This is a genomic window from Streptomyces sp. NPDC012466 (assembly GCF_042955215.1).
Taxonomy (GTDB): domain Bacteria; phylum Actinomycetota; class Actinomycetes; order Streptomycetales; family Streptomycetaceae; genus Streptomyces.
The window spans coordinates 55436-170778 of the sequence record NZ_JBIBEQ010000005.1; the positions used below are offsets into that span (position 1 = coordinate 55436).

At 71.6% G+C, this 115343-nt stretch carries 92 protein-coding genes and 3 pseudogenes (2 of these 95 running past the window's edge); 35 read left to right on the forward strand and 60 right to left on the reverse strand.

The window, feature by feature from the left end; genetic code table 11:
* Positions 1-485, forward strand: a pseudogene (locus ACFY9E_RS19365) (D-alanyl-D-alanine carboxypeptidase family protein); its annotated part reaches 280 nt to the left of the window's first position; the annotation flags it as partial.
* A gap of 59 nt (positions 486-544) precedes the next feature.
* On the opposite strand, the gene ACFY9E_RS19370 reads toward ACFY9E_RS19365, so the two are convergent.
* On the reverse strand, positions 545-1930 hold the full coding sequence (locus ACFY9E_RS19370; protein WP_390985297.1) for a glycosyltransferase 87 family protein: 1386 nt from the start codon (positions 1928-1930) through the stop codon (positions 545-547).
* A complete protein-coding gene (mptB, locus tag ACFY9E_RS19375) occupies positions 1927-3330 on the reverse strand; it encodes a polyprenol phosphomannose-dependent alpha 1,6 mannosyltransferase MptB (protein WP_390985299.1) in 1404 nt (467 codons plus the stop codon). The genes ACFY9E_RS19370 and mptB overlap by 4 nt, the downstream gene beginning before the upstream one ends.
* Before the next feature lie 153 nt (positions 3331-3483).
* Here mptB and ACFY9E_RS19380 point away from each other — a divergent pair, with 153 nt between their 5' ends.
* Positions 3484-4245 (forward strand): alpha/beta fold hydrolase, encoded by a 762-nt coding sequence (locus ACFY9E_RS19380; protein WP_390985302.1) that lies wholly within the window; start codon positions 3484-3486, stop codon positions 4243-4245.
* 29 nt (positions 4246-4274) lie between these two features.
* Here ACFY9E_RS19380 and ACFY9E_RS19385 read toward each other — a convergent pair whose 3' ends face one another.
* The 13 genes from ACFY9E_RS19385 to ACFY9E_RS19445 all read right to left on the reverse strand — a co-directional run bounded on the left by ACFY9E_RS19385 (position 4275) and on the right by ACFY9E_RS19445 (position 17560).
* On the reverse strand, positions 4275-5207 hold the full coding sequence (locus ACFY9E_RS19385; protein ID WP_390985304.1) for a glutaminase: 933 nt from the start codon (positions 5205-5207) through the stop codon (positions 4275-4277).
* Between the two features lie 34 nt (positions 5208-5241).
* Complete coding sequence (aspA, locus tag ACFY9E_RS19390; protein WP_390985307.1) at positions 5242-6651, reverse strand: aspartate ammonia-lyase; 1410 nt, start codon at positions 6649-6651, stop codon at positions 5242-5244.
* 123 nt (positions 6652-6774) lie between these two features.
* Positions 6775-7791: an asparaginase gene (locus ACFY9E_RS19395; protein ID WP_390985309.1), complete on the reverse strand. Its 1017-nt coding sequence runs from the start codon at positions 7789-7791 to the stop codon at positions 6775-6777.
* 32 nt (positions 7792-7823) lie between these two features.
* The gene (locus ACFY9E_RS19400; RefSeq protein WP_390985312.1) at positions 7824-9266 is read right to left on the reverse strand and encodes an amino acid permease; all 1443 of its coding nucleotides are present in this window, start codon (positions 9264-9266) and stop codon (positions 7824-7826) included.
* Positions 9263-9940, reverse strand: a complete 678-nt coding sequence (locus ACFY9E_RS19405) for an FCD domain-containing protein (protein ID WP_390986579.1) — start codon at positions 9938-9940, stop codon at positions 9263-9265. Before ACFY9E_RS19405 ends, ACFY9E_RS19400 begins: the two co-directional genes overlap by 4 nt.
* A 163-nt stretch (positions 9941-10103) precedes the next feature.
* Positions 10104-10940, reverse strand: coding sequence for an undecaprenyl-diphosphate phosphatase (locus ACFY9E_RS19410; RefSeq protein ID WP_390985314.1), 837 nt, complete (start codon positions 10938-10940; stop codon positions 10104-10106).
* Positions 10941-11052: 112 nt separating this feature from the next.
* Positions 11053-11400 (reverse strand): CrcB family protein, encoded by a 348-nt coding sequence (locus tag ACFY9E_RS19415; protein ID WP_390985316.1) that lies wholly within the window; start codon positions 11398-11400, stop codon positions 11053-11055.
* The gene (locus ACFY9E_RS19420; protein WP_390985319.1) at positions 11397-11777 is read right to left on the reverse strand and encodes a DUF190 domain-containing protein; all 381 of its coding nucleotides are present in this window, start codon (positions 11775-11777) and stop codon (positions 11397-11399) included. Before ACFY9E_RS19420 ends, ACFY9E_RS19415 begins: the two co-directional genes overlap by 4 nt.
* A complete protein-coding gene (gene crcB / locus ACFY9E_RS19425; protein ID WP_390985322.1) occupies positions 11774-12229 on the reverse strand; it encodes a fluoride efflux transporter CrcB in 456 nt (151 codons plus the stop codon). The genes ACFY9E_RS19420 and crcB overlap by 4 nt, the downstream gene beginning before the upstream one ends.
* A 192-nt stretch (positions 12230-12421) precedes the next feature.
* Complete coding sequence (locus ACFY9E_RS19430; protein ID WP_390985325.1) at positions 12422-13381, reverse strand: SMP-30/gluconolactonase/LRE family protein; 960 nt, start codon at positions 13379-13381, stop codon at positions 12422-12424.
* 48 nt (positions 13382-13429) lie between these two features.
* Positions 13430-13687 (reverse strand): helix-turn-helix domain-containing protein, encoded by a 258-nt coding sequence (locus ACFY9E_RS19435; protein ID WP_390985328.1) that lies wholly within the window; start codon positions 13685-13687, stop codon positions 13430-13432.
* Between the two features lie 183 nt (positions 13688-13870).
* The gene (locus tag ACFY9E_RS19440; protein ID WP_390985331.1) at positions 13871-15430 is read right to left on the reverse strand and encodes a glycosyl hydrolase 53 family protein; all 1560 of its coding nucleotides are present in this window, start codon (positions 15428-15430) and stop codon (positions 13871-13873) included.
* Positions 15431-15538: 108 nt separating this feature from the next.
* A complete protein-coding gene (locus tag ACFY9E_RS19445) occupies positions 15539-17560 on the reverse strand; it encodes a beta-galactosidase (RefSeq protein WP_390985334.1) in 2022 nt (673 codons plus the stop codon).
* Between the two features lie 185 nt (positions 17561-17745).
* On the opposite strand from ACFY9E_RS19445, the gene ACFY9E_RS19450 reads away from it, so the two are divergent.
* The 5 genes from ACFY9E_RS19450 to ACFY9E_RS19470 all read left to right on the forward strand — a co-directional run bounded on the left by ACFY9E_RS19450 (position 17746) and on the right by ACFY9E_RS19470 (position 22433).
* Positions 17746-19065, forward strand: a complete 1320-nt coding sequence (locus ACFY9E_RS19450; RefSeq protein ID WP_390985336.1) for an extracellular solute-binding protein — start codon at positions 17746-17748, stop codon at positions 19063-19065.
* Positions 19062-20036 carry an ABC transporter permease subunit gene (locus tag ACFY9E_RS19455; protein WP_390985339.1) on the forward strand — a complete coding sequence of 325 codons (975 nt, stop codon included), beginning with the start codon at positions 19062-19064 and terminating at the stop codon, positions 20034-20036. Before ACFY9E_RS19450 ends, ACFY9E_RS19455 begins: the two co-directional genes overlap by 4 nt.
* Entirely contained in the window at positions 20033-20941 is a 909-nt protein-coding gene (locus tag ACFY9E_RS19460; protein WP_390985342.1) for an ABC transporter permease subunit, read from the forward strand. Before ACFY9E_RS19455 ends, ACFY9E_RS19460 begins: the two co-directional genes overlap by 4 nt.
* Positions 20938-21969 (forward strand): substrate-binding domain-containing protein, encoded by a 1032-nt coding sequence (locus tag ACFY9E_RS19465; protein ID WP_390985344.1) that lies wholly within the window; start codon positions 20938-20940, stop codon positions 21967-21969. The genes ACFY9E_RS19460 and ACFY9E_RS19465 overlap by 4 nt, the downstream gene beginning before the upstream one ends.
* A gap of 74 nt (positions 21970-22043) precedes the next feature.
* Positions 22044-22433, forward strand: a complete 390-nt coding sequence (locus tag ACFY9E_RS19470; protein WP_390985347.1) for a MarR family transcriptional regulator — start codon at positions 22044-22046, stop codon at positions 22431-22433.
* A 27-nt stretch (positions 22434-22460) separates the two neighbouring features.
* Here ACFY9E_RS19470 and ACFY9E_RS19475 read toward each other — a convergent pair whose 3' ends face one another.
* Positions 22461-22856, reverse strand: coding sequence for an SseB family protein (locus tag ACFY9E_RS19475; protein WP_390985349.1), 396 nt, complete (start codon positions 22854-22856; stop codon positions 22461-22463).
* A gap of 325 nt (positions 22857-23181) precedes the next feature.
* Here ACFY9E_RS19475 and ACFY9E_RS19480 point away from each other — a divergent pair, with 325 nt between their 5' ends.
* The 4 genes from ACFY9E_RS19480 to ACFY9E_RS19495 all read left to right on the forward strand — a co-directional run bounded on the left by ACFY9E_RS19480 (position 23182) and on the right by ACFY9E_RS19495 (position 29655).
* Positions 23182-24315 carry an MFS transporter gene (locus ACFY9E_RS19480; protein WP_390986581.1) on the forward strand — a complete coding sequence of 378 codons (1134 nt, stop codon included), beginning with the start codon at positions 23182-23184 and terminating at the stop codon, positions 24313-24315.
* A gap of 38 nt (positions 24316-24353) precedes the next feature.
* Positions 24354-26120: a beta-galactosidase gene (locus ACFY9E_RS19485; protein WP_390985351.1), complete on the forward strand. Its 1767-nt coding sequence runs from the start codon at positions 24354-24356 to the stop codon at positions 26118-26120.
* The gene (locus ACFY9E_RS19490; protein WP_390986584.1) at positions 26114-28501 is read left to right on the forward strand and encodes a beta-galactosidase; all 2388 of its coding nucleotides are present in this window, start codon (positions 26114-26116) and stop codon (positions 28499-28501) included. The genes ACFY9E_RS19485 and ACFY9E_RS19490 overlap by 7 nt, the downstream gene beginning before the upstream one ends.
* Before the next feature lie 86 nt (positions 28502-28587).
* Positions 28588-29655 carry a substrate-binding domain-containing protein gene (locus tag ACFY9E_RS19495; protein WP_390985354.1) on the forward strand — a complete coding sequence of 356 codons (1068 nt, stop codon included), beginning with the start codon at positions 28588-28590 and terminating at the stop codon, positions 29653-29655.
* A gap of 10 nt (positions 29656-29665) precedes the next feature.
* Here the strand turns inward: ACFY9E_RS19495 and ACFY9E_RS19500 are convergent, their stop codons facing one another.
* The 4 genes from ACFY9E_RS19500 to ACFY9E_RS19515 form a co-directional block, all read right to left on the reverse strand.
* The gene (locus ACFY9E_RS19500) at positions 29666-31633 is read right to left on the reverse strand and encodes a heavy metal translocating P-type ATPase (protein ID WP_390985357.1); all 1968 of its coding nucleotides are present in this window, start codon (positions 31631-31633) and stop codon (positions 29666-29668) included.
* A gap of 105 nt (positions 31634-31738) precedes the next feature.
* Entirely contained in the window at positions 31739-33178 is a 1440-nt protein-coding gene (locus tag ACFY9E_RS19505) for an aldehyde dehydrogenase family protein (protein ID WP_390985360.1), read from the reverse strand.
* Complete coding sequence (locus ACFY9E_RS19510; protein ID WP_390985363.1) at positions 33175-36042, reverse strand: FAD-linked oxidase C-terminal domain-containing protein; 2868 nt, start codon at positions 36040-36042, stop codon at positions 33175-33177. Before ACFY9E_RS19510 ends, ACFY9E_RS19505 begins: the two co-directional genes overlap by 4 nt.
* Positions 36039-37307 carry an aminotransferase class III-fold pyridoxal phosphate-dependent enzyme gene (locus ACFY9E_RS19515; RefSeq protein WP_390985366.1) on the reverse strand — a complete coding sequence of 423 codons (1269 nt, stop codon included), beginning with the start codon at positions 37305-37307 and terminating at the stop codon, positions 36039-36041. Before ACFY9E_RS19515 ends, ACFY9E_RS19510 begins: the two co-directional genes overlap by 4 nt.
* Before the next feature lie 226 nt (positions 37308-37533).
* On the opposite strand from ACFY9E_RS19515, the gene ACFY9E_RS19520 reads away from it, so the two are divergent.
* Together ACFY9E_RS19520 and ACFY9E_RS19525 are read left to right on the forward strand one after the other, a co-directional pair.
* Positions 37534-39174 carry a PucR family transcriptional regulator ligand-binding domain-containing protein gene (locus ACFY9E_RS19520; protein WP_390985368.1) on the forward strand — a complete coding sequence of 547 codons (1641 nt, stop codon included), beginning with the start codon at positions 37534-37536 and terminating at the stop codon, positions 39172-39174.
* Between the two features lie 58 nt (positions 39175-39232).
* Positions 39233-39751, forward strand: a complete 519-nt coding sequence (locus ACFY9E_RS19525; protein WP_390986586.1) for an acyltransferase family protein — start codon at positions 39233-39235, stop codon at positions 39749-39751.
* Here ACFY9E_RS19525 and paaE read toward each other — a convergent pair.
* The 5 genes from paaE to paaA are packed head-to-tail and all read right to left on the reverse strand — an operon-like array spanning position 39688 to position 43426.
* A complete protein-coding gene (gene paaE / locus ACFY9E_RS19530; RefSeq protein WP_390985371.1) occupies positions 39688-40803 on the reverse strand; it encodes a 1,2-phenylacetyl-CoA epoxidase subunit PaaE in 1116 nt (371 codons plus the stop codon). The genes ACFY9E_RS19525 and paaE overlap by 64 nt on opposite strands.
* Positions 40803-41318: a 1,2-phenylacetyl-CoA epoxidase subunit PaaD gene (paaD, locus tag ACFY9E_RS19535; RefSeq protein WP_390985374.1), complete on the reverse strand. Its 516-nt coding sequence runs from the start codon at positions 41316-41318 to the stop codon at positions 40803-40805. Before paaD ends, paaE begins: the two co-directional genes overlap by 1 nt.
* Complete coding sequence (paaC, locus tag ACFY9E_RS19540) at positions 41312-42139, reverse strand: 1,2-phenylacetyl-CoA epoxidase subunit PaaC (RefSeq protein WP_390985376.1); 828 nt, start codon at positions 42137-42139, stop codon at positions 41312-41314. Before paaC ends, paaD begins: the two co-directional genes overlap by 7 nt.
* A 10-nt stretch (positions 42140-42149) precedes the next feature.
* A complete protein-coding gene (paaB, locus tag ACFY9E_RS19545) occupies positions 42150-42443 on the reverse strand; it encodes a 1,2-phenylacetyl-CoA epoxidase subunit PaaB (RefSeq protein ID WP_030844556.1) in 294 nt (97 codons plus the stop codon).
* Positions 42440-43426: a 1,2-phenylacetyl-CoA epoxidase subunit PaaA gene (paaA, locus tag ACFY9E_RS19550; protein WP_390985379.1), complete on the reverse strand. Its 987-nt coding sequence runs from the start codon at positions 43424-43426 to the stop codon at positions 42440-42442. The genes paaB and paaA overlap by 4 nt, the downstream gene beginning before the upstream one ends.
* A 212-nt stretch (positions 43427-43638) precedes the next feature.
* Between paaA and paaI the strand changes: the two genes are divergently transcribed.
* Positions 43639-44025 (forward strand): hydroxyphenylacetyl-CoA thioesterase PaaI, encoded by a 387-nt coding sequence (gene paaI / locus ACFY9E_RS19555; RefSeq protein WP_390986589.1) that lies wholly within the window; start codon positions 43639-43641, stop codon positions 44023-44025.
* A complete protein-coding gene (gene paaK / locus ACFY9E_RS19560) occupies positions 44026-45381 on the forward strand; it encodes a phenylacetate--CoA ligase PaaK (RefSeq protein WP_390985381.1) in 1356 nt (451 codons plus the stop codon). It abuts the gene before it with no gap.
* A gap of 22 nt (positions 45382-45403) precedes the next feature.
* Here the strand turns inward: paaK and ACFY9E_RS19565 are convergent, their stop codons facing one another.
* A complete protein-coding gene (locus tag ACFY9E_RS19565) occupies positions 45404-46636 on the reverse strand; it encodes a SpoIIE family protein phosphatase (RefSeq protein ID WP_390985383.1) in 1233 nt (410 codons plus the stop codon).
* A 101-nt stretch (positions 46637-46737) separates the two neighbouring features.
* Positions 46738-47496, reverse strand: a complete 759-nt coding sequence (locus tag ACFY9E_RS19570; RefSeq protein WP_390985386.1) for an IclR family transcriptional regulator C-terminal domain-containing protein — start codon at positions 47494-47496, stop codon at positions 46738-46740.
* 402 nt (positions 47497-47898) lie between these two features.
* On the opposite strand from ACFY9E_RS19570, the gene ACFY9E_RS19575 reads away from it, so the two are divergent.
* From ACFY9E_RS19575 to hypE, 7 genes are read left to right on the forward strand one after another with little or no spacing between them, the layout of a single operon-like run.
* Positions 47899-49641 (forward strand): enoyl-CoA hydratase-related protein, encoded by a 1743-nt coding sequence (locus ACFY9E_RS19575; RefSeq protein WP_390985388.1) that lies wholly within the window; start codon positions 47899-47901, stop codon positions 49639-49641.
* A complete protein-coding gene (locus ACFY9E_RS19580; RefSeq protein WP_390985390.1) occupies positions 49638-50225 on the forward strand; it encodes a hydrogenase maturation protease in 588 nt (195 codons plus the stop codon). The genes ACFY9E_RS19575 and ACFY9E_RS19580 overlap by 4 nt, the downstream gene beginning before the upstream one ends.
* 41 nt (positions 50226-50266) lie before the next feature.
* Positions 50267-51004, forward strand: a complete 738-nt coding sequence (hypB, locus tag ACFY9E_RS19585) for a hydrogenase nickel incorporation protein HypB (RefSeq protein ID WP_390985391.1) — start codon at positions 50267-50269, stop codon at positions 51002-51004.
* Positions 51001-53313: a carbamoyltransferase HypF gene (gene hypF, locus ACFY9E_RS19590; RefSeq protein ID WP_390985393.1), complete on the forward strand. Its 2313-nt coding sequence runs from the start codon at positions 51001-51003 to the stop codon at positions 53311-53313. The genes hypB and hypF overlap by 4 nt, the downstream gene beginning before the upstream one ends.
* Positions 53314-53316: 3 nt before the next feature.
* Positions 53317-53637 carry a HypC/HybG/HupF family hydrogenase formation chaperone gene (locus ACFY9E_RS19595; RefSeq protein WP_390985395.1) on the forward strand — a complete coding sequence of 107 codons (321 nt, stop codon included), beginning with the start codon at positions 53317-53319 and terminating at the stop codon, positions 53635-53637.
* Positions 53634-54776, forward strand: a complete 1143-nt coding sequence (gene hypD / locus ACFY9E_RS19600; protein ID WP_390985398.1) for a hydrogenase formation protein HypD — start codon at positions 53634-53636, stop codon at positions 54774-54776. The genes ACFY9E_RS19595 and hypD overlap by 4 nt, the downstream gene beginning before the upstream one ends.
* A complete protein-coding gene (gene hypE / locus ACFY9E_RS19605; RefSeq protein WP_390985401.1) occupies positions 54769-55839 on the forward strand; it encodes a hydrogenase expression/formation protein HypE in 1071 nt (356 codons plus the stop codon). Before hypD ends, hypE begins: the two co-directional genes overlap by 8 nt.
* A gap of 68 nt (positions 55840-55907) precedes the next feature.
* Here the strand turns inward: hypE and hypA are convergent, their stop codons facing one another.
* The 9 genes from hypA to ACFY9E_RS19650 all read right to left on the reverse strand — a co-directional run bounded on the left by hypA (position 55908) and on the right by ACFY9E_RS19650 (position 63067).
* Complete coding sequence (gene hypA / locus ACFY9E_RS19610; protein WP_390985403.1) at positions 55908-56258, reverse strand: hydrogenase maturation nickel metallochaperone HypA; 351 nt, start codon at positions 56256-56258, stop codon at positions 55908-55910.
* A gap of 7 nt (positions 56259-56265) precedes the next feature.
* Positions 56266-56457, reverse strand: a complete 192-nt coding sequence (locus ACFY9E_RS19615; RefSeq protein ID WP_390985405.1) for a hypothetical protein — start codon at positions 56455-56457, stop codon at positions 56266-56268.
* 35 nt (positions 56458-56492) lie between these two features.
* The gene (locus tag ACFY9E_RS19620) at positions 56493-56699 is read right to left on the reverse strand and encodes a hypothetical protein (RefSeq protein ID WP_390985407.1); all 207 of its coding nucleotides are present in this window, start codon (positions 56697-56699) and stop codon (positions 56493-56495) included.
* Between the two features lie 43 nt (positions 56700-56742).
* On the reverse strand, positions 56743-57339 hold the full coding sequence (locus ACFY9E_RS19625; RefSeq protein ID WP_390985410.1) for a DUF5947 family protein: 597 nt from the start codon (positions 57337-57339) through the stop codon (positions 56743-56745).
* Positions 57336-57884, reverse strand: coding sequence for a NifU family protein (locus ACFY9E_RS19630; protein WP_390985412.1), 549 nt, complete (start codon positions 57882-57884; stop codon positions 57336-57338). The genes ACFY9E_RS19625 and ACFY9E_RS19630 overlap by 4 nt, the downstream gene beginning before the upstream one ends.
* Positions 57877-59670 carry a nickel-dependent hydrogenase large subunit gene (locus ACFY9E_RS19635; protein ID WP_390985415.1) on the reverse strand — a complete coding sequence of 598 codons (1794 nt, stop codon included), beginning with the start codon at positions 59668-59670 and terminating at the stop codon, positions 57877-57879. The genes ACFY9E_RS19630 and ACFY9E_RS19635 overlap by 8 nt, the downstream gene beginning before the upstream one ends.
* A gap of 64 nt (positions 59671-59734) precedes the next feature.
* Entirely contained in the window at positions 59735-60823 is a 1089-nt protein-coding gene (locus tag ACFY9E_RS19640) for a hydrogenase expression protein HypE (RefSeq protein ID WP_390985417.1), read from the reverse strand.
* A gap of 1 nt (position 60824) precedes the next feature.
* Entirely contained in the window at positions 60825-62396 is a 1572-nt protein-coding gene (locus ACFY9E_RS19645) for a hypothetical protein (protein WP_390985420.1), read from the reverse strand.
* Between the two features lie 200 nt (positions 62397-62596).
* Positions 62597-63067, reverse strand: a complete 471-nt coding sequence (locus ACFY9E_RS19650) for a DUF6069 family protein (RefSeq protein WP_390985423.1) — start codon at positions 63065-63067, stop codon at positions 62597-62599.
* A gap of 170 nt (positions 63068-63237) precedes the next feature.
* Here ACFY9E_RS19650 and ACFY9E_RS19655 point away from each other — a divergent pair, with 170 nt between their 5' ends.
* Entirely contained in the window at positions 63238-64914 is a 1677-nt protein-coding gene (locus ACFY9E_RS19655) for an oxaloacetate-decarboxylating malate dehydrogenase (protein WP_390985425.1), read from the forward strand.
* A 207-nt stretch (positions 64915-65121) separates the two neighbouring features.
* On the opposite strand, the gene ACFY9E_RS19660 is transcribed toward ACFY9E_RS19655, so the two are convergent.
* The 3 genes from ACFY9E_RS19660 to ACFY9E_RS19670 form a co-directional block, all read right to left on the reverse strand.
* A complete protein-coding gene (locus ACFY9E_RS19660; RefSeq protein ID WP_390986592.1) occupies positions 65122-67683 on the reverse strand; it encodes a SpoIIE family protein phosphatase in 2562 nt (853 codons plus the stop codon).
* Between the two features lie 103 nt (positions 67684-67786).
* Complete coding sequence (locus ACFY9E_RS19665) at positions 67787-72058, reverse strand: HAMP domain-containing protein (RefSeq protein WP_390985428.1); 4272 nt, start codon at positions 72056-72058, stop codon at positions 67787-67789.
* Positions 72059-72357: 299 nt separating this feature from the next.
* On the reverse strand, positions 72358-72762 hold the full coding sequence (locus ACFY9E_RS19670) for an STAS domain-containing protein (RefSeq protein WP_390985430.1): 405 nt from the start codon (positions 72760-72762) through the stop codon (positions 72358-72360).
* A 107-nt stretch (positions 72763-72869) separates the two neighbouring features.
* Here ACFY9E_RS19670 and ACFY9E_RS19675 point away from each other — a divergent pair, with 107 nt between their 5' ends.
* Positions 72870-73199 (forward strand): MarR family transcriptional regulator, encoded by a 330-nt coding sequence (locus ACFY9E_RS19675; RefSeq protein WP_390985433.1) that lies wholly within the window; start codon positions 72870-72872, stop codon positions 73197-73199.
* A gap of 16 nt (positions 73200-73215) precedes the next feature.
* Here the strand turns inward: ACFY9E_RS19675 and ACFY9E_RS19680 are convergent, their stop codons facing one another.
* The gene (locus tag ACFY9E_RS19680; protein ID WP_390985435.1) at positions 73216-73830 is read right to left on the reverse strand and encodes a TetR/AcrR family transcriptional regulator; all 615 of its coding nucleotides are present in this window, start codon (positions 73828-73830) and stop codon (positions 73216-73218) included.
* 127 nt (positions 73831-73957) lie between these two features.
* Here ACFY9E_RS19680 and ACFY9E_RS19685 point away from each other — a divergent pair, with 127 nt between their 5' ends.
* From ACFY9E_RS19685 to ACFY9E_RS19705, 5 genes and pseudogenes are all read left to right on the forward strand, one after another.
* A complete protein-coding gene (locus ACFY9E_RS19685) occupies positions 73958-74800 on the forward strand; it encodes a methyltransferase domain-containing protein (RefSeq protein WP_390985438.1) in 843 nt (280 codons plus the stop codon).
* Positions 74801-74935: 135 nt separating this feature from the next.
* Positions 74936-76045 carry an ABC transporter substrate-binding protein gene (locus ACFY9E_RS19690; protein ID WP_390986594.1) on the forward strand — a complete coding sequence of 370 codons (1110 nt, stop codon included), beginning with the start codon at positions 74936-74938 and terminating at the stop codon, positions 76043-76045.
* Between the two features lie 625 nt (positions 76046-76670).
* Positions 76671-78053, forward strand: a complete 1383-nt coding sequence (locus tag ACFY9E_RS19695; RefSeq protein ID WP_390985441.1) for an L-serine ammonia-lyase — start codon at positions 76671-76673, stop codon at positions 78051-78053.
* Positions 78054-78088: 35 nt separating this feature from the next.
* Positions 78089-78480, forward strand: a pseudogene (locus tag ACFY9E_RS19700) (formate dehydrogenase accessory sulfurtransferase FdhD); the annotation flags it as partial.
* A gap of 14 nt (positions 78481-78494) precedes the next feature.
* Positions 78495-78960: pseudogene (locus tag ACFY9E_RS19705) on the forward strand (glycosyltransferase); the annotation flags it as partial.
* Positions 78961-79039: 79 nt separating this feature from the next.
* Here ACFY9E_RS19705 and ACFY9E_RS19710 read toward each other — a convergent pair.
* Both ACFY9E_RS19710 and ACFY9E_RS19715 read right to left on the reverse strand, forming a co-directional pair.
* A complete protein-coding gene (locus ACFY9E_RS19710; RefSeq protein ID WP_390985443.1) occupies positions 79040-81334 on the reverse strand; it encodes an FdhF/YdeP family oxidoreductase in 2295 nt (764 codons plus the stop codon).
* 3 nt (positions 81335-81337) lie between these two features.
* The gene (locus ACFY9E_RS19715) at positions 81338-82480 is read right to left on the reverse strand and encodes an SRPBCC family protein (RefSeq protein ID WP_390985446.1); all 1143 of its coding nucleotides are present in this window, start codon (positions 82478-82480) and stop codon (positions 81338-81340) included.
* A gap of 191 nt (positions 82481-82671) precedes the next feature.
* Here ACFY9E_RS19715 and purU point away from each other — a divergent pair, with 191 nt between their 5' ends.
* A complete protein-coding gene (gene purU, locus ACFY9E_RS19720) occupies positions 82672-83544 on the forward strand; it encodes a formyltetrahydrofolate deformylase (protein WP_390985449.1) in 873 nt (290 codons plus the stop codon).
* 55 nt (positions 83545-83599) lie between these two features.
* On the forward strand, positions 83600-84391 hold the full coding sequence (locus ACFY9E_RS19725; RefSeq protein WP_390985452.1) for an IclR family transcriptional regulator C-terminal domain-containing protein: 792 nt from the start codon (positions 83600-83602) through the stop codon (positions 84389-84391).
* A gap of 115 nt (positions 84392-84506) precedes the next feature.
* Here ACFY9E_RS19725 and ACFY9E_RS19730 read toward each other — a convergent pair whose 3' ends face one another.
* The 11 genes from ACFY9E_RS19730 to betA form a co-directional block, all read right to left on the reverse strand.
* The gene (locus ACFY9E_RS19730; protein WP_390985454.1) at positions 84507-85112 is read right to left on the reverse strand and encodes a sarcosine oxidase subunit gamma family protein; all 606 of its coding nucleotides are present in this window, start codon (positions 85110-85112) and stop codon (positions 84507-84509) included.
* A complete protein-coding gene (locus ACFY9E_RS19735) occupies positions 85105-88365 on the reverse strand; it encodes a sarcosine oxidase subunit alpha family protein (protein ID WP_390985457.1) in 3261 nt (1086 codons plus the stop codon). Before ACFY9E_RS19735 ends, ACFY9E_RS19730 begins: the two co-directional genes overlap by 8 nt.
* 20 nt (positions 88366-88385) lie before the next feature.
* Complete coding sequence (locus ACFY9E_RS19740; protein WP_193478683.1) at positions 88386-89618, reverse strand: sarcosine oxidase subunit beta family protein; 1233 nt, start codon at positions 89616-89618, stop codon at positions 88386-88388.
* Positions 89615-90898 carry a serine hydroxymethyltransferase gene (gene glyA, locus ACFY9E_RS19745; RefSeq protein WP_390985461.1) on the reverse strand — a complete coding sequence of 428 codons (1284 nt, stop codon included), beginning with the start codon at positions 90896-90898 and terminating at the stop codon, positions 89615-89617. The genes ACFY9E_RS19740 and glyA overlap by 4 nt, the downstream gene beginning before the upstream one ends.
* Positions 90895-91755 (reverse strand): bifunctional methylenetetrahydrofolate dehydrogenase/methenyltetrahydrofolate cyclohydrolase, encoded by an 861-nt coding sequence (locus tag ACFY9E_RS19750; RefSeq protein ID WP_390985464.1) that lies wholly within the window; start codon positions 91753-91755, stop codon positions 90895-90897. Before ACFY9E_RS19750 ends, glyA begins: the two co-directional genes overlap by 4 nt.
* 114 nt (positions 91756-91869) lie before the next feature.
* Positions 91870-94308 carry an FAD-dependent oxidoreductase gene (locus ACFY9E_RS19755; RefSeq protein ID WP_390985466.1) on the reverse strand — a complete coding sequence of 813 codons (2439 nt, stop codon included), beginning with the start codon at positions 94306-94308 and terminating at the stop codon, positions 91870-91872.
* A gap of 227 nt (positions 94309-94535) precedes the next feature.
* A complete protein-coding gene (locus ACFY9E_RS19760; RefSeq protein ID WP_390985469.1) occupies positions 94536-95498 on the reverse strand; it encodes a glycine betaine ABC transporter substrate-binding protein in 963 nt (320 codons plus the stop codon).
* Between the two features lie 13 nt (positions 95499-95511).
* The gene (locus ACFY9E_RS19765; RefSeq protein WP_390985471.1) at positions 95512-97512 is read right to left on the reverse strand and encodes an ABC transporter permease subunit; all 2001 of its coding nucleotides are present in this window, start codon (positions 97510-97512) and stop codon (positions 95512-95514) included.
* A complete protein-coding gene (locus ACFY9E_RS19770) occupies positions 97512-98600 on the reverse strand; it encodes a betaine/proline/choline family ABC transporter ATP-binding protein (RefSeq protein ID WP_390985474.1) in 1089 nt (362 codons plus the stop codon). Before ACFY9E_RS19770 ends, ACFY9E_RS19765 begins: the two co-directional genes overlap by 1 nt.
* 20 nt (positions 98601-98620) lie before the next feature.
* On the reverse strand, positions 98621-100090 hold the full coding sequence (locus ACFY9E_RS19775; RefSeq protein WP_390985477.1) for an aldehyde dehydrogenase family protein: 1470 nt from the start codon (positions 100088-100090) through the stop codon (positions 98621-98623).
* Positions 100091-100287: 197 nt separating this feature from the next.
* A complete protein-coding gene (betA, locus tag ACFY9E_RS19780) occupies positions 100288-101946 on the reverse strand; it encodes a choline dehydrogenase (RefSeq protein WP_390985480.1) in 1659 nt (552 codons plus the stop codon).
* A 209-nt stretch (positions 101947-102155) separates the two neighbouring features.
* Between betA and ACFY9E_RS19785 the strand changes: the two genes are divergently transcribed.
* Complete coding sequence (locus ACFY9E_RS19785; protein ID WP_390986597.1) at positions 102156-102902, forward strand: IclR family transcriptional regulator C-terminal domain-containing protein; 747 nt, start codon at positions 102156-102158, stop codon at positions 102900-102902.
* Positions 102903-102965: 63 nt separating this feature from the next.
* Here the strand turns inward: ACFY9E_RS19785 and ACFY9E_RS19790 are convergent, their stop codons facing one another.
* The 7 genes from ACFY9E_RS19790 to ACFY9E_RS19820 all read right to left on the reverse strand — a co-directional run bounded on the left by ACFY9E_RS19790 (position 102966) and on the right by ACFY9E_RS19820 (position 110080).
* Positions 102966-104096 (reverse strand): SRPBCC family protein, encoded by a 1131-nt coding sequence (locus tag ACFY9E_RS19790; protein WP_390985483.1) that lies wholly within the window; start codon positions 104094-104096, stop codon positions 102966-102968.
* A 132-nt stretch (positions 104097-104228) separates the two neighbouring features.
* Positions 104229-105392, reverse strand: coding sequence for an FAD-dependent oxidoreductase (locus tag ACFY9E_RS19795; protein WP_390985486.1), 1164 nt, complete (start codon positions 105390-105392; stop codon positions 104229-104231).
* Positions 105389-105751 carry a bifunctional 3-phenylpropionate/cinnamic acid dioxygenase ferredoxin subunit gene (locus tag ACFY9E_RS19800; RefSeq protein ID WP_390985489.1) on the reverse strand — a complete coding sequence of 121 codons (363 nt, stop codon included), beginning with the start codon at positions 105749-105751 and terminating at the stop codon, positions 105389-105391. Before ACFY9E_RS19800 ends, ACFY9E_RS19795 begins: the two co-directional genes overlap by 4 nt.
* A gap of 169 nt (positions 105752-105920) precedes the next feature.
* Positions 105921-106751 carry a dihydropteroate synthase gene (gene folP, locus ACFY9E_RS19805; RefSeq protein WP_390986599.1) on the reverse strand — a complete coding sequence of 277 codons (831 nt, stop codon included), beginning with the start codon at positions 106749-106751 and terminating at the stop codon, positions 105921-105923.
* A 201-nt stretch (positions 106752-106952) separates the two neighbouring features.
* Complete coding sequence (locus ACFY9E_RS19810) at positions 106953-108014, reverse strand: chorismate-binding protein (RefSeq protein WP_390985491.1); 1062 nt, start codon at positions 108012-108014, stop codon at positions 106953-106955.
* Positions 108015-108359: 345 nt separating this feature from the next.
* Positions 108360-108995, reverse strand: a complete 636-nt coding sequence (locus ACFY9E_RS19815; protein ID WP_390985494.1) for an MBL fold metallo-hydrolase — start codon at positions 108993-108995, stop codon at positions 108360-108362.
* Positions 108995-110080 (reverse strand): S-(hydroxymethyl)mycothiol dehydrogenase, encoded by a 1086-nt coding sequence (locus tag ACFY9E_RS19820; protein ID WP_390985497.1) that lies wholly within the window; start codon positions 110078-110080, stop codon positions 108995-108997. Before ACFY9E_RS19820 ends, ACFY9E_RS19815 begins: the two co-directional genes overlap by 1 nt.
* A gap of 280 nt (positions 110081-110360) precedes the next feature.
* On the opposite strand from ACFY9E_RS19820, the gene ACFY9E_RS19825 reads away from it, so the two are divergent.
* The 3 genes from ACFY9E_RS19825 to ACFY9E_RS19835 form a co-directional block, all read left to right on the forward strand.
* The gene (locus ACFY9E_RS19825) at positions 110361-111971 is read left to right on the forward strand and encodes a protein kinase (protein WP_390986602.1); all 1611 of its coding nucleotides are present in this window, start codon (positions 110361-110363) and stop codon (positions 111969-111971) included.
* Positions 111972-112750: 779 nt separating this feature from the next.
* A complete protein-coding gene (locus tag ACFY9E_RS19830; protein ID WP_390985500.1) occupies positions 112751-113743 on the forward strand; it encodes a PaaX family transcriptional regulator C-terminal domain-containing protein in 993 nt (330 codons plus the stop codon).
* A gap of 1274 nt (positions 113744-115017) precedes the next feature.
* Positions 115018-115343: the 5' end (the start) of a cellulase family glycosylhydrolase gene (locus ACFY9E_RS19835; protein WP_390985502.1), read on the forward strand. The gene runs 913 nt beyond the window's last position; 326 of the gene's 1239 nt are visible here — the first part of the coding sequence; the start codon lies at positions 115018-115020; its stop codon lies off the right edge, out of view.

Sequence of the window (115343 nt, forward strand, 5' to 3'; positions counted from 1 at the left end):
GCATCCGGCACACGGTCCGCGAGCGGGAGCTGCGGGGCATCGGTGCCGGCAGCAGCCTGGTCGGTGTCGCCGAGGGCCGTACGTACCGGATCGGCGACCTGTGGCGCGGCGTCTTCCTCAACTCGGGCAACGACGCCGTGCACGTCCTGGCCGAGCTCAACGGCGGCTGGCGGCTCACCGCCGAGCGGATGCAGGCCAAGGCACGGTCCCTCGGCGCCCTCGACACCCACGTGGTGTCACCCGACGGCTACGACGCACCGGGCCAGGTGTCGTCGGCGTACGACCTGGCGGTCTTCGGCCGGGTGGGACTGCGCAACCCCGACTTCGCCCGGTACTGCGCCACGGTCGAGGCCAGGTTCCCCGGCGGCGGCGACTGGTCGTACCCGATCCGCAACACCAACCGGCTGCTGAGCGGCGCCCGGGGCGTGAAGCCGTACCGCGGGCTGATCGGCATCAAGAACGGATACACCAGCAAGGCCGGCAGCACGCTCGTGGCCGCGGCGCGGCGGGACGGGCGCACCCTGGTCGTGACGGTGATGAACCCTCAGGAGGGCGGCGGGTCCGCCGTGTACGAGGAGGCGCGCTCGCTGCTCGACTGGGGCTTCACGTCGTCCGGGAAGGTCCGGGCGGTGGGCTCGCTCGGCGCGCCGCCCAGCCCGGCCAGGCCGGCGACGACGCCGCCCGCCGTCGCCGCGGCGGCCGTCCCGGAGGAACACGGTTCCGCCTGGACGGAGGCGGGGCTGATCGCGGGTGCCGCCGGTACGGGCGCGGCCGTCGTGGTCCTGGTGCTGCGGCTTCCGGTCCGCAGACCCGGGCGGGACTGACCCACCGGCAGCCACAGCAGCAGTCCCAGGGTGATCCAGGCATAGGCGTTGCCGCCCAGGAACCCGTCGACGCCGGACGCGTCGTCGAACCACAGCCACACCACGCTGGTGCACAGCACCGCGTACAGGGCGCCCGCGACCCGGAGACGCCCCGCGCGGATCAGCACGGCGAAGGACGGCAGCAGCCACACGAGATGGTGCACCCAGGTGACCGGGCTGACGAGACAGGCGGCGAGGCCGGTCAGGGCGAACGCCGCCGTCCAGTCCGCCGCGGCGACCGCCCGGCGCGTCCGCAGCGCCCACACCCCCAGGACCAGCAGGACCGCGACCGCCCACACCGCGCGGTCCGGTTCGCCGAGCCGGGCCAGGATGCCCTGCACCGACTGGTTCGAGACGTAGCCGAGACGTCCGACGCGGTCGGTGTCCCACAGTGCCTCGGTCCAGTAGAAGCGCGAGGCGTCCGGGTCCACCCCCACCGCGAGGGCCGTCGCCGCGAGGGCGACGGCGGTGGCGACAGCGGCCTCGCGCCACCGTCGGGCCACCAGCAGCATGCCGATGAACAGGGCGGGCGTGAGCTTGATCGCGGCCGCGAGCCCGATGCCGGCACCCGCCAGGCGTCCGCGTCCGGTGGCGAGCAGCGTCGCGTCGACGAGGACGAGGGCCAGGAGCAGAAGGTTGACCTGGCCGAAGCTGAGGGTGTCGCGAAGCGGTTCGAAGAGGGCGAGCAGACAGATGATCAGGGCCCAGCCGAACCAGCCGGGGCGCCGCCGGTCCGCTCCGGCGAGCAGGCACAGGATCACGGCCAGAGCGGCCAGGTTGAGCAGCAGGGCGGCGGCGATCGCGGTGTGCGGGCCCAGCAGGGCCATCGGCAGCATGGCGACCGCGGCGAACGGCGGGTAGGTGAAGCCGTACGTCGTCCCGGGCACCCGGTAGTCGTAGAGGCGGCCGCCGTGGTGGACCCAGGTGTCGATGCTGCCGTAGTAGACGCGCAGGTCGAACCAGTCGCGCAGCAGCGGCACGGTCGCGGTGAAGACGGTCACCAGCGTGGCGAGGGCGAGCACCAGCAGCAGCCGGCCCCGGTCGGTGCGCGGCAGGGCCGGGGTCATGCCGCGCGTCCCGGAACCGGGGCGAGCTCGGCCTGGTGGGCCTGCCACAGCACGACGACCGCGAGTGCGCCGCCGCAGACGGCGAGCACGAGCTGCCCCGTGTCCGCCGGGCCTCCGCTGGGCAGGACGCACAGGGCGAGCACGCCGGTCACCGCCGCCATGCGGTGGCGTACGGACGTACTGGGCGTGGCGGCGGCGATGAGGAACACGCCCCACAGCGCGTACCAGGGGCGGATCGCCGGGCCGAGGGCGGCCAGCGCCGCCAGGGACAGGCCGAGCGCGTACACCGGCCGGGGGCGCAGTCGCAGCCAGATCAGCACGATCGCGACCACGGCGGCCACGATGCCCAGCGCGTGCCAGGCGGGGATGGCCAGGGGTGCGAGATCGCTGCCGAGGTGCTCCAGCAGGGCCCGGGTGGCGCGGCCGAGGAGCGTGGTCAGGGCCCAGTTCCGGGGTGAGACGGGGGTGGTGAGGGCGCCGACCCAGCCGTATCCGGTGCCGGCCGCGGCGGTCGCGGCGACGGTGGTCGCCGCTGCCGCGGCCGTGGTGGTCACGAGGGCCTTGGCCGGGCTGCGGCCCGCGCGGACCTGGAGGACGACGACGGCGGCGAGTCCGAGCACGGCGGGCGCCTTGACCAGGGCGGCGAGGGTGACGAGGACGGCTCCGAGGACCGGCCACCGGCCGAGCGCCGCCACCAGGCCGACGCCGAGCAGGCCGAGCATGACGGCGTCGTTGTGGGCGCCCGCGACCAGGTGCAGCAGGACGAGCGGGTTGAGGGCGCCGAGCCACAGCGCGGCGGACGGGTCGGCACCGCTGTGCCGCGCGAGGCGGGGCAGCGCGGCCGCCATCAGGGCCACGCCGGCGAGGGCGACGAGCCGCATGCCGAACAGCCCGGCGGGCAGTTCGCCGCGGGTCAGGCCCGACAGCGCCGCCGCGACGGCGAGGAACACGGGGCCGTACGGGGCGCCCGTGTGCCGCCACAGCGGGGCGACCTCGTCGGCGAGCGGACCGCCGAGCCGGGACGGCCCGTGCGCGTACACGTCCATGTGCGCCTCGACCATCGCGCCCTGCGCGAGGTAGCTGTAGACGTCCCGGCTGAACAGCGGCGGGGCGAGCAGCAGCGGGGCCGCCCAGGTGGCGAGGACGAGCAGCAGGGCGCGGGGAGCGGGTGGTCCGGGCCCGCGGACCAGCCCGCCCAGCAGCGCCCAGGCCGCGATCAGCAGGACGACGCCGAAGTACACCCCGACCAGTCCGAGGGCGGCGTGAACGGAGGCCGGGCGGAGGAGGTCCGCCACGGGCAGGGCACCGGCCGTCTCACCGCCCAGGGCGAGGCAGGCGGTACCGGCCAGACCGAGTATCTGGCAGCGACGGAGATCGACGGGGAAAGCCGTGGCCAACACTCGGGCAGCGTGTCAGCGGCGGATGGCCGGAAGAGGGCGCTCCTGTCTCCGCCGGGCGGCCTGCTTGTGACCGGCCGGTGATCGCCGGCGATGAGTTTCCGCCGCGGCGAGAGTCCTACCGGCGTCGGTGCACCTAGAAACGGACGTGATCCCATGACCAGTGAGTCGGCATACGCGAAGGTCGACGGCCTGGAGATGTACTACGAGCTGCACGGCGCCGACAGCGGGCGGCGGCCTCTGGTGCTGTTGCACGGCGGGGTCCTCACGATCGGCCTCTCCTTCGGGGCCGTGCTCCCGGTGCTCTCGGCCACGCGCCGTGTCGTGGCTCCCGAGTTGCAGGGGCACGGGCACACCGCCGACATCGCGCGGGAGATGAGCGTGCCGGACCTCGCCTCGGACGTGGTCGCCCTGCTGGACGAGCTGGGCATCGAGAAGGCGGACGTCCTCGGTTTCAGCCTCGGCGGCCTGACCGCCCTGGAGACGGCGGTGCGCCACCCCGAGCGCGTGGGGCGGCTGGTCCTCGCCTCCACCCATTACCGGCAGGACGGCTACTACGAGGAGGTCCGGGACCCGGAGTACGCCTCGCCGCGGCTGCCGAGCGCGGCGGACTTCCGGGAGATGGCCGACGCCTACGCGGCCGCCGCGCCGGATCCGGGGCACTTCGAGGCCTTCATGGCCAAGTGCGGGGCCGCCGCGCACGCGCCGCTGCCGTGGACCGCGGACGACCTGCGCGGCCTCGTGGCACCCACGCTCCTGGTGCTCGGCGACACGGACTTCCTGCGCGTCGAGCACGCCGCCGAGATGCGGGACCTGATCCCCGACGCCCGGCTGGCGGTCCTCCCGGACACCACCCACATGACCCTCATGCGGCGCACGGACCTGCTGCTGCCCGTGCTGGAGGAGTTCCTCGGCTGAGCGAGCCCCGGGCGGGGTGGTACCGGCGGTCAGAAGACCGACAGCCCGGTCAGGGTCGTGAAGCGGTCGAGCGCCGCCACGCCCGCCACCGAGTTGCCCCGCTCGTCCAGGCCCGGGCTCCACACGCACAGGGTGCAGCGGCCCGGGACGACCGCGATGATGCCGCCTCCCACGCCGCTCTTGCCGGGCAGGCCCACACGGTAGGCGAAGTCGCCCGCCGCGTCGTACGTGCCGCAGGTCAGCATGATCGCGTTGATCTGCTTGGCCTGGCTGCGCGAGAGCAGGCGGGTGCCGTCGGCGCGGATACCGTGCCGGGCGAGGAAGCTCGTGGCGAGGGCGAGGTCGGCGCAGGAGGCGGCGATGGAGCACTGGCGGAAGTACTGCTCCAGGAGCGTGGGCACGGGGTTGTCGATGTTGCCGTACGACGCCATGAAGTGGCCGAGCGCGGCGTTGCGGTCGCCGTGGGCGGACTCGGAGGCGGCGACCTCCTTGTCGAAGGTCAGGTCCGGATTGCCGCTCTCCGCCCGCAGGAACGCCAGCAGTTCGCCCGAGGCGTCACCGGTCCGGGTGTGCAGCCGGTCGGTGACGACGAGGGCGCCGGCGTTGATGAACGGGTTGCGCGGGATGCCGTTCTCGTACTCCAGCTGCACCAGGGAGTTGAAGGGGTTGCCGGAGGGCTCGCGTCCCACGTGCTCCCACAGGGCGTCGCCCTCGCGGGCCAGGTCGAGGGCGAGGGTGAAGACCTTGGTGAGGGACTGCGCGGAGAAGGGCTGTCGCCAGTCCCCCACCCCGTACACGGTGCCGTCGAGGTCGGCGACGGCCATGCCGAAGCGCCGCGGGTCGCAGGCGGCGAGTGCCGGGATGTAGTCGGCGGGCCGGCCGCGGCCGGGGGTCCGCTCGATCTCCTCGGCGATGCGCTCCAGGACCGGCTGGAAGGTCGTCGACGACGTCATGATCACCATTGTCCCTCCGCCGGTCCCGGTGCGCTCCGGCAGGTCAGGCCGGGGTCCGGCCGCTGCCTGCCAGGACCTCGGGGCGCAGCAGGGCGGCGAGTGTCTCGGCGGGCAGCAGGCCCTTCTCCAGGACGAGTTCGGCCACGCCCCGGCCGGTGGCCAGGGCCTCCTTGGCGATGTCGGTGGCGGCCGTGTAGCCGATGTGCGGGTTGAGGGCGGTCACCAGGCCGATGGAGTTCTCGACACTGGTGCGCAGCGCCTCGGTGTTGGCGGTGATGCCGGACACGCAGCGCTCGGCCAGGGTCACGCACGCGTTGCGCAAGTGCGTGATGGACTCCGACAGGGAGTGCAGAATGATCGGCTCGAAGGCGTTGAGCTGGAGCTGTCCGGCCTCGGCGGCCATGGTGATGGTGACGTCGTTGCCGATCACCTCGAAGGCGACCTGGTTGACGACCTCGGGTATCACCGGGTTGACCTTGCCGGGCATGATGGACGAACCGGCCTGCACGGGCGGCAGGTTGATCTCGCCCAGGCCGGCACGCGGGCCGGAGGACAGCAGCCGCAGGTCGTTGCAGCTCTTGGAGAGCTTCACCGCGATGCGCTTGAGCACGCCGGACATCTGCACGAAGGCGCCGCAGTCCTGGGTCGCCTCGACCAGGTTGGCCGCCGTGACCAGGGGCAGTCCGGTGATGGCCGCGAGGTGGCGGCGAGCGGCCTCGGCGTATCCGGCGGGGGCGTTGAGGCCGGTGCCGATCGCGGTCGCGCCCAGGTTGATCTCGTGGATCAGCTGGACGGCCTCGGCGAGGCGGGACCGGTCCTCGTCCAGCATGACGGCATAGGCCGAGAACTCCTGCCCCAGCGTCATGGGCACGGCGTCCTGCAACTGGGTACGGCCCATCTTGAGCACGTCGTGGAACTCGACGGCCTTGTGCGCGAACGTGTCCTGGAGGAGGGACATCGCGTCGAGCAGCCCGCGCACCGCGAACACCGTCGCGATCTTGACGGCGGTCGGGTAGACGTCGTTGGTGGACTGGCCGAGGTTGACGTCCTCGTTCGGGTGCAGGAACCCGTACTCGCCCTTGGCGTGGCCCAGCAGTTCCAGCGCCCGGTTCGCCACGACCTCGTTGGCGTTCATGTTGGTGGAGGTGCCGGCGCCGCCCTGGACGACGTCCACGACGAACTGGTCGTGCAGTCCGCCGTCGCGGATCTCTCGGCAGGCCTCGACGATGGCGGCGGCCTTCTTCGGGTCCAGCAGGCCGAGTTCCTCGTTGGCGAGGGCGGCGGCCTCCTTGACGGCGGCGAGGGCGTCGATCAGGTGCGGGTAGGCGGAGATGGGCATGCCCGTGATCGGGAAGTTCTCCGTGGCCCGCAGGGTGTGCACACCCCAGTACGCCTCGGCGGGAACGTCACGGTCGCCGAGCAGGTCGTGCTCGGAGCGGGTGGCGGCGGTCATGGCGGTGAGGGTCCTCTTTCCGAGGTGAGTGAGGGTGGGTGTGCGCCCCTTCAGGGGCGCGGGGAACTGCGCGGTCAGCCACGGGGGATCCGCAGCCGCCGGACGGGAGAACCCGGCACGTCGTCAGGCGCGGGCGGCACCGGCAAGCGGCTCCAGCGAACGAACGGGCCGCACCCGCCCGACCTCCCGGCCACCGCCCAGCAGCGGCTCGCCCTGGAACTCGGTGAGCAGCCCCGGGTCGACCCCGGCCCGGGCCAACGCGGCGGCGGCCACCGGGACCCGTGCCCGATTGGCACCGTCGGCGATCTTCACGGCGACGGCCCGTCCGTCGGGCAGGGCGGCGACCTGGACGCCCTCGAAGCCGTCCTTGGTGAGCAGCCCTGGCACGGCCCGCATCAGCGCGGCGACGTCCCGGCCGGAGCCGGACGCCATCTCGGCGTGCTCACGCATCGCGTCGGCGACCCGGGCCTCGGGTGTGCCCGGCGCGGCGGTGGTGATCCGGGCGGTGGCCCGGGCGAGGCCGTGCAGGGAGAGGGAGAACAGGGGCGCCCCGCAGCCGTCGACGGTGACCCGGGCGATGCGCTGCCCGGTGAGGTCCTCGACGATCTCGGCGATGGCCTGCTGGAGCGGGTGACCGGGGTCGAGGTAGTTCTCCAGGGGCCAGCCGTTGAGGGTGCAGGTGTAGAGCATGGCGGCGTGCTTGCCGGAGCAGTTCTGGGCCAGCCGTGAGGGCAGCCGGCCCTCGCGCACCCAGGCGTCCCGTACGACCGGGTCGAACGGCAGGTCGGGGACGTTGCGCAGGTGGTCCTCGGTGAGTCCGGCGAGTTCGAGGATGCGCCGGGTGCCGGCGAGGTGGCGTTCCTCGCCGGAGTGGCTGGCGGCCGTCAGCGACAGCAGCTCGCCGTCGAGCGGCAGTCCCGCGCGGACCATGGCCACGGCCTGGACGGGCTTGATCGCGGAACGGGGGTAGAAGGCGGCCTCGATGTCTCCGATCTGGAGCGAGACCTCCCCGTCAGCGCCGAGGACGACGACGGAGCCGTAGTGGATGCCTTCGACGATCCCGCCGCGGATGAGGTGGGCGACGGGGGTGTGGACGGGTTCACGGACAAGGGGTGCGTCCGCGAGAGAACTGCTGAACATCACTGCCTGCTTCTCGTGGAGCGGCGCGTTCCTCACGCGCCGGCTCCGGTGGTGGACTTGCGCGCGATACGGCCGCGGATGGCGAACCATCCGGCGACCAGGGCTCCGACGATCAGCGGCAGGCACAGCACGGTGGTGCGGCCCGCGCCGCCGTCGGCGTACATGAGGACCAGGACGGAGGCGAGGAACGCCAGCGTCACGATCTCGGTCCAGGGGGAGCCCGGGAGCCGGTAGCCCGGGCGGGTCAGCTCGCCCCTCTGGGTCTTCTGCCAGAAGAGGAGGTGACAGATCATGATCATGCCCCAGGTGGCGAGGATGCCGATGGCGGCGAAGTTCAGCACGATCTCGAACGCCTCGGCGGGCACGACGAAGTTGAGGCCGACGCCCAGGACGCAGATGCCGCTGGTGAGCAGGATGCCGCCGTAGGGGACCTGGCTGCGGCTCATCACGGAGGTGAACCTGGGCGCGGATCCGGCCATGGCCATGGAGCGCAGGATGCGGCCGGTGGAGTACAGGCCGGAGTTGAGGGAGGACATCGCGGCGGTGAGGACGACCAGGTTCATCACGCCGCCGGCCGCCGGGACGCCGATGTTGGACAGCACCGTCACGAAGGGGCTCTCGCCGGCGGTGTACTTGTTCCAGGGCAGCAGCATCGACAGCAGCACGACCGAGCCGACGTAGAACACGGCGACGCGCCACATGATCGAGTTGATCGCCTTCGGCATGATCTTCTCGGGGTTCTCGGTCTCGCCGGCCGCGACGCCGACCAGCTCGACGGAGGCGTAGGCGAAGACGACGCCCTGGATGATCAGCAGCATGGGCAGCAGGCCGTGCGGGAAGACGCCGCCGCTGTCGCCGATCAGGGACGGGCCCGGGGTGTGGCCGTCGACGGGGTGCTGGGTGACCAGCAGGAAGATGCCGATGCACATGAAGACGACGAGTGCGCCGACCTTGACGATCGCGAACCAGAACTCCAGCTCGCCGAAGATCTTCACCGAGATCAGGTTCACGGTGAGCACCACGGCGAGGGCGATCAGCGCGATGACCCACTGGGGTATGTCGGAGAACATGCCCCAGTAGTGGGTGTAGGTGGCGACGGCGGTGATGTCGGCGATGCCGGTGGTCGCCCAGTTGAGGAAGTACATCCAGCCCGCGGTGTAGGCGCCCTTCTCCCCCATGAACTCGCGGGCGTAGGAGACGAAGGCGCCGGAGGAGGGCCGGTACAGCACGAGTTCGCCGAGGGCGCGCACGACGAGGAAGGCGAAGAGGCCGCAGACCGCGTAGGCGATGAAGAGGGAGGGGCCGGCTTCGGCGAGGCGGCCCCCCGCGCCGAGGAAGAGGCCGGTGCCGATGGCTCCGCCGATGGCGATCATGTTGACGTGCCGGGACTTCAGGGACTTGCTGTAGCCCGCGTCTCCGGCATCGACATGGGTGGAACGTTTCTGCACATCGTCGTGCAGGGACTGCTCGCTCACGCCTCGGTTCCGCCTTCCGTGGGGGTTTCCGTGTGCGACGAACGCACGATGTCGGTGAGGGTCGTCTCGACGCGGTCGAGGTGGTGGGCCATGGCCTCCACCGCGTCGTTCTCGGAACCGTCGACCAGGGCCTCGACGATCGCCCGGTGCTCGCGGTTGGACTGCTCGCGACGGCCGCCCAGCTCGTTGAGGAAGGCGGACTGGCGGGCCAGCGCGTCCCGGATCTCCTCGATGACCCGGCGGAAGACCGGGTTCTGGGCGGCCTCGGCGACGGCGAGGTGGAACAGGGTGTCCATGGCGACCCACGCCGTGGTGTCCGTCTCCCGCTCCATCCGGTCCAGCAGGTGGGCGAGATGGTCGAGGTTCTCCGGGGTGCGGCGCCGGGCCGCGTACCCGGCGACCGGGATCTCGACGTGGCGGCGCACCTCCAGCAGGTCGCTGGCCGCGTAGTCACCGAAGGTGGGGTCCTCGACGGTGCTGGCCACCACGAAGGTGCCCTTGCCGGTGCGGGACACGGTCAGACCCATGGTCTGCAGCGCCCGCAGCGCCTCCCGCAGGACGGGCCGGGAGACCTCCAGGGTCCGGCACAGCTCCGCTTCGGAGGGGAGCTTGTCACCGATGGCGTACTCGCCGCTCTCGATGGCGCCGCGCAGATGCGCCAGCACCGCTTCCATGGCGCTGATGCGCCGCACGGGCTGTCCGGCTGTCCGGCTGTCTGACAGGTTCACGGGAGTGATCCTGGGGGCACGGAAGGCCCCTGTCAAGGGGTCCGCACGGAACGCTCAGAGGGCTGGAAGTCCGCGTCCGCACGGAACGCCCCCTGGGCTGCAAAGACGGTCAGCTGTGGAGCACACCCGCTCCGAGCAGGCCGAACAGGAGCACTCCCACGACGATCCGGTAGATCACGAAGGCGTTGAAGGAGTGCTTGGCGACGAACTTCAGCAGCCAGGCGATGGAGGCGTAGGCCACGACGAACGACACGGCCGTGCCGACGGCGAGCGGGGCCGCGCCCACCCCGGTGCCCAGGGCGTCCTTCAGCTCGTAGAGGCCGGCGCCGGTCAGAGCGGGGATGCCCAGGAAGAAGGAGAGCCGGGTGGCGGCGACACGGTCCAGGTCGAGGATGAGCGCGGTGGACATGGTGGCGCCGGAGCGGGAGAAGCCGGGGAAGAGCAGGGCGAGGATCTGGGAGCTGCCGACCAGCATCGCGTCCTTGAACGAGGTGTCGTCCTCGCCGCGCTTGTGCCGGCCCATCTGGTCCGCCGCCCACATCACCCCGCTGCCGGCGATCAGCGAACCGGCCACCACCCACAGCGAGGCGAGCGGCCCCTCGATGAGCGGCTTGGCGGCGAGTCCGACGGCGACGATCGGGATGGTCGCGTAGATGACCCACCAGGCGAACTTGTAGTCGTGGTGGTACCGCTCCTCGCGGTCGCGCAGTCCCCTCCCCCACGCGGAGACGATCCGCACGATGTCCTTGAAGAAGTACACGAGCACCGCGGCGATCGCGCCGACCTGGATGACGGCCGAGAACCCGACCACGGCGTCGTCGTCGACGGGGATGCCCATCAGCCCCTCGACGATCTTCAGATGGCCGGTGGAGGAGACGGGCAGGAACTCGGTCACCCCCTCGACGGCTCCGAGGACGACGGCCTGACCGACGCTGATGACGCTCATGGGATCCAGTTCTGCTCGAGGGAGGCGGGGAGCGGAGGGGACAGTCTTACTACACGCGGGCGAGGACGACTCTCACGTACACGCCCCCACCCGCACCCCTCGCGGGCCCCTCTCACATGCGCACGAGCGCCGCCCCCGCGAACGCCGCCCCGAGGCCGGCCACCACACTCGCGGCCACGTTGACGGCGGCCTGGCGGTGGGCACCGGTCTCAGCCAGCCGCAGCGTCTCGTAGGAGAACGTCGAATAGGTCGTCAGGGCCCCGCACAGACCGGTGCCGAGCAGCAGTTGCAGGTGGGTGGCGGCACCGGTGAGCAGGCCGAGGATCAGCGAGCCGGTGACGTTCACCGTGAAGGTGCCCCAGGGGAAGACCGAGTCGTGCCGCGCCTGGACCGCCCGGTCGGTGAGGTAGCGCAGCGGGGCGCCGACCAGTGCGCCGCCGACGACCAGCAGCCAGTTCACAACGACTTCTTACCCTTCTTGTCCGTGGTGCCGGGCGTGTCGTCCCGGCCGGAGTACCGGATGACCTCGCAGTCCTCGAGTGTCACCAGTCCCTCGCTGACCAGTTCGTCGAGCTGCGGCAGGAAGGCCCGGACGCGTGGCTCGGTGTCGACGATCACCACGGCGATCGGCAGGTCCTCACTCAGGGACAGCAACCGCGAGGTGTGGATCAGGGAGGACGCGCCGAAGCCCTCGATGCCGCGGAAGACGCTGGCACCCGCGAGGCCCGCCGTGTGGGCCCGGTGGACGATCTCCGAGTAGAGGGGCTTGTGGTGCCAGGTGTCGTTCTCGCCGATGAAGACGGTCAGGCGCAGGGCCCTGCCGGTCGGCCTGGTCATCGTTGCCTCCCTTTCAGGACGCGGCGGGTCGTTCCGGCCGCGAGCCACACCGCTGTGAGCGCCGCGAGGGGGGTCGCGACGAGGTAGGCCAGGCCGGTGCCGACACGGCCGCCGTCGATGAGTTTCTGGATGTCGACGGCGTACGTCGAGAAGGTCGTGAAGCCGCCGAGGACGCCGGTGCCGAAGAAGGGGCGGACGAGAGGGTGGGCGGTCCGGATCTCGGTGATGACCACCATGAACACGCCGATCACGGCGCAGCCGGCGATGTTGACGCAGAGCGTCCACCAGGGGAAGCCGTCCGGGGGCGTGGGCCAGAGCAGGGAGGCGCCGTACCGGGCGGCCGCACCCAGTCCCCCGCCGAGCGACACGACCGCGACGACGGGCGTCTGGGCGCGCCAGAAAGGCTGCCGCCGGGTGGATGCCTGCACACGGAGGCTCTCGGGGGATGTCATGGGGTTGTGTCTCCTACTCGCCGGGAGCCCGGGTCGTACGGGCGCGTGCCGTCGCAAGTAGGGACCGTTGGCGGCGTCGCTGCCGCGGTTCGGGTACGGCGGGCCCCACCGCCGCGCCGCGCGGGGTCGCGGCCGGAGTTCAGGTTAACCCCGGACGCGGGGCGGGGTCACTCCGAGGCGGGCGGTTGGAGGTCACTTCGGGGCAGGCGCTTCGCAGACCGCCACACCCCGTTCCCAGATGCTGCCCAGGATCAGGTGCCCGCCCGCTTCGCAGACGCTGGTGGGCATGCGGTAGCCGGAGCGGCGGCGGGTGAGGTGGTGGACGACGCTGCCCTGGTCGTCGAAGGCCTGGACGGCGATGGTGCCGGTGGGACGGAACGGGGCGCGCACGGCCACGCGGGCGGCGGCGGCGCGGACGCCGGGCGCGCCGCGGTGCAGCAGGTCGAGGGCAGGGACGCGGGGTCCGGCGAGCGCGACCCAGATCGGTCCGCCGGGCGTGCCGCGCCAGAGGTTGTCGGGCATGCCCGGGAGGTTCTCGGCGAACGGCTCGCTCCGCCCGGCCTCCGGCCCGGTGAGCCAGTGGCGCAGGAGCCGGCGGGCGCCGGTCTCGGCGACGACGAGGAAGGACTCGTCCGCGCCGACGGCGATGCCGTTGGCGAACTGGAGGCCGTCCAGCACCACTTCGGGGGTGTCACCACCGGGGGCGAGCCGCAGCAGCCGGCCCGTTCCGGTGTGTTCGACGATGTCGCCGATCCAGTGCTCCAGGGGGTACCGGCGGCTGGAGACCGTGAAGTAGACGCTGCCGTCGGAGAGGGCCACGGAGTTGCTGCAGAAGCGCAGCGGCTCCCCCGCCACCGAGTCGGCGAGGATCCGGACCGTGCCGTCACCGGTGTCGACGCGCAGCAGGCCGCGTTCCGCGTCGCACACCAGCAGGTCGCCGTCCGGGAGGAGTTCGAGGCCGAGCGGCCTGCCGCCGGTTTCGGCGATCACCTCGACGCGGGCCGCGACCGGGTCGGCGAGGGCGTCGAGTCGCAGGATGCGGCCGTCCGCGACGCCGGTGAGGACGCGGCCGCGCGGGTCGGCCACCACGTCCTCGGGGCCGTGGCCCACCGCGACGTAGTGGCGGGGAACGAGTGCCGTGGGACGGTCCATCGCGCGCGTGTCCTTCGCCTTGGGAGGGATACCGCCGTACCGGGTCGCCTACCAGCCCTTTTCAAACATCCGGGCCACCTCGGCGATGCGCATGTCGTCGCGGTGGTAGCGCACACGGCCCGCCGACCTGCTGGTGCGCAGCATGCCGGTGGCCTCCAGCAGACGAAGATGGGTGACGGCGACGGGGCGCGGTATCGAGAACCGCTCGGCGACGGCGTCCGCGGTGACACCGTCGGCCGCGCGGCCGGGTTCCTTCAGCCAGGCCAGGATGCGGAGCCGCGTCTCGTCCGTGGGAGTCCTCAGCATGTCGTGCCCCTGCCTCGCGGCTTCGTCCTCTCACCTCGTCTTCCCACTCTCTCGCAGCCGAAGCGGTCGCGTCCGGCACTCGGCATGGTTGACCGATACCGAACTGCCGTGGCGCAGAGCGGAGTTCGAACGCGGATGCGACCCGAGGGGAGGGGCCCGGAGAGCGGGATCCTCCCCGTGCGGTCAGCGGTGGCGGAACCAGGACATCGAGGAGAGCGCCCGGTCGTCGTAGCCGAACAGCGCCTGGTTCTCCCAGGCGTTGCCGGAGGCCGCGTCGGTCGGGTCCCAGCCGTTGCCGGCCACCGCGGTCCAGGTCGCCTCCCAGTAGAAGATGCCGAGGCCCCGGCCGTTCGGGACGGCTTCCACGATGCTCGCCATGTCGTTCATCCACCGGGTCTGGCCGGCCACGGTCGCCGGGTAGCCGGGGACCAGTTCGTCGCCGGTGTTGATGATGTTCTCGTGCGCGTCCTCGCTGTCGAGGCGGAACGGGTAGGCGGTCTCGGCGACGAAGACCGGCTTGCCGTAGCGGGTGGCCGCGTCGTCGAGGGTCGTCTGGAAGTCGGCCAGGGTGCCGTGCCAGTAGCCGTAGAACGACAGGCCGATGGCGTCGAACTTCACCCCGGCTGAGCGTGCGCTGTCGAACCACCAGCGGGTGCCCTCCAGATCGCCGCCCTCGGCGAGGTGCAGGGCCACGGTGGTGGCGGAGTCGACCGCCTTGACCGCGTCGTAGCCGGAGTTGAGCAGACCGGCCAGCTGCGTCCAGTGGGAGGTGGATCCCTCGTTCCAGAGCATGCCGCCGTTGATCTCGTTGCCGACCTGGACCATGTCGGCGGTGGTGCCCTGCGCCTTCAGGGCGTTCAGCACGTCGTACGTGTGGTGGTACACGTCCGTCTTCAGTTGACCGTAGGAGTGTCCGGCCCAGGCGGCGGGCTTGTCCTGGCGTCCCGGGTCGGCCCAGAAGTCCGAGTAGTGGAAGTCGACCAGCAGCTTCATGCCCTGGGCCTTGACCCGCTTGGCCGTGGCCAGGACGCGGGCCTTGTTGTTGTAGCCGTCGGCCGGGTTCACCCAGACCTTGAGGCGCGCGTAGTTCATGCCGTTCGACCTGAGGACGGCCAGGGGATCGCCGGCGGTGCCCGAGCTGTCGCGGTAGACGCCGCCCTTGGCCTCGCTCTTGGCCAGGGACGAGATGTCGGCACCCTTGATCGACGTACCGGACGTGCCGGACGTGAAGGTCAGGTCGTCGACATTGATCCAGTTGCCCGCGTTCGCGTCACTGCTGATGCTGATCGTGCACTGGTTGCCGGTCACACGGACCGGCACGACGATCCGGATCCACCCACTGGCCGAGACCGGCAGGTCGGTGCGCTGCTCGGCGCCGCCGCAGTTCTTCAGCGCCATGTAGGCGGACTTCTGCCCGCCGCCGGAGCGCACCCAGGCGGTGAGCTTGTAGTTCCCGTCGGTGAGTCCGGACAGGTACTGGTACGTCTCCACCTTGTAGGCCGACGAGGCCCAGTGGCTGAGGCGGTGGCTGCCGCCGTGGCCGCCGGACTCGGTGAACGAGGCGCCGGTGTCGCCGTACTCGGACCAGCCGCTCGGGGTCGCGGCGCCCGCGCCGCCGGCTTCGAAACCGCCGTTGGTCAGCGTGCTCGCGGCGTGTGCCGAGGTGGCGGGCAGGGCGGTGAGGGCGAGGCCCGCGGCGAGCGGGATCAGCAGGGCCCTGAGGGTGCGTCTGGGATGGAACATCGTCGTCCGTCGTCCCTTCGACGTGGGGTTGGGGAGTGCCTCTCACCCGGGGGCAGGTGAGGGCCCTCCGCCCGCGGCTCGTGGCTCGCGCGGGCGGAGGGAGTCGGTTCAGCCGTCGAGCCGGACGACCCGGACGGCTCCGGCCGGGACCGCCAGGCGGCCGGCGGCGCGTTCACCGGTCAGCAGCTCGGTGCCCGGGGTCTCCAGGGGCACCTTGGCGTCCGAGCCGGTGTGGTTGACGGCGAACAGGTAGGTGCCCGACTCGCCGGTGCGGCGGACCACTTCGACGTCACGGGGCAGTTCGGCGCGCGGACCGAGCCGCGCGTCCTCGCTCGCCCGGCCGAGCAGTGTGTCGAGGCCGTCGGCACCCAGCCGGGTGGAGACGTACCAGGCGGTGCCCTCGCCGAGGCGGTGCCGGGTCACCGCCGGCCGGCCGGCGGTGAGGCCGTCGGCGTAGGTAAGGACGGTCTCGGCACCGCGCGGCACCACGAACTCCGTCCACACGTCGGCGGACAGCTCGGTTCCGTCGGGGCCGGTGACGCGCACCCGTTCGCCGGGCAGCAGCGGCGAGAACTCCTCGACGGTGAGGCCGAGGACGTCCCGTAGCGGGCCCGGGTAGGCGCCCTCGTGGACGGCGTCGTGCTCGTCGACGATGCCGGAGAAGCAGGAGACGACCAGCGTGCCGCCGTTCTCGACGTACGAGGTCAGGTTGCGTCCGGCCGTCTCCGTCATCAGGTACAGGGCCGGTACGACGACAAGGGGGTACGTCGACAGGTCGGCTTCGGGGTGGGCGAAGTCGACGGTGAGGTGGCGGTCGTACAGGGCCTCGTAGAAGGAGTCGGCGCGCTCGCGGGCGTCGTGGTCGACGCTGGGGCGCCAGTCGAGGGTCTGCGCCCACCAGGAGTGCCAGTCCCACAGCACGGCCACGTCGGCCTGCGTGCGGGTGCCGCGGATCTCGCCCAACGCCTCGAGGGACGCGCCGAGTTCGACGACCTCGCGCCACACCCGGGTGTCGGTGCCGCCGTGCGGGACCATCGCCGAGTGGAACTTCTCGGCGCCGCTCCGGGACTGGCGCCACTGGAAGAACAGGGCGCCCTCGGAGCCGCGGGCCACGTGCGCGAGGGAGTTGCGGGCCATCTGGCCGGGGGCCTTGGCGGGGTTGCGCGGTTGCCAGTTGACGCCCGAGGTGGAGTGCTCCAGCAGCAGCCAGGGCGCGCCGCCCGCGACGGAACGGGTGAGGTCCGCGGCCATGGCCAGGTTGACGTGGGTGCGGCGGCCGTCGGTGATCAGGTAGTGGTCGTTGGTGACGAGGTCGACCTCGCGGCCCCAGGCCCAGTAGTCGACCGAGTCGCACTGGCTCAGCGCCGTCATGAAGTTGGTGGTGACCGGGACGCCCGGCGAGAGGCGGTGCAGGATGTCCCGCTCGCTGACGAAGTTCTCGCGCATGGTGGCGTCGGCGAACCGCTTGTAGTCCAGCGCCTGGCCCGGGTTGACGGCTGCCGGAGTGAGCCGGGGCGGGTTGATGTCCTCGAAGTCACCGTAGCGCTGGCCCCAGAAGGCGGTGCCCCAGGCCTCGTTGACCGCGTCGACCGTGCCGTACGTGGTCGCGAGCCAGCGGCGGAAGTGGGCGGCGCAGGAGTCGCAGTAGCAGGCCGATACGGGAACGCCGTACTCGTTGTGCACGTGCCACATCGCGAGGGCCGGGTGGTCGCCGTAACGCTCGGCGAGCTTCCGCGTGATGGAGGCCGCGGCCGCGCGGTAGTCGGCGTTGCTGTGGCAGATGGCCGCGCGGGAACCGAACGCGTAGCGCACGCCCTCGGCGGTCACGGGCAGTGCTTCGGGGTGGGCCCGGTAGAACCAGACGGGCGGCACGACGGTGGGGGTGCCGAGGTCGACGCGGATGCCGTGCTCGTGCAGCAGGTCCAGGAGCCGGTCCATCCAGCCGAAGTCGTACCTGCCCGGTGAGGGCTCCAGCAGCGCCCAGGAGAAGATCCCGACGCTCACCAGGGTGACGCCGGCCTCCCGCATCAGCCGGACGTCCTCCTGCCAGACGCTTTCCGGCCACTGCTCGGGGTTGTAGTCCCCACCGAAGGCGAGCCTGGTGAGGCCCCTGGGGGTGGTCTCCGGCATGGATGGTCTCCCGGTCGATCGATCAAATGGGAACGTGCACACACGTCGAGGCGGTGCGGAGCCCAACATAACCGCACAGCAACAACCATTGACAAGTGTCCTGGATGTTTCTCTACTGTGAACGCTCACAGAAGCATGGCAGGGTCCCCGCAGCAGGCGAGGACCCCAGGTCAGGGGAGAGATCCATGCCGTACACGAAGCGCCGCCGCCTCGTGACAACCGCCGTCGTCGTCGCGCTCGGCGCCACCAGCCTCGCCGCCTGCGGCTCCGAGAACGGGGACAGCGAGACCGAGTCGGGACCGGTCTCGCTGACCTACTGGACCTGGACGCCCGGCATGGACAAGGTCGTGGACCTGTGGAACAAGGGGCCGGGCAAGAAGGACCGGATCACCGTCACGGTGAAGAAGCAGGCGTCCGGCGACACGCTCATCACCAAGATCCTCACCGCGCACAAGGCGGGCAAGGCGCCCGACCTGGTGCAGGCCGAGTACCAGGCACTGCCCACCCTGGTCAGCAACGACGCGCTCGCGGACATCTCCGGGGAGGTGGGTGACGCGAAGGGCAGCTTCGCCGACGGTGTCTGGCAGCAGACGACGCTGGGCACGGACGCGGTCTACGCGGTCCCGCAGGACATCGGGCCGATGATGTTCTACTACCGCGCGGACCTGTTCAAGAAGTACGGCCTCTCCGTGCCTGCGACCTGGGACGAGTTCGCGCAGACGGCCCGCGAGCTGAAGAAGGCGGCTCCGCAGAAGGACCTGACGACCTTCTCCGCGAACGACTCCGGTCTCTTCGCCGGCCTCGCCCAGCAGGCGGGCGCGAAGTGGTGGACGACCTCCGGCGACCGGTGGAAGGTCTCCATCAACGACGCGGCGACGCAGAAGGTCGCGAAGTTCTGGGGCGGCCTGGTGAAGGAGGGCGCCATCGACAACCAGCCGATGTACACCCCGGCCTGGAACAAGGCGCTCAACACCGGCAAGCAGATCGCCTGGGTCAGCGCCGTGTGGGCACCGGGCACGCTCACCACCGCCGCGCCCGACACCAAGGGCAAGTGGGCCATGGCCCCGCTCCCCCAGTGGTCCGCGAGCGAGAACCGCACCGGCAGCTGGGGCGGCTCCTCCACCGGCGTCACCACCGACTCCGAGCACCGGGAGGCCGCCGCCGAGTTCGCCGCCTGGCTCAACACCGACGGCGAGGCCCTGAACGCGCTGGCCAAGGAGAGCGGCATCTACCCGGCCGCCACCAACGCCCAGACCAGCGGCGCCTTCCTCGAGCCGCCGGCCTACTTCTCGCACCAGGCCGATTTCTACACCAAGGCCGCCGGCATCGCGAAGACCACCGCGCCCTCCGCCTGGGGCCCGAACGTCAACGTCGCCTACACGGCCTTCAAGGACGCCTTCGGCGCCGCCGCGAAGAACAAGTCCGACTTCGTCTCCGCTCTGAACACGATGCAGGACGCCACCGTCGCCGACATGAAGAAGCAGGGCTTCGGGGTCGCTCGGTGAAAGGCACGGCACGCCGGCGGTCGTACGGGGTCGAGGGGGCCCCGTACGCCCACCCGTCTCCCACCACCCTCAAACGAGCGCGAAGCGCCCCCTATTTCTTCCTCCTCCCCGCGACGATCTTGTTCGCCCTGTTCTTCGCCCTCCCCATCGGCTACGCGCTGTGGCTCAGCTTCCGCAAGGTGAAGGTCTCCGGCCTGGGCCTCGGCTCCGGCGCCCGCAAGGAGGTCTGGGCCGGTCTGGAGAACTACACCGACGCCCTCTCCGACAGCGAACTGCTGCACGGCGCCCTGCGGGTGCTCGGCTACGGGTGCGTCGTCGTGCCCGTCATGCTCGGCCTGGCCCTGCTGTTCGCGCTGATGCTCGACTCGGAGAAGGTGCGGCTCGCACCCGTCACGCGGCTCGCGATCTTCCTGCCGTACGCCATCCCCGGTGTGGTGGCGGCGCTGCTGTGGGGCTTTCTCTACCTGCCGGACGTCAGCCCCTTCTACTTCGTCCTCGACAAGCTCGGGATGCCGCAGCCGGACCTGCTGGACGGCGGGCCGCTGTACCTGGCCCTGTCCAACATCGCGGTCTGGGGCGGCACCGGCTTCAACATGATCGTCATCTACACCTCGCTGCGGGCGATCCCGGCGGAGGTGTACGAGGCGGCGAAGCTGGACGGCGCCACCCCACGCCAGATCGCGCTGCGGATCAAGATCCCGATGGTGGCGCCCTCACTGGTGCTGACCTTCTTCTTCTCGATCATCGCGACGCTCCAGGTGTTCAACGAGCCGACCACCCTCAAGCCGCTCACCAACTCCGTGTCCACCACGTGGAGTCCGCTGATGAAGGTGTACCGGGACGCCTTCGGCGAAGGTGACATCCACGGAGCCGCGGCGCAGGCCGTGATCATCGCCTTCGCCACACTCCTCCTCTCCTTCGGCTTCCTGCGGGCCGCGAACCGTCGTCAGAAGCAGGAGGCCGCCCGATGAGCTCCCTCGCCGTCCCCCAGGCCGAGCCGGTGGCGGGCAGCACGCCCGGCACCACCCAGGACCGCCCGCCGCTGCGCCGAAGGATCGCCCTGATCCCGACGATCACGCTGCTGCTCGGCGCGCTCTACTGTCTGCTGCCGGTCGCCTGGGTGGTCATCGCCGCCACCAAGTCCGGGCGCGAGCTGTTCTCCACCTTCACGTTCCTGCCGGGCACGGGCTTCGCCGGCAACCTCCGGGACCTCAACGCCTACCGCGACGGCGTCTACTGGCAGTGGATGGGCAACTCCGCGCTGTACGCCGGTCTCGGGGCCCTGCTGTCGACGTGTGTGTCGGCGGTGAGCGGCTACGCGCTCGCGATCTACCGCTTCCGGGGCCGCGAGACGCTCTTCAACGTGCTGCTCGCGGGGGTGCTGATGCCGCCGGTGATCCTCGCCGTCCCGCAGTACCTGCTGCTGGCGAAGGCCGACCTCACCGACTCCTACCTGTCCGTCCTGCTGCCGCAGATCCTCTCCCCCTACGGCGTCTACCTCGCGCGGATCTACGCCGCCGCCGCGGTGCCCTCGGACGTGGTCGAGGCGGGACGCATGGACGGGGCGGGCGAGGGGCGGATCTTCACACGCATCGCGCTGCCGATGATGATCCCCGGGATGGTGACGGTGTTCCTGTTCCAGTTCGTGGCGATCTGGAACAACTTCCTGCTCCCGTACATCATGCTCAGCGACGACGAGAAGTTCCCGATCACGCTCGGCCTGTTCACCTTGCTGGAGCAGGGCGCCAACACCCCGGCCCTGTACACCCTGGTGATCACGGGCGCGCTCCTCGCGGTGCTCCCGCTGGTCGCCCTCTTCCTGGTCATCCAGCGGTTCTGGAGTCTGGATCTGCTCTCGGGAGCCGTAAAGTCGTGACCATGAACGCTGCGGGAGGCAGGCGCAGGCCGCCCACGATCCATGATGTGGCGCGCGAGGCGGGAGTATCGCGCGGCACCGTCTCGCGCGTGCTCAACGGCGGCCACTACGTCAGTCCGGCCGCCCAGGAGGCGGTCAACGCGGCCATCCGCAGAACGGGTTACGTGGTCAACCGGCACGCCCGCTCCCTGATCACCGGACGCTCCGACTCGGTCGGTTTCCTGCTCACGGAGCCGCAGGAGCGGTTCTTCGAGGACCCCAACTTCAATGTGCTGCTGCGCGGGTGCACCCAGGCGCTCGCCGCCCACGACATTCCGCTGCTGATGATGCTGGCGGGCACCGAGGACGAACGGCGGCGGATCACGCGCTACATCACCGCCGGACATGTCGACGGGGTGCTGCTGGTCTCCAGCCACTCCGGTGATCCGGTCGCCGAGCGGTTGCGCGAGGCGGGGGTGCCGCTGGTCGCGTGCGGGAAGCCGATCGGGCTGGCGTCCAAGGTGAGTTACGTGGCCGCCGACGACCGTGACGGGGCACGCGACATGGTGCGCCACCTTCTGTCGCTCGGACGGCGGCGGGTGGGCACGGTGACCGGCCCGCTGGACACTCCCGGTGGTGTCGAGCGGCTCGCCGGCTACAAGGAGGTGCTCGCGGAGGCGGGCCTGGAGTTCGACGAGCGGCTGGTCGTCTCCGGCGACTACAGCCGGGCGAGCGGCGAGGCGGGCGCCGAGCGGCTGCTGGCGCAGGCCCCGGACATCGACGCCGTGTTCGTGGCGTCCGACCTCATGGCGCAGGGCGTGCTCGCGGTCCTGCAGCGGGCCGGGCGGCGGGTGCCGCAGGACGTGGCGGTCGGCGGCTTCGACGACTCTCCGGCCGCCGTGGCCACCAGCCCCGAGCTGACGACCATCCGGCAGCCCTGGGACCGCATCAGCGCCGAGATGGTGCGGGTGCTGCTCGCGCAGATCGGGGGCGAGGACCCGGCGGCGGTGATCCTGCCGACGGAACTGGTGACGCGGGAGTCGACCTAGAAGTGCGAAGGCCCGCCCGGGCCCCGTACTGCATGCACGGTCATTGAACCGGGCACCGGTGTTACCGTTCCCGTATGGCGTCGAAACCGGCTGGTGGGCAGCTCGAGGAGCGGTGGCGCGACATTCTGTCGGCGCATGCGCGCACGATGTGCGAGATCGACCGCGCGCTGCATCCGCACGGTCTCGGCGCGTCCGATTTCGAGGTCCTGGACATGCTCGCGACCTCGGCGCCCGAGGAGGGCGAGCAGTGCCGGGTGCAGAACCTCGTGGGGCGGGTCCACCTCAGCCAGAGCGCGCTGTCGCGGCTTATCGCCCGGCTGGAGAAGGACGGGCTGGTGACACGGTCGGTGTGCGCGGAGGACCGGCGGGGCGTGTGGGTCTCCCTGACGTCCAAGGGCCGTGACCTGCACGCCGAGGTGCTGCCCCTGCAACGGGCGGCACTGGCCCGGACGCTGGGCGGCTGAGCCGCCCGGCCCGGGCCGGTCGCCTCGCTAACGTGCCAGCAGGGTGCGCACTCCCTCCGAGGTGAGGGTCAGGCGGTGCTCCGAGCTGCCGTCGATGGTGAGCGACAGGTCGTCGGCCGGCCACTGCGCGGCGAGGGCGCCGAGCGGCACCAGGCGGTAGCGGGAGACGAACGGCAGCAGCCCGGCCATCTCCATCTCGGAGGTGAACACGGGCACCACCGGTTCGCCGCCCGGCTGCTCCAGCACCGGCAGTGCCACTGCCGTGGGATGGGCGTCGGCGTCGCCCGCGTCGTCGGGCACGGGGATGAGCACGTCGCTGTTGGCGAGCGCGTCCAGAGCCGCCGCGTCCTCGGTGTTCTCGGCGAGGACGTCCAGAGCCCGCTGGGCGGGCGTGGGCGTGGGGTCGTTTGCAGGTGTCTCCATGGCAGATTCCCTGGTAGCGGCGGTCGTGCGGCCAACCCGGGGGCAAGATCCGCCCCGGGTGCGGTCCTGCTCGCGTACCCGAACGGGCACGGGGCAACCCTGGTGGGCCTCCGGGTTTCGTGGGGGCGCGGGGGAGATCTCATGAGGGCCGGGGGCACGGGGGCCGGCGAAGGATGTTGACGCGTCTGATGTTACCGGTAACATCACTCATCTGATCGTGACATACGCGCCCCAGCCCTCCGCCCGCCCACAGGGTGGCCCGTCCTCCGGAGTCCGCGTGATCGAAGAGCGCGTCGCCCGTCCCTCCCCCGCACCGCCCGGCCCCGTGTTCAGCAGGGCCGCCGTGGTCGCCTCCTGCGTGGGCTTCGTGCTCATCGGGGCGTTGCAGGCCCTGTACGGGCCGGCGATCCCGGCGTTCCGTGCGGAGTTCGGTCTGTCGCCCTCCGCCGCGGGGCTGGGGCTGAGCGCGCACTTCGTCGGTGGTGTGGCCGGCGTGCTGCTGTTCGACCGGCTCTACCTGCGGGTCGGCAACCGGCGGATCCTCGGCAGTTCGTATCTGCTGATGGCCGTCGGCGCGGCCGGTTTCGCGCTGGCCCCCGACTGGCCCACCGCCCTGGTCGCGGCCCTGCTCGCCGGGTTCGGCTTCGGCGGCATCGACTACGGCCTCAACCAGCTGTTCGCCGTGGGCTTCGGCCACCGTTCGACCGCGATGCTGAACATCCTCAACGCGCACTTCGGGATCGGCGCCATCCTCGGCCCCGCCGTGATCGGCGCGGTCGGCTCCGAGCACTATCCGGCCGTCTTCCTCGTCTTCGCCCTCGCCAACCTGCCGTTGCTGCTGTGCCTGCGAGGCGTACGGAACCAGGTTCCCGACCCGGCGGGGGAACGGGCCGGCGGCGGCCCCGTCCTCGGGCGCAGCCTCGGTTCCGTGCTCGCCGTGTTCGTCGTCCTCTACGTGCTGCACGTCGGGATCGAGGCCGGTGTCGGCGGCTGGGAGCCCACGCACCTGGAGACCGTCGGCTACGGCGCGGGTGTCGCCGCCACCGCCACCTCCGTGTACTGGCTGATGATGACGGTCGGCCGCTTCCTGGTCGCCCCGCTCGCCCTGCGGTTCTCCGCCCAGGCCATCATCACCGTCTCCTGCGCGGGCATGACGGTGTGTCTGCTGGCCGCGACCGTCCCGGCCCTCGCGCCCTACGCGTACGCCGGTGTCGGTCTGTTCATCGCGCCGATCTTCCCCACCGGGCTGCCCTGGCTGAACCGGGCCGCCCCGCAGGCACGGCGGGCCGGTGCTCTGGTCATCGCGGCCTCCATGGTCGGCGGTGTGGCCGCGGGACCGGCGCTGGGCAAGGCCATCGAGTGGTCCGGGGTCCGTGCCGTGCCGCTCCTGCTGTGCGGCCTCTCGGCGCTCTGCCTGGCCGCCACGCTCTGGCTGATCCGCGGCACCCGCTCCCGCTGATTCCACTCCCCCTCCCCCTCCAGAAGGGAAGCTCCCGCATGCCCGCTCTGACGACGACGTCCGACGGATTCCTGCTGCACGGCGAGCCGTTCAGGATCATCTCCGGCGCGCTCCACTACTTCCGCGTGCACCCCGGGCTGTGGTCCGACAGGCTGCGCAAGGCCCGGCTGATGGGCCTCAACACGGTGGAGACGTACATCCCCTGGAACCACCACCAGCCCGACCCCGAGGGTCCCCTCGTCCTGGACGGCTTCCACGACCTGCCGCGGTTCCTCCGGCTCGCCCGGGAGGAGGGGCTTCGGGTGCTGCTGCGGCCCGGGCCGTTCATCTGCGCCGAGTGGGACGGCGGCGGCCTGCCCGACTGGCTGGCCTCCGACCCGGACATCCGGCTGCGCACCAGTGACCCCCGCTTCACCGGGGCCGTCGACCGCTACCTCGACCTGCTGCTGCCCGCCCTCCGGCCGCACATGGCGGCGGCGGGCGGTCCCGTCATCGCCGTACAGGTGGAGAACGAGTACGGGGCCTACGGCGACGACAGCGCCTATCTGAAGCACCTCGCCGACGCCTTCCGCTCCCGCGGCGTCGAAGAACTGCTGTTCACCTGCGACCAGGCCGACCCCGAGCACCTGGCGACCGGAAGCCTGCCCGGCGTCCTGACCACCGGCACCTTCGGCAGCCGCGTCGAGCAGTCCCTGGCACGACTGCGCGAGCACCGGCCCGAAGGTCCGCTGTTCTGCGCCGAGTTCTGGATCGGCTGGTTCGACCACTGGGGTGGTCCGCACCATGTGCGGGACGCGGCCGACGCCGCCGCCGACCTGGACCGGCTGCTGTCCGCCGGGGCGTCCGTCAACCTCTACATGTTCCACGGCGGGACCAACTTCGGCTTCACCAACGGCGCCAACCACAAACACACCTACACGCCCACCGTCACGTCCTACGACTACGACGCCGCGCTCACCGAGTGCGGCGACCCCGGGCCGAAGTACCACGCCTTCCGCGAGGTCATCGCCCGCCATGCCACCGTTCCCGACGAGCCCGTCCCCGCACCGGCTCCCAAACTCGCGCCCACCTCCGTCGAGTTGGGCAGCGGGGCGCCTCTGCTGCCGCTGGCCTGCTCACTCGCCGCCCCCGTGCGCACCGACGTGCCCGTCACCATGGACGAGCTCGGGCAGCGCACCGGTTACGCGCTGTACCGCACCACCCTCCCGGCCGGCGGCGACGGCCTGCTGCACTTCGCCCGCGGAGTCGGCGACCGCGCCCAGGTCTTCGTCGACGGCGCGCCCGTCGGCGTGCTGGAGAGCGAACGCCACGACGAGTCGCTGCCCGTGCGGGTGCCGCGGCCCGGTGCGACGCTGGAGGTCCTCGTCGAGAACATGGGCGGCGTCAACTACGGCCCCCGCATCGGCGCGCCCAAGGGCCTGCTCGGACCCGTCTCCTTCAACGGCACGGACCTGACCGGCTGGGACTGCCACCCGCTGCCGCTGGACGACCTGGAGGCGGTACCGTTCGCCCCGGCCTGCGAGGCACCGGTCACCGGGCCGGCCTTCTACCACGGCGCCTTCGACGTCGGCACCCCCGCCGACGCCTTCCTCTCCCTGCCCGGCTGGTCGAAGGGCCAGGCCTGGGTCAACGGCTTCCACCTGGGCCGCTACTGGAACCGCGGCCCGCAGCGCACGCTGTACGTTCCCGCGCCGGTGCTGCGCCCGGGCACCAACGACCTCGTCCTGCTGGAGTTGCACGGCACGACCGCCACCCGCGCCCTGCTCACCGACACCCCCGACCTCGGCCCGGAGAACACCTGGTGACGCACCTCCTGCGCGTTCCCCCGCCCGCCCCTCCGCCGCTGACCGGCCATATTCCCTTCACGGACGCGCCCGGCGTGCCCGACCCGATCGAGGTCACGGGCGGCTGGCTCACCCGGGGCGGCCGCCCCTGGTTCCCGGTCTCCGGCGAGTTCCACTACTCCCGCTACCCGAACGGGCAGTGGGAGGAGGAACTGCTGAAGATGAAGGCGGGCGGAGTGACCGCCGTCGCCTCCTACGTCATCTGGATCCACCACGAGGAGGCCGAGGACCGGGTCCGCTTCGACGGCGACCGCGACCTCAGGCGCTTCGCCGGACTGTGCGCGCGCCACGGCCTGGACTTCGTCCCCCGCATCGGCCCCTGGTCCCACGCGGAGGTACGCAACGGCGGCCTGCCCGACTGGCTCCTGGACCGGACCCGCGCCCCGCGCACCGACGACCCGGCCTATCTGGCGCCCGTACGCACCTGGTTCACGGAGATCGCGCGGCAACTGAGGGGCCTGGAGCGGGCGAGCGGCGGCCCGATCGTCGCGATCCAGATCGAGAACGAGCTCCACGACCGGCCCGGCCATCTGCGCACGCTGAAGCGCCTGGCCCAGGAGGCCGGGCTGAGCGCGCCGCTGTGGACGTCGACCGCCTGGGGCGGGGTCCGGCTCCCGGGCGAGGATCTCCTTCCGCTGTACGGCGGCTATCCGGAGGCGTTCTGGACGGAGGCGGACGGCGGCTGGCCCGACACCTGCCGCAAGCACTTCTTCTTCACCCACGAGCGCGACGACGAGGCCATCGGTCCGGACCTGCGGCCCGCGCGGCGGCCCGGCACCACCGGTGCGGTGGATCGAGTCCCCTGGATCACCTGCGAGTTGGGCGGTGGCATGGCCGTGGCCTACCACCGGCGGCCCCGGGTGGAGGCCGCCGACGTCGGTGCCCTCGGGCTCACCAAGATCGGGTGCGGTTCGGTATGGCAGGGCTACTACATGTTCCACGGCGGCACGAACCCGGCCGGGGAGCTGACCTCCCTGCAGGAGTCGCACGCCACCGGCTACCCCAATGACCTGCCCGTCCTGACCTACGACTTCCAGGCACCGCTCGGCGAGTACGGCCAACTGCGGCCCTCGTACCACGAACTGCGCCTCCAGCATCTGCTGCTGGACGGCTTCGGGCACCGGATCGCGCCCATGCGGTCCGTGCTGCCCGAGCGGACGCCGACCGGACAGCACGACCGGGACACCCTGCGCTGGGCCGTGCGGACCGACGGCACGTCGGGCCTGCTGTTCGTGACCAACCACCAGCCGCACGAGCCGCTGCCCGACCATCCGGACACGGCCTTCACGGTCGACTTCCCGAACGCCTCCCCGCTGACCCTGCCGAGCACTCCCGTCACGGTTCCCTCCGGCGCCTTCTTCTGCTGGCCGCTCCGGCTGGACGTGGCCGGGCTGCGGCTGGAATGGGCGACGGCGCAGCCCGTGTGCACCGTGGAGGCTGACGGCCGTACGGTCCTGGTGCTGGCCGCGACCGACGGCATCGCGCCCGAACTCGCCCTGGACGCCGACACGGTGACGTCCGTCGCCGCTCCGTCCGGGGATATCACGCCGATCGCCGGCCGTGTCCTGGTCAGCGGGGTGCGGCCGGGCACCGACGCCCTGATCGAGGTGGACGCGGCCGAGGGCACGCCCGTCGGCCTGCTGGTCCTGGACGCGGCCACCGCCCGTACCGTCTACCGGGGCCGGGCGTGGGGGGCCGAGCGGCTGGTGCTGTGCGAGGACGGCGTGGTCTTCGACGCGTTCCGTGGCGACGAGGTGCGGGTGCACAGCACGGCGGCCGAGCCGTCGTTCGCGGTGCTGCCCGCGCCGGATGCCGCCCTGGTGGCGGCGGGTGCCCGGGTTCGGCAGGCGGCGGACGGCGTGTTCACGCGCTGCACGATCGAGGCCGGTCCTCTCCCGGACACCACCGCGACCGTCACGTCCGTCAGGCCCGGCGGTCCGGCTCCCGCACCGGTGACCGGCGTGCAGGGCCGGGCGAGCGTGCCGGCCGGGAAGGACGTGGACGCGGCGGCCGCCGAGTACCGGGTCGACGTACCGGAGGACCTGCTGCGGGACCCCTCGGGTGTGCTGCTGCGGCTGCGCTGGACGGGGGACCTGGCACGGGCTTACGCGGGAGACGCTCTGGTCGCCGACCAGTTCTACTCCGGGCGGGTCTGGGACATCGGGCTGGACCGGCTTCCGGTCCAGGCACTGCTCGCGAGGGGCCTGCGGCTGAAGGTGCTGCCGCTGGCCCCGGACGCGGCCGTGCACGTGCCGGGGCAGCCGGGTGACGTGTGGCGGGAGGCCCGGGTGCTGGAGGCCGAGTGGGTGGTCACGCGCCGCTGGACGGTCCGGACCGGCTGACGACCCGGCGGGCGCCACCCCGCCTATGCTGTGCTCCTGCCGGGCGGGTTCAGGACCGCCGGACCGACACCGAGGAATCACCCGCCATGACACCGAGCGCCACCGACGGCCCTGTGCCCAAGGGCCGCAGCAGGCGCAACTTCGCGGGGGCGCGGCCGGTGATGGCCGACGTGGCCCGGATGGCCGGTGTCTCCAAGCAGACCGTCTCGCGGGTGCTCAACGACCATCCGGCCGTACGTCCCGAGACGCGCGAGGCGGTCCTGGAGGCCATGCGCACGCTCGGTTACCGGCCCAGCCGCAGCGCGCGGTCCCTGGCCAGTGGCAGGACCCGGATGCTCGGGGTCATCTCCTTCGACGCCGCCCGGTACGGGCCCGCCTCGATCCTGACCGCGATCAACACGGCGGCCCAGGAGGCCGGTTACCTCGTCAGCTCCATCGCCCTGGACACGGCCGACCGCGACACCGTCGTCGAGGCCGTCAACCGGCTGTCGGCCGAGGGCGCGGACGGCGTGATCGCGATCGCGCCGCAGCTGTGGGTGGGCCGGGCGCTGGCGGAGACGACCGACCTCGGCACTCCCCTGGTGGTGCTGGAGAACGCGCTCGACTCCGGCACTGCCCTGGTCACCGGCGATTCCCGCACCGGCGCCCGCAAAGCGACCGAGCACCTCCTCGGCCTCGGGCACACCACCGTCCGGCACATCGCGGGCCCGACCGGCTGGACCTCCGCCGACCTGCGGCTGGCCGCCTGGCAGGCCACCCTCCGGGCCGCCGGTGCCGCCGTTCCGGCCCCCCTCGTCGGGGACTGGAGCGCCGACTCCGGTTACGACCTGGGCCGTCGGCTGGCCCGCAGCCGGGAGGTGACGGCGGTGTTCGTCTCCAACGACCAGATGGCGCTCGGAGTGCTGCACGCCCTGCACGAGTGCGGGCGGTCCGTGCCCGGGGACGTCAGCGTCGTCGGCTACGACGACATCCCGGAGGCCGCGCATTTCCTGCCGCCGCTGACCACCGTCCGCACCGACTTCGCGGAGATCGGCACCCGTTCGCTGCGGCTCCTCCTGGACCGGATCGACGGCCCTGCCGGGTCACGCGTCGACACCCTCGTGCCCGTGGACCTGGTGGTGCGGGCCAGCAGCGGCCCACCGCCGGTGCGCTGACGGGCGCCGGTCAGCCGTTTCCCCGGGCGGCGGCCCGCTGCCAGGCGCTCTCCCGCAGCAGCCGCAGCCCGTTCAGGCCGACCAGGACCGTGGAGCCCTCGTGGCCCGCGACGCCCAGCGGCAGCGGCAGGTCACCGGCCAGGTCCCAGACGACGAGACCGGCGATGAACACCCCGGCGATCACCAGGTTCTGCACGACCAGTGTGCGGGCCCGGCGGGACAGGGCGACGGTGGCCGGGACCGCGGCGAGTTCGTCGCGCACGATGACGGCGTCCGCGGTCTCCAGGGCCAGGTCGGAGCCGGCCCGGCCCATGGCGATCCCGGTGTGCGCGGCGGCGAGGGCGGGCGCGTCGTTGACGCCGTCCCCGACGACCAGCACCTTGCGGCCCGCGCTCTCCATCTCCTGGACGGCGGCCAGCTTGTCCTGCGGCAGCAGCCCGGCGCGCACGTCGTCGATACCGGCCTCGGAGGCGAGGTGTGCGGCGGCCCGGGGGTTGTCGCCCGTGAGGAGCACCGGGGCGGTGCCGGTGAGCCGGGCGAGGGAGGCGACCGTGGCGGCGGCGTCCGGGCGCAGCCGGTCGGCGATGCCGAGCAGCCCGGCGGGGTTGCCGTCCACGAGGACCAGGACGGCGGTACGGCCTGACTCCTCCAGTTCCGCGGCCGTGCCGACGGCGTCGTCCACCAGCCGGGCCGGGGCGCCCACCGCGACCGTACGGCCACCGACGACGGCGGTGACGCCCACGCCGGGCGCGGAGGTGAAGTCCTCCGCGTCGGGCAGGTCGAGGCCGCGCTCTCGGGCCGCGTCGACGACCGCACGGGCCAGCGGATGCTCGCTGGGCCGCTCGGCGGCCGCCGCCAGCGTCAGCAGCTCCGCCTCGTCCAGGCCGCTGCCGGGCAGCGGCCGGACGTCGGTGACACGGGGGCTGCCCTCGGTGAGGGTGCCGGTCTTGTCCAGCGCGACCGCGTCCACCTGGCCGAGCCGCTCCATCACCACGGCCGACTTCACGAGAACGCCGTGCCGCCCGGCGTTGGCGATGGCCGACAGCAGAGGCGGCATGGTGGCCAGCACCACGGCGCACGGAGAGGCCACGATCATGAACGTCATGGCGCGCAGCAGCGCGTCGGTGAGCTGAGCGCCGAACGCGAGCGGCACCAGGAAGACGGCCAGGGTCGCGACCACCATGCCCAGCGAATAGCGCTGTTCGACCTTCTCGATGAACAACTGCGTGGGCGCCTTGGTCTCGGACGCCTCCTGCACCATGCGGACGATCCGGGCGATCACCGAGTCGGACGCGTCGCGCTCGACCCGGATCCGCAGCGCGCCGGTGCCGTTGAGGGTGCCCGCGAAGACCTCGTCCCCCCGCTCCTTCGCCACGGGCAGCGGCTCTCCGGTGATGGTCGCCTGATCCACCTCGCTCGCCCCGTCCAGCACCCGGCCGTCGGCGCCGACTCGTTCCCCTGGACGTACGAGGACGGTGTCGCCGACCTCCAGCTCCTCGACGGGGACGGTCTGTTCGCCGCCGTCGGGGCCGAGGCGGGTGGCTGTCGCGGGGGCCAGGTCGAGCAGGCCGCGGACCGAGTCGGCGGTGCGGGCCGTGGCCAGGGCCTCCAGCGCGCCGGAGGTGGCGAAGATGACGATGAGCAGGGCGCCGTCCATGACCTGCCCGATCGCGGCCGCGCCCAGGGCGGCGACGACCATCAGCAGGTCGACGTCGAGGGTGCGCTCCTTGAGCGCCTTGAGCCCTTCCCAGCCGGGCTCCCATCCGCCCGTGACGTACGACAGCGCGTACAGCGGTCCCCATGTCCAGGCCGGGGCGCCGGTCAACTGCAGGGGCAGCGCGAGCAGGAAGAAGACGGTGGCCGCGGCGGCCCAGCGTGCCTCGGGGAGCGCGAGGACTCGGGTACGCCGCCTGGGCGCGGTCCCGGGGCGCTCGGGCGTCGCCCGTTCGGCCTGCTGCGGCGTGAGGGTGGAGGTCATCAGGGGTCCTTCTGGCGGGGGCGCGTCGGCGCCCCTCACCTTACAGGAACACATGAAGACTCATTCATACCTTCATATGGAGGTCCCTGCCGCGCGGGTCCCCCGTCACCTCACGGGCACGGCCACGTACTGGTGTTCCAGGAACTCGTCGATCCCCACCCGACCGCCCTCACGCCCGAGGCCGGACTGCTTGACCCCGCCGAACGGAGCCGCCGGGTTGGAGACGAGGCCGGTGTTCAGGCCCACCATGCCCACCTCCAGGCCCTCGCTGACACGCAGCCCGCGGTCCAGCCCCTGGGTGAAGACGTAACCGACCAGACCCCAGGGCGTGTCGTTGGCGCGGCGCAGTACCTCGTCCTCGTCGTCGAAGGTGAGGATCGCCGCGACCGGGCCGAAGATCTCCGTGTCCATCAGACGGCTGCCGGGGTCCACGCCGGCGAGCACGGTCGGCGGGTAGAAGTTGCCGGGGCCTTCGGGCCTGCGTCCCCCGACGAGCACCTGGGCGCCGCGCTCCACCGCGTCGGCGACCAGCTCCTCGACCTTGGCCCGTCCTGCCGCGTCGATCAGCGGGCCCACATCGACACCGGCCCGCGTGCCGGGACCCACCACGAGGGCGCCCATCCGCTCGGCGAGCCGCCGCCCGAACTCCGCGGCCACCGACCGGTGGACGAAGAAGCGGTTGGCGGCCGTGCAGGCCTCGCCCATGTTGCGCATCTTGGCGACCATCGCCCCGTCCACCGCCACGTCCAGGTCGGCGTCGTCGAAGACGATGAAGGGCGCGTTGCCGCCCAGTTCCATCGAGGTGCGGACGACGGTGTCGGCGCACTGGGCGAGCAGGAGCCGGCCGACGGCGGTGGAGCCGGTGAAGGACAGCTTGCGGATGCGGCCGCCGCGCAGCAGCGGCTCGCACACCTCGCCCGCGCGGGACGTGGTGACGACGTTCAGCACCCCGTCGGGCAGGCCGGCCTCTTTGAGGATCCCGGCCAGCGCGAGGCTGGCCAGGGGGGTCTGCGGGGCGGGCTTGAGGATCATGGTGCAGCCCGCCGCGATCGCCGGGCCGATCTTGCGGGTGCCCATGGCCAGCGGGAAGTTCCACGGGGTGATCAGCAGACAGGGGCCGACCGGGCGGCGGGAGAGCAGCATGCGGTTGCGGCCGTCGGGCAGCAGTCCGTGACCCCCGTCGATCCGGACGGCCTCCTCGGAGAACCAGCGGAAGAACTCCGCGGCGTAGGCCACCTCGCCCCTGGCCTCGGCGAGCGGTTTGCCCATCTCGGACGTCATCAGGTGGGCGAGCTCGTCGGTGCGCTCCAGGATGAGCTCGTAGGCGCGGCGCAGGATCTCGCTGCGTGCCCGGGGTGCGGTGCGGGCCCAGTCGGGCTGGGCCCGGACGGCCGCCTCTTCGGCGAGCCGGGCGTCCTTGGGGCCGGCGTCGGCGACGTGGCAGAGGATCTCACCGGTGGCGGGGTCGTCGACCGCCAGGGTGGCACCGTCCGCGGCGTCCACCCAGGCACCGCCGATGAACAACTGAGTCAGTACCTCGGTCATGTCGTCTCTCCTGGTCGATCGGCGGCGGGGTCGAGGAGTTCGGCGAGGTGCAGGGCGCGGATGTCCTGGTCGCCGGCGAGGTGGTCGATCTGGGTGGCGCAGCTGAAGCCGTCGGCGACGACGGGCCGTCCGCAGAGGTTGTCGAGTCGGGGTGTGAGGGCTTGGCCGGCGACGGCGATGGAGGTGTCGTAGTGCTGGGCCTCGAAGCCGAAGTTGCCGGCGAGTCCGCAGCAGCCCTCGGCCTCGTCGACTCCGCGCACGCCCAGTCGGCGCAGCAGGTCGGCGGGGTGGCGGCCTTTGAAGGTGGCGTATTCGTGGCAGTGGGTCTGCAGGACGACGTTCTCGGGCAGGGGTGGCGGCCTCCAGCCGGGGTCGGCGAGGTCGGTGAGCGCGCCGGTGAAGGTGTGGACGCGGTCGGCGACGCGGCGGGCCGCGCGCGTGCCGAGGAGTTCGGGGACGTCGCGTTTGAGGGCGGCGGCGCAGCTGGGTTCGGCCACGATGATGGGCCGGGTGTCGCCGTTGTCGAGGGCGGCGACGGTGCGGGCCATGATGTGGCGGGCGACGGTGAGCTGGCCGGTGCTGACCCAGGTCAGTCCGCAGCACAGATCGTCCTGGGGGGTGCAGGGGATACCGGCGTCGGCCAGGACGCGACTGGTGGCTCCGGCGATCTGGGGGCGAAAAGCGCGGGTGAAGCTGTCGACGAAGAGGATCGCCTTGGCCGGCCCCGAGGGTTTCGCCGCGCGCAGGGTCCTGCGCAGGGCGCGGCGGGAGGCGAACGCGGGGATCTTTCGCTTGGTCGTCACCCCGCCCAGGCGGGCCAGGAGCTTGCCGAGCGGTCCGCGCAGCAGCAGGTTGACGGGGCGGGCGGCGAATCCGGCCAGGGCCGAGGTCAGGGGGAGCCAGCCCAGCGAGTAGTGGCTACGGGGGCGCAGGCGGCCTTTGTAGTGCTGGTGGAGGAACTCGGCCTTGTAGGTGGCCATGTCGACACCGACGGGGCAGTCGCTGGAGCAGGCCTTGCACGACAGGCACAAGTCGAGGGCGTCCTTGACCTCGCTGGAGCGCCAGCCGTCCGTGACGATCTCGCCGCGCACCATTTCCTGGAGCATGCGGGCCCGGCCACGGGTGGAGTCGTTCTCCTCGCCCGTGGCCCGGTAGCTGGGGCACATCACCCCGCCCGCATCCGAGCGGCACCGGCCGACCCCGACACACCGGCGTACCGCACCGGCGAAACCGTCTCCGTCGTGCGGAAAGCCGAACGTCGTGTCGATCAGGGGCAGTTCACGCAGTGCGAGGTCGGCGTCCAGCGGGGCCGGGTCGACGATGACGCCGGGGTTGAGCAGCCCGTCGGGGTCGAAGACCTGCTTGAACGCGGCGAACGCGGCGATCATGCGGTGGCTGTACATCACCTCCAGCAGCTCACTGCGGGCGCGCCCGTCACCGTGCTCACCCGACAGCGTGCCGCCGTGCTCCACGACCAGGGCGGCGGCCTCGGTCAGGAAACGGCGCATCACCGCCCGGCCGGTGTCGCTGGCCATGTCGAAGTCGATGCGCACGTGCACGCAGCCGGCGCCGAAGTGCCCGTAGAGCACACCGGTCAGCTCGTGCGAGGCCAGCAGCTTACGGAAACCTCGCAGATAGGCGGCCAGGTCCTCCGGGGCGACGGCCGCGTCCTCCCAGCCCGGCCAGGATTCCCCGCCGTCGACCAGCCGGGCGGCGAGCCCGGCACCGTCCTCACGCACCCGCCACAACGACCGCCGCTCCGCCGGGCTGTCGACCACCCGGCCACCGGTCAGCCGCCCCTGCGCCCTGAGCACCTCCAGGAGCTCGGCGGCACGGGCGTTCACGACGGCCTGGTCATCGCCTTCCAGCTCGACATACAGCCACGCCCGGCCCTCCGGCAGGCCGGTCACCGATGCGGCCCCGCGGCGGGCGCGCATGGTCGCCACGATCGCCTCGTCCATGCCCTCCACCGCACTCGGCCCGAAGCGCAGGATCTCCGGCACGTCCTCGGCCGCCTCGACCACATCGTCGTAGCCCAGGGTCAGCAGGGTGGAGGCCTGTGCGGTCGCCACCAGGCGGACCGTCGCAGCAGTCACGACCGCACAGGAGCCTTCGGTGCCCACCAGAGCACGGGCCAGATCGAACCCGTTCTCCGGCAGCAGATGCTGGAGCTGATAGCCCGAGACCTGACGCGGAATACGCCCCAGCTCGGTCCGGATCAACGCCAGATTCTCCTGCACCAGCCGCTTGAGATCGGCCTCCAACCGGGCGACGAGAGAGCCATCGGCCGGGTCGAGCGGATGCAGCCCGGATCGGTCGGCGACGGCCCGCACGCCGTCAGCCGTCACGATCTCCAGCGCCACGACATGGCCGCTGGTGCGCCCGTCGCGCACCGACCGGTTCCCGCACGCGTCGTTGCCGATCATCCCGCCCAGCGTGCACCGGCTGTGCGAGGAAGGATCCGGACCGAAATCCAGCCCGTGCAACGCCGTCGCGCTGCGCAGCGCGTCCAGGACCACACCCGCCTCGACCCGCGCGGTACGCGCCTCGACGTCGATGTCCAGGATCCGGTTCATGTACCGGGAGAAGTCCAGGACCACGCCGGGGCCGACGGCGTTGCCGGCCATGCTCGTGCCACCGCCCCGGGCCGTGACCGGCACACCCGCCTCACGGCAGGCACGCAGCACCGCCACCACATCCTCGGCAGTGCGGGGGAAAGCCACCGCCTGCGGCGGGACACGGTAGTTGGATGCGTCGTAGGCATACGGGCCGGTGGCCCCCGGGCCGGTCTCCACCCGCAGACCGGGCGCCAGCTCGGCGAGACGGGCCGTGAAACCCTCCGGGTCGCGGGTGGCGGTGGTCATCGCTCCGACGCTCCCGACGTACCGGCTTCGACGGCGTTCGCCCAGGCCTGGAGGCCCTCGTCCACGCCCGTCTCGTCGATCACGAGCGCCGGGATCATCCGGACGACCTGGTTCGAGGCGCCGCACAGCAGCAGGAGCAGGCCCTCGTCGATCGCGGCGCGCTGGACGCGGGCGGCGGTCTCCGGGTCGGGGCTGCCGTCCTCGGTGACGAACTCGGTGGCGAGCATGAGGCCGAGGCCGCGGACATCACCGATGCCCGGGGTCCGGTCGGCCACCGCCTCCAGGCCCTGGCGGAGCCGCTTGCCCATCGCCTCGGCGTTCTCGACGAGCCTCTCGTCGCGCACGACGTCCAAGGTCGCGCAGGCGGCGGCGCAGGCGACGGCGTTGGCGCCGTACGTGCCGCCCTGCGAGCCCGGCCAGGCCTTCGCCATCAGTTCCTCGGAGGCGGCGATGCCGGAGATCGGGAAGCCGCTGGCCAGGCCCTTGGCGGTGACGAGGATGTCGGGCGTGACGCCGAAGTGGTCATGGCCCCAGAAGCGGCCGGTACGGCCGACGCCGGTCTGCACCTCGTCGAAGATCAGCAGGAAGCCGTGCCGGTCCGCCCGCTCCCGCAGGCCTTCGAGGAAGGCGCGGTTCGCGGGGACGTAGCCGCCCTCGCCGAGGACCGGCTCGACGATGATCGCGGCCGTGTCGGCGGGCGACGAGATCGTCTGGAGGGTGTAGTCGAGCTCCCTCAGGGCGAAGCGGGTGGCGGTCTCCTCGTCCCAGCCGTACCGGAAGGCCGTCGGGAACGGGGTGACGACCACGCCGCTCATCAGCGGCGAGAACCCGGACCGGAAGCGGATGCCGGAGGTGGTCATGGAGGCGGCGGCGACCGTACGGCCGTGGAATCCGCCGTGACAGACCAGCACGTTGGGGCGGCCGGTGGCCTGGCGGGCCAGCCGCAGCGCCGCCTCGACGGCCTCACTGCCGGAGTTGGTGAAGAACAGGCTGTCCAGCCCGGCCGGCAGCACCTCGCCCAGCTTGTCGACGAGGCGGCGCAGCGGCTGGTGCATGACGGTCGTGTACTGGCCGTGGATCAGCGTGCCGACCTGCTCCTGCGCCGCCGCCACGACCTTGGGGTGGCAGTGCCCGGTGCTGGTGACGCCGATACCGGCGGTGAAGTCGAGGTAGCGGCGGCCGTCCTCACCGTAGAGGTGGACGCCCTCGCCCCTGGCCGCCACGACGGGCGTGGCCTGGCGAAGGTGCGGCGACAGTGCGGTCATGGTGTCTCCCGGCCGTAGGACGAGGTCTGGTTGCTTGGCTCAGCTCCGGTACCCGAGCATCCAAGCCGCCGTGGAACACGACAACGCGTGATCTGTCCATCCGGAACCCGTTGTTCGGACGTTGTGTCAACCGCGAAATCCCCCGGGCCCCGCCCGCCCCTCCGGTGCCAGCTCTTGCGCAGGTCAGCCCCGCTTGTCAGAGTGACCGGGCACGCAGGGAGGCACCGTGGACGAGCACCCCCCGACGGCCGGTCGCGCCCCGACCCTCGCCGACGTTCTCGCCCTGCCCGTCCTGGCCGCCGGACAGCCCCAGGTCGTCACGGGGCTGGCCCAGCTGGACCGGCCGGTGCGCTGGGTGCACATCACCGAGCTGACGGACCCGGCCTCCTTCCTCAAGGGCGGCGAGCTGGTGCTGACCACGGGCATGCCCCTGCCCGACGACGCCGCGGGGGTCCGCCGGTACGTGGACGAACTCACCGAGGTGGGGGCGGCCGCCCTGGTCATCGAGCTCGTACGGCGCTATCACCGGCCGCCCGACGTCCTCGTGCAGGCCTGCCGGGCGCGGGGTCTCCCGCTGGTCACGCTCGCCCGGGACGTCAACTTCCTGGAGGTCACCCAGGTCGTGCACGCGCTCATCCTCGGCAGCCAGGCCGACGCGATGCGGCGGACCCAGCGGATCCACGAGGCGTTCACGGCCCTCACCCTGCGCGGGGCGGGGGCGGAGGACGTGGTGCGCGCGGCGGCGGAGATGTGCGGCCGGACGGTCGTGCTGGAGAACCTGGTGCACCAGGCGCTGATCTGCGAGCCCTCCGGGAGCACGGTGGAGGAGGCGCTCGGGGACTGGGAGCGGCGCTCCCGGGCGACGGAGGCCGGCGGCCACACGGAGGTGGGCGGCCCGGAGGGCTGGCTCACGGCACCCGTCGCCTACCAGGGCGAACGGTGGGGACGCCTGGCCATGCTGCCCGCCGACGGGCCGGCCTTCGGGCCCGAGCACGTCACCGTCCTGGAGCGGACGGCGATGGCCCTGACCGTGGCCCGGCTCATCCACACCACGCCCTGGGAGCACACGGCCCACCGCAACGCCCTGCGGGAACTGGCGGAGCAGCGCCACCACTCCCCCGAGGACATCCGCGCCCGCTGCGCCGCGCTGGGCCTGCCCACGGAGGCCGGTGTCTTCCTGGCGATCCTCGTGGACCTGGGCCCCGGCGGGGAGGGCGCCGACCCGGAGACCCGGCTGCACCGGGAGCTGAGGTCGGCCGGCGTCCCGGCCCTGGCCGGAGAGCTCTCCCCCGGCCGCTTCGGCGTGCTGCTGGCCCTGCGCCCCGCCCAGCCCTGGCGGCCCGTGGCCGAACGACTGAGCCGTACCGCGCTGACGCTGACCCCGCGGGCGATCGTCGGCGTCGGCTCGGAAGTGGCGGATCTCGCCGACACCGCCCGTTCGTTCCGGGAGGCGGCCCGCGTCATAGAGGCCACTCCACCCGGCCAGCCGCTCCCCCCGGACCGTTCCTTCCACGAGCTGCCGGACATCGACCTGCGCCGGCTGCTGTACGCGCTGCGCGAGGACACCCGGATCCAGGACTACACGGAACGCCGGCTGGGCCGGCTCATCGACCACGACACCCGGCACGGCACCGACCTGCTGACGACCCTGGGCCACTACCTCGACGCCGCCGGCAACAAGACCACGGCGGCCCGTCGCGGCGGCCTGTCCAGGGAGACCATGTACCAGCGCCTGCGCACCATCGAACGCCTCCTCGACACCGACCTCGAATCCGGCGACCACCGCACCGAACTGCACGTCGCCCTCACGGCGTTGCGGGTCCTGCGCGCCGGCCGCGGAGAGGCGAAGGGCCCGCACGTCCTGTAACGCTTCACGCGTCCCGTTCCAACAACAAGTGACAGGCACCTGTCGATGAGGAGGGGACATTCATGGACGATGCCGTGCTGTCCTCGGGAGCGCCGTCCACCGTGCCGAGCAGGGGCAGAGCACCTGGCACCGCGTGGCGGGCACCGGCGTCCTGGTGGTCGCCTGTGCCGTGGGAAGCGCCTACCGCTACGGCGACGGTCACCACTTCACACGGCGCGGCTGGATCGTGGCGTTCCTGCTGGCCGTCGTCACCTTCGCCGCCGGACTGGCGTTCCGTCGCCGGTCCGTCCCGCGGCTGCTGACCGGCCTGGGAGCGATCAGCTACTCGGTCTATCTGGTGCATCCGGTACTGCTGGCGGTGATCGACGGCACCGTAGGACGCCGGCGCGACGACGACGTCGTGCTGGAAGTGGGCTTCGTCGCGTTCCTGTTGCCCTTGTGCGCACTGACCTGTCGCCGGGTGGAAGCGCCGGCCCGGGCCTGGGGCCGCAGGCTGGCGCACCGCCCGGGCGATCAGGTGTCGAAGTCCACCGTCAGCGTCTCGGACACCGGGAACGACTGGCAGGTGAGGACGTAGCCCGCGTCGACCTCGGACGGTTCGAGGGCGAAGTTGCGGCGCATGTCGGCCTTGCCGTCGGTGACCAGGGCGCGGCAGGTGCCGCAGACTCCGCCCTTGCAGGCGAACGGCAGATCGGGGCGGGTCTGCTGGGCGCCTTCCAGGATGGACCGCTCGCGGGGCAGGGCGGAGGTGGTGGAGCGTCCGTCGAGGGTGACGGTGACCTGGCTGACCGGGCCGGAGGGGCCGGTCTCGGCGTGGTGGACCTCGCGGACGGGCTCGTCGTCGGCGTAGAACAGCTCCTGGTGGACGCGGTCGGCGGGCACGCCGAGGCCGGTCAGGACCTGCTGGGCGGCGCGGACCATGCCGTGCGGGCCGCACAGCCACCAGTGGTCGGCGGACTCGACGTCGACCAGCGCCTCGACGAGGGTGGAGAGCCGTTCGGCGTCGAGGCGGCCGGAGAGCACCTCGGCCTCGCGGGGCTCGCGGGAGAGGACGTGGGCGAGCTGGAACCGCGCCGGGTAGAGGTCCTTCAGGTCGGCGAGCTCGTCGGCGAACATCACGGTGCCGGTGCGACGGTTGCCGTAGAGGAGGGTGACGCGCGAGCGGGGGTCGGCGGCCAGGACGGACTCAGCGATGGAGACCATGGGCGTGATGCCGGAGCCGGCGGCGATGAGGACGTGGTGGCCGTGGGTGGTGAGGTCGGGGGTGAAGGCGCCGGTGGGTGCCATCACCTCGACGGTGTCGCCGGGACGTACGTCGTGCACCAGCCAGGAGGAGAACAGGCCGCCCGGCACCACCCGGACGCCGATGCGCGGTGCCGTGCCGGCGGGCGCGCAGATCGAGTAGGAGCGGCGCTCGTCCCGGCCGTCGATGTCGCGCCGCAGGGTGAGCGACTGGCCGGGCGCGAAGGTGAATTCCTCGGCCAGTTCGGCCGGGATGTCGAAGCTGACGGCTGCGGCGTCCTCGCACAGGGGCTGCACGGCGGCGACCCGCAGGGGGTGGAAGACCGGGCGTCGGCGGGCACGCGGACGTGCCGCCGGGGCGGGGGCCGACTCCATCAGGTCCTCCATCAGATCTCCTTGACGTACTCGAACGGCTCGCGGCAGGCGAGGCAGCGCCACAGGGCCTTGCAGGACGTGGCGCCGAAACGGGAGGTCTCCTCGGTGTCGGGGTGACCGCACCGGGGGCAGGGCACCGAGCGGCGGGTCGGCGACAGCACGAGGGGGACGGGTCCCGAGGCGGGTGAGGGCGCCGCCCCGGGCGGGGCGATGCCGTGCTCGGCGAGCTTGCGACGGCCGGCCGGCGTGATCCAGTCGCTGCTCCAGGGCGGGTCGAGGACGGTGCGGATCTCCACGCGGGCGTAGCCGGCGTCCCGCAGCCGGGCGGCCACGCCCGCGCGCATCTCGGCCATCGCCGGGCAGCCCGAGTAGGTCGGGGTCAGGCTCGCGACGACCGTGCCGTCCGGGGTCAAGGTCACCTCGCGCAGGACTCCGAGGTCGGCCAGGGTGAGCATGGGCAGTTCGGGGTCGGGCACCTGCTCGGCGATGTGCCGGGCCCTTCGGGCGTCCAGGAGTGCGGTCACCATGTCGCCTCCGGGTGGGCGCGGGCCACACCCTGCAACTCGGCCAGCAGCGGGGCGAGATGCTCGGTGTGCTCCCCGGTGCGGCCCGCGCCGGGGAGCGGCCGGTAGACGGGCATGGGCAGCCCGGCCGCCTCGGTGACCTGGCGCAGCACCGCGACGACCTCGTCCCGGACGTCGTACGCCGTGAACAGTTCGCCGAGGTAGGGCGCCACCTGCTCCTGCGCCTTGCGCATCCGGCGGTGCGACTCCTCGGTGCCGTCGCCGAGGCGCACGGCCCACTCGGCCGCGTACTGGCGGTGGTAGGCCAGTTCCTTCACGCCCTTGGCGGCGATCGCCGCGAGCACCGGGTCGCGGTGGGCGGTGAGCCGCTCGAAGTGGGCGAGGCGCCAGCTGGCGAGCACCAGCAGCCGCACGATCGAGAACGCGAAGTCGCCGCCCGGGAGTTCGGCCAGGCGTACGTTGCGGAAGTCGCCGGCGTCGCGGAAGTAGGCGTAGGCGTCCTCGCCGCGGCCGGTGCCGTCGACCTGGCCCGCGCGGGAGTAGAGCAGGCGGGCCTGGCCGAGCAGGTCGAGCCCGATGTTGGCCAGCGCCACCTCCTCCTCCAGCTCGGGGGCGCGGGTGGTCCACTCGGCGAGCCGCTGGGCCGAGATCAGGGCGTCGTCGGCCAGGCTGACGCAGAGGCCGGCCAGTTCACCGGCGTCCACGTCGTCGGGCACGGCGGTGTCGACGCCGTGCAGGGGGTCCTCGAAGCCGGTGCCGTAGGCCCAGCGGGTGTCGTCCTCGTGTCCCTCGGCGAGGGTCATGTAGACGTGGTCGTCGCTCATGCCCTCTCCTTCAGATGTGCGGGACGTCTTCGGGGATGTCGTAGAACGTCGGGTGCCGGTAGACCTTGTCGGCGCTGGGCTCGAAGAAGGGGTCCTTCTCGTCGCGGGTGGAGGCGGCGATGTGCTCCGAGCGCACGACCCAGATGCTCACGCCCTCGTTGCGGCGGGTGTACAGGTCGCGGGCGTGCGTGAGCGCCATGCGGTCGTCGGCGGCGTGCAGTGAGCCCACGTGGACGTGGTTCAGCCCGCGCTTGCCGCGTACGAACACCTCGTACAGCGGCCAGTCCTGCTTGTCGGCGGTCATGCCACCGCTCCCTTCCGCTCGCGGGCGGCCTGTTTGGCGGCGTGGGCGGTGGCCGCCTCGCGCACCCAGGCGCCCTCCTCGTGGGCCGTGCGGCGCCGTTGGATCCGCTGGTCGTTGCACGGGCCGTCGCCCTTGATGACCCGCATCAGCTCGTCCCAGTCGGGCGTGCCGAAGTCGTGGTGGCCCCGCTCCTCGTTCCAGCGCAGCTCCGGGTCCGGGAGCGTCACGCCGAGCTTCTCGGCCTGGGGGACGGTCATGTCGACGAACCGCTGGCGCAGTTCGTCGTTGCTGTGCCGCTTGATCTTCCAGGCCATGGACTGCGCGGAGTTGGGCGAGGCGTCGTCGGGCGGGCCGAACATCATCAGCGACGGCCACCACCAGCGGTCGACCGCGTCCTGCACCATCTCGCGCTGCGCCGCGGTGCCGCGCATCATCGTCATCAGCAGTTCGTAGCCCTGCCGCTGGTGGAACGATTCCTCCTTACAGATCCGCACCATGGCGCGCGCGTACGGCCCGTAGGAGGAGCGGCACAGCGGCACCTGGTTGCAGATCGCGGCGCCGTCCACGAACCAGCCGATCACTCCGACGTCGGCGAAGCTCAGCGTCGGGTAGTTGAAGATCGACGAGTACTTCTGACGGCCCTCGATCAGCCGCCCGGTCAGATCCGCGCGGTCGGCACCCAGCGTCTCCGCCGCCGAGTACAGGTACAGCCCGTGCCCGGCCTCGTCCTGGACCTTGGCGAACAGAATGGCCTTGCGGCGCAGCGACGGGGCGCGGGTGATCCACTCGCCCTCCGGCTGCATGCCGATGATCTCCGAGTGCGCGTGCTGCGCGATCTGCCGGATCAGTGTCCTGCGGTAGCCCTCCGGCATCCAGTCGCGCGGCTCGATCCGCTGGTCCCGCGCGATCGTCGCGTCGAAGTGCTGCTGGAGAACCGGCTCGGCGCCGTCCGTCCCCGCGGGGCTGGAGCGTGTCGTTTCCATCCGTCCCACTTCCCAACCGACCATTCGTTCGGTCCATGGTAGGACAAGCCGGTGCGCCTTGGTAAGACCCCTCGGGGAAGTCCCGGACCCTTGACAGGCGCCGAGCGGGCTGGATTACATGGCGACGCGGGAGCTAACCGAATGTTCGGTCGGGCTATGAGGTGGTGCGAGAAGTGACCCATACCGCAGACGCGACACCGCCCGCCGAGGCGATGTTCGCCCGGGACAGGGCCTCCCGGGGACTCGGGATCGAGCTGCTGGAGCAGGGCGAGGGGGCCGCCGCGCTCCGGATGACCGTGACCCCGGCGATGGTGAACGGGCACGGGATCGCCCACGGCGGCTACGTCTTCCTGCTCGCCGACAGCGCCTTCGCCTGCGCCTGCAACAGCCACGGCCCGGTGACCGTCGCGGCCGGCGCGGACATCACCTTCGTGTCCCCGGCGTACGAGGGCGACGAACTCGTGGCGCGGGCCGAGGAGCGCACCCGGTACGGGCGCAGTGGACTGTACGACGTGAGTGTCCGGCGCGGCGACGAGGTGATCGCGGAGTTCCGGGGCCGCAGCCGCACCATCAGGAACACGAGGCCGGAGGAGTCCTAGATGACCAGCGAGACGACGGCCTCCCGGGCCGCGGCGGCGAGCGGACGGCGGCGCGGCGAGCCCCTCCCCCACGACCTGCTCGACGACGGTGAGCGCCTGACACGCGAGCAGCTGCGGGAACTCCAGCTCGACCGCCTGCGCCGCAGCCTGCGGCACGCCTACGAGAACGTGGAGGCGTACCGGAAGAAGTTCGACGCGGCCGGGGTCACCCCCGACGACTGCCGTTCACTGGAGGACCTGTCCCGCTTCCCCTTCACCACCAAGGCGGACCTCAGGGACACCTACCCGTTCGGCATGTTCGCCGTCCCCATGGACCGGGTGCGGCGCGTGCACGCCTCCAGCGGCACCACCGGCCGCCCCACGGTGGTGGGCTACACGGAGAACGACCTGGCGATGTGGGCGGACCTCGTCGCCCGCTCGATCCGCGCCGCCGGCGGCCGCCCGGGCCACAAGGTGCACATCTCCTACGGGTACGGACTGTTCACCGGCGGCCTCGGCGCGCACTACGGCGCGGAGCGCGCCGGCTGTCTGGTGATCCCCGCCTCCGGGGGCATGACCGCGCGCCAGGTGCAGATCATCCAGGACTTCCGGCCCGAGATCATCATGGTCACCCCGTCCTACATGCTCACCCTGCTCGACGAGTTCGAGCGCCAGGGCCTCGACCCGCGCGACAGCGGTCTGCGGGTGGGCATCTTCGGGGCCGAGCCGTGGACGGAGGAGATGCGCCGCGAGATCGAGGAGCGGACGGGCATCCACGCCGTCGACATATACGGCCTGTCCGAGGTGATCGGTCCGGGTGTCGCCCAGGAGTGTGTGGAGACCAAGGACGGCCTGCACGTGTGGGAGGACCACTTCTACCCCGAGGTCGTCGACCCGATCACGGGTGAGGTGCTGCCCGAGGGCGAGGAGGGCGAACTGGTCTTCACCTCCCTGACCAAGGAGGCACTCCCGGTCGTCCGCTACCGCACCCGCGATCTGACCCGGCTGCTGCCCGGCACGGCCCGGCCCGCGTTCCGCCGCATCCAGAAGATCACCGGCCGCTGCGACGACATGATCATCCTGCGCGGGGTGAACGTCTTCCCCAGCCAGATCGAGGAGATCGTGCTGCGCACGCCCGGCGTCGCCCCGCACTTCCAGATCGAGCTGACCCGGCACGGCCGCCTGGACCACATGACCGTCCGCGTCGAGACCCGCCCCGGCACCGGTCCCGAACAGCGCGAGGCCGCGGCCGGGACGATCGCGAAGGCGGTCAAGGACGGCATCGGCATCACCGCCGACGTGACGATCGTCGAACCGGAGACCCTGGAGCGCTCCCTCGGCAAACTCCGCCGGGTCAAGGATCTGCGCGAGCCCTGACCCCGTGCGGCCGGCGCAGCCCTCATGAGCAGCACCTCGCCTCGCGCACCGGGGCGGGGTCGGCCGGGCCGGGTTCGCCCGCCCCGGGATCCTCCGCTTCCGCGGGGCGTACGGCCGGCTTGCGGATGAGGAGCAGGGCCGCGTCGTCGTGCAGCCGGCCGCCCACGTGGGCCAGCAGTTCGTCGTGGAGCGCGCCGACCGTGTGGGCCGGCTCGTGCGAGACGTGGCGCCTGAGGCCTTCGGCGAGGGGGTAGAAGGCGCGGCCGCCGTCACGGGCTTCGGTCACCCCGTCCGTGTAGAGCAGCAGTTGGTCGCCGTCGTCGAAGGGGAGCGTCTGGAGCCCCGGGGTGTGCCCGGTGAGGGCGCGCAGCCCGAGGGGCGGGGCGGGGTGGGTGGGCTCCACCGCGGTGATGCCGCCGGAGGCGCGGACCAGCAGTGGGGGCTGGTGCCCGCAGTTCACCACCTCCAGATGACCCGCCCCCGGGTATCCGGCGACCACGGCGGTGACGAAGTCGTCGCGGCCGAGGTTGCGCGCGAGGCTCCGCTCGATCCGGTCGACCACGGCCAGGAGATCGGCCTCGTCGTGGGCGGCCTCGCGGAAGACACCGAGCACCAGCGCCGCGGTCCCGACGGCGGGCAGCCCCTTGCCGCGCACGTCGCCCACGATCAGCCGCACGCCGTGCGGGGTGGGGATCAGCGCGTACAGGTCCCCGCCGATACGGGCCTCGGCCGCGGCGGCGCTGTAGCGGACGGCCGCCTGGAAGGGCCCGACCGTCGACGGCACGGGCTTGAGCAGCGCGTGCTGGGCGGTCTCCGCGACCGAGCGGACGGCGGCGAGCACCCGCTCCCGGCGCCCGCGCAGAGCGCTGGCCAGGACGCTCGCGAGGGTGACGGCGACCAGGGCCGAGAGGACGGCGGTCAGTTCCCGGCCCGGCGCCCCGTCCCGGACGCCGAGCGTCACGCCGAGCGCCACGGCGAGGGAGCCGACGCACAGGACGCCGCGCGGCCCGCTGGTCGTGGCCGCCAGGGCGGGCCCGGCCGCGAGCAGGGGCAGCCAGGTCATCCCGGCTCCCCCGGCGAGGTCGACGGACACGACGAAGGCGACGACCAGGACGACGAGGACGGGCAGGACGGGTGTACCGGCGGCCAGCCGTGCGACGGCGCGTCTGCGGGCCGAGGCCCCGGCACCGGCCATCCGGTTGCCGGACGGTCGTACCGGCCGGTCGTCGACGCCATGGTTGCGGGCTTGGCTCATGTCTGTGTCCGCAGTCCTCACCTGTGCGCGGGGCACGTCCCGGAAATGTCTGTTTCATCCAGAGAACGGGGTGAGACCGGCCACCGGCAAGGAGCGTATTTTCAGATAGTGAGCGAGAGGCTCCTGGTCACCCGGCTCGCGGTCGGGAGCAGCCGTTCCCGGATCTCCGGCAGCCGGGAGAGCCGGTTCGACGGAAGTGAGACACCGAGGGAGCCGAGCGTGTCCCCGCTGTAGACCGGGACGGCGACGCAGACCGTGCCGAGGGCGTACTCCTCCAGGTCCGTGACGGCCGGGGCCAGGGGCGGGGTCTCCAGCCGTCTGAGCAGCTCGGGGAGGCTGGTGATGGTCCGTGGGGTGAGATCGGCGAGGTGGTGGCGGGAGAGGTAGTCCTGGCGGGCATCCTCGTCCAGTTCCCGCAGGACGGCCTTGCCCAGTGCGGTGGCGTGCCCCGCGTCCTCGAACCCCACCCAGAGATCGACGCGGGGGGTGCCGGGCCCGTCGACGATCTCGGCGACCCGGATCTCGCCGTCCTCGTAGAAGGTGAGGTAGGCGGCGCTCGCGAGCTCGTCCCGCAGCGCGGCGAGGGTGGGCCGGACGCGGTTGAGCAGTGCCTGCGCGCGGCCCGTGGAGCGCAGGGTCTGGAGTTTGTCGCCGAGGACGAAGCCGCCGTCGTCCAGCTTCCGCACGTACCCGTCGTGCACCAGGGTGCGCAGCAGGTGGTAGGCGGTGGCCAGGGGCAGGCCCGTCTCGCGCGCCAGCTGCTTGGCCGGCGCGCCGTTCTCGTGCGCGCTCACCGCCTCCAGCAGCCGCATGGCCCGCTGGACGGAGTTGATGAGCGTAGGGCCGTCTCGCACACCCATGGGACCAGCGTGCGCCCGAGGCCCGGAGCGGGCAAGGCGGCCCGGTCGTGACGCCCGCTCCTTCGTCTTCGGCCTCGGCTCGGCCTGCGGCGGGGTCGGTCCGCCGGCAGGGCCTGTTGGGGCCGTGCACAGCCCGGCCCGGGCCCGCGAAGTGCCCGGCCTGCGCGCCCGCGCCGTCGACGACCCGACCGCCGCGACCGCCGGCCGGCACGCTGCCGACCCGCCTCGGTGTCACCGGCGGGGCCCGACGACATCGCCCTCGTCGTGATCCGCCGGTGAGGCCGGGACAGCCGTCGGCCGGGATGCCCGGAAGGGCGGAGAGTAGGCCGGAAGCGGACGAGGGCGGCGAAACGCCGCAGGGGTCCTTCTCGGCCCTCCCCATACCGGCGAACATGCCATGTCATGGACATCTTGCTTGTCGTCAGCGCGTTCAACAGCCTGTCCCAGCGTGTGTACGCCGAGCTGTCGGACGAAGGGCACCGGGTGGACGTCGTGCTCGCCTCGCACGGGCCCGACGCCGTCCGGGACGCCGTACGCGAGATGGGCCCGGAGCTGATCGTCGCCCCGATGCTGAAGTCGGCCCTGCCCGAGGACGTGTGGCGGGAGCACACCTGCCTGATCGTCCACCCGGGTCCACCCGGCGACCGGGGCCCGTCGTCGCTGGACTGGGCCATCGCCGAGGAGGCCTGCGAGTGGGGCGTGACGGTGCTCCAGGCCGAGGCGGCCATGGACGCGGGGGACGTGTGGGCGGACGGCTCCTTCCCCGTGCCGCCGGTGGGCAAGAGCGACCTGTACCGCAACGAGTTGTCGGACGCCGCCACGGCCGCCGTGCTGCTGGCCGTGCGGCGCTACGCCGACGGGTCGTACAAACCGCGCCCGCAGAACGAGCCCGGCGTCCACGTGATGTGGCGGGACTTCTTCCGCCAGGAGCAGCGGCGCATCGACTGGCATGACGACACGGCGACGGTGCTGCGCAAACTCCGCGGGGCCGACTCGCAGCCGGGCGTCCGGGACGAGATCTGCGGCCGGGAGGTGTTCCTGCACGGCGGGCACCCCGAGGACCGGCTGCGCGGGGAACCCGGGGAACTGCTCGCGACCCGGGCCGGCGCGGTCTGCCGGGCCACCCGGGACGGCGCGGTGTGGATCCCGGAGCTGCGCCCCCGCAAGAGCTCCGGTGACCCGGCACCGTTCCGCCGGCCGGCCGCCTCGGTGCTCGCCGGCTTCCCCGCCCCACCCGGCAGCGGCCCGGGCATGCCGGGTTCCCACGACCGCCCGTACTGGCTGCCCGAGATCGCCGCACCGCTCGAACTGCCCCCGGGCCGTACCACCTGGACCGACATCCGCTACCGGCAGCGCGGCCGGATCGGCTTCCTGTCCTTCTCGTTCCCGGGCGGGGCGATGAGCACCACCCACTGCCGCAGGCTGCTCGCCGCCTGGCGTTACGCGCTCACCCGCCCCACCTCGGTGCTGGTGCTCGGCGGCGCCCGCGACTTCTTCTCCAACGGCATCCACCTCAACGTCATCGAGGCGTCGAGCGACCCGGCGGGCGAGTCCTGGTCCAACCTCAACGCCATGAACGACCTGGTCGAGGCGGTGCTGCGCACCACCGACCGGCTGGTGGTGGCGGCGCTGGGCGGCAACGCGGCGGCCGGCGGCGTCATGCTCGCCCTGGCCGCCGACGAGGTCTGGTGCCGCACGGGCAGCGTCCTCAACCCGCACTACCGGAACATGGGCCTGCACGGGTCGGAGTACTGGACGTACTCGCTGCCCCGCCGGGTGGGCGCCGAGACGGCCGAGCGGCTGACGACCGAGGCGCGGCCGGTGAGCGCCGCGACCGCCGAGCGGATCGGACTGGTCGACCGCCTGCTGCCCGTCGCGTCCCAGGACTTCGCCGCCGAGGTCGAGCGCCTGGTCGCCGACCTGGCCGACGATCCCGATCTCCCGCGCCGGATCACCGCCAAGGCCACGGCACGCCACGCGGACGAGCTCCACCGGCCGCTCGCCGAGTACCGGCGGGCCGAACTCGCCCGTATGCGCGCCGTCTTCTTCGACCCCGAGGCGCCGTACCACGCGCTGCGGTCCGCGTTCGTCCGCAAGCTCCCGACCGGCTCCCCCAGGCCGCTGGCCGCCGGGCACGCGCGATGAGCACGCGGCTGCTCGTGGCGGGCGTCGGCAACATCTTCCTCGCCGACGACGCCTTCGGCCCCGAGGTGATCCGCGCCCTGGAACGACACCCGCTGCCGCCCGAGGTACGGGTGCGGGACTTCGGCATCCGCGGCATGGACCTGGCGTACGAGTTGCTCGACGGCTACGACACGGCCGTCCTAGTCGACGCCGCCGTACGGGGACACGAGCCGGGCACGCTGTCGCTGATCGAGCCGGACCTGCCCGACGGCTCCACGGCGGGCGCACCGCCCGAGGCGCACGGCATGGACCCGGCCAAGGTTCTCGCCCTGGCCGCCCACCTGGGCGACGAGCCGCTGCCTCGCGTCCTGGTCCTGGCCTGCGAACCCGAGCTGCGGGCACCGGCCGACGAGGACATCGCCCCGGGCATCAGCGCGACGGTGGGTGAGGCGGTCGGCCGGGCCGTCGCGGCCCTGCACACCATCGTGCCGGTGCTGCTCGCGGACCCGGCCGCGACGCCCCCGTTGAGCCGCCCGGACGAATCCGCCGCCCTGTCGTCGGCCGGGCTGCCCTGCACGGGAAGCGGAGACGCGGAGGATCGGTAGCGGAACGAGATGTCCCTACCGACCCGCGAGGAGCGGCGCCCATGTGCGATTCCGTGGACGAGGTCACTCAGGCCGTCCTGGCGAAGAACGACGATCTGGCCGCGGAGCTGCGTGAGGAGTTGACCCGGCGCGGAGCGAGCGTGGTCAACCTGCTGTCCAGCCCGGGCAGCGGCAAGACGGAACTGCTCGGAAGGGTGCTGGCCCGGGCCGTGGAGCGGAACCTTCCGGTGGCCGCGCTCACCGCCGACCTGGCCACCGAGAACGACGCCGACCGGCTGGCCCGTTCGGGAGCCCCGGTGAAGCAGCTGCTGACGGACGGGCTGTGCCATCTGGAAGCGCGGCAGCTGCGCGGCCATGTGGAGAGCTGGCTGCCCGAGGGCACCTCGCTGCTGTTCGTGGAGAACGTCGGCAATCTCGTCTGCCCCGCCTCCTACGACCTCGGCGAGAGCCTGCGGATCGTGCTCATGGCGGTGACGGAGGGCGAGGACAAACCGCTGAAGTACCCCACGGCCTTCGGGTCCGCCCATCTGGTGGTGCTGACCAAGACCGATCTGGCCGGGCCGGCCGGGTTCGACGAGGCGGCCTTCACGGCGAACGTCCAGCGGGTCAACCCCGGGGTGGAGGTCGTGCGGTCCTGCGCCCGCACCGGAGCCGGCGTCGACACCCTGCTGGAACGCGTGCTCGCCGTCCGGGACGGGGCGCCTGCGCACCGGCCGCCCCTGGCGCCCCGCCCGCACACCCACACGCACGAGGGCGCCGAAGCCGGCCTCGTCTCGTGACAGCGCCCGCCACCCGGGCGGTGCGCCGCCGCGTCACCGTGCGCGGCACCGTGCAGGGCGTGGGGTTCCGCCCCTTCGTGCACCGTCTGGCCACCGATCTCGCGCTCGCGGGCTTTGTGAGCAACACGGCGAGCGGCGTCCTCATCGAGGTGGAGGGCCCGCCGGACGGCGTCGCCGCCTTCTGCGACCGGCTGGCCAGGGAGCATCCGCCGCTGGCCGCCGTCACCGGTGTCGGGGTCGAGGACCTGCCCGTCACCGGGGGCGAGGGCTCTTTCGGCATCCGCACCACCGACCGCTCCCCCGGCAGCACCCTGCTCCCGCCCGACACGGCGACCTGCGCGGACTGCCTGCGGGAACTGGGTGATCCGGCCGACCGCCGGCACCGGCACCCGTTCGTCACCTGCACCCACTGCGGGCCCCGCTTCACCATCGCCACGGGCATGCCGTACGACCGTGCCGTCACGACCATGTCCCGCTTCCCGATGTGCGGCGAGTGCGCCCGGGAGTACGGCGACCCCCTCGACCGGCGCTTCCACGCCCAGCCCGTGGCCTGCCCCGGCTGCGGCCCCCGGCTGCGCCTGGTGCCGGCGTCCGGGAGCGAGGTCCGCCCCGCCCGGGATGCCGAGGCCCTGGCATCGGCGCGGGCGCTGCTGGCCGCCGGGCGGATCGTCGCCGTCAAGGGCCTCGGCGGCTATCACCTGGCCTGCGACGCCGGCCAGGCACAGTCCGTGGACACGCTGCGGGCCCGCAAGGCGCGCGGCGGCAAACCGTTCGCGGTGATGTGCGCGGACCTCGACGAAGTACGCCGGATCGCCGAGCTCTCCGCGTCCGAACTGGCTGCCCTCACCAGCCCCCGGCGCCCCATCGTCCTGCTGCGCCGGCGCTCGCAGACCGACGGTCCGGCACCCGGCGTCTGCCCCGGCAGCCCGCACCTCGGGGTGATGCTGCCCTACACACCCGTGCACACCCTGCTGTTCGGCCTGCCCGGTGATCCGCCCGGCCCGCGCGTGCTGGTCATGACCAGCGGCAACCGCTCCGGGGAGCCGATCGTCACGGACGACGACGAGGCGCTGACCCGGCTCGCGGGGCTGGCCGACGCCTGGCTCGCCCACGACCGGCCCATCGCCTCGCCCTGCGACGACTCCCTGCTGCGGGTACGGCCCGACGGCACCGAGCAGGTGCTGCGCCGGTCCCGCGGATATGTGCCCCGGCCGCTGCGGCTGCCGGTCCCGGTGCGGCCGGCCCTCGCCGTGGGCGGTGATCTGAAGAACGCCCTGTGCATCGGCGAGGGCGACCACGCCTGGTTCGGACCGCACATCGGCGACATGGGCGACCTGGCCACCCTGGAGGCTGCCCGGCGGGCGGAGGCACACCTGCGCGGCCTGACCGGCGTGCACCCCGAGCTGGTCGCCGCCGACCGGCACCCGGGCTACCACTCGGCCCGCTGGGCCGCCCGACGGGCCGGGCAGGCCCCCGTGCTCGTCCAGCACCACCACGCGCACATCGCCTCCGCCATGGCCGAACACGGCCTCGACGGCACCACCCCCGTGATCGGCGTCGCCTTCGACGGCACGGGATACGGCGACGACGGCACCGTCTGGGGCGGCGAGATCCTGCTCGCCGGCTACACCGGCTTCCGCCGTTATGCCCGCCTCTCCCCCGCCCCGCTGCCGGGCGGTGACGCCGGCGTGGCCAACCCGTGCCGCCTGGCTCTGGCCCGGCTGTGGGCGGCGGGGCTGCCGTGGGACGCGGACCTGCCGTGCGTGACAGCCTGCGCACCCGACGAACGGGCCGTGCTCGAACGGCAGTTGGCGGGCGGCCTGGCCTGCGTGCCGACCTCCAGCATGGGCCGGCTCTTCGACGCCGTGTCGTCGCTCGCCGGCGTGTGCCATCGCGCGGGGTACGAGGCGCAGGCCGCACTGGAGCTGGAGGCGGCGGCCGCTTCGGCGTGGGGCGCCGACGCGTCGGCATACACCTTCGCCGACGGGCTCGACCCGGCGCCCGTGCTCAGCGCGCTGGTCACCGACCTGCGGCGCGGCACCCCGGCCGCCGTGCTCGCGGCCCGGTTCCACCGGGCCGTGGCGCGGGCGGTGGCGGGGATCTGCCGGCGGGCGCGTCAGGACACCGGCCTGGCCACCGTCGCTCTCAGCGGCGGGGTGTTCGCCAACGCGCTGCTGGAGGAGGAGTGCGCGCGGCTGCTGACCGACGACGGCTTCGCGGTGCTCCGCCACGGCGAAGTCCCGCCCAACGACGGCGGGCTGGCCCTCGGCCAGCTGGTGGTCGCGGCGCACCTACGACAGGAGGAGTGACCCATGTGTTTGGCAGTGCCCGGCAAGGTCGTGGCCATCGACGACAGTTCCGACCCGCTCACCGGGCTGATCGACTTCGGCGGCGTCCAGAAACAGGCGTGCCTGGAGTACGTGTCCGATGTGCGGGTGGGTGAGTACGTCATCGTGCACGTCGGATTCGCGCTCCAGCGCCTGGACGAGGAGTCGGCTCTGGCCTCCCTGAAGCTGTTCGAGGAACTGGGGCTGCTGGAGGAGGAGTTCGGGGACGCCTGGGAGCAGGCGTCCCAGGAGGCGGGCGGTGCCGCGGTGGCGGAGGCCCAGGACAGCGGAAGTGAGACCCGGTGAAGTACATCGACGAGTTCAACGACCCCGGACTGGCGCGGCGCCTGCTGGACGAGATCCGCGCCACCGCCACCCGGCCGTGGGCCCTGATGGAGGTGTGCGGGGGGCAGACCCACTCGATCATCCGTCATGGCATCGATCAACTGCTGCCGGAGCAGGTCGAGTTGATCCACGGGCCCGGCTGCCCTGTCTGTGTCACCCCGCTGGAGGTCATCGACAGGGCGCTGGAGATCGCCTCGCGGCCCGGGGTGATCTTCTGCTCCTTCGGCGACATGCTCCGGGTGCCGGGCACCGACCGCGACCTGTTCCGGGTCAAGGGCGAAGGCGGTGACGTGCGGGTGGTGTACTCGCCGCTCGACGCCCTGGAGCTGGCCCGCCGCAACCCGGACCGGGAGGTGGTGTTCTTCGCGATCGGCTTCGAGACCACCGCCCCGGCCAACGCGATGGCGGTGCACCAGGCGCGCCGGCTGGGCCTGAACAACTTCAGCCTGCTGGTGTCGCATGTGCGGGTGCCCCCGGCCGTCGAGGCGATCATGACGGCACCCGAGTGCCGGGTGCAGGGCTTCCTCGCCGCCGGGCACGTGTGCAGCGTGATGGGAATGGCCGAGTACCCGGAGCTGGCCGAGCGATTCCGGGTGCCGATGGTGGTGACCGGCTTCGAGCCGCTGGACATCCTGGAGGGCATCCGCCGGGCGGTGCGCCAGCTGGAGCGCGGTGAGCACCGGGCGGAGAACGCCTACCCGCGTGCCGTGCGCGAGGAGGGCAACCCGGCCGCGGTGCGCATGATCGAGGAGGTGTTCGAGGTCACCGACCGGTCCTGGCGCGGCATCGGGCCGATCCCGGCGAGCGGCTGGCGCCTGACCGACGCCTTCCGGGCGTACGACGCGGAGCACCGCTTCGACGTCGGCGGGATCCGTACCGAGGAGCCCGCCGAGTGCCGTGCCGGCGAGGTGCTCCAGGGCCTGATCAAGCCGACCGAGTGCGGCGCGTTCGGCACCACCTGCACGCCGCGTACCCCGCTCGGCGCCACCATGGTCTCCAGCGAGGGCGCCTGCGCGGCCTATTACCTCTACCGCCGGATGAACGCCGCGGCGCCGCAGACCGGCACCGCCGCATCGCAGGAGGTGGCTCCCGTTGCCTGAACGACTCGCCGATGTGGTCGACCCGGCCAACTGGACCTGCCCCGCCCCGCTGCGCGACCAGGGAGTCGTGGTCATGGGGCACGGCGGAGGGGGTGCGCTGTCGGCGGAGCTGATGGAGCAGATCTTCACCCCTGCCTACGGCAACGCCACCCTGGCCGGCCTCGCCGACTCCGCCGTCCTGGAACTGGGCGGCGCGCGGCTGGCCTTCTCCACCGACTCCTATGTGGTCCGGCCGCTGTTCTTCCCCGGCGGCAGCCTCGGCGATCTCGCGGTCAACGGCACCGTGAACGACCTCGCGATGAGCGGTGCCGTGCCCGCGTACCTCTCCGCCGCCTTCGTGCTGGAGGAGGGCGTGGAGCTGACGGTCGTCGAGCGGATCGCGCGCTCCATGGGGGCGGCGGCCGAGGCGGCCGGGGTCACCATCGCGACGGGTGACACCAAGGTGGTGGAGTCCGGGCACGGCGACGGGGTGTACGTCACCACCGCCGGGGTGGGTCTCGTTCCCGGTGGGGTGGACATCCGGCCCCAGCGTGCCCGCCCCGGCGACGTGGTGATCGTCAGCGGCCCGATCGGGCTGCACGGCGTGGCGATCATGAGCGTCCGGGAGGGGCTGGAGTTCGGGGTGGAGGTCGCCAGCGACACCGCGCCGCTGGCGGATCTGGTGGCGGCGATGCTGGCCGTCACCGCGGACGTCCATGTGCTGCGCGACCCCACCAGGGGCGGCCTGGGCGCGTCCCTCAACGAGATCGCCCGTGCCTCCGGGACCGGTGTCCGGCTTCAGGAGCGGGCCATCCCGGTGCCGGACGCGGTGGCGAACGCCTGCGGGTTCCTCGGGCTCGATCCGCTCTACGTCGCCAACGAGGGGCGGCTGGTCGCGTTCGTGCCCCCGTCGGAGGCGGAGGCGGTGCTGGCGGCGATGCGGGCCCATCCCCGGGGTGCCGGGGCCACGGTGATCGGCGAGTGTGTCGCCGAGCACCCCGGGATGGTGGTGGTCGCCACCGGTCTCGGCGGGACGCGGGTGGTGGACCTGCCGCTCGGGGAGCAGCTGCCGCGCATCTGCTGACCGGAGAACGACAGACAGGCAAGGGGCCCCGCCGACGCACCGGCGGGGCCCCTTGCCTGTCTTTTCCTCTATGCCGTCAGCGGCTCGATCCCCGCGATCTCCAGTTCCCGGCCGCTGCGCAGATCGTTGGAGGGCTGGTCGCAGCGCGGGCACCAGAAGAACGGGGGCATGCCCACCGAGAACTCCTCGGCACACGGGCCGCACCAGGCCTGCGCGGGGATCTGCTCCACGACGAGGTGTGCCCCCGCGAGGGTGGTGCCGTCGCGGGCCACCTCGAAGGCGAAACCGAGGGCGTCCGGTACGACGCCCGACAGCTCGCCGACCCGGACGGTCACCTTCGAGACGGCGTCCGTCCCGTCCGCCCGGGCCAGCGCGTCGGCCCGCTCGATGATCGCGGTCGCGATCGACAGTTCGTGCACGGCAGGCTCACGGGTAGCGGTGACCGGCGCGGAAACCGCCGGCCATCCGCCAGATCCGCACCTCGCGCCTCAGGCTGGGCCACTCCCAGCACAGCATGGCCAGGGCCACACCGCCCACCAGGACGGCCTCGGCCTTCAGCACCCGCTGTCCGTTCATCCCGGACCGCCTGCGCGCGACCGGTCTGCGTACTCGTTTCATGTGCGGTGACTCCCTGATCGTTCTCATCACGGTGCTCATCCCGGCGAGATGTTCGGCATGCTCTCGGCGAGGGCGTCATGCCGCTTCCAGTGGATCCCCGTGGAGCGGCGCGCGTCGGCGGTGCCGTCCTCGTGGTGTCCCTTCTGCCGCTCGCGCGGCCCCTGGTTGCCCTGGTGCATGCCGGCGACGTGCCGGGGCGTGTCGGGCTTCGCCTGGGGCCTGCCCACTCTGATGCTGCCCATGGGGGTGCTCTCCTTCCTCGCCTCCGGTCTGCGGAGTGCGTGGTCATGACCGCTCGGTGAGGTCCTCGAAGAACTGCTCGAGGGCCGGCCAGATCCGGCCGCCGCCGGACAGGCCGCGCCACTCCCGGCGTACGACGGCGACCATCCGGTAGCAGTCGTCGATCGGCACGATCCAGTGGTGGTCGAGGCCGTGGACGGTGTTCACCAGCAGAGCCTCCACCTCGGGTTCCACGGTCGCGAGCTGCGGAACCGTGCCGGACAGCTTCTGCCAGGCGGCCGCTTCCACCTCCCACCGCATGGCCCCCGCCGGGCTCGGGCCCTCGGCGGTGACGGAGCCGTCCGCCCGGGGCACGAAGAAGACCAGGCCGACCGGTACGCCCAGCACGGCCGTGTCGACCTCGGGCAGCCGGACCCGGCGCCGGGGCACGAGCCGGTACTGGCCGTCCCCCGCCGCCGCGTCGGCGAACAGCACCGAGCAGGGGCCGCAGACGCAGCGCACCTCCTCCTGCCCGGTGTCGTACAGGTGGGCGTGTTCCTCGGCGACCGGCGCGGCGCACAGGTCGCACACCTCCGTCCCGGCCGTCGCGGTGCGGTCGGCCGAGGAGCGGATGAGGCGGGCCAGCGCCCCGTCGGTGGTCACGGTGCGCCCCGGTGCGTCAGCGTGGTCAGCGGGACGAACGCGGGGGCCGTCTCGGTCACGGGCTCCACCGCCGTCAGCTCCGGTGCCACGGCGAGCACCGCCGCGCGGACCGCGTCGGTGACCTCGGAGCCGCCCCCGCCGCAGCCGGACCCGCAGCCGCCGCCCGTCGTCAGACGCACTCGGGCGACCTGCCCTTCCACTCCGGCCCACTCCACGTCGCCGCCGCGCTCCTGTACGGCCGGCCGCAGACGTTCGACCGCGCGGGCCGCCCGGCGTTCGGCGGGCTCGGGATGGATGTCGTGCAGCACCATCAGGTGCGCCAGCAGTTCGTCCTCGGCGAGGCTCTCGGCCAGTTGCTCGTCCGCGTGGTCCAGGACACGGGCCAGTGCCTCGCCGTAGACCTCGGTCAGCAGGGCCACCGCCTCGGTCGCCGAGCGTGTCGTGGGGCCGGGCGCGGACTCGATGCCCTCCAGCAGCTCGTCCAGCCGGCCGAGCCGGGCCTCGACGTCCGGGTCCGCCAGCCGTGCGCCGGCGGCCTCAGCCATGGTTCGCCCCGTACGTCGGCGAGTGCAGGGTGGTCAGCGTCTTGCCCTTGCCGACGTACATGTGCACACCGCACGGCAGACAGGGGTCGAAGCTGCGGACGGTGCGCATGATGTCGACGCCCTTGAAGTCGTCCGGCCCGTTCTCCTCGAAGATGGGCTGGCCCTGGACGGCGTCCTCGTACGGCCCCGGGGTGCCGTACATGTCGCGGGGGCTGGCGTTCCACGGGGTGGGCGGGTACGGGTGGTAGTTGGCGATCTTCTTGTCCTTGATCACCAGGTGGTGGGAGAGAACGCCCCGCACCGCCTCGTGGAAGCCGCAGCCGATCGCCTCGTCGGGCACCTCGTAGTTCTCGAAGACCTTGGTCTCGCCCGCGCGGACCATGCCCATGGCCTCTTCGATGAACTGCAGGGCCATGGCGGCCGCGTACGCGACGAAGTACGGCCGGGCGCGGTCGCGTTCGATGGTGTTGCTCCACCGCGGGATGCGCCATTCCAGGGTGGTCTCCGGCAGGGACTCGCCCTTGGGCAGGGAGATGCGCACGCTGTGGCCGGTGGACTTGACGTACGGGGTGTCGACCAGGCCGCTCAGCGCGGTCGACCACAGGCGGGCGAGGGGGCCGCCGCCGGTGTCGAGGGCGAGGTGGTCGCCGGTGCGCTGGTCGAACCAGCGGGGGCTCATCACCCAGCTGTACTTGTCGTCGAAGTCGCGCTTCTGCGGCACCGGGACGGTGGTCTGGTTCCACGGGTGGCGCATGTCGACGGGGTTGCCGAGCGGGTCGTGGGTGACGAAGGGGTCCTCGTTGACCCAGTCCTCGTAGTACGAGCTGCCGAGCATGATGCGCAGGCCGAGGTTGATGTCGACGAGGTTGTTGGTGACCAGTTCGCCGTCGACGATGATGCCCGGGGTGACGTACATGGCCTTGCCCCAGGTGTTCATCGACTCGTAGCGGTAGTCGACGACCTTGGGGTCCTGGAAGGCGCCCCAGCAGCCCAGCAGGACGCGGCGGCGGCCGACCTCCTCGTAGCCGGGCAGCGCCTCGTAGAAGAAGTCGAAGACGTCGTCGTTCATGGCGACGGCCTTCTTCACGAAGTCGATGACCCGCATGAGGCGGCTGAGGTAGTCGGTGAAGACGGTCGGCTGCGGCATCGTGCCGACGCCGCCCGGGTACAGCGTGGAGGGGTGGACGTGCCGCCCCTCCATCAGGCAGAACATCTCGCGGGTGACCCGGCTGACCTTCAGGGCCTCTTTGTAGACCTCGCCCTCGAAGGGGTTGAAGGCCTTCATGATGTCGGCGATCGTGCGGTAGCCGTGGATCTCGCCGCGGGGCGCCTGGGTGCGTTCGGCGCGGGCCAGGACACCGGGGTTGGTGGCCTTGACCATCGCCTCGCAGAAGTCCACGAAGACCAGGTTGTCCTGGAAGATCGTGTGGTCGAACATGTACTCGGCTGCCTCGCCGAGGTTGACGATGTGCTCGGCCAGCGGGGGCGGCTTGACGCCGTAGGCCATCTGCTGGGCGTAGTCGGAACAGGTGGTGTGGTTGTCGCCGCAGATGCCGCAGATCCGGGACGTGATGAAGCCGGCGTCGCGCGGGTCCTTGCCCTTCATGAACACCGAGTAGCCGCGGAACAGCGACGAGGTGCTGTGGCATTCGACGACTTCCCGGTTGGCGAAGTCGATCTTCGTGTAGATGCCCAGGTTCCCGATGATCCGCGTGATCGGATCCCAGGACATGTCCACGAGCTGTGGCGGTTTGCGGTCCGTGGGCCGGGCCTCGGTGGTGGTCATCTGCGGTACTGCCCCTCGCTGTCGGTGGTGTGTGGGTTCTCGGGCTGCGTCCGGTGACGCTTCATCAGGGGCGCCAGTGCGGGTCGTAACCGCTGGTCAGCTTGCGCTTGTTGTGGCGCCACCTGGGCTCGTGGTTGACCAGCTCGTTGGTCACGCCGCGCAGCCGGCGGATGACGGCTCCGTACGGCTTGACGACGAGCGACGACAGGGTGCTGCCCGGAGGCTCGTCCATGAACGGCATGAACGCGTCGGGGAAGCCGGGCATCGTGCAGCCGATGCAGATGCCGCCGACGTTGGGGCAGCCGCCGATGCCGGCCATCCAGCCGCGCTTGGGCACGTTGCAGTTGACGACCGGGCCCCAGCAGCCTGTCTTGACCAGGCACTTGGGCGAGTTGTAGTCCTTGGCGAAGTTGGCCTGCTCGTAGTACGAGCCGCGGTCGCAGCCCTCGTGGACCGTCTTCCCGAACAGCCACTGCGGGCGCAGCATGTGGTCCAGCGGTGGCGGGGGCGCGGAGCCGGCCGCGTGATACAGGACCCAGATCAGGGTCTCCATGAAGTTCTCGGGCTGGATCGGGCAGCCGGGCACGTTGACGACCGGCAGACCGGCCTGGGAGGTGTAGTCCCAGCCCAGGTAGTCGGCCAGGCCCATGCAGCCCGTCGGGTTGCCGGACATGGCGTGGATGCCGCCGAAGGTGGCGCAGGTGCCGGCGGCGACCACCGCCCAGGCCTTGGGGGCCAGTTGGTCGATCCACCAGTTGAGGGTCTGCGGCTCGCCGGTCTCCGGGTCGTTGCCGAAGGACGTCCAGTAGCCGTCGCCCTCGATGATGTTCTGGTTGGGGATCGAGCCCTCGATGACGAGGATGAACGGGCCCAGTTCGCCGCGTACGGCCGCCCGGTAGGGCGCGAGGAAGTCCTCGCCGCCCAGGCTGGGCGAGAGCACCTTGTTGACCAGGTTCACCTTCGGCAGGCCCGGGATCAGCCCGAGCACGAGGTCCTCGATGGAGGGCTGGTCGGCTGCGGTGAGCGAGACGGTGTCGCCGTCGCAGCTCATGCCCTCGGAGATCCAGAGGATGTGGATCTCGTCCATGCCCTGCCGGTCCTCGGACCGGTCGGGTTCCTTGCTGACTTCGGTGGTGCTGCTGTGGGTGGTCATGTCACTCGGCCTCCGCTGCGGGGGTCTCGGAGTCGGTCGTGGGCCGCGCCGGAGCTGCGGCGGGAGCCGGTGCCGACGGCTCGTCCGGGTCTCCGGCGGGCTCGAGGGGTTCGAGCTCGTCGGGCCGGAAGTAGTGGAAGCGGCCGTACCAGTTGTTCAGTTCGGCGGCCGGGTCGTCGTCGAGGGTGACGGCGAGGTGCACACTGCCGTCGACGTCGTGGAAGACGGCGGCGACCTCGGCGGTCCGCCCGGCCAGGAACATGTCCTGGGCGTCGGCACCGCGTCCCCGGGGGCGGAGCCGTACGCGGCTGCCGCCGGCCAGGGGGACACCGTCGACGAGCACGGTGTCGCTGGTCGGGGAGAGACCGTCATCGGCGCCCTCCTGCCACCAGGCGGGACGGTCGGCGGGCGCCTCGGGGGTGACCGGTGCCGGGGAAGCGACGGTGCCCTGCGGCCGGTCGGCCGGGGTCGTGGAGGCGGCCGGAGTCAGGGAGCGGACCGCGCCGTGCAGGCGTTCGAAGACCTCCTGCGGCATGGTGTCGACCCGGTCGAGGATCGCCGCCGCCCGGGGGTCGGTGGCCCGCGCCTCGCGCTTCTCCTCATCGGTCAGCAGCATCGTGCGCAGGGTGAGGATCTCGTCGATCTCCGCCGCGTCGTGCAGGTCGCCCGGGCTCTCGGGGGCGACCTGGGGATGGTCGGGCAGGATGATCGGCGCGGACAGCACGACGCGGCCGGCGTCCCCCGCCTCACCGCCGAGGACGGGGAAGGTGAACTCGTTGCGGCACGCGCGCGCGAGTGCTTGCAGGTCCGTCGGCGGGTCGATCAGCGAGACGAACTCCACTCCCACGCCCCCGATGAGGGTGTGGGTGGCGATGAGGGCCCGGCGCAGCGCCTGGTCCCGCGCGGTGTTCGCCGGCGGGGCGGGCGCGGTGTTCGTGGTCCGTACGCGGATCCGGCAGACGCCGTCGGAGAGCCGCTCGGCGGTGACGGTGGTCTCGGCCCGGATCTCCTCGCGGCCGCGCACCACCCGCCCGGCGCCTTCCGCCAGCGGCTCGACGTCCTCACCTGCCACGGCGCCCACCGCGACGGTGCGTCCGTCTCGCAGGAGTTCGTCGAGCGGGATCTCGACCTCGCACTCGCGCGGCAGGGCCTCGTCGAAGGTCAGGTGCACCGTGCCGTCGCCGGTGTGCAGCGACTCGACGGGCCCGCGGCCGGCTTCCTCCACCTGCTTGCGCTGCATCTGGAGGTAGCGAACCCGCACGCGTACGCGGGCGCTGTCCGGTTCACGGACCCGCAGCAGGCACTCGGTCTGCTGGTACCAGGAGTCGGCGGAGCCGGAGACACCGGGGCTGACGGGACCGTCCGCCTCCACCCAGTCCCGGGGGAACAGCACGCCGAACTGCCAGCGGACGCGGTTCTTGGCGGAGGAGCGGCGGTAGGGGTAGAGGAGGTAACCCTCGTAGAGGACGGCGTCGGCGACGGCGCTGAGCTGCTCGAAGGCGCCCGGGGCCAGGCCCCCGCCGCCCTGCGTGGCAGCGCTCTTGCTGCCGTCCTCGGCCAGTACCTCCGCCATCGCGCCTCCTCGTCCCTGGGTGCACACGCATCCCTTCCACCACGGTCACACCGCTCATCCACGCTCGCCTCCTCCGGCGCAGCGGGATTGGGCCGTTCGGGGTGGTCGAGGGGCAGCCGACAGGGGGACGCGGGACGAGGAGCACGGCGACGGGCCCGTCGGCGCCGAGGCGCGACGGGCCCGTGTCGGTGGTGGAGGGATCAGCGCTGCCCGTGGGCGAGCCTGCGTGCCAGCAGCGGGACGATGACCGCGGCGGCGACCACGTGGGACACGGCCAGGACGATCCGGGTGGACGTGGCGGTGTGCGGGGCGACGGCCGGGCCGGCGAGGGACAGTGCGGTGAGCGCGACGGTGGTCACCGTGAAGGTGCGGGCGGGCCGCTCGGCCCAGCGGGCGAGTGCGACCGCGAGGACGATTCCCGCGACCGACCAGAACACCACTCCGCCGAAGAAGCCGCCGACCGGGATCTCCGCGGCCTCCGTGGCGCCCGGACTCGCCGCCTCCATCGGGACACCGGCGGCCCGCGTGACGAGCGCGAAGGCCTCCGTCACGACGGCTCCGGCGAGGGTCGCCACCAAGCCGACCAGCCATACGGGGCGCGTGGCGAGGAAGCCGGAGGTGCTCCGGGAGCCGGTCCGCGTGGTCCGGGTCAGACGCGTCGTCGCACTCATGTCACTGTCTCCTGGCGGGTGTTGGGGCGCGGTGGGGCTTACGGAGAGGCAGACGGCGCGGCACGGCGGAACTCATCGGTGACCCGAGGGCGTTTTCACGGGGCCGGTGGTTCATCCGGATGGCACACGTCACCCGCACGAACCGGCGTGTCACGGGAAGGCGTTACCTCATGGACCAGCCGACACATCACCCCCGCCCCACCACGAGCCCGGCCGTCACGACCCTGGCCGACCCGCTGGTCAACAAGGGCACCGCCTTCAGCCGACGCGAACGCGTGGAACTGGGACTCGACGGGCTGCTGCCGCCCGCCGTGGAAACCCTGGACGAGCAGGTCGCCCGCGCCTACGAGGCGTTCCACGGCTACGACAAACCCCTGAACCGGCACATCTACCTGCGGCAGCTCCAGGACACCAACGAGGTGCTCTTCTACCGTCTGGTCACCGAGTACCTGGAGGAGCTGCTGCCCGTCGTCTACACGCCGACGGTCGGTAAGGCCTGCCGGCGGTTCAGCGAGATCTACCGCCGGCCGCGCGGGCTCTTCCTGTCCTGGGAGGACCGGCACCGCTTCCGTGACATCCTGCGCAACCGCCCGCACCGGGACCACGAGGTGGACGTCATCGTCGTCACCGACGGGCAGCGCATTCTCGGCCTGGGCGACCAGGGCGTCGGCGGCATGGGCATCCCGATCGGCAAGCTCAGCCTCTACACGGCGATCGGCGGCATCCACCCCGCCCGCACCCTGCCGATCCTGCTGGACGTCGGCACCGACAACGAGAGCCTCCTCGACAATCCCCGCTACCTGGGCCGTCGCGCCCGGCGGCTGACCGGCGCCGAGTACGACGAGATGATCGAGGCGTTCGTCTCTGCGGTCGAGGCGGAGCTCCCCGGGACACTGCTGCAGTGGGAGGACTTCGCCACCGCCCACGCCCACCCGATCCTCTCCCGCTACCGCGACCGGCTGCTCACGTTCAACGACGACATCCAAGGCACCGCGGCCGTCACGCTCGGTGCCCTGTCCACCGCGGCGAACGTGGCCGGCACCCCCCTGCCCGAGCAGCGCGTGGTGATCCTGGGCGCGGGATCGGCCGCCATCGGCGTCGCCGACATGATCCGTACGGCCATGATCGACGAGGGCCTCCCGGAGGACGAGGCCACGGCACGGTTCTGGATCCTCGACGTCGACGGCCTGCTGGTGTCCTCACGCTCCGAACTGTCCCCGCAGCAGCGGATGTTCGCTCGTGACGACAGCGAGGTGGCCGACTGGGACGGCACCGGCCTCGCCGAAGTGGTGCGCCGCGTCGAGCCGACGGCGCTGATCGGGCTGTCGACGGCGCACGGCGCGTTCACCGAGGACATCGTGCGGCAGATGGCCTCGACCTGCGAACGGCCTGTCGTCTTCCCGCTCTCCAACCCCACCTCGCACTCCGAGGCCGAGCCCGCGGACCTCACCCGCTGGACCGACGGCCGGGCGCTGATCGCCACCGGCTCGCCCTTCCCGCCGCTGACGGTCGACGGGCACGAGGTGCCGGTGGCGCAGTCGAACAACGTGTACGTCTTCCCGGCCATGGGCCTCGCGGTGACCGCGAGCCGGGCCACACGTGTCACCGACCGCATGCTCGTGGCCGCCGCCCGGGCCGTCGCGCGGTGCGCGGTCCGGGCGGCGGACGGAGAGGACGGCCCCGTGCCGCTGCTGCCACCCCTGACCGGCATGCGGGAATCCGCCCGCGAGATCGCCCTGGCCGCGGCCCTCGCCGCCGTCGAGGACGGAGTGGCTCCCAAGGCCACGGAGGAGGAGCTGCGCAAGGCCGTCGCCCGGGCGCAGTGGACGCCGCTCTACGAGGACTAGCAGCGTCTGCCGGCCCTCCGGGGACGCACTGTCCCACCCAGCCCGACGGTCGCCCCCGGAGGCGTCGGCGCCATGGACCAGCAGCGGCCCCGGGTGCAGGGGGCCACGACCGCCTCCGCCCGGGCCGGGTTCCTCGTCAGGCACGTCCGAGACGGCGCGACCGCCCCCGATGCCTCGGTGTGTCGGCGTCTCCGTGACCCGCGTCCCTCACCCGACCCGGATGCCCACGATGCAGGTGTCGTCGTCGGTGTCCGACTTGCTGTAGGTGAGGAGGCGGTCCAGCTGCTGGTCCAGGGTGCTGGGCGCCGCGCGGGCGGTGGTCAGGAGGTGGGTCAGGGACTCCTCCACCGGCCGGTCGCGGCGTTCGACCAAGCCGTCCGTGTACATCAACAGGGTGTCCTGAGGCTCCAGTTCAAGCTCGGTCTCCTCGTACACGGCCTCCGGGACGGCACCCAGCAGCAGGCCCTTGACCAGGGGCAGAGGAGCCGCCTCGGTGTCCCGGACGAGCACGGGCGGCAGGTGTCCCGCCCGGGCCCAGCGCAGCGTCCGCCGGGCCGGGTCGTACAGCCCGCACACCGCGGTCGCGGTGACGGCGCCCGTCAGATGGTGCGCCACGATGTTGAGCCACGACAGCAACTGGCCCGGCCCGGCGCCGGTCACCGCCAGGCCGCGCAGCGCGTTGCGCAGGACGACCATGCTGGTGGCGGCCTCGATGCCGTGGCCGGCCACGTCGCCCACGCAGAGCAGCACCTTCCGGGACGGCAGGACGACGGCGTCGTACCAGTCGCCGCCCACGAGTTGTTCGGTCTCCGCGGGCCGGTAGCGGACGGCCACCTGGAGCCCGGACACCTGCAACGGTGCCTGCGTGGGAGGCATGATGGCGTGCTGCAACTGCAAGGTCAGCCGATTGCGTTCGGTGGCCTGCTGCTCGGTGTGGGCCAGCTGGTCGCGGGTGGCGGCGAGCGCCACCTCGGTCCAGTGCTGGGACGAGATGTCCTGGTAGGCGCCGCGGATCAGGAGCAGCCGGTCGTCGGTGTCGAGCACGGGTTCGGCGACGATCCGGATGTGGCGGGTCACCCCGTCCGGCCGCTGCAGCCTGAAGGCCGCGGCCGCCGGCCGCCGGTGGTGCAGCAGCGTGCGCAGGAAGCGGCGGATGGAGACGCCGTCGTCCGGGTGGGCGTGGGCCGGCAGCTCTTCCAGGGCCACCGGGGTGCTCGTCTCCGGACGGCCGTAGAGGTCGAAGAGCTGTCCGTTCCAGGTGATCTCACCGGTGAGCACGTTCTCCTCGAACCCGCCGATGCGGCCGAGCCGCTGGGCGTGCTGGAGCAGGCTCGCAAGGCGCGCCGTCTCGTCCTCGATACGCCAGATGAGGAGTACGGACATCCCGTGACGGCTGATGCTGATGTCCGCCACCGCCGAGAGGGGGACCTGGTCGACGAGGGCGGTGAGGTTCATCCGGCGGGCCCGGAAGGGCTCACCGGTGGCATAGACCCGCTCGACGCGCTGGAACAACTCGCTGTCCCCGGCGGCCATCGGGTAGGCCTCCAGGAGCAGCGCGCCGCTCACGACCGCCCGCGGCCTGCCCGCGGGGTCCAGGAACCGGCTGTTCACGTGCTGGATGCGGAAGTCCACCAGGTGGCCGTCGCCGTCCAGGTGCGGCACCAGTACGAGGGCGGGGTCGTGCAGCCCGTCGGCCAGGTCCATCAGCTCGGCGGCGTCCGGCAGGACGCGCGGCTCCTGGGCGGCCCCCTGGTGCGGCGTGTACATCTCCAGGGTGTGGGCGCACAGTTCGGCCAGCGCCTCCACCTGGCGGACGATCTGCGGAGGCTGCGGCTCCAGCGGGGCCGGCCAGGCGATCTCCAGGACGCCGTGGATGCGCCCTCCGGTGCCGGCGGGCAGGGCGACCCGGCCGCCGTCCGGGTGGTGGTGCAGGCCGATGCTGGGCAGTCCGGTCGCGCCGAGCGTGCTGATCCACTGCCCTTCGCGCTCGATGAGGCCCCGCCGGGCCACGGTCACCACGTCCGGCGGGACGTAGCGCCAGCGTGCGGCCTCGGCCGGTGAGAACCCGGCGCTGCCTGCCAGGGTGAGCGAACCGTCGGAGCCCACGGCCCAGATGGCCACCGCCACCGCGCCGAGCGGGCGCAGCGCCTGTTCCAGCAGAGCGTCGGCCACGGCCTGGGTGTCGTCCGCGGCCAGCACGCCGCTCTCGGCCGCGCGCAGGCGTACGGCGGCCGACTCGCTCTCGGCCTCGTCGGCGGCCTTGGTGGCGGCGAGGAAGGCGTCCGTCACCTCGGACATCCGGTCCCGGGCGGCCTGGTTGATGACGTCGACGGCGAACTCCAGGGGCGTGACCTGGGCTTGCTCCGCCAACTGGGTGAGCTGCCGGGCGGCCTGGGCCGGGCCGCACTTCAGCCGCTCGACCAGGACGCCCTTGGCGAGCTCGATCAGGGCGCGTCCTTCGGCCTCCGCCTGGGCGGCCCGCACCTCCCGGCTGAGCCGCTCCACGGTGGCGGCGAGCCGGCCCACCGGGGAGGCGGAGGAGAGCTCGTCGAGGTCGGCGAGCGGGTCGCCGGGGGACGCCGACTGCCCCTCCGAAGCGCCCGACGGCCCGTCGGGAGGCAGCACCCCCTCGTCGGCGGCCTTCGACGCGCCGCCGGTGGTCAGGGGCGACGCGTCGGACGGCACCGACGACGGAGAAGACTCCGGACCGGTGGCCGAGTCGCGCTTCGGCTCACGGTCCTGACCCGGTTCGCGCGGCTGCTCGGACATGCTCACGGTGTGGATGCTCCTCGACTGGAGCGCCCTGAGGCGCGGAACGACAGGCGCTGCGGGGCGCCCGGCCCACCGGTGTGCGGGTCGGGCGCCGGTGTGCTCATGCCGGCAGCCAGCGGCGGACGCAGGCGATGAGGTCGCGCGTGTCGACGGGCTTGGTGACGTAGTCGCTGGCTCCCGAGGCGAGGCTCTTGTCCCGGTCTCCGGGCATCGCCTTCGCGGTGACGGCGATGATGGGCAGCTCGGCGTACTGCGGCATGCGGCGAATCTCGGCCGTCGCGGTGTAACCATCCATCTCCGGCATCATCACATCCATCAGCACGAGGGCGACGTCCGGGTTGTTCACCAGCGTCTCGATGCCTCTGCGCCCGTTCTCGGCGTGCAGGACGCGGAAGCCGTGCAGCTCCAGGATCCCGCTCAGGGCGAACAGGTTCCGCGCGTCGTCGTCGACGACGAGGACGGTGCGGCCGGCCGACGCGTCGTCGACGGAGGGCGGCGTCAGCTGCTGCTGCCCCTCGCTCCGCACGAGGGACAGCACGTCCCCGGGTTCCTCGGCGGACAGGTGCAGCGCGATGCGCTCACGCAGTTCGTCGAGGCTGGACAGCAGCTCCAGGGCGCCGCCCGCCGAGCGGGACAGCAGCGTCTCCTCCAGGGCCACGTCCGAGGGATGGCTGCTGTGCACCAGCACCGGAACGCTCGTCAGCGCCGAGTCACCCTCCAGGGCCTGGAGGAATCGGGCCGCCTCGCCGTCCCCCATGCCCAGCTCCAGCACGACGCAGTGGCACGGCTCGGACGCCAGCGCACCGGCCGCCTCCTGCGCGCCGACGGCGGTGATGATGTCGACCGCGGGCCGCTGAGCGCCGTCGGCGCGGCCGTGGGTCAGGTCGGCGACCACGCTCTCCGCGACGAGCGTCAGCAGACCGCGCGACCGCTCCTCCACGACGAGCAGGCGCCGCGGCCGGGGACCGGGCCCGATCTGGGGCACCGGCACCGAGCCGGACACTCCCTGCGGCAGGGGCTCGGCCGAGGAGCGCTCCGGCGTCCTGCCGTGACTGAGCAGTTCCTCGAAGTCGGGACGGGCCACGGGCAGGAAGAGCGTGAACGTGCTCCCCTGGCCGGGCGTGCTCTGCACCGCCACGGCGCCGCCGAGCAACTGGGCGATCTCCCGCGTGATGGACAGGCCCAGGCCCGTACCGCCGTACTTCCGGCTCGTCGTGCCGTCCGCCTGCTGGAAGGCACCGAAGATCGTCTCCAGGTGCTGCTCGGGGATGCCGATGCCGGTGTCCTTGACGCGGAAGGCCACCACGGCGGCGCCCCGGACCACGCCCGCGGGCACCTCGTCGTCCGATACGGGCTCGATGCTCAGTTCCACGCCGCCCTGCTCGGTGAACTTCACGGCGTTCGACAGAAGGTTGCGCAGCACCTGGCGCAGCCGCGAGTCGTCCGTCAGCACGTCCGCGGGCGCGCCCGGAGCGGTCGTCACCGTGAACTCCAGGCTCTTCTGCGTCGTCATCGGCCGGAAGGTGGCCTCGACGTACTCGATGAGCTGGCGCAGCGTCACGCGCTCGGGCGTGACGTCCATCTTTCCGGCCTCGACCTTCGACAGGTCGAGGATGTCATTGATCAGCTGGAGCAGATCGGAACCGGCGGAGTGGATGATCTGCGCGTACTCGACCTGCTTGGGCGTGAGGTTGCGGGACGGGTTCTGCGCCAGCAGCTGGGCGAGGATGAGCAGGCTGTTGAGCGGGGTGCGCAGTTCGTGGCTCATGTTGGCCAGGAACTCCGACTTGTACTTCGAGGCCAGCGACAGCTGCTGGGCGCGGGTCTCCAGCTCCTGACGTGCCTGCTCGATCTGGAGGTTCTTCGCCTCGATGTCCCGGTTCTGCGCCGCGAGCAGCGAGGCCTTCTCCTCCAGTTCCGCGTTCGAGCGCTGCAGTTCCTCCTGCTGCACCTGCAACTCGGTGGAGCGGGCCTGGAGTTCCACCGTGAGCCGCTGCGACTCGACCAGCAGCTCGTCGGTGCGGGCGTTGGCCACGATGGTGTTGACGTTGACGCCGATGGTCTCCATCAGCTGTGCGAGGAAGTCCCGGTGGATCTGGGTGAAGGGCGTGACCGACGCCAGCTCGATGACGCCGAGGACCTGGCCCTCGACCACGATGGGCAGCAGCACCAGCGCGGTCGGCACCACCTGGCCGAGGCCCGAGGAGATGGTCACGTAGCCGTCCGGCAGCTCGTCCACCATGATGGTGCGCCGGCTGCGCGCGGCCTGGCCGACCAGGGTGCGGCCGAAGGCGATACGGGTGGGCCGGCTGCTGTCCTCCGGGTAGCCGTAGGAGCCGACGAGGCGCAGTTCGGGCCCGTCGTCGCCGTCCTCGGCGAGGTAGAAGGCCCCGTACTGGGCCGATACCAGGGGCACCAGCTCGTCCATGATCAGCTCGGCGACCACGGGCAGGTCGCGGTGGCCCTGCATCAGGCCCGAGATGCGGGCCAGGTTGGTCTTGAGCCAGTCCTGCTCCTGGTTGGCCCGGGTGGTCTCGCGCAGGGACTCCACCATGGAGTTGATGTTGTCCTTGAGCTCGGCGACCTCGCCGGACGCCTCCACGTTGATCGACCGGGTCAGATCGCCCTCGGCGACGGCGCTGGTGACCTCGGCGATGGCCCGCACCTGGCGGGTCAGGTTGCCCGCCAGCTCGTTGACGTTCTCCGTCAGGCGCTTCCAGGTGCCCGAGACGCCCTCGACCTCGGCCTGTCCGCCGAGGCGTCCCTCGGTGCCTACCTCGCGGGCGACACGGGTGACCTCGTCGGCGAACGCGGACAGCTGGTCGACCATCGTGTTGATCGTCGTCTTGAGTTCGAGGATCTCGCCGCGGGCGTCCACGTCGATCTTCTTCGACAGGTCGCCCTTGGCCACCGCGGTCGTCACCAGCGCGATGTTGCGCACCTGGCCGGTGAGGTTGTTGGCCATGGAGTTGACGTTGTCGGTGAGGTCCTTCCAGGTGCCGGCGACGTTCGGCACGTGCGCCTGGCCCCCGAGGCGTCCCTCGGTGCCGACCTCGCGGGCGACGCGGGTGACCTCGTCGGCGAAGGCCGACAGCGTGTCGACCATCGTGTTGATGACCTCGGCCAGCGCCGCGACCTCGCCGGCGGCCTCCACGGTGATCCGCTGCGACAGGTCGCCGCGCGCCACCGCGGTGGCCACCTGGGCGATGGAGCGGACCTGGCCGGTCAGGTTCGACGCCATCACGTTGACGTTGTCGGTGAGGTCCTTCCAGGTCCCCGACACGCCGCGCACCTGGGCCTGTCCACCGAGGCGTCCTTCGGTGCCGACCTCGCGGGCGACGCGCGTGACCTCGTCGGCGAACGCGGACAGCTGGTCGACCATCGTGTTGATGGTGCTCTTCAGCTCCAGGATCTCACCACGAGCGTCGACGGTGATCTTCTGGGAGAGGTCGCCCTTGGCGACGGCGGTCGCCACCAGCGCGATGTTGCGGACCTGGCCGGTGAGGTTGCCCGCCATGAAGTTCACCGAGTCGGTGAGGTCGCGCCAGGTGCCCTTGACGCCCTTGACGTCCGCCTGGCCCCCGAGGCGTCCCTCGGTGCCGACCTCGCGGGCGACACGGGTGACCTCGTCGGCGAACGCGGACAGCTGGTCGACCATCGTGTTGATGGTGCTCTTCAGCTCCAGGATCTCACCACGAGCGTCGACGGTGATCTTCTGGGAGAGGTCGCCCTCGGCGACCGCCGTGGTCACCTGGGCGATGGAACGGACCTGGCTCGTGAGGTTGCCCGCCATGTGGTTCACGGAGTCGGTCAGGTCGCGCCAGACACCGGCCACACCCGGCACCTGTGCCTGTCCGCCGAGCCGTCCCTCGCTGCCGACCTCGCGGGCGACGCGCGTGACCTCGTCGGCGAACGCGGACAGCTGGTCGACCATCGTGTTGACGGTCTCCTTCAGCTGCAGGATCTCACCGCGGGCGGGAACGTCGATCTTCTGGGAGAGGTCGCCCTTGGCCACGGCCGTGGCCACCTGGGCGATGTCACGGACCTGTGTGGTCAGGTTGCCCGCCATGGCGTTGACCGAGTCGGTGAGGTCGGCCCAGGTGCCCGAGACCCCAGGCACCTCCGCCTGCCCGCCGAGCGTCCCCTCGGTGCCGACCTCGCGGGCCACGCGGGTGACCTCGGAGGTGAACACGGAGAGCTGGTCGACCATGCCGTTGAAGACCGTGGCGATGTCGCCCATGAGGCCGTCCGCGTCGTCCGGCAGCCGGGTGCCGAAGTCCCCGTCGCGAACGGCCGTCAAGCCGGCCAGCAGCCGGCGCAACTCCTGGTCGCCCGGCACCGCATCGACAACCCCAGTGCTGTCGCTGGTCATGCGCACCCTCGTTCCGCTCCCCAAGAGTCCTCGCAATGAGGACTCGGAACCCGCCGGACCGATGGGCGGCCCGGTTGTCGTGCATGCATCGCCGCATTCACGGATGTGTATGTGATGTGGAAATACGCCGCAGGTTAACCCACGCTTCAAACCCTGAACAAAGCAGGAGCCGTCATCCTGGCCGAACAGCGCGGCCGCGTCACGAGCCCCTCGGGGCGACACCGGCAAAAACCTCTGCGGCCGTGCCGTCCGTCACGAAGAAGTCCTGGTCACGCGGTGTGTACCGGGCGAGGGCCGGCTCAGGAGGCGGCCGCGGCGTCGACGGTGTCCCTGATCTCCAGGATGCCGTCTACCCCGGTGATCTCACACAGCCGTCGCAGCTGAGGCGACGGCGCGACCACGCGCAGCGTGCCCGCCTGGTGGGTGAGGATCAGCAGATTCAGCAGCGTCGAGTCCGCGAAGGTGATGCCGGAGGCGTCCAGGATCACCTTCGGATGCCTCCTGACCGCGGTCTCCAGCGCATCCGCCAACGGCGTGATCGTGTCCATGTCGTAGGAGCCACGGGCGTGGACGACCCAGGCACCGCACCAGTCGTACTGCGGCACCGCGGCCCCTTCCGAGGCATGCACGGCGGCCGGTCCCGGCAGCGGCTCACCGCCGATTCCGCGCGTGAGCGCGGTCATGCCGGCCTCGTCCCAGGGCACCTTGGGCTCCTTCTGTGGTTCTCCCCTAGGGGAGCACGTCATCTGTTGCATGAAAAGTATGTCACGTATCTACGTTCCGGCAATGACGGACCTCTAAAATGCTGCGCATGGTAGGAGTGCCCGCATCCCACACCGGATGGACGTTCATCACCAGCCACGCTCGCGTCCTGGCCGTCATCGCCGACAATCCGAACGTCCGCATCCGTGACATCGCCGCCCGCTGCCGGCTCACGGAGCGCGCCGTCGCGCGGATCATCGCCGATCTCGAGCAGGACGGTTACCTGTCTCACACCCGGGACGGGCGCACGAACACCTACCGCATCGAACCGGACAAGGTGCTGCGCCACCCGGCCGAAGCGGGCCTCTCCGTGGCTGCGCTGCTCTCCCTGCTCCTGCAGGACGAGACCGACCGCACGAGGAAGCCCGTCGGCCGGTGACCGCCGCGTAGGGCTCTCAGGCCGTTCCCGACTCGTGGGAGGGCCCCTGGCCCTCCACCAGCACGGCCACCAGGCTCCTCATGGAGGGCCGGGGGTCGGGCGCGCCCGGCCAGCTGGTCATCAGGAGGTGGTGCGCCGTGCCGACGACGGCGAGGGCCACGCTCTGCGGGGCGACGGTCCGCGCCACCCGGCCGAGCTTCTGCTCGTCCAGCAGATAGTGGGTGATGGCGTCCTGGATCGCGGTGAAGCCCGGCGCCCCGGCCTCCAGGGCCTTGCGGATGTGCTGTGCGGCCGCGGGGCGGGTCATGGCGAGGCCCGATAGCGCGAGACCACCGGAGTCGAACAGCGCGAGGGCGACGGCTTCGACATGGTGCGCCACGGAGCCCTGCCCGGCGAGCTCCGACAGGGCTTGCGCCTTCGCCGCCGTGCGCGCGAACCGGTCGAGGCAGAGCTCGGCCACGAACTCGTCGAATCCCGCGAAGTGCGCGTGCAGCAGCCCTTTGGCACAGTCCGCCTCCGCGGTGACGGACCGGCTGGTGAGCGCGCCGGGCCCCTCCCTCTCCACGACGCGCTCGGCGGCCGCGAACAGCCGCTCGCGTACGTCCGGCGTCGCCACTCCGCGCGGTGACATGGGGCGTTCTCCCGTTCCGCCTCAAGGGGCATGACGCGTCAGATCGTAGCGGGGATTGCCAGTATGGGCATGCGCCCATACTGTATGGGCGCATGCCCATTCTCTGCCGTCCACCGCAGGAGGCGCCGTGTCGAACGTCGTGAACACCGATCAGGAGCAGGCGTGGAACGGCCCCGAAGGCACCCACTGGGCGCGCCACCAGGACCGCTGGAACGCCGTGAACGAGGGGTTCGACGAGCCCCTGCTCGACGCCGTCGGCATCACCCCGGGCCACCGGGTCCTGGACGTCGGATGCGGCTCGGGGCAGACCACCCGCCTCGCCGCGCGCCGGGCCCCGCGAGGGCACGCTCTCGGCCTCGACCTTTCCGCTCCGATGCTGGCCGAAGGGCGGTCTCGCGCGCAGCGCGAGGGCATCGGCAACGTCTCCTTCGCCCAGGGCGACGCACAGGTGTATCCCTTCGAGGCGGCCGCGTTCGACGCGGCGATCAGCCGCTTCGGAGTGATGTTCTTCGCCGATCCCGTGACGGCCTTCGGCAACATCCGCCGGGCGCTGCGGCCCGGCGGGCGGCTGGCGTTCGTCTGCCCGTCCGATGCCGGGCGCAACGGCTGGGTGACGGCGATGGCGTCCCTGCGCCACATCCTGCCGGTCGGCGACTTCGGGAAGCCGGGGCTGCCCGGCATGTTCTCCCTGGCCGCTCCGGAGCGGGTCGGTGACGTCCTCGGCGCGGCCGGCTTCAGCGGCGTCGCCGTCCACGAGGCGCGAAGCGACGGGGTGTGGGGGCATGGAGCCGAGGACGCGGCGGAGTTCCTGCTGGGCACGGGCCCCGGCCGCCACCTGCTGGAGCAGGCCGACGCGTCTGCTCGGGACCGCGCCCGCCGCACCCTGACGGACCATCTGCGCGACCATGTGGCGGCGGACGGCACGGTGCGGCTGCGCAGCACGTCGTGGCTGGTCACGGCGGACAGCTGAGCGGATGCGGCGGCGGCGTCGCCGGAACCGGGCCGGAAGGCGGCTCGGCGGAGGATAACCGGTTGCCCGCCGGCGACGAGGGTGTGTGCAATGACCGGCATGGCCGACCAGGTGCGCCCGCCGGAGCGAGACGACATGAAGCCGCGCGAGCGGACCGCGCCGCTCGACGACCCGGGTCAACCCGTCCGGATCGGTGCCCTCGTCCCACTGACTCGGCCGGGCTGGGTCCAGGCGGGGCAGCACCTGCTCGCCGGGCTCGAATCGGCCGTACGCGACGTCAACGAGGACGGCGGAATCGCCGGAAGGCCACTCGAACTGGTCGTCCGTGACACCGCGGCCGATCCGCGGAAGGCCGAGGCGGCCGTGGAGCAACTGGCCCGCCTCGGTGCGGTCGCCCTGGCGGGTGAGTACCACAGCGTCGTCGCTCGCGCCGCGGCCGCCAGGGCCGACGCGCTCGGCCTGCCGTTCCTCTGCTCGTCAGCGGTTCTCGACGCGCTCACCGAACAGCCGACGGAATGGGTCGCGCGCCTCTCCCCGCCGCAGTCCCGCGGCTGGCGGGTCTACGCGGACTTCCTCCTCGGGGCGGGCCGCAACCGGATCGCGGTGGCGGCCGAGCCGAGTGTCTACTGGGCGTCCGGGACGCGCATCCTGCGGGACCACGTGGCTCGACGCGGCGGCACCGTCATCGAACTCGACGCGCGCGCACTCTCCCCCACGGCCGTGTGCGACGCCGTGGCCGACCAGGGCGCGACAGCCCTCCTTCTCCTGGTCGGCCACCCGGAGCCGGCGGTACCCGTCGTCCGGGCGGTCCGCCGCGACCCGCGCCTCGCCGAGGTCATGATCGGTGCCCCGGCCGGGCAACCGGAGTTCGCCCAGTGGGCGGCGCTGCTGGGCGGCGACGGTGCCGCGATCCCGTTCCTGCGCTACCTGCCCGAGCGCCTCACCCCGCTCGGCGCACGCGTCGGGACGGCGCTGCGCGAGCAGTTGGCCGCGGCACCCTCCTTCGTCGCCTTCGAGGGCTACGACGCGGTCGCGGTCCTGGCCGCTGTGCTGCGTTCTCACGGCACGGACCGGGCGAGCACGGCCGCGGCCTGGCCGCGCGTCGCGGTGCAAGGCACCCGCGGGCAGATCCGGTTCTCCCGCACGCCGGGGATCAGTGTGTGGCAGTGGGCCGGGGCGCCGGTCCAGGTGGTCGACCGGGATCCGGCGGAACCCGACCGCTTTCGCATCCTCCACACCGGCTGAGAGGCGCGCGGCCGGACGGCGGGGGCGGCTGCCGAGGCACACAGAGGTGGGGCCGGCCCCCTCAGCGGGCCGGAGGCCAGCCCCCACAGACCCGTCGCTCGCGGGACGTCAGCTTTCCCGTGCCGGGGCTCCAGCCCTCTCGGTCCTCCGCTCGGAGCGGCACTGCTCCCTACCCCAAGGCCCTTCCATGAACGGCCTCTTACCCGTGTTCCGCCCCACCGCCACGCCGAGGCGGCAGCTCGGTCTGCCGGCCGGCCTGGTCGTGACACTCCTGGCCGCCTTCTTCGTCGTACCCGACGCACTGGCGCGCGACGGAGCGACACCGGCAACCTCAGGGCGTCCTTCCGCCGTGGCATCGTCGTGGCTGCGGCGTGCGGAAATCTCGGGAGCCATCCGTCCACGGTGCGGTGATGTGGGTGCCGCCGGGCCCGTCCGGCATCCCCTCCGTACCGGGACAACGGCAAGCGCCCGGTCGCGCGGCGGGCGTCTTGACAACCCGGGACCCAGAAGAAAAGCTGTTGCGCATAGAGATGCTGGTTGCTTCATCAGAAACCACGGCGTCCGCGATCGAGAGGTTTCGCTCGCACCTCCCGCCACATCCACGCGCAGACAAGGGAGCCCGCTCGTGGCCATCTCCGTCTTCGACCTCTTCTCCGTCGGCATAGGACCCTCCAGTTCGCACACGGTCGGTCCCATGCGGGCCGCCCGCATGTTCGCCGGCAGGCTGGAGAAGGAGGATCTGCTCGCGCGGACGGCGTCGGTACGGGCCGAGCTCTTCGGGTCGCTGGGTGCCACCGGCCACGGTCACGGCACACCCAAGGCCGTCCTGCTCGGTCTCGAGGGCAACGAGCCGCACACGGTGGACGTCGGGGTGGCCGAGGGTGACGTCGAGCGGATCAGGACGGCGGGCAGGCTGCGTCTGCTGGGCCGCGAGCTCGGCGATGCCCACGAGATCCGCTTCGACACGGAGCGGCAGTTGGTCCTGCACCGCCGCCGTTCCCTGCCGTACCACGCCAACGGCATGACGCTGTTCGCGTACGACGCCGAGGGACAGTCCTTGCTGGAGGCCACCTACTACTCGGTCGGCGGCGGATTCGTCGTCGACGAGGACGCCGTCGGCGCGGACCGGGTCAAGGTCGACGACACGGTGGTGAAGTACCCGTTCGGCAGCGGCGACGAGCTGCTGCGCCTGACTCGCGAGACGGGTCTGTCGATCTCGGCGCTGATGCTGGAGAACGAACGGGCCTGGCGGACCGAGGAGGAGATCCGCGCGGGGCTGCTGGAGATCTGGCGGGTGATGCGGGAGTGCGTGGCACGCGGCCTGTCCTGTGAGGGGATCCTGCCGGGCGGGCTCAGGGTCCGCCGCCGGGCCACCGCCGTGGCCAAGGCGCTGCGGGCCGACGGCGACCCGGCGGGGCGGGCGCTGGAGTGGGTGACCCTCTACGCCATGGCGGTCAACGAGGAAAACGCGGCCGGCGGCCGGGTGGTCACCGCCCCGACGAACGGCGCGGCCGGCATCATCCCGGCGGTCCTGCACTACTACGTCAACTTCGTGCACGGAGCCGACGACGAGGCCGTGGTGCGGTTCCTGCTGGCGGCCGGCGCCATCGGCCTGCTGTTCAAGGAGAACGCCTCGATCTCGGGCGCCGAGGTCGGCTGCCAGGGCGAGGTCGGCGCCGCCTGTTCCATGGCCGCGGGCGGCCTCGCGGAGGTGCTCGGCGGCTCGCCCGAACAAGTGGAGAACGCCGCCGAGATCGGCATGGAACACAACCTGGGCCTGACCTGCGACCCGGTCGGCGGCCTGGTGCAGATCCCGTGCATCGAGCGCAACGGCATGGCGGCGGTCAAGGCCGTCACCGCGGCCCGGATGGCCCTGCGGGGCGACGGCCGCCACCACGTCTCCCTGGACAAGGTCATCAAGACCATGAAGGACACGGGCGCCGACATGAAGGTCAAGTACAAGGAGACGGCCCGCGGCGGGCTCGCGGTCAACGTCATCGAATGCTGACGACGCGGCCGCCGAGGTCTGGGGCGTGTGCGTGGGACATCTCGCTCGAGCGGAACGTGTACACCACCTCCTCGTGCGGTCTGTGCGGCAAGGCGAGGCTCGACGCCGTGCGGACCACGGCCCGTTGGCCGATCGCCGACACTCCCCCGGTCCGGGTCGCTCCCGATCTGCAGGCCGCCCTTCCCGAACGGCTGCGGGCCGCGCAGCGGGTGTTCGACCGCACCCGGGGGCCTGCACGCCGCGGGGCTGCTCTCGGCGGAGGGGGAGCTACTGGAGCTGCGGGAGGACGGGCGCGCTGCCGCTGTCCCGGACCGTCCTGCTGGTCTCCGGCCGCGCGTCCTTCGAGCTGGCGCAGAAGCCGGTCGTGGCCGGCCTCCCGGTGCCGGCCGCGATCTCGACGCCCACCTCCCTCGCGGTGGACCTGGCGCACCAGCCGCGCAGCGCATCGGCGTGCCGGTCGTGGGCGGGCCGAGCGGCAACGGCCTGGCCGGGCCGGAGGAGTTGCACAAGCTCGCCGCCCAGCTCGGCATCGGTGATGTGGTGCCGTTCCGTCCGCCGACGGGTCAGGCGGAGCTCGCGGACTGGTACCGGGCGGCGACCGTGCTGGTCGTGCCGTCCTCCAGCGAGTCCTTCGGTCGGGCGGCCGCCGAGGCGCAGGCCTGCGGCACGCCGGTGATCGCGGCCGCGGTCGGCGGCCCGCCGGTGGCCGTTCGGGACGGAGTGAGCGGCGTCCCGGTGCCGGGGCGCAGGCCCGCGGACCACGCGCACGAGCTGCGCCGCTTCGCCGACGACCCGGCGCTCTCGGCCCGGATGGGCCGCCGCCCGCCACGCAGAGTCGTTCGGCTGGGACACGGCCGCCGCGTCCACGGCGGACGTGTACGCGGCGGCGATGCGGGAGTGTGCCTGACCGGTCGAGTCCGTCAGGCGTGAGCGTGCCTGACCGGTCGAGTCCCGTTCTTCCTGAGCGTGACCGGCCGGACTGCCGGTCAGTACGCCGGTTCCAGCCGGACCACGATGGACTTGGATGTCGGCGTGTTGCTGACCTCCGCAGTGGAGTCCAGCGGTACGAGGACGTTGGTCTCGGGGAAGTAGGCGGCGCAGCAGCCGCGCGGGGTGGGATAGGCGACCGCCCGGAAGGCCGGTGCCCGGCGCTCGACCCCGTCGGAGAACTCGCTGACGATGTCGACCCGATCGCCGTCGGTCAGGCCGTGCGCGGCGAGGTCGTCCGGGTGGACGAAGAGCACCCTGCGGCCCTGGCGGATGCCCCGGTAGCGGTCGTCCAGGCCGTAGATGGTGGTGTTGTACTGGTCGTGCGAACGGAGGGTCTGGAGGAGCAGCCGCCCCTGCGGGACGCGCAGCACATCGAGTCGGTTGACGGTGAAGTGGGCCAGTCCGGTCCTGGTGGGGAAGCGCCTCTCGTCGCGTGGCGGGTGGGGCAGGGCGAAGCCGCCCGGCCGGCGCACCCGGGCGTTGAAGTCCTCGAAGCCGGGGATCACCCGGGCGATCCTGTCCCGGATGTGGTCGTAGTCCGCTTCGAAGCCGGCCCAGGGCACCTGCGGACCGCCGCTGCCGAGGGCCGCCTTCGCCATCCGGCAGATGATCGCGACCTCGCTCAGCAGGCTGCCGGAGGCCGGCGCCAGCCGGCCGCGCGAGAGGTGCACCATGCCCATGGAGTCCTCCACCGTCACCCGTTGCTCCCCGCCGGGCCGCCGGTCGGCTTCGGTGCGGCCCAGGCAGGGCAGGATGAGCGCCTGCCGGCCGGCCACCGCGTGGGAACGGTTGAGCTTGGTGGAGATCTGCACGGTGAGCTCGCAGTTGCGCAGAGCTTGCTCGGTCACTTCGGTGTCCGGAGCGGCGGAGACGAAGTTGCCGCCGAGCGCGACGAAGACCCGTACCTGGCCGTCCCGCATGGCCCGGATGGTCTCCACCGCGTCGTGGCCGTGGTGGCGCGGCGGCACGAAGCCGAACTCCGCGCCGAGCGCGTCGAGGAACGCCGCGTCCGGCTTCTCGTGGATGCCCATGGTCCGGTCGCCCTGGACGTTGGAGTGCCCGCGCACGGGGCACAGGCCGGCGCCGGGGCGGCCGATGTTGCCGCGCAGCAGCAGGAAGTTGACGACCTCGCGGATGGTCGGCACCGAGTGGCGGTGCTGGGTGAGGCCCATGGCCCAGCACACGACGATCTTCCGGGCGGACAGTACCTCCTGGAACGCCTCCCGGATCTCCCGCGCCGACAGGCCGGTCGCCTCCAGGACGTCGTCCCAGGACGTCTTGCGTGCCCGGTCGGCGAACTCCTCGAAGCCGTGGGTGTGCGCGGTGACGAAGTCATGGTCGACGACCGTGCCGGGGGCGTCGTCCTCCGCCTCCAGGAGCATGCGGTTGAAGGCCTGGAAGAGGGCTTGGTCGCCGCCGAGCCTGATCTGCAGGAACAGGTCGGAGAGCCGGGTGCCCGCCCCCAGGACGCCGGAAGGCCTCTGGGGGTTCTTGAACCGCGACAGGCCCGCTTCGGGGAGGGGGTTGACCGAGATGACGCGGGCCCCCTTGTCCTTGGCGGTCTCGAGCGCCGCGAGCATGCGGGGGTGGTTGGTGCCCGGGTTCTGCCCCACGACGAGGATCAGGTCGGCCTCGTACAGGTCCTCCAGCCGGACGCTTCCCTTGCCGATGCCGATGGTCTCGGTCAGGGCGGAGCCGCTCGACTCGTGGCACATGTTGGAGCAGTCCGGCAGGTTGTTGGTGCCGAGGAGCCGGACGAACAGCTGGTAGACGAAGGCGGCCTCGTTGCTCGCCCGGCCGGAGGTGTAGAAGGCGGCCTGGTCGGGCGAGTCGAGAGCGCCCAGCTCCCGGGCGATGACGGCGAACGCCTCGTCCCAGGAGATCTGCCGGTACCGGTCGCCGCCCGCGGGGCGGTACATGGGGTGGGTGAGGCGGCCCTGCTGACCGAGCCAGTAGTCGCTGCGTGCGGCCAGCTCCGCCAGGGTGTGCTCGGCGAAGAAGCCGGGGCCGACCCGGCGCAGGGTCGCCTCCTCGGCCACCGCTTTGGCGCCGTTCTCGCAGAACTCGGCACGATGCCGGTGCTCGGGCTCGGGCCAGGCGCAGCCCGGGCAGTCGAACCCCGTCTTCTGGTTGACGCTCAGCAGGGTCAGCAGACTGCGGCGGACGCCCATCTGCGCGTGGGCGTGGCGTAGCGAGGACGTGACCGCGGGAACGCCCGCGGCGTGATCCTTCGGCGGACCCACCCGCAGACGGGAGTCACCGGGGTCCTCGGCAGGTGCCTTGCGGGTCATCGCCTAGCGCTCCGCGAGGCTGGCGCGGGTGCCGAGGCGGTCCTGCACCCAGTCGTGGAACTCGCCGATGTGGTGCTCGCTGGGCACCAGGACCCCGCCCTTGGCGTACAGCCGGGAGCTCATCGCGGGCTGGCAGCGCTCACAGGCGTCGAAGTCCTGCCGGTTGACGCGGTCGAACAGCTCGACCGACCGGCTCACGTCCCGGCCGCTTGCCACCACACCCTTCAGGTACAGCCAGTCGCACTCCACGATCGTGCGGTCGACCGCCACCGGGAACATCCGGTGGAAGATCACGTGGTCGGGGACCAGGTTGATGAACACCTGCGGGCGCACCGTGATCGCGTAGTACCGGCGGTCCTGCTCCTCGGAGACCGTGGGGATACGGTCCAGGCCCTGAGAGCCGTCCACGGTGAAGCCCTGGACGTCCGGGCCGAACTCGGCGCCGTGCCCCACGTAGAACTGCGCCGCGTAGCCGTCGGCGAACTCCGGGAGGACCTCGGTGAGCTCGGGGTGGATGGTCGCGCAGTGGTAGCACTCCATGAAGTTCTCGATGATGAGCTTCCAGTTGGCCTTGACGTCGTAGACGATTCGCCGGCCGACCTCCAGGCTCTCGACGTCGTACCGCTCGATGCACTCCACGTCGCCCAGGCGCGCGACCACGTCCGCGATCACCGACTGCTCGAACGAGGGCGGGTTCTCGGCCAGGCAGACCCACACATAGCCCAGCCACTCGCGTACCGCCACGCTCGCCAGGCCGTACTCGGTGCGGCCGACGTCCGGCATCTTGGTCAGGTTCGGGGCCGCGACGAGCTTGCCGTTCAGGTCGTACGTCCAGGCGTGGTACGGACACTGAAAGGCCCGCTTCACCTCGCCGGACTCCTGCGTGCACAGCTTCGCGCCCCGGTGCCGGCACACGTTGAAGAAGGCCCGGACACAGTTGTCCCGCGACCGGGTCAGCAGGACGCTCTCCCGTCCGACGTCCACGGTCCGGAAGGCGCCCGGCTTCGACAGTTCCGACGAGCGTGCCGCGCAGAACCACATGGCCTCAAAGATGTGTTCCTGCTCCAGGCGGAAGATCTCCGGGTCCGTGTAGTGGTCACCGGGGAGGGTCGCGATCAGGCTCTCCGGCAGGCCGGTCGTAGTCATGGTTCACCTCGGAGTGAAGCGCCTCGGGCGGGCGAGTGGTTGCCTCATGTGCAACGAGCTTCTTGCTACGCAACTCACGGTGCAGTCCACCCGAAGCACTGTCAAGCCCTTGACCGCAGACCGTCGCAGCCAGGACCATGTTGCGCATCAGTCAGGCTGTTGCGTAATACGCACCTCTCTGGGAGGGCTCCGTGTCTCTTGGACCCACAACCGGCCGCGAGTTCGTCCTCACCCTGTCGTGTCCCGACCGCTCGGGCCTCGTCCACGCCGTCACCGGCTTCCTGGTGCAGCACTCCGGGAACATCCAGGAGAGCCAGCAGTTCGACGACCGGCTGCAGGACCGCTTCTTCATGCGGGTGCACTTCGACGTCTCGGACCCGGGCATGTCCCTGGAGGGCCTGAAGTCCGGCTTCGCCCAGGTCGCGGAGGCGTACCGGATCACCTGGCAGCTGTACGAGGCGTCGACTCCGACGCGCACACTGATCATGGTGTCGAAGTTCGGGCACTGCCTGAACGACCTGCTCTTCCGCTGGCGCACCGGCGCGCTGAACATCGAGGTGCCGGCGATCGTCTCCAACCACCGGGACTTCGAGCCGCTCGCCGAGAGCTACGGAATCCCGTTCCACCACGTGCCCGTCACCCGGGAGACGAAGCCCGAGGCGGAGGCGCGGCTGCTGGAACTCGTCGACGAGCTGGACATCGACCTGGTGGTCCTCGCCCGCTACATGCAGATCCTGTCGAACGACCTGTGCAAGCAGCTCGAGGGCCGGGCGATCAACATCCACCACTCGTTCCTGCCGAGCTTCAAGGGCGCCCGCCCCTATGTCCAGGCGCACGACCGCGGCGTCAAGCTCGTCGGAGCGACGGCCCACTACGTCACGCCGGACCTCGACGAGGGGCCCATCATCGAGCAGGACGTCATCCGGGTGAACCACTCACAGGGGCCCGACAGCATGGTCGCCCTGGGACGCGACGTCGAGGCGCAGGTCCTGGCGCGGGCGGTGGAATGGCACAGCCAGAGCCGCATCATGGTCAACGGCAACCGTACGGTCGTCTTCCGCTGAGGAAAATGACCTCCACCCCCTCACACCTGTTGACCATTTCACCTAGGGTTTCGCCATGAGCAACTACGGCGCTGAGTCCGCAGGCGCTCCCAGTGGCGGAGTGCAATCCGTTGACCGTGCTGTCGCCGTGCTGGAGATCCTCGCCCAGCACGGTGAGGCGGGCGTGAGTGAGGTGGCCGCGGCGATCGACGTCCACAAGTCCACCGCCTTCCGTCTGCTCGGCGCGCTGGAAGCGCATGGGATGGTCGAGCAGGAGAGCGAACGCGGAAAGTACCGCCTCGGCTTCGGTGTCGTGCGCCTGGCCGGCGCCGTGACGGGCCGCATCGCCGTCACCAGGCACGGGCGCGGGATCTGCGAGCGTCTCGTCGACGATGTGGGCGAGACGCTGAACATCGCCGTGCTCGAGTCCCACCACGCGATCAACCTCTACCAGGTACGCGGCTCGTCGGCCATCGCCGCGCAGAACTGGGTGGGACGGCTGACGCCGCTGCACTGCACGTCGAGCGGCAAGGTCCTCCTGGCCCACCTCGACCGCGAGGCCCGTGACGAGCTCCTCGCCGAGACCGGCCTCCCCCGTCTGACACCGCGCACGGTGACCTCCAGGAAGAAGCTGGAGGCGGACCTGTCCCAAGCCCGCGAGCAGGGCTACGCCATCACGGTGGAGGAATACGAGGAGGGCCTCAACGCCCTCTCCGCTCCCGTACGTTCGGAAGACGGCGAGGTCGTCGCCGCCCTCAGCGCCTCGGGGCCGGCCTTCCGGCTCACCGTGGAGCGGATGCACGAACTCGCGCCGCTGCTGGTCGCGGGAGCGGACGAGCTCAGCCGCCGTCTCGGCTATGCCGACTGAGGCCCGGGAGGCCTCACCCGGTCGCTGACAGGGCAGGACCTCGTGACATGCGGCGGGGGGGGGGGGGGGGGGCGGGGGGGCCCCCCCCCCCCCCCCCCGCCTGCATGTGCCCGCGTCAGCCCGTCCACTCCGCAGCCGCGTCCAGCAGCCAGTCCGTCAGGTAGCCGGCGAAGGACGAACGGACCAGCACCCAGAAACCGGCCCCGGGGTCGTCACGGGCGACCAGGACGATCTGGGTGCGGCCCAGGTTCGTCTGGGCACAGCGCCCCGGGCCGAAGACCCGGGGGTGAAGGTCCAGCGAGCAGCCGTGGGCCAGCACGTCGCGGGCCCGGGGACCCGCGACGAGGAGCGTGGTGCGCTGAGCCGAGACATCGATGACGGACACGGGCTCGTCGCCCGCGGCCTGACGGATCCGGCTCTCCAGGCCCTGCTGACCGCCCGGCGGGCCCACCAACAGCCACTCGTCGGGGCCGAGCCACAGCGCGGTCAGCTCCCCGGCGCGGACGACGGTGCCGGGTTCGACGGGAAGGGGGAGGCCCAGTACCAGCCCCACGGCGTCCGCCGCCGCCCCCTTGGGATCGAGACGCACATTGAGCTGGGTCAGGAAGGGCAGTTCCGCCAGCCGGATGGCGCCCCCGGAGGTGCGGGTCGCGGCGGCCAGCCGGTCGGCGGCATGCGACAGGGGGCTGCGGAGCGGGGTGGTAACGGCGGTGTCAGCCATCTCGGCGGGCTCCCTCGGGGTCGTAAAGGACGGGGCTCGCGACGGTCACCGGGACCAGCCGGTCGCCCACGGGGGCATAGAGTCGCTCACCGATGCGGTCCCGGCCGCCCTTGACCAGCGCGAGGGCGAAGGTCCGGCCGAGGGCCGCGCTGCGGTAACTGGACGTGACGTGGCCGAGCATCGGGACGGGCGGCGCGGGCAGCACACTGTCGGCGACCAGATGCGTGCCTTCCGGGAGGAACGTGCCCGGCTCGTCCGGAAGCAGCCCGACCAGGTGCTTGCGGTCGGGGCGGGCGGTGTCGGCACGGGCGTGGGACCGCTTGCCGATGAAGTCCCGCTTCTTCTTCGACACCACCCAGTTCATGCCGAGGTCCTGCGGCGTCACGGTGCCGTCGGTGTCCTGGCCGACGATCGGGTAGCCCTTCTCCGCGCGCAGGACGTGCATGGTCTCCGTGCCGTACGGGGTGATGCCGTACGGGGCGCCGGCCTCGTACAGCGCCTCCCACAGGGCGAGGGCCTCCCACGGTGACACGTTGATCTCGTAGGCGAGTTCGCCGGAGAAGCTGATCCGGCACACGCGCGCGTCGATGCCGGCGACGGCCGTCTCGCGCCACGCCATGAACGGGAAGTCCTCGTTGGCCACGGCAAGTAGGGGCGCCAGCGAGCCGAGGACCTCGCGGGAGCGCGGGCCGACCAGGGCGACGGTGGCCCACTGCTCGGTCACCGACGTGCAGTGGACGCGCAGTTCGGGCCACTCCGTCTGGAGCCACTCCTCCATCCAGTCCAGCACGGCGGCGGCATTGCCCGTCGTGGTGGTGACCAGGTAGCGGTGCTGGTCGAGGCGGATCACCGTGCCGTCGTCGAAGACCATCCCGTCCGGGCGGCACATCACGCCGTAGCGGATCATGCCGACCTTCAGGGTGCTCATCATGTTGGTGTAGAGCAGGTCGAGGAAGACGCCGGCGTCCGGGCCCTGGACGTCGATCTTGCCGAGGGTGGAGGCGTCCATGAAGGCGACGCCCTCGCGGGCGGCGGCGCACTCGCGCAGGACGGCCGTCTCCATGTCCTCGCCGTCCCGCGGGTAGTACCAGGGCCTCTTCCACTGGCCGACGTTCTCGAACAGGGCGCCGTGCGCGACATGCCACTCGTGCAGGGCGGTGGTGCGGATCGGGTCGAGCAGGGCACCACGGTCGCGGCCGGCGAGGGCGGCGAAGGAGACCGGGGTGTACGGCGGCCGGAAGGTGGTGGTGCCGAGCGCGGAGATGTCCACGCCGAGCAGTTCGGCGACGACGCCGCTGGCCAGGACGCCGGAGGTCTTGCCCTGGTCGTTCGCCGTGCCGGCGGTGGTGTAGCGCTTGGTGTGCTCGACGGAGCGCATGCCGGCACCGGTCGCCCGGCCCAGGTCGTCGACGGTGACGTCGCGTTGCAGGTCGACGAAGCGCGGGGCGCCTTCCCGGCCCGGGACGGTGAAGACCCGCATGGGCGGCGTCTGCGGCGGCGTGGCCACCTGGGGCAGGTGGACCTCCTCCGCGATGTAGCCCTCGGCCTCGATCGCGCGGGCGCCGGCGGCCGCTCCCTGCGCGAGGGCCCGGGCCAGGTCGAAGACACCGCTCGCGGCGCCCGCGACCTCGACCGCCTGACGGCAGGTGTCGGGGACGAACGTGCCGAGCTCCTCGTCGTGGCGGAGCTTGCCTCCCGCCTGGCTGAACAGGTGCGCCACCGGGTTCCAGCCGCCGGAGACCAGGAGCAGGTCGGCGGCGAACTCCCGCTGCCCCGCGGACTGTCCGTACGGGGCGACGGTCACGGCGGTGAGCCGGGGGGCGCCTTCCGTGGCGGTGACGGCGTGCCCCGTCAGCACCTCGATGCCTGCCTGGCGGGCGCGCGTCGCCCACTCCCCCGGCTCGGTGCGGGTGTCGACCACGGCCTCGATGGCCACGCCCGCCGCCGCGAGGTCCAGGGCCGCCGCGTAGGCGCTGTCGTTGGTGGTGAAGACGACCGCGTGGCGGCCGGGCAGCGTCCCGTACTTGTTGACATAGGTGCGGGCTGAGGCGGCCAGCATCACGCCGGGGCGGTCGTTGTCCGCGAAGGCCAGCGAGCGTTCGTGCGCGCCGGTGGCGAGGACGACGCGGCGGGCGCGGATGCGCCAGACGCGTTCGCGGGAGACGTTCTCGGGGGCTTGGGCGCCGAGGTGGTTCGTGCGGCGCTCCACGGCGAGGAGGTGGTTGTCGTCGTAGTAGCCGAAGACGGTGGTGCGGCGCAGGACTCGGACGTCGGGGGCGGCGTCGAGCCGGGCGGTCGTCGCGGTCACCCAGTCGAGGTGTTCGCCGGTGCCGAGGAGGCTGCCGCCGGGTTCCGGCTGGTCGTCGGCGAGGATGACGCGGGCACCTGATCGGGCGGCGGCCTGCGCTGCGGCGAGGCCGGCCGGGCCCGCGCCCACGACGAGGAGGTCGCAGTGGGTGTGCACGGCGTCGTAGCGGGCCGGGTCCGGGTCGGTGGCGAGGCGGCCCTGACCGGGGAGACCGGTCGCGACGAGGCCGTCGTAGAGCTCGACGGTGGTGGCGGGGAGCATGGGCTCGGGGAAGGGGGCCTCGATCTGGATGACGGCGTTGGGCTCCTCCGCGCCGGCCGAGAAGATGCCCCGCGGGCGGCCCAGCTTGATGCTGGTGCCGGTCTGGATCACGCCGTTGGCGAGGAGGGCGGAGGCGAGGGTGTCGCCCTCGCAGCCCTCGTATTCGGTGCCGTCGAAGGTGAAGGTGACCGGGGTGTCGCGGTGGATTCGGCCGCGGGTGGGGTGGCGGAACGGCTGGGCTGTATCGCCCCCGCCGCCCCTGCCCTTCCCGTCCTGAACGGGCCCCGCCCCTTCGACCCCGCTGGGGGCTGCGCCCCCGGGCCCCCCTTCGGCCTGGACGGCCTCCTCCTCAAGCGCCGGACGGGCTGGTGGTACCGGAGTCGGCTGGAAGGCGGCCGGGCGCGGCTCCACCGTTTCCGGGCGCTCCTCCCCCGCCCGATAAACCGTCAGGATCTCGTTCGTGGACGTGTCCCGCACCGCGTTGAACCAGCGGCGGCAGCCCGCCGCATGGCTCCAGCGCTCGGCGAAGGGGCCCCTCGGGTTGTCGCGGAAGAAGAGGTAGCGGGCCCACTCCTCGTCGGTGAGGGAGGTCGGGTCCTGCGGGTACGGCACGTGGGCCTGGCCGCCGTAGTGGAACTCGGCTTCGTCGCGGGGCCCGCACCACGGGCAGGGGATCAGCAGCATGGGTCGGCTCCCTGATGGTCCTAGTGGGCCACCGCGGCCGCGCCGTGCTCGTCGACGAGCGCGCCGGTGGTGAAACGGTCGAGCGAGAAGGGGGCGTTCAGCGGATGCGGTGTGTCGTGGGCGATGGTGTGGGCGTAGACCCAGCCGACGCCCGGGGTGGCCTTGAAACCGCCGGTCCCCCAGCCGCAGTTGAGGTAGAGGTTGTCGACCGGGCTGAGGCCGATGATCGGTGAGGCGTCGGGGCTGACGTCGACGATGCCGCCCCAGGTGCGCAGGACGTGGGCGCGGGCGAAGACCGGGAAGAGCTCCAGGGCCGCCGACATCTGCTCTTCGATGATGTGGAAGGCGCCGCGCTGGGTGTAGGAGTTGTACGCGTCGATGCCCGCGCCCATCACCAGCTCGCCCTTGTGGGCCTGGCTGACGTACACGTGGACCGCGTTGGACATGACGACCGTCGGGTGCACCGGCTCCAGCAGCTCCGACACCAGGGCCTGCAAGGGATGGCTCTGGACGGGGAGTTCGACGCCCGCCATGGCCGCCAGGACCGAGGTGTGGCCCGCCGAGCAGAGCGCGACCTTGCCCGCCGCGATCGGGCCGCGGGTGGTCCGGACCCCCACCACCCGGTTGCCGACGACGTCGAGGCCGGTCACCTCGCAGTTCTGGATGATGTCGATCCCGGCGGCGTCGGCGGAGCGGGCGAGGCCCCACGCCACGTGGTCGTGCTTGGCGATGCCCGCGCGCGGCTGGTAGGTCGCGCCCAGGACCGGATAGCGCACGTCCGGGGAGATGTTGACGATCGGGCAGACGTCCTTGACGCCGTCCGCGTCGAGCCACTCGGCGTCCACGCCGTTGAGGCGGTTGGCCTCGACGCGGCGCACGCTGTCGCGGACGTCCTGGAGGCTGTGGGCGAGGTTCAGTACGCCACGCTGGGAGAACAGGATCGGGTAGTCGAGCTCGTCCGCCAGTCCCTCCCACAGCTTGAGCGCGTGCTCGTAGATGCCGGCGCTCTCGTCCCACAGGTAGTTGGAGCGGATGATCGTGGTGTTGCGGGCCATGTTGCCGCCCGCCAGCCAGCCCTTCTCCAGCACGGCGACGTTGGTGATGCCGTGGTTCTTCGCCAGGTAGTGGGCGGTGGCCAGGCCGTGGCCGCCGCCGCCCACGACGACGACGTCGTACGAGCGCTTCGGCTCGGGGTTGCGCCACAGCCAGTCGGGGTGTTCGGGGAGCTCGGCGCCGGGGGTGCGGGGGCTCATCGGGCGTCTCCGTCCTCGGACAGGTGCGGGTAGAGCGGATGCTTGGCGGCCAGGGCCTCCGTGCGGGCACGCAGGGCGGCCACGTCCGGCTCCGGCTGCAGGGCGAGGGCGATCACGTCCGCGACCTCGGCGAAGTCCGCCTCGGTGAAGCCGCGGGTGGCCAGCGCGGGGGTGCCGATGCGCAGGCCCGAGGTGACCATGGGCGGGCGCGGGTCGAAGGGCACGGCGTTGCGGTTGACGGTGATACCGATCTCATGGAGCAGGTCCTCGGCCTGCCGGCCGTCGAGCTCCGAGTCGCGCAGGTCGACCAGGACCAGGTGGACGTCCGTGCCTCCGGTCAGGACCTTCACCCCGGCCGCCGCCGCGTCCGCCCGGGTGAGGCGTTCGGCGAGGACGCGGGAGCCGGCGAGTGTACGGGCCTGGCGTTCGGCGAACTCCGGTGACGCGGCGACCTTGAACGACACCGCCTTCGCGGCGATGACGTGTTCCAGGGGGCCGCCCTGCATACCGGGGAACACCGCGGAGTTGATCTTCTTGGCGAGGTCGGCCTCGTTGGTGAGGATGACGCCGCCACGCGGGCCGCCGAGGGTCTTGTGGGTCGTGGTGGTCGTGACGTGGGCGTGCGGTACGGGGCTGGGGTGCAGGCCCGCCGCCACCAGTCCCGCGAAGTGCGCCATGTCGACCATGAGCAGGGCCCCCACGTCGTCGGCGATCCGGCGGAAGGCCGCGAAGTCCAGCTGCCTCGGGTACGCCGACCAGCCCGCGATGATCATCTTGGGGCGGTGTTCCTTGGCGAGGTGCTCGACCTCGTCCATGTCGACGAGGTTGTCCGCCTCGGACACGTGGTACGGCACGACGTTGAGCATCTTGCCGCTGTAGTTGATGCGCATGCCGTGGGTGAGGTGCCCGCCGTGTGCGAGGTCGAGGCCGAGGACGGTGTCGCCGGGCTGGAGCAGGGCGAAGAAGACGGCGGTGTTCGCCTGGGCACCCGAGTGCGGCTGCACGTTGGCGAAGCCCGCGCCGAAGAGGGACTTGATCCGCTCGATGGCCAGCCGCTCGGTGACGTCGACGTGTTCGCAGCCGCCGTAGTAGCGGCGGCCCGGGTAGCCCTCGGCGTACTTGTTGGTCGCGACCGAGCCCTGGGCCTCCATCACGGCGGTGGGCGCGAAGTTCTCGGAGGCGATCATCTCCAGGGTGGACTGCTGGCGGTGCAGTTCGGCGCGGAGCGCGGCGTGGACCTCGGGGTCCAGCTCCGCCAGGGGGGTGTTCAGCGCGTTCATACGGCGTTCGCGTTCCTCTCGGCGGCCTCGACGACATTGGCGAGCAGCATGGCCCGGGTCATGGGACCCACGCCCCCGGGCATCGGGGCCAGCCATCCGGCGACCTGGGCGGCGTCCGGATGGATGTCACCCACCAGTCCTTGTTCGGTGCGGGTGATGCCGACATCGAGGACGGCCGCGCCGGGGCGCAGCATGTCCTTGGTGATCAGTCCGGGGGAACCGGCGGCCGCGACGACGATGTCCGCCTCGCGCACGTGCCAGGCCAGGCCCTTGGTGCCGGTGTGGCAGAGGGTGACGGTGGCGTTCTCGGACCTGCGGGTGAGGAGGAGTCCGATGGGCCGTCCGACGGTGATGCCCCGGCCGATCACGCACACCCGCGCTCCGGCGAGCGGCACGTCGTGGCGGCGGAGCAGTTCGACGATGCCGCGCGGCGTGCACGGCAGCGGGGCCTCGACGCCGAGGACGAGCCGGCCGAGGTTGACGGGGTGGAGTCCGTCGGCGTCCTTGGCCGGGTCCATGCGTTCCAGTACGGCGCCCGCGTCGAGGTGGCGCGGCAACGGCAGCTGGACGATGTAGCCGGTGCAGGCGGGGTCGGCGTTGAGTTCGTCGATCGTCTCCTCGACCTGCTGCTGAGAGGCGTCGGCGGGCAGCTCCCGCCGAATGGAGGCGATGCCCACCTGGGCGCAGTCCCGGTGCTTGCCGCCGACGTAGGCGTGGCTGCCGGGGTCGTCGCCGACCAGGACGGTGCCGAGTCCCGGCGGGCGGCCCGTGGTGACGGCCAACTTGGCCACGCGCTCGGCGAGTTCACGACGGATGATGGCGGCGGTCGCCTTGCCGTCAAGGAGTTGTGCAGTCACCCGGAGTTCCTTCCAACGAGCTGTGGCTGAGCGCCCATAAGGGGCGCGGGGCTGTGTCGATCAGCGGCTTCGCCGCAGGGCGCGACCAGCCCCAACGAGGCCGCACACGAACACTCAGCCACGAAGACGGGACATCGTCGGGTCGAACAGAGGCTCCTCGGCGACGACGGCCTCGACGGACTGGTCGAAGTACCCGATGTGCACCACGGTCCCCGGAGCGGCCAGTTCCACCGGCAGCCACGCATAGGCGATGCCCTTGCCGATCGTGTAGCCGTACGCGGCACTCGTGACGTATCCGACCGCACAGTCGCCGTCGTACACGGGCTCCTTGCCCATGACGACCGCCTTCGGGTCGTCGATCGTGAGACAGGTCAGCTTCCGCCGTACGCCGGCCTTACGGCGCTCCAGCGCCGCCTTGCCGATGAAGTCGTCCTTGTCGAGCTTGACGGCGAATCCGACTCCTGCCTCGTAGGGGTCGTGCTCGTAGGTCATGTCCGTGCCGAAGGAGCGGTAGCCCTTCTCCAGGCGGAGGCTGTTGAAGGCGCCGCGGCCGGCCGCGATGCCGCCGAGCGGCTCGGCCGCCTGCCACAGGGTGTCCCACAGTTTCCCGCCAAGGTCGGCGGTGGTGTACAGCTCCCAGCCGAGTTCACCGACATAACTCAGCCGCATCGCGGTGACGGGGACGGAGCCGATGTGGGCGCGCTTGGCGCGGAAGTACTTCAGGCCACTCGCCGAGAAGTCGGCGTCGGTGAGCGGCTGAAGGACGTCGCGGGCGCGCGGGCCCCACAGACCGATGCAGCAGGTGCCGGGGGTGATGTCGCGGACCTGGACCGTGCCGTCGGCGGGGAGGTGGCGGGCGAACCAGTCGAGGTCCAGGTTGCCGTTGGCGCCGACCTGGAAGAGGTCGGGGGCCAGCCGGGCGACGGTGATGTCACTGCGGATGCCGCCGTCGTGGTCGAGGAGCAGGGTGTACGTCACCGAGCCGACGGACTTGGCGACCTTGCCGGTGCACAGCCGCTCCAGGAACTCGCCGGCACCGCGCCCGCTGACCTCGAGCCGCTTGAGGGCCGTCATGTCGTACATCGCGACGGTCTCGCGGGTGGTCTGGGCCTCGGCGGCGACGATGGGCGACCAGTACCGCGCGGCCCACTCGTTGGGGGTGACGATGGAACGGCCTTCGACCAGGCCCGCGTTGGCCTCGTACCACTGGGGGCGCTCCCAGCCGTTCGCCTCCAGGAAGAAGGCGCCCAGCTCCTGCTGGCGGGCGTGGAACGGGCTCGTGCGGATCGGGCGCGGGTCCCCCGACGGCTGGAGGGGGTGGAGGATGTCGTAGACCTCGACGAAGTTCCGGCAGTCGCGGGCGAGCACGTACTCCGGCGAGAGCTGGTGCGGTTCGAAGCGGTTGACGTCGCACTCGTGCAGGTCGAACGAGGAGCAGTAGCCGTCGACCAGCCATTCGGCCATGGCCCGTCCGACGCCCGCGGAGTGGGTGACCCAGACGGCCTCGGCGACCCAGAAGCCCTTGACGTCTGGGGATTCGCCGAGCAGGGGCAGGCCGTCGGTGGTGAAGGAGAACAGGCCGTTGATGCCCTCTTCGACCTTGGCGTCCTTGGTCGCGGGGAGCAGCGACTGGGTCTCGCGCCAGGCCTCCTCGAAGTCCTCCTCGGTGAACTTCAGGACGGACGGCATCGCGTCGGCCTCGTCCACGGAGAGGATGTCGTCGGCCGAGATGGGCATCGGGCGGTGGCCGTAGTAGCCGATGCCCAGGCCGTCGAAGCGGTCGCGGTAGTAGAGGTCGGCGTCCTGGTGGCGCAGGATCGGGCGGACCGCTTCCTGCGTCTGGCCCGCCAGGGCCGGTACCGGGCCCGTCCAGGCGAGTTGGTGGGCGAGCGGCGTGAGCGGGAGGTTCATGCCGGCCATGCGGGCGATCTTCGGGCCCCAGATGCCGGCGCAGCACACGACGATGTCGGCGGGGATCTCGCCCTGGTCGGTGAGGACGCCGGTCACCTCGCCGTCGGCCCGCCGGACGTCGAGGACTTCGTGACGGGCGAGGAAGCGCACACCGCGCTCGGTGGCCCGGCGGATCTGGGCCTCGACGGCGAGGACCGCCTTCGCGAGGCCGTCCGTGGGCACGAGGAGGCCGGCGAGGACCTTGTCCGGGTTGACGAGCGGGTGCTGTTCGAGGCACTCCTCGGTGCTCAGCAGCCGGGACTCGATGCCCCAGGAGGCGAGCCAGCCGTGGCGCCGCTGGAGTTCCGTGACGCGCTCCGGGCTGGTCGCCACCTCCAGGCCGCCGACCTGGAGGAAGCAGGGCTGACCGTCCACATCGAGTGAGCAGAACTTCTCGACGGTGTAACGGGCCATCTCGGTCATGGTCTTGGAGGGGTTCGTCTGGAAGACCAGGCCCGGGGCGTGCGACGACGATCCCCCGGTGGCGGGCAGCGGGCCCTGGTCGACCACGGTCACTTCGGTCCAGCCTCGCGCGGAGATCTCATCGGCGAGCGCTGCTCCCACGACGCCCGCTCCGATGATGACCACCCGGGGTCCCGCCATCGCCGCACCTCCGACGTTGAAAGCCATCCAGTTGCTGTCTGCGCAACAGGGTTCAGGTTGCGCAACTCAATGTGCCCGCCGTGGACAGGCGTGTCAAGGGGTCCGCGACGCCGGAAAAACCCCCGGGAGCGGCAGGGCCGAATCACCGGAAAACGACGAGGCCCGGCAGGCTGAGGACACAGCCTGCCGGGCCTTCCCGGCGGGATTCACCAGGGCGGTCGTGCGCGCTACTTGATCCAGGCGTCGACCTTGCCGCGGTTGGCCTCGACCCACTTCTTCGCCGCGGCCTCGGGCGCCATCTTGTCCACCGCGATGTACTTGGCGACGGTGTTCTGGTCGTCGTTCGTCCAGGTGAACTTCTTCACCAGGTCATAGGCCGGGCTGCCCGACTTGGCGAACTTGGCGCTGACGATCTTGTCGAGTTTGTACACCGGGTAGTCGCAGGCGACCTTCTCCGCGTCGGCGTCGCAGCCTTCCTTGTACTCGGGCAGGCCGACCTTCTTCAACGGCACCTCGGACAGGAACCACTGCGGCTCGTAGAAGTAGCCGATCACCCATTCCTTGTTCTTCTCGGCGTTGCGGTACGCCTGGATGAGCGCGGTCTCGCTGCCCGCGTACACCACCTTGAAGTCCAGCTTGAGGTTCTTCACCAGGGCCTCGTCGTTGGTGACGTACGAGGGGTCGCCGTCGAGGAGCTGCCCCTTTCCGCCCGACTCGGAGGTCTTGAACTTCGACGCGTACTTGTTCAGGTTCTTCCAGTCCAGGATGTCCGGGTGCGCCTTCGCCAGCCACGGCGGCACGTACCAGCCGATGAGCCCCTCGTTGCCGGTCGGGCCGGCGTCGACGGCGGTCTTCTGCTGGGTGATGTACTTCTTCTTCAGGTCGTCGTGGCCCCAGTTCTCGACGACGGCGTCGACCTCGCCCGTCCCGAAGCCCTGCCAGGCGATCTCCTCCTTCAGGTCCTTCTGCTCGACCTTGCAGCCGAGGTCGTGCTCGGCGACGTAGGCGAGGACCGCCGCGTTCGCCTCGTAGCCCACCCAGGGGTTGATCGCGAGGTTGAAGGTGCCGCACTTGCCCGAGCCGCCCGAGCCGCCCGAGCTGTCGTCGCCGACCTTCGCGCCGCCGCAGGCCGTGAGGGTGAGGCCGAGTACGGCCAGGCCGGCCGCGCCGGCTCTGAAGTGTCGTGCCATGGTGTGGTGCTCCTTATGCGCCGGCGCGGCGAGCCGCTGCCTGAGTGATCCGGTCGAACATGACTCCGAGCAGGACGATGGCCAGCCCGGCCGCCAGTCCCTTGCCGTACAGCTGCCCCTGGGAGAACCCGGCCACGACGTCGTAGCCGAGGGCACCCGCGCCCACGAGGCCGCCCACCACGACCATCGACAGCACGTAGATCAGGCCCTGGTTGGTCGCGAGGGTCAGGGCGCCCTTCGACATGGGCAGTTGAACCTTGGTGATGATCTGCCAGGTGTTGCACCCGGTGGACGTCGCCGCCTCGACGGTGGTCTCGGGCACGGCCCGTACCCCGTCGGCGATGATCTTGATGGCGACCGGCGCCGCGTAGACGACGGCGGCCACGATGGCCGTGAACCGGGTCGCGCCGAACAACGCGAGGAACGGCACGAGATAGACGAACGGCGGCATGACCTGGGCCGCGTCCAGGGTGGGCCGGATCAGCCGGTCCACCAGGGCGCTGCGCCCCATCCACACCCCGACCACGACGCCGAGCAGCATCACCAGCACCGTCGCCACCGCGGTGGACGCCAGCGTCGTCATGGCGTCCGACCAGACACCGGTACCGACCAGAAGGCCCACGCACACGACGGTGGTGGCCCCGGCGCGCCAGCCGCCGAGCACTGAGCCGACCGCGACGAGGGCGGCGCCGACGAGCCACCACGGGGAGTCGGTCAGCAGGGTCTGGAACGGATTGAGCAGGCCGTTGGTGAGGGCGTCGCGGAAGGCGTTGGTCAGGCCCGACAGGTTGTCCTGTGCCCAGGTGGTCACATCGGCCGCCGTCCTGGCGATGCCGCTGCCGAGTCCGCCCTCGCCGGGGAACTCGGCCGCCCATATATAGGTGTGCGACAGATACACCAGCACCGCCGCCGCCACCGCGCCTGCCGCGAGCAACTGCCGCCGCCACTTGAGGAAGGGACTGTCCGAGCCCCGGGCCGTCTCGGCCCGGCCGCTCGCCGCGGTGGTGACCCGGTCCAGCACGATGGCCATGACGACGATGGCCAGACCGGCGTTGAAGGCCGTGCCGACGTCCAGCGACTGCAGGGCCTGGATGACGGTCGCGCCCAGGCCGGGCGCGTTGATCAGGGCCGCGATGGTCACCATGGCCAGGGCCGCCATGATGGTCTGGTTGACGCCCATCACCACGGTCCGCTTCGACATCGGCAGCAGGACCTTCAGCAGCGCCTGCCGCCGCGTCGCGCCCATCGAGTCCGCCGCCTCCACCGTGGCCTGTGGTACGGAGCGGATGGCGTGCGCGGTGATGCGGATCGCCGGTGGTGCCGCGTAGATGGTGGTGGCGATCGTGGCGGAGGCGGGACCGATCAGGAAGAACAGGGTCAGCGGCGCCAGATAGACGAAGGTGGGCATCGTCTGCATGAAGTCCAGGAACGGCGTCACGATCCGGTTGACCCGGTCCGACAACCCGGCCCACACCCCCAGCGGGATGGCGAACAGCAGCGCCACGCAGACCGCGGAGAGGGTCAGCGCCAGGGTGTCCATGCTCTCCTGCCAGAGCCCTTGCAGGCCGAGGAAGGTGAAGCCGGCCACGGCCAGCAGCGCGACCCGCCAGTTGCCCACGGCCCAGGAGACGTAGCCGACGACGCCGACGACACCGAGCCAGCCGACCTGCGGAACCGGGCGGCCCGGGGTCGGCTGCGAGATCAGATCCTGCACGAAGGTCACCAGGGAGTCGATGACCAGCCGGATCTCGTTGAAGAAGTAGAGGAAGAGCGGGTTGGAGTTGCGGTTGGCTCCGATCGAGTCGTTGACGTCGTTGAACCACCGGTGCAGATCGGTCAGGTCGGCCGCGGCCAGGGACAGGGTCTGCTTGCCGCGCAGCACGGCGAAGAGCACCAGCCAGAGCAGCAGGATCCCGGCCACCACCACGGCGCGGTTGACCGTGCGCACGCGCCGGGCGGGAGCGGGCGGCTCCACGGCCACGGTCTTCTCCGGTTTCTCGATCGCGACGGTCATCACGCGTCGCCTTCCTGCCCGGCGACCACCGCGAGGATCTCCTCGTCGCCGACGATGCCGAGCAGCTTGCCGTCCTCCACGACCTTGACCGGCTTCTCGGCCGCGAGCACCGCCCGGGTGGCCTCCTTCACCACGACGTCGGGGCCGAGCTCGGGACCGTCCAGCGGGTCGTCGGGCTCCGCCGGACGCATGATCCACCGCAGGGTCAGTACGTCCCCGCGCGGCACGTCCCTGACGAAGTCGCGTACGTAGTCGTCGGCAGGGGCTCCGACCAGTTCGTCGCCGGTGCCGCACTGGACCATCCTGCCGTCGCGCATGATGAGGATGCGGTCGCCCAGCCGCAGCGCCTCCGACAGATCGTGGGTGATGAACACCATCGTCTTGCCGACCTCGTGGTGCAGCCGGACGACCTCGTTCTGCATGTCACGGCGGATCAGCGGGTCGAGCGCGGAGAACGGCTCGTCGAAGAGGAGTACGTCCGGATCGCCGGCCAGTGCGCGGGCGAGACCCACGCGTTGCTGCATACCACCGGAGAGCTGGTCGGGGTAGGAGTTCTCGTACCCGGAGAGCCCGACGAGTTCGACGACCTCCAGCGCCCGTCTCATGCGCTCCGCCCGGCTCATGCCGCGGATCTCCAGCCCGAACGCCACATTGTCGACGACCCGGCGGTGCGGCAGCAGCCCGAAGTGCTGGAAGACCATGGAGAACTTGCTGCGGCGCAGTTCGCGCAGGCGGCCCGCGTCCGCGTCGCGGATGTTCTCGCCCTCGAAGAGGATCTCGCCGGCGGTGGGTTCGATGAGCCGGGTCAGACAGCGCACCAGGGTGGACTTGCCCGAGCCGGACAGGCCCATGACGACGAACACCTCGCCTGGCGCGACCTCGAAGTCCACGTCGCGCACGGCGGCGGTGCATCCGGTGCGGTCCATCAGTTCACGGCGGGTGAGCCCGCGCAGCTCCGCGGAGCCCGGCACCTGGCCCGCCTTCGGCCCGAACACCTTCCACAGCTCGCGTACGGAGATGACCGGGTCGGGTGCCGAGTCCTGGGGCGTGCCGCGCCGCTGCGGCACCTCGGTCGTTGCTGGGGTCATGTTCGACCTCTTTTCGGCATTCAGCCGCGGAACCAGTGCTGCGGCCGGGGTTGGATGTTCTGCCAGATGTGTTTGGGTTCCCGGTACTCGTCCAGGCCGGTCGGGCCCAGCTCGCGGCCCACGCCGGAGTGCCCGAACCCACCCCATTCCGCCTGCGGCACATAGGGGTGGTAGTCGTTGATCCACACCGTGCCGTGGCGCAGCCGGCGCGCGACCCGCTGGGCCTTTCCGGCGTCCTGCGTCCAGACGGCGCCGGCGAGTCCGTACTCGGTGTCGTTGGCGATGCGTACGGCGTCGTCCTCGTCGGTGAAGCGCTCCACGGTGAGCACGGGCCCGAAGGACTCCTCGTGCACCACCCGCATGTCCTGACCGCACTCGTCGAGCACGGTGGGCGGGTAGTAGTGGCCGTCGGCCAGGGCCGGATCGTCGGGCCGTTCGCCGCCGCAGCGCAGGACGGCGCCCTCGGCGAGTCCGGCCGCGACGTACGCCTCGACCTTCGCCAAGTGCCGCGCTGAGATGAGCGGGCCGGTCTCGGCCCGCTCATCGAAGGGGCCGCCGAGCCGGATCCGCCGGGCGCGGCGGACCACCTCGTCGACGAACCGGTCGTGCAGCGCGTCCTCGACGATCAGCCGGGCGCCGGCCGAGCAGACCTGGCCCGAATGCAGGAAGACGGCCGTGAGCGCGAAGTCCACGGCCGTCTCGAAGTCGGCGTCGGCGAAGACGACATTGGGGTTCTTGCCGCCGAGTTCCAGCGCCACCTTCTTCACGGTCGCGGCGGCGGTGGCCATGATGCGTCTTCCGGTGTCCAGGCCGCCGGTGAAGGAGACCATGTCGACGGCGGGGTCCTCGGCGAGCGGTGCGCCCGCCTCGGGCCCGGCCCCCAGGACGAGGTTGGCGGCACCGGCCGGGAGACCGGCCTCCTCCAGTGCCTTCATCAGCAGGATGGACGTCGAGGGCGTGAGTTCACTGGGCTTGAGCACGATCGTGTTGCCCGCGAGAAGCGCGGGCGCGACCTTCCAGCTCGCCTGGAGCAGAGGGTAGTTCCAGGGGGTGATCAGTCCGCACACACCGATCGGCTCGTACACGACGCGGCTGACGGCGTCGTCGCGGCCGGTGTCGATCACCCGGCCGGCGTCGGTGCCGCCGAGTCCTCCGTAGTAGCGGAAGCAGGAGACGACGTCGGCGATGTCGTACTCGCTCTCCACCAGCCGTTTGCCGGTGTCCAGCGATTCGGCGCGGGCGAACGCGCCGGCGTCGCGTTCGAGGAGGTCGGCGGTGCGCAGGAGGAGCGCGCCGCGCTCACGCTCGGAGGTGCGCGACCAGGGCCCCTCGTCGAAGGCCCGGCGGGCCGCTGCGATGGCCGCCTCCGTGTCGGGGCGTGTACCTTCGGACACCGTCACGGAGAGCGTGCCGTCGGCGGGGCAGCGGATGTCCCGGTGGCCGCCGGCCCGGGGATCCCGCCATTTTCCATCCACGTACAGATCTGCCACGTCGAGGGCCCTTCGAGCGAATTACGTTGCGCATCGCGCACCGTATTGCTTGTGGTGGAACACTCTGTAGAAGGCCGCACCCCACGTCAAGGGGGTGACCGATGACGGTTTCACCAAGGAGACAGCCGCGGGGAGGCCACACCGGCCGGCCCGGAACGAATCGCCTCCGGGCCTGCCGACTGTCTGAAAACTGCTGGTTACGGCAGGGACCGGTGCCGGTAATACGCGGCGGTGGACGGCAGCAGCGGGTCCTTCCCGAGGATGAGGTCGGCCGCCTTTTCCGCGATCATCATGACGGGCGCGTAGATGTTGCCGTTGGTGATGTAGGGCATCACCGACGCGTCGACGACCCGCAGCCCCTCCACCCCGTGCACCCGCATGCTGGCCGGGTCCACGACGGCCATCTCGTCGGTGCCCATCTTGCAGGTGCAGGACGGATGCAGCGCGGTCTCGCCGTCCTTGGCGACCCAGGCGAGGATCTCCTCGTCGGTCTCGACGGAGGGTCCCGGCGAGATCTCCCCGGCGTTGTACGGGGCCATGGCGGGCTGGTTGAGCAGCTCGCGGGCGACCCTGACGGCCTCGACCCACTCGCGGCGGTCCTGCTCGGTGGAGAGGTAGTTGAAGCGCAGCGCGGGGTGCTCGGCCGGGTCCTTGCTCTTGATCTTCACCGAGCCGATGGCATCGGAGTACATGGGCCCGACGTGCACCTGGTAGCCGTGTCCGCCGGCGGGCACGGAGCCGTCGTAGCGGACCGCGATGGGCAGGAAGTGGAACATCAGATTGGGGTAGGGCACGTCCTCGTTGCCGCGGACGAAGCCGCCCGCTTCGAAGTGGTTGGTCGCGGCGGGGCCGGTGCGGAAGAGCCACTGCAGCCCGATGAAGGGGGCGCGCCACTTCGCGAGATACGGCTGCATGGAGACGGGCTGCTTGCAGGCGTACTGGATGTACACCTCCAGGTGGTCCTGGAGGTTCTCGCCGACACCCGGCAGATCGTGTACGACGTCGATGCCGAGCGCGCGCAGTTCCTCGGCGTTGCCGACGCCCGAGAGCTGGAGCAGTTGCGGGGAATTGATCGCGCCCCCGCAGAGGATGATTTCGCGGGCGTACACCCGCTGGGGTCTGCCGCGCCCACGCCGGTACTCGACGCCGACGGCGCGCTTGCCTTCGAAGAGGACGCGGGTGACCAGGGTGCGCGTCCGGACCGTGAGGTTGGGGCGCTTTCGCACGGGCTTGAGGTAGGCCTTGGAGGCCGACAGGCGGCGGCCTCGGTGGACGTTGCGGTCGAACCTGGCGAAACCCTCCTGCCGGTAGCCGTTCACGTCATCGGTGGGGGCGTGGCCCGCCTCCTCGGTGGCCTTCAGGAAGGCCTTGAAGAGCGGGTTGGCCCCAGGGCCGCGTTCCAGGACGAGAGGGCCGTCGTGGCCACGGAACTCGTCGTCCGGGTCGGCGGCCAGACAGTTCTCCATCCGCCGGAAGTACGGCAGGCAGTGCGCGTAGTCCCAGGTCTTCATGCCCGGGTCGGCCGCCCAGCGCTCGTAGTCCATGGGGTTGCCGCGCTGGAAGATCATGCCGTTGATGCTGCTGGAACCACCCAGCACCTTGCCACGCGCGTGGTAGACGCGCCGGCCGCCCATGTGGGGCTCCGGTTCGGACTCGTACTTCCAGTCGTAGAACCGGCTGCCGATCGGGTAGGTCAGTGCCGCGGGCATGTGGATGAAGACGTCCCAGGGGTAGTCGGGCCTGCCCGCCTCCAGAACGAGTACCCGGTTGCCGGGTTCCGCGGAGAGCCGGTTGGCCAGCGCACTGCCGGCCGATCCACCACCGACGATGACGAAGTCGTACTGCAAGTGAGCCATGGGGCCTCGTCTCGCTCGCGCCGTTGAGAATGCGCGGCATGCTAGTACCCGTATCGCCATGCGCACCAGGTTGCGAACAACGCAACTTGCGCGAGGTGGGCGTCAAGCCCGTGACCTGCACCGCTGTCGGCTATGTTTAACGCCCGTATAGTTGCGTTGTGAGCAACTACCATCCAGATACCGAAACGACAACCGCGCCGACCGGTGGGGTGCAGTCCGTCGACCGCGCCATCACCGTGCTGGAGATCCTGGCGCGGCGAGGCGAGGCCGGTGTCAGCGAGGTGGCCGCCGAGATCGACGTCCACAAGTCCACCGCGTTTCGGCTGCTGGGCGCTCTGGAGGGGCGCGGCCTGGTGGAGCAGGCGGGCGAGCGCGGCAAGTACCGCCTCGGTTTCGGCATCGTCCGCCTCGCCGGCGCGGTCACCGGCCGCATCGACATCACCCAGCAGAGCCGCCCGGTCTGCGAGCGTCTCGCCGAGGAGATCGGCGAGACCGTGAACCTCGCCGTGATGCAGGAGCAGTACGCGATCAACCTGTACCAGGTGCGCGGCCCGGGTGCCGTCACGGCGTTCAACTGGGTCGGCCAGCTGACGCCGCTGCACGCCACATCCAGCGGCAAGATCCTGCTGGCCCACATGCCGGCGAAGGAGCGTGCCGCGCTGCTGTCGGCGGCCGGTCTGAAGAAGGTGACCCCCCGCACCCTGACGGCGAAGACCAAGCTCGAGAAGAACCTCGCCGAGGCGCTCGAGCGTGGCTACTCCTGGACCCTGGAGGAGTTCGAGATCGGACTACATGCCATGGCCGCCCCGGTCCGCAACAGGGACGGAGAGGTCATCGCGGCGATCAGCGCCTCCGGACCGGCGTACCGGCTCACCGAGGACCGTATGCACGACCTCGCTCCGGTACTGGTCAAGGGCGCGGACGAGATCAGCCATCGCATGGGCTACCTGGGCTGATCCCGCCGCGCCGCCTTCGACGGCGCCCCGCACACCGGGCGCCGGCCCACCCGTGAACCGCCGCTACTGTGGCCGCCCCCTGCCCAGCCGCTGCTGCACGAAGGTGTGGAACTCGCCGATGTGATGCTCGCTGGGCACGAGAACCCCGCCCTTGGCGTACAGCCGGGAGCTCATCCCGGGCTGACAGCGCTCACACGCGTCGAAGTCCTGCCGGTTGACGCGGTCGAAGAGCTCCACCGACCGGCTGACGTCCTTGCCGCTCTCGACGACGTGCTTGAGGTAGAGCCAGTCGCACTCGACGATGGTGCGATCCACGGCGACCGGGTACATCCGGTGGAAGATCACATGATCGGGCACGAGGTTGATGAAGACCTGCGGCCGGACGGTGATCGCGTAGTAGCGGCGGTCCTGGTCCTCGGTGATACCTGGAATGCGGTCCAGGCCTTCGGAGCCGTCGACGGTGAAGCCCTTGACCTCGGAGCCGAACTCCGCGCCGTGTCCCACGTAGTACTGGGCGGCGTACCCGTCGGCGAATTCGGGGAGGACCTCGGTCAGCTCGGGGTGGATGGTCGCGCAGTGATAGCACTCCATGAAGTTCTCGACGATGAGCTTCCAGTTCGCCTTCACGTCGTAGACGATCCGTCGACCGACTTCGAGGTGGTCGATGTCGTAGTGCTCGATCAACTCGGTGTCGCCCAGGCGCGCGACGACATCCCCCACGACCTCGTCGAAGGGGGGCGGGTTCTCCGCGAGGCACACCCACACGTAGCCGAGCCATTCCCGCGTGGCCACGGCCGCCAGGCCGTACTCGGTGCGGCTGATGTCGGGCATCTTGGTGAGGTTGGGTGCCGCGACGAGTTTGCCCGTCAGGTCGTACGTCCAGGCGTGATAGGGGCATTGGAAGGCGCGTTTGACCTCGCCGCTCTCCGCCGTGCAGAGCTTGGCTCCGCGGTGCCGGCAGACATTGAGGAAGGCGCGTACGGAGTTGTCCCGTGCGCGGGTGATCAGGATGCTCTCGCGGCCCACCTCGACGGTCCGGAAGGCACCGGGCCCGGCGAGGTCGGTGGCGCGCACGGCGCAGAACCACATCGTCTCGAAGATGTGCTCCTGCTCCTGGGCGAAGAGCTCGGGATCCGTGTAGGAGGAGCCGGGAAGGGTGGCGATGAGGCTTTCCGGCAGGCCGGTCGAGGTCACAGTGCACTCCTCGGGGAACGTCGTGGATCGGGCATGCACGCGCCGGGACGAGTGACACCGGACGTCGTCGAGTAAGGAGCAGCGCCGCTTTCGTGCGCGGCAGAGGCTGTGAGAGCGAGGTCTGCGGCCCTGTCAGGGCGTTGTGGCCGCGAGGTGCTTGCGCCAGCGCATGAACAGCTTCGGCTGGTTCATCCCGAGGACGGCGACCGGGTGTCCGGCACGCCGGTAGACGGCCAGGACGTTGCGATCGTCCACGCTGCCCTCCTCGATCGTCACGCTGTCGGCGCGGGCCGCGTAGCCGACGAACTGGATCTTCACACCGTACTGGTCGGACCAGAAGTACGGCGGCCGGGGCAGGCCGGGTTCGGACTCGCCCCAGGACAGCAGAGCGGCGACGGCCGCGTCCGGGCGTTCCCGGGCGCCGGTCCAGTGCTCGACGCGGCGGTGGGCGCCTGCGCGCGGGTCGTACCAGGAGGCGCAGTCGCCGACCGCGACCACCCCGGCCAGGCTGGTACGGCCGTCCGCACCGCACGTGACACCGTCGTCGAGTGCGACGCCGGATCCGGCCAGCCACTCGACACAGGGACGGGCCCCGACACCCACGACGACGATGTCGGCGGGGATGCTCCGGCCGTCCTCCATCAGGACCGCGTCGACGCGCCTCTCGCCGCTCAGCCCCTTGACGCCCACGCCGCACAACAGGCGTACACCGTGGTCCGCGTGGAGGGCGGAGACGATGCGCCCCATGGCCGGGCCGAGCGGTCCGGCCAGTGGTGTGGGCGCCGCCTCGACGATGGTCACGTCCAGGCCGAGGGCGCGGGCGGTGGAGGCGACCTCGGCACCGATGAAGCCGCCGCCGATCACGACCAGGCGTCCACCCTGGGCCAGTTCGTCCCGCAGGGCGCGGGCGTCGTCCAGGGTGCGCAGGGTGTGGACACCGGCCAGTCCGTCCATGCCGGGCAGGGTCCGGGCGGCGGCGCCGGTGGCGATGACGATGCCGTCCGCCCGCACCTCCCTGCCGTCGGCGAGCCGTACCGCGCGGGGCGTGGCGTCGAGTCCGGCGGCGCGGGCTCCGAGGAGCCACTCCGCTTGCAGGTCCTCGCCGTCCGGCTCCAGCGCGAGATCGGCCTCGCCGATGCCGCCGGCCAGGAACTCCTTGGACAGGGGTGGCCTGTCGTACGGGCGATGGGCTTCGTCGCCGATGACGACCAGCCGTCCGTCGTACCCCTGTTTCCGCAGCGAGCGCGCCGCCGACAGACCGGCCAGCGACGCGCCCACCACGGCCACGGTCCTCACGCGACGCCCCCGGCGAGCCGGGCGGCGATGCAGGGAGGCAGGTTCGGGGCTGCCGTGGACAGCCGGACGTAGATCATGCCGTCCTCGACGAAGGCCTCGTGCGTGCGCACCGGGAGCTTGGCCGGCGGGGCGTCGACGGCTCCGGTCTTGAGGTTGAACTTCGAGGCGTGCAGCGGGCATTCGACCTCGCAGCCCTCCAGCCAGCCGTCGGCGAGCGAGGCGTCCTGGTGGGTGCATGTGTCGTCGATGGCGAAGAGTTCGCCGTCATCGGTGTGGAACACCGAGACCGGCGGGTCGATGTCGAGCCTGTGGGCCTCGCCTCGGGGCAGATCCACGAGACGGCACGCGGCAATCATCATGACACCTCGGTGCGTATAGCGAAACGGATTGCGGTGAACGCAACGTCAGTTTGAGGGCGCCCGCGAATCCTTGTCAAGGAGTTCGCGGGACGGTCGACACCTCTCTTTTCTGTTGCTTGATACGCAACGCCCTGCGCCATGAGAAACGCAGGTCAGAGCGGAGCACCTCTCAGGACCGGGGCATCGGCAGCGGCGCCGCCGCGGATTCGAGGCCCCACCGAGCGGTCACCCGCACCGCGTCGGCCGTCGAGGCGACGTCATGGACGCGCACGCACCAGGCGCCCTGCGCGGCGGCCAGGACCGACACCGCCGAGGTGGCCGCGTCCCGCAGGTGCGGCGGCCGGGGCCGCCCCGTCTCCGGGTCCGCCAGCAGATGGCCCAGAAAGGACTTCCGCGCCGCACCCACCAGGACCGGCCGGCCGAGCGCGGCGACCTCCCAGAGGCGGCCGAGCAGCCGCCAGTTGTGCTCGGGGTGCTTGGCGAACCCGAGCCCCGGGTCGACGATGAGACAGTCCACCGGGACCCCGGCGCGCAGGGCCGCGTCGACTCTCGCCCGCAACTCGTGGACCACGTCGGTGACGACGTCGTCGTATACGGCGTTCGCCTGCATCCCCGTGGAGTGCCCTCGCCAGTGCATGAGCACGTAGGGCGTACCGGCCCGCGCCATCAGCGGGAGCATCCCGGGGTCGGCGAGTCCGCCGGAGACGTCGTTGACCAGGGCGGCGCCGGCCTCCATGGCACGGGCGGCGACCTCGGCCCGCATGGTGTCGACGCTGACCGTCGCGCCCGCGGCGGCGAGTTCGCGGACGACCGGCAGCACGCGCCGCAGTTCCTCCTCGACGGCGGGGCGCGCGGCGCCGGGCCGGGTCGACTCGCCACCCACGTCCAGGATGTCCGCGCCCTCGTCGAGCAGCGCGAGGCCGTGCGCGACGGCCCGTTCCGGGTCGAACCACCGCCCGCCGTCGGAGAACGAGTCGGGCGTGACGTTCACGATGCCCATCACCAGGGCCCGGTCGAGGCGGGGCAGACCTCGCGGATGGAGCGCCGAAGCGACCTGGCCGGGCCGGGCGGCGGTGCTCACGCGACTCGGGGCGGGTCGGCGAGGGGGTGTCCGGGAATCACCATGAGACCAGACCTCGTTGCATATAGAGGAACAATGTGCGATTTGAGCAACGAGTGTGAGGACGGCCGCGCGGCACTGTCAAGGGAGGTGGAAGGCCTCGTCCTGGCCATGCGGCCTCGACGCCAGGGTGAGCAGCCGAGAGGCCTTCAGTTCGGTCTCGTCCCACTCCCGCACGGGGTCGGACCCCCAGGTGATGCCGGCACCCGGTCCGAAGCGCAGCACCGGCCCCGCCGGGGTGGCACGGTCGATCCAGAAGGTGCGGATGCCCACGGCCAGTTCACCGGTCCCCCGGTCGGCGTCGACCCAGCCGACGGCACCGCAGTAGGGGCCGCGGGGTGCGGTCTCCAGGACGTCGATGATGCGCATGGCGCTGGATTTGGGCGCGCCGGTCACGGAACCCGGTGGGAAAGTAGCGGCCATCAGCTCGGGCCAGCCCGCGCCCTGCGCCAGTTCCCCGCGCACGGTGGAAACGAGATGCACCAGGCCCGGGTGCCGCTCGACGGCGCACAGGGCCGGAACGGTCACGGATCCGGTGGCGCAGACCCGCCCCAGGTCGTTGCGGACCAGGTCCACGATCATCACGTTCTCGGCATGGTCCTTCTCCAGCAGATCGTCCGCCGTACGGCCCGTTCCTTTGATCGGCCCGGACTCCACGGTCCGGCCGGTGCGTCGCAGGAAGAGTTCGGGCGAGGCGGTGGCCACTTCGACGCCGTGCGCGGGAAGCCGGACCGTACCGGCATAGGGTGCGGGGTTGCCACGGGCGAGCAGCGCGGTCAGCGCGTCGATGTCGGCGGCGGCCGGGTCGGGCAGGGGCGCGGAGAGCACGCGGCAGAGATTGGCCTGGTAGACGTCGCCCGCCGCTATGTGTGCGCGGATACGGCGCACGCCCGCGGTGTAGGCGGTGCGGTCCAGTGACGAGGTCCAGTCGCCGGCGGCAGGGCCCAGCCAGGCGCCGGCCCGCGGAGCGGGCACCTGCGCGGGACGCAGCCTGCCGAACCGCGCGCAGACCAGGCGGCCTTCGAAGTCCGCGACGACCGCCCAGAAGCCGGAGGACTCCAGGGCGGCGGGATCGCTGGTCACCTCGCGCAGATCAGTGGCGACGAGGCCGCCGAAGCGGGCCATCGGGGCGGGAGCGTGCACGGCGGTTCGTCCAGGGGGCCGACGGGGTGGATGGTCCTCGGTCGTGACGGTCGTTCCGGGCAACGACGGCCGGGGGCACGGCCCGGCCCACGACGGTCGGGGCAGGGCCATCGCGGTCGCGGCAGGGCCACCACGGCTGAGGGGAACGGCCACCACGTCGGAGGGGGCAGCCCACGACGGCCGAGGGAACGGCCACGAGGGCCGGGGTCGCGGGCATGCCGGTCAGGTACACGGGCGTACCGACGGGCTCGCGGGCGCGTCGGCCGGGGCGGGTTCTCCTTCGCGGACCTCACCCGCGCGGACACGCGGGCACGCGAACGCCCCGGCCGGCCTGGGTGCGCCCTGTCACCAGCCGCGGGCGGCCCACTCCTCCAGGTGCGGCGCCTCCGCCTCGACGGTCGTCGTCCGACCGTGTCCGGTGTGCACGACCGTCTCGCCCGGGAGGGTCAGCAGCCGGTCACCGATGGAGCCGATGATCGTGCCGAAGTCGCTGTACGAGCGCCCGGTCGCGCCGGGTCCTCCGGCGAACAGCGTGTCCCCGCTGAACAGCGCGCCCAGTTCGGGGGCGTACAGGCACACGGCACCCGGAGCGTGTCCGGGCGTGTGGAGCACACGCAGGCCGATGCCCGCCACCATGAGTTCGTCGCCGTCGGCGAGCGGGCCGTCGGGCCGTCGGGCGGGGTGCACCATCTTCCACAGCACCTCGTCGTCGGGGTGCAGGAGGATGGGCGCGCCAGTGGCCAGAGCGACGTCCGGTGCGGCGCGCACGTGATCGTCGTGGGCGTGGGTGCACACGACAGCCGACAGGCGGCGGTCACCGACGGCCTCCAGGACGGCGTCGGAGTCGTGTGCCGCGTCGATGACGACCACCTCGTCGTCGTCACCGATGATCCAGACGTTGTTGTCGACGTCCCAGGTCCCGCCGTCGAGACTGAACGTCCCGCTGGTGACGAGGTGTTCGATGCGCGGTGCGCCGGCCATCACAGCACCACCACCGAGCGCAGCACGTCGCCGCGGTGCATCTTCTCGAACGCCTCCTCCACATCGCCGAGGCCGATGGTCTCGGAGACGAAGGCGTCCAGATCGAAGCGGCCCCCCAGGTACAGGTCGATGAGGGCCGGGAAGTCGCGCGAGGGCAGGCAGTCGCCGTACCAGCTGGACTTCAGTGAGCCGCCCCGCCCGAAGACGTCGAGCAGAGGCAGCTCCACCTTCATCTCCGGAGTGGGCACGCCGACCAGCACCACGGTGCCGGCCAGATCGCGGGCGTAGAAGGCCTGCCGGTACGTCTCGGGGCGGCCGACCGCCTCCACGACGACGTCCGCGCCGAAGCCGCCCGTCAGCTCGCGCACCGCTTCGACGACGTCGCCCTTGGCCCCGTCGACCGTGTGGGTGGCCCCCATGGCGATGGCCCGGTCCAGCTTGCGCTGGTCGATGTCGACGGCGATGACCTTGCTCGCTCCGGCCAGCCTGGCCCCCGCGACGGCGGCCATGCCGACGCCGCCGCAACCGATGACGGCGACGGAATCGCCCCGGCCGACGGCCCCGGTGTTCACGGCCGCGCCGAAGCCCGCCATGACGCCGCACCCGAGCAGTCCGGCTGCCGCCGCCGGGGCCGCCGGGTCCACCTTGGTGCACTGTCCGGCGGCGACGAGCGTCTTCTCCGCGAAGGCGCCGATGCCGAGTGCCGGTGAGAGCGGGGTGCCGTCGAGCAGCGTCATCGGTTGTGTGGCGTTGTGGGTGGCGAAGCAGTACCAGGGTTTGCCCTTGCTGCACGCCCGGCACTGGCCGCACACCGCACGCCAGTTGAGGATGACGAAGTCGCCGGGCTCCACGCCGGTGACTCCCTCTCCGACCGCCTCGACGCGACCGGCCGCCTCGTGTCCCAGAAGGAAGGGGAAGTCGTCGTTGATCCCGCCCTCGCGGTAGTGGAGATCGGTATGACAGACGCCGCAGGCCTCGACCTTGACCAGCGCCTCACCCGGACCCGGATCCGGGACGACGATCGTTTCCACGGAGACCGGTGCGCCCTTCTTCCGGGCGACGACGGCACGAACCTCGTGAGCCATGAGCTGCTCCTCAAGCGGGATACCCTCGCGAGTGCGTTGCCTCATTCGATACACGCACCGCCATACGCAACCGAGCATCGTGGAGAAGCACGCCGAGGGTCAAGAGGTTGACGCCAACCGTGTCGACTCGGCCGGCTCCGCCGGAACGACCTCCCGACCGCCCACGTGACCTCTCGGCCGGTGGCGGGTTCTCGGGCTGCCGACGGTGTGGCTGAGAATGGTCTATCGCGGGTGTGACAGGTGATGCTTGGTACCGATGCCACGGATGCGGCGCTTGGTTGTGCTGGTCCGGGGGCTGAACCTGATCGGCAGTGCAAATCTGAGAGGGCGGCGGGGCGTGGAGTTGCTGGACGGGTCGGATCCGGAAGCTGTCGGTGGTTATCCACTGCTGGCGCGCCTCGGTGAAGGTGGAATGGGGCGGGTGTATCTGTCCCGGACGGTGTCGGGGCGGCCGCTGGCGCTCAAGACGGTGCGTGCCGAGTTCGGACGGGGACCGGGGTTCGAGGAGCGGTTCGCGCGGGAAATCCGTAACAGCGACCGGGTGCGCTCGCCCTGGACGCCTGCGGTGGTGGACTACAGCCCGGCGGGGCAGCGCCCGCAGTGGCTCGCCACCGAGTACGTGGCAGCGCCGTCCCTGGCGGAGTGGGTGCGGCAGTACGGCCGGCTGTCCGAGCAGTGCGTCCTGGCACTGGCGGCCGAGCTTTTCGGGGCGCTGGCAGCGGTACACGGGGCGGGGCTGGCCCACCGGGATGTCAAGCCGTCCAATGTGCTGTTGGGCCGCCGTAGTCCTCTGCTCATCGATTTCGGGATCGCGCGCGCGAGGGAGGACTCGCGTCACACGAGGACCGGCGGTGTGATCGGTTCTCCCGGCTATCTGGCGCCGGAACAGGTGAGTGCCGGGGAATCGGGTACACCGGGCGACGTCTTCTCGCTGGCTGCGGTACTGGTGTACGCGGCCACCGGACGGGGCCCGTTTTCCAGCCCGAACGACGAGTTCTCGCCTGCGGTGCTGCTCTACCGCATCGTGCATCAGGAGCCGAACCTCGACGGCGTTCCGGCGGCCCTGGTCCCGCTCCTGCGGTCCTGTCTGGCCAAGGACCCCGAGCAGCGGGCCACGCTCGACACCGTCAGTGTGCTGCTGGAACGCATGGGCGGCCGGTGCGGTACCTGGCCGCAGTCAATGCCCGAAGGGCTGGAGAGAGAGCTCGCCGTGCGGGAGGAGGAGGCGCAAGCGTTGATCTCCGCAACAGTGCAACCGCCGTCTGTGGCGGCTGTGTCACGTGAGCCCGAAGACGGCCCGGCTTCCGCCGACGCACAGACCGCCGTCCTGCCGCCTGTCGGCGCCGTTCGGCGGTGGGTGTCCGGCCGTACCGGCCGGGCGGTCGCCGGAACCATGGCGGTGGCCTTGATGGCCGCGGCGGGCACGTTCCTCGTGCGGCATTTCTCCGGTGATGACGCCTCCGACGGGACGTCCTCGCCGTCATCCACTGCCAGATCGCTTCCCGAGGCCTGGGCAGGTACATGGGTCGGCACCGGGCCGGGCAATCCCACTTCTGACGGCTCCACTGAGCCCCGCACCGACCGGTTCACCGTCACTTTGACTCTCCACGCGGCACAACGAGGTGAGCCGGCGGGCAAGCAGGTCAGCAGGGTGACCGAAGTGGACACCAAACTTGAGCTGGGATGCACCGAGACCCTGCGACTACAGGAGATACGCAGGGACTCGCTGGTCCTCAAGGCGGTCACCAGTCACCCCACCGAACAGTCGGCCGAGGTCCCCTGCCCCAACGGCACTACCTACGTCGTCACGATGACCGGCCGAGACACCCTGGGCTTGCGCGACGACCGTGACCAGTCCGCCGGGGCGCCGTCCACCCTCACCCGGCGCTGACGGCCGCGCCCGCCGGCACGGCGATGCCGAGCCTTCCCATCCAGCGCCGGGTTCGCTGAGGTCGTGACGCTCCGTCGCCTCCGCCCTCCGGTACGGACTCTTGGCTGCGACCTCTGAATGGCGCCGCGTCGCCGTCCTGATGTCCGACCAGGACTGGCCGGTACACCCCGGAGCGCCGACGCCCAGGGCAGCAGGCGGGCGGCGCGGGAGCGGGAGGCGCGGAGGGGCGCCGGGCCTGCCCCCACCTCCGCCGTGCGCCGGCCAGTCGGGCCCTGCCGGAGGCCGGGTCCCGGGGCCCGGCCTCCGGCAGGGCCTGTTCAGCGGTCTCATCGCCGGCGGCTGGCATACCTGTTCCGTCACGATGCGCATGGATGTCGACCACCACGCCAGCAAGGTGGCCGGCCCGGCCTCCCCCGGCATCGACGAACTGCGCCGGGTCCAACCGTCAGACCCGGCGAGAGTCTGTCCCTGCGGGCAACGGTCCAGGACGCCCGAGTCTCGCGCTCCAGCCGGATCGCGGTCTCGTCACCACCGGCGTCGAGGTCCTCAACCAGCACGGCCAGACGGTGCTGACCATGAGCGCCATGAACCTCTTCCTGCGCCGCCAGGTCATCAGCAGGCCAGGCTGACGGTGCGCTGCCGCCGCCCTCCACGTACACCGGTGCAGCGCACCAGGCACTGCCTGGACGCTTTCACCGGTACCCGGAGGTCCCGCCGGGTGGAGCAATCGCGGCAGGGCTCCACCCGGCGATTTCACAACCGTTACAGTGGTGCCGACCGTGTCCACCGCGTCGGAGCCGACCTTGCCGAACCTGGCCAACCTCGAGGAGATCTTCTCCGACGAGGGTGACGGCGCCGCCGGACCCGTGCGGTCGCCCGGCTGGCAGAGCAGCGTCTCGCCGCAGGGACTCGCGGTGACTTTGATCGCCGACTACACGTTCCCCGGTCGGGCCTGGTTGCCGTCGGCGGCGATCGTGGCATTGCTCGGCGAGTTCCAGGTGACCGCGGGCGCCGCCCGTACGACGATCAGCAGGCTGATGCGCCGAGGGGTTCTGGAGAGCAGCCGGCACGGGCGGTACAGCTCCTACCGGCTGACGTCGCAGGCCGCCGTCGACCTGTGGAGCGGCGCCAGCTCGATCGCCACGTTCACCACTCAACCCGACTCGTGGGACGGACAGTGGACACTGATCGCCTTCTCCGTCCCGGAACAGGAGAGCGCGCGGCGGCGCGCGCTGCGCACAGCGCTGCGTTGGCGCGGATTCGCGCCGCTGTACGACGCGCTCTGGGTGTCGCCGCACCCCCTGACCCCCAAGGGACGGATCGAGGTGGCAGACCTGGCGCGGGGAGCGGTGACCGTGTTCCGCGCCCGGCAGGAGGATCTGGACACGGAGGCTGACCGCAACCCGGTCCAGGCCTGGGACCTGGCCGGCATCGCCGAGCACTACCAGGCTTTCATCAGCCGTTGGAGCGGCTTGCTTCCACACATCAGCGCCGACGACGTCACCGGCGCCGACGCGGTGCGCGCCCGGACCGAGGTCATGCACGCCTACCGGCACTTCCCCATCCTGGACCCGTTGCTCCCCATCGGGCTGCTGCCGCCCGGCTGGCCCCGGTCACGGGCACGGGAAGTCTGCGTCGCGGTGTACGACGGTCTCCTCCAGCCGGCCCAGGACCATGTCCGCGCTGTGGTGACCCGATGCGCGGAGGGGCCGCATCTCGACATCAGGGCCCATACGATCGCCGGCATGAGTGCGGGCATCGGCCACGGCTGACGACGGACCGCCGCGAGCGTGACCGGGCGGGCCGCGGGGACAGCACACAGCGCCTCCCGCCCTGCGATCTGTCGAATGCGCGTCGAAGGCAACAGAGTTGGGCTCCGATGATTGACAGATCGGCACCCGATCGGGACTCTGACTGTTGCGAGACCCCATGGGAACGCTCCCAGAAGCGCCCGGCCTACAACGAGGGGAAGGAGATGCACCTCTGCGACGCTTCCGCGGAATTCCCGTCTCCCTGTCAGATGGGCGGGCGGGTGAGTCGCGAAGGGCTTTCGCCATGATCGAGCCACCGGTCGGCCGGTGTTGAGCGGCTCGTCGTGTCTCAGCTCGCAAGACCACGCCACCTTCATCACCGCCACGGTCGCTGCCACGGGCAAGACCGGTACGTCCGCCCCGTGCGCGATACGCCGACCTGACCACCCCCCACGGCCACTCCCCCACCACCTCGGTCAGCGTCACCGCCGCAGCATCGCCGATGGCTCTTCCCGGCACCCGACCGAGCGGCGCTCCGCCCCCCCCCACCAGGAGTCATCATGACCATGCAACGACGTGGCTTCCCGAGCCTGAGCACAGCCGGAGCCGCGAGCGCAGGCATGTCCTTGGCCGCCAACGCCCCCGTCGCCCAGGCGGTCTTCCCGGTCTGCGAGTTCATGCACGGCTTCAGCAGCAGCCCGCAGAAGTCCCTGGCGATCATCCGCCCCTGGCCGAGGAGGGGCTCATCGCCCCCGCCCCCCACTTCGCCAGCCTCAGCGGCCAACACGTCTACAACGGCAACCAGTCCAAGGACGTCTCCCATGTCCTGCGTGGACATGGCCCACCCAAGCCCGTCGGTCCGCGCGAAGATCCTGTTCATGCACGGCGACCGGGACGGAACGTGCCCCCTCTCCTCCGCCCGTCAGGCATATCGGGAACTGCCCGCCACCAAGGCGTTCCTCCCCTTCCGCGGCGCCGGCCCGCGGTGGAGTCCGTACGGCGACACCGCGGCCCGCGACCGCCTTCGCGCCGACGCCACCTCCAGCACAACCACCTGGGAATCCATCCTCAGCCGAGGAGCAACCACGCCCGGCCCTCATCCACAGCACGGGCGCTTCGCCGTTCCGGCCGCTTCCCGGACGCCTGCGAGGTAAGGCGATGTGACTGTGCACGTTCCCAGGCCTGGCCGCGGGAACATCACCGCCGAACATCCGGTGCGGCTCCGGCCGCTCGCACTCAGACAGACAGGTCCCCTTGGGGGCAGACACCCTCAAGGCTGGAGGAGAGGAACGCTCATGGTTACACCAGCAGGGAAGATCAGAGCCGTTTTCCTTGCCGTCCTGATGACGGTTGCCGCATCCGTGTACGGCGCGGCACATCAGGCATCGGCCGACACCGTGGCACAGTCGAGCGCTTCGCAGATCGTGGCCGACATGGGCGCGGGATGGAATCTGGGGAACCAACTCGAAGCCACCACCAACGGATACCCCAGCGAAACGGCATGGGGTCAGCCGGCCGTAACGCAAGCTCTCATCGACAAAGTGAGGGCGGCAGGGTTCAAGACGATCCGGATACCGGTCTCCTACCTGGGAAGCATAGGCCCCGGCCCGGATTACACGAT

Bases quoted from the DNA above. Each gene is read 5' to 3' on its own strand.
- ACFY9E_RS19370 (WP_390985297.1), bottom strand. From the start codon at position 1,930: ATGACCCCGGCCCTGCCGCGCACCGACCGGGGCCGGCTGCTGCTGGTG.
- ACFY9E_RS19380 (WP_390985302.1), top strand. From the start codon at position 3,484: ATGACCAGTGAGTCGGCATACGCGAAGGTCGACGGCCTGGAGATGTAC.
- ACFY9E_RS19385 (WP_390985304.1), bottom strand. From the start codon at position 5,207: ATGGTGATCATGACGTCGTCGACGACCTTCCAGCCGGTCCTGGAGCGC.
- aspA (WP_390985307.1), bottom strand. From the start codon at position 6,651: ATGACCGCCGCCACCCGCTCCGAGCACGACCTGCTCGGCGACCGTGAC.
- ACFY9E_RS19395 (WP_390985309.1), bottom strand. From the start codon at position 7,791: ATGTTCAGCAGTTCTCTCGCGGACGCACCCCTTGTCCGTGAACCCGTC.
- ACFY9E_RS19405 (WP_390986579.1), bottom strand. From the start codon at position 9,940: ATGGAAGCGGTGCTGGCGCATCTGCGCGGCGCCATCGAGAGCGGCGAG.
- ACFY9E_RS19410 (WP_390985314.1), bottom strand. From the start codon at position 10,940: ATGAGCGTCATCAGCGTCGGTCAGGCCGTCGTCCTCGGAGCCGTCGAG.
- ACFY9E_RS19420 (WP_390985319.1), bottom strand. From the start codon at position 11,777: ATGACCAGGCCGACCGGCAGGGCCCTGCGCCTGACCGTCTTCATCGGC.
- crcB (WP_390985322.1), bottom strand. From the start codon at position 12,229: ATGACATCCCCCGAGAGCCTCCGTGTGCAGGCATCCACCCGGCGGCAG.
- ACFY9E_RS19430 (WP_390985325.1), bottom strand. From the start codon at position 13,381: ATGGACCGTCCCACGGCACTCGTTCCCCGCCACTACGTCGCGGTGGGC.
- ACFY9E_RS19435 (WP_390985328.1), bottom strand. From the start codon at position 13,687: ATGCTGAGGACTCCCACGGACGAGACGCGGCTCCGCATCCTGGCCTGG.
- ACFY9E_RS19440 (WP_390985331.1), bottom strand. From the start codon at position 15,430: ATGTTCCATCCCAGACGCACCCTCAGGGCCCTGCTGATCCCGCTCGCC.
- ACFY9E_RS19445 (WP_390985334.1), bottom strand. From the start codon at position 17,560: ATGCCGGAGACCACCCCCAGGGGCCTCACCAGGCTCGCCTTCGGTGGG.
- ACFY9E_RS19450 (WP_390985336.1), top strand. From the start codon at position 17,746: ATGCCGTACACGAAGCGCCGCCGCCTCGTGACAACCGCCGTCGTCGTC.
- ACFY9E_RS19460 (WP_390985342.1), top strand. From the start codon at position 20,033: ATGAGCTCCCTCGCCGTCCCCCAGGCCGAGCCGGTGGCGGGCAGCACG.
- ACFY9E_RS19470 (WP_390985347.1), top strand. From the start codon at position 22,044: ATGGCGTCGAAACCGGCTGGTGGGCAGCTCGAGGAGCGGTGGCGCGAC.
- ACFY9E_RS19475 (WP_390985349.1), bottom strand. From the start codon at position 22,856: ATGGAGACACCTGCAAACGACCCCACGCCCACGCCCGCCCAGCGGGCT.
- ACFY9E_RS19485 (WP_390985351.1), top strand. From the start codon at position 24,354: ATGCCCGCTCTGACGACGACGTCCGACGGATTCCTGCTGCACGGCGAG.
- ACFY9E_RS19495 (WP_390985354.1), top strand. From the start codon at position 28,588: ATGACACCGAGCGCCACCGACGGCCCTGTGCCCAAGGGCCGCAGCAGG.
- ACFY9E_RS19500 (WP_390985357.1), bottom strand. From the start codon at position 31,633: ATGACCTCCACCCTCACGCCGCAGCAGGCCGAACGGGCGACGCCCGAG.
- ACFY9E_RS19505 (WP_390985360.1), bottom strand. From the start codon at position 33,178: ATGACCGAGGTACTGACTCAGTTGTTCATCGGCGGTGCCTGGGTGGAC.
- ACFY9E_RS19510 (WP_390985363.1), bottom strand. From the start codon at position 36,042: ATGACCACCGCCACCCGCGACCCGGAGGGTTTCACGGCCCGTCTCGCC.
- ACFY9E_RS19515 (WP_390985366.1), bottom strand. From the start codon at position 37,307: ATGACCGCACTGTCGCCGCACCTTCGCCAGGCCACGCCCGTCGTGGCG.
- paaE (WP_390985371.1), bottom strand. From the start codon at position 40,803: ATGGAGGACCTGATGGAGTCGGCCCCCGCCCCGGCGGCACGTCCGCGT.
- paaD (WP_390985374.1), bottom strand. From the start codon at position 41,318: ATGGTGACCGCACTCCTGGACGCCCGAAGGGCCCGGCACATCGCCGAG.
- paaC (WP_390985376.1), bottom strand. From the start codon at position 42,139: ATGAGCGACGACCACGTCTACATGACCCTCGCCGAGGGACACGAGGAC.
- paaB (WP_030844556.1), bottom strand. From the start codon at position 42,443: ATGACCGCCGACAAGCAGGACTGGCCGCTGTACGAGGTGTTCGTACGC.
- paaA (WP_390985379.1), bottom strand. From the start codon at position 43,426: ATGGAAACGACACGCTCCAGCCCCGCGGGGACGGACGGCGCCGAGCCG.
- paaI (WP_390986589.1), top strand. From the start codon at position 43,639: ATGTTCGCCCGGGACAGGGCCTCCCGGGGACTCGGGATCGAGCTGCTG.
- paaK (WP_390985381.1), top strand. From the start codon at position 44,026: ATGACCAGCGAGACGACGGCCTCCCGGGCCGCGGCGGCGAGCGGACGG.
- ACFY9E_RS19565 (WP_390985383.1), bottom strand. From the start codon at position 46,636: ATGAGCCAAGCCCGCAACCATGGCGTCGACGACCGGCCGGTACGACCG.
- ACFY9E_RS19570 (WP_390985386.1), bottom strand. From the start codon at position 47,496: ATGGGTGTGCGAGACGGCCCTACGCTCATCAACTCCGTCCAGCGGGCC.
- ACFY9E_RS19575 (WP_390985388.1), top strand. From the start codon at position 47,899: ATGGACATCTTGCTTGTCGTCAGCGCGTTCAACAGCCTGTCCCAGCGT.
- ACFY9E_RS19580 (WP_390985390.1), top strand. From the start codon at position 49,638: ATGAGCACGCGGCTGCTCGTGGCGGGCGTCGGCAACATCTTCCTCGCC.
- hypB (WP_390985391.1), top strand. From the start codon at position 50,267: ATGTGCGATTCCGTGGACGAGGTCACTCAGGCCGTCCTGGCGAAGAAC.
- ACFY9E_RS19595 (WP_390985395.1), top strand. From the start codon at position 53,317: ATGTGTTTGGCAGTGCCCGGCAAGGTCGTGGCCATCGACGACAGTTCC.
- ACFY9E_RS19615 (WP_390985405.1), bottom strand. From the start codon at position 56,457: ATGAAACGAGTACGCAGACCGGTCGCGCGCAGGCGGTCCGGGATGAAC.
- ACFY9E_RS19620 (WP_390985407.1), bottom strand. From the start codon at position 56,699: ATGGGCAGCATCAGAGTGGGCAGGCCCCAGGCGAAGCCCGACACGCCC.
- ACFY9E_RS19630 (WP_390985412.1), bottom strand. From the start codon at position 57,884: ATGGCTGAGGCCGCCGGCGCACGGCTGGCGGACCCGGACGTCGAGGCC.
- ACFY9E_RS19635 (WP_390985415.1), bottom strand. From the start codon at position 59,670: ATGACCACCACCGAGGCCCGGCCCACGGACCGCAAACCGCCACAGCTC.
- ACFY9E_RS19640 (WP_390985417.1), bottom strand. From the start codon at position 60,823: ATGACCACCCACAGCAGCACCACCGAAGTCAGCAAGGAACCCGACCGG.
- ACFY9E_RS19645 (WP_390985420.1), bottom strand. From the start codon at position 62,396: ATGGCGGAGGTACTGGCCGAGGACGGCAGCAAGAGCGCTGCCACGCAG.
- ACFY9E_RS19650 (WP_390985423.1), bottom strand. From the start codon at position 63,067: ATGAGTGCGACGACGCGTCTGACCCGGACCACGCGGACCGGCTCCCGG.
- ACFY9E_RS19655 (WP_390985425.1), top strand. From the start codon at position 63,238: ATGGACCAGCCGACACATCACCCCCGCCCCACCACGAGCCCGGCCGTC.
- ACFY9E_RS19660 (WP_390986592.1), bottom strand. From the start codon at position 67,683: ATGTCCGAGCAGCCGCGCGAACCGGGTCAGGACCGTGAGCCGAAGCGC.
- ACFY9E_RS19665 (WP_390985428.1), bottom strand. From the start codon at position 72,058: ATGACCAGCGACAGCACTGGGGTTGTCGATGCGGTGCCGGGCGACCAG.
- ACFY9E_RS19675 (WP_390985433.1), top strand. From the start codon at position 72,870: ATGGTAGGAGTGCCCGCATCCCACACCGGATGGACGTTCATCACCAGC.
- ACFY9E_RS19680 (WP_390985435.1), bottom strand. From the start codon at position 73,830: ATGTCACCGCGCGGAGTGGCGACGCCGGACGTACGCGAGCGGCTGTTC.
- ACFY9E_RS19690 (WP_390986594.1), top strand. From the start codon at position 74,936: ATGAAGCCGCGCGAGCGGACCGCGCCGCTCGACGACCCGGGTCAACCC.
- ACFY9E_RS19710 (WP_390985443.1), bottom strand. From the start codon at position 81,334: ATGACCCGCAAGGCACCTGCCGAGGACCCCGGTGACTCCCGTCTGCGG.
- ACFY9E_RS19715 (WP_390985446.1), bottom strand. From the start codon at position 82,480: ATGACTACGACCGGCCTGCCGGAGAGCCTGATCGCGACCCTCCCCGGT.
- ACFY9E_RS19725 (WP_390985452.1), top strand. From the start codon at position 83,600: ATGAGCAACTACGGCGCTGAGTCCGCAGGCGCTCCCAGTGGCGGAGTG.
- ACFY9E_RS19730 (WP_390985454.1), bottom strand. From the start codon at position 85,112: ATGGCTGACACCGCCGTTACCACCCCGCTCCGCAGCCCCCTGTCGCAT.
- ACFY9E_RS19735 (WP_390985457.1), bottom strand. From the start codon at position 88,365: ATGCTGCTGATCCCCTGCCCGTGGTGCGGGCCCCGCGACGAAGCCGAG.
- ACFY9E_RS19740 (WP_193478683.1), bottom strand. From the start codon at position 89,618: ATGAGCCCCCGCACCCCCGGCGCCGAGCTCCCCGAACACCCCGACTGG.
- glyA (WP_390985461.1), bottom strand. From the start codon at position 90,898: ATGAACGCGCTGAACACCCCCCTGGCGGAGCTGGACCCCGAGGTCCAC.
- ACFY9E_RS19755 (WP_390985466.1), bottom strand. From the start codon at position 94,308: ATGGCGGGACCCCGGGTGGTCATCATCGGAGCGGGCGTCGTGGGAGCA.
- ACFY9E_RS19760 (WP_390985469.1), bottom strand. From the start codon at position 95,498: ATGGCACGACACTTCAGAGCCGGCGCGGCCGGCCTGGCCGTACTCGGC.
- ACFY9E_RS19765 (WP_390985471.1), bottom strand. From the start codon at position 97,512: ATGACCGTCGCGATCGAGAAACCGGAGAAGACCGTGGCCGTGGAGCCG.
- ACFY9E_RS19770 (WP_390985474.1), bottom strand. From the start codon at position 98,600: ATGACCCCAGCAACGACCGAGGTGCCGCAGCGGCGCGGCACGCCCCAG.
- betA (WP_390985480.1), bottom strand. From the start codon at position 101,946: ATGGCTCACTTGCAGTACGACTTCGTCATCGTCGGTGGTGGATCGGCC.
- ACFY9E_RS19800 (WP_390985489.1), bottom strand. From the start codon at position 105,751: ATGATGATTGCCGCGTGCCGTCTCGTGGATCTGCCCCGAGGCGAGGCC.
- folP (WP_390986599.1), bottom strand. From the start codon at position 106,751: ATGGGCATCGTGAACGTCACGCCCGACTCGTTCTCCGACGGCGGGCGG.
- ACFY9E_RS19815 (WP_390985494.1), bottom strand. From the start codon at position 108,995: ATGGCCGGCGCACCGCGCATCGAACACCTCGTCACCAGCGGGACGTTC.
- ACFY9E_RS19820 (WP_390985497.1), bottom strand. From the start codon at position 110,080: ATGGCTCACGAGGTTCGTGCCGTCGTCGCCCGGAAGAAGGGCGCACCG.